Source organism: Paramylibacter kogurei (genome assembly GCF_002742285.1).
GTDB lineage: Bacteria > Pseudomonadota > Alphaproteobacteria > Rhodobacterales > Rhodobacteraceae > Amylibacter > Amylibacter kogurei.
In genome coordinates this window covers 1-115,343 of the sequence record NZ_MDGM01000013.1, presented here as the reverse complement: position 1 = coordinate 115,343, position 115,343 = coordinate 1, and the positions used below count along the sequence as shown (strand labels likewise).

General features: G+C 49.5%; 112 protein-coding genes and 1 tRNA gene. 47 read left to right on the top strand and 66 right to left on the bottom strand.

Translation table 11 applies throughout. The features are described from left to right. Positions 1-190 precede the first annotated feature (190 nt). On the top strand, positions 191-499 hold the full coding sequence (locus tag BFP76_RS12520) for a hypothetical protein (protein WP_099594284.1): 309 nt from the start codon (positions 191-193) through the stop codon (positions 497-499). On the opposite strand, the gene BFP76_RS12515 is transcribed toward BFP76_RS12520, so the two are convergent. The 3 genes from BFP76_RS12515 to rpmB form a co-directional block, all read right to left on the bottom strand. Next, positions 496-960 (bottom strand): low molecular weight protein-tyrosine-phosphatase, encoded by a 465-nt coding sequence (locus BFP76_RS12515; protein WP_099594283.1) that lies wholly within the window; start codon positions 958-960, stop codon positions 496-498. The genes BFP76_RS12520 and BFP76_RS12515 overlap by 4 nt on opposite strands. 18 nt (positions 961-978) lie before the next feature. Next, complete coding sequence (locus tag BFP76_RS12510) at positions 979-1,437, bottom strand: copper chaperone PCu(A)C (RefSeq protein ID WP_099594282.1); 459 nt, start codon at positions 1,435-1,437, stop codon at positions 979-981. A gap of 118 nt (positions 1,438-1,555) precedes the next feature. After that, a complete protein-coding gene (gene rpmB / locus BFP76_RS12505; protein ID WP_099594281.1) occupies positions 1,556-1,840 on the bottom strand; it encodes a 50S ribosomal protein L28 in 285 nt (94 codons plus the stop codon). A 267-nt stretch (positions 1,841-2,107) separates the two neighbouring features. Here rpmB and hrpB point away from each other — a divergent pair, with 267 nt between their 5' ends. Next, a complete protein-coding gene (hrpB, locus tag BFP76_RS12500) occupies positions 2,108-4,570 on the top strand; it encodes an ATP-dependent helicase HrpB (RefSeq protein ID WP_099594320.1) in 2,463 nt (820 codons plus the stop codon). On the opposite strand, the gene BFP76_RS12495 is transcribed toward hrpB, so the two are convergent. Beyond that, positions 4,567-5,547, bottom strand: coding sequence for a DMT family transporter (locus tag BFP76_RS12495; protein WP_099594280.1), 981 nt, complete (start codon positions 5,545-5,547; stop codon positions 4,567-4,569). The genes hrpB and BFP76_RS12495 overlap by 4 nt on opposite strands. A gap of 161 nt (positions 5,548-5,708) precedes the next feature. Further along, entirely contained in the window at positions 5,709-6,023 is a 315-nt protein-coding gene (locus BFP76_RS12490; RefSeq protein ID WP_099594279.1) for a DUF6280 family protein, read from the bottom strand. A gap of 212 nt (positions 6,024-6,235) precedes the next feature. On the opposite strand from BFP76_RS12490, the gene efp reads away from it, so the two are divergent. After that, positions 6,236-6,799, top strand: coding sequence for an elongation factor P (efp, locus tag BFP76_RS12485; RefSeq protein WP_099594278.1), 564 nt, complete (start codon positions 6,236-6,238; stop codon positions 6,797-6,799). A gap of 129 nt (positions 6,800-6,928) precedes the next feature. Here efp and BFP76_RS12480 read toward each other — a convergent pair whose 3' ends face one another. Both BFP76_RS12480 and metF read right to left on the bottom strand, forming a co-directional pair. Beyond that, entirely contained in the window at positions 6,929-7,408 is a 480-nt protein-coding gene (locus tag BFP76_RS12480; RefSeq protein WP_099594277.1) for a PaaI family thioesterase, read from the bottom strand. 59 nt (positions 7,409-7,467) lie between these two features. Then, positions 7,468-8,349: a methylenetetrahydrofolate reductase [NAD(P)H] gene (gene metF, locus BFP76_RS12475; RefSeq protein ID WP_420818671.1), complete on the bottom strand. Its 882-nt coding sequence runs from the start codon at positions 8,347-8,349 to the stop codon at positions 7,468-7,470. A 104-nt stretch (positions 8,350-8,453) separates the two neighbouring features. On the opposite strand from metF, the gene BFP76_RS12470 reads away from it, so the two are divergent. Then, a complete protein-coding gene (locus BFP76_RS12470; RefSeq protein WP_099594276.1) occupies positions 8,454-9,344 on the top strand; it encodes a LysR family transcriptional regulator in 891 nt (296 codons plus the stop codon). Positions 9,345-9,366: 22 nt separating this feature from the next. Next, on the top strand, positions 9,367-10,116 hold the full coding sequence (locus tag BFP76_RS12465; protein WP_099594275.1) for an NYN domain-containing protein: 750 nt from the start codon (positions 9,367-9,369) through the stop codon (positions 10,114-10,116). On the opposite strand, the gene BFP76_RS12460 is transcribed toward BFP76_RS12465, so the two are convergent. Further along, the gene (locus tag BFP76_RS12460; RefSeq protein ID WP_099594274.1) at positions 10,113-10,649 is read right to left on the bottom strand and encodes a GNAT family N-acetyltransferase; all 537 of its coding nucleotides are present in this window, start codon (positions 10,647-10,649) and stop codon (positions 10,113-10,115) included. The two genes, BFP76_RS12465 and BFP76_RS12460, sit on opposite strands and share 4 nt — an antisense overlap. Before the next feature lie 152 nt (positions 10,650-10,801). Between BFP76_RS12460 and BFP76_RS12455 the strand changes: the two genes are divergently transcribed. Beyond that, a complete protein-coding gene (locus tag BFP76_RS12455) occupies positions 10,802-11,593 on the top strand; it encodes an inositol monophosphatase family protein (protein ID WP_099594318.1) in 792 nt (263 codons plus the stop codon). On the opposite strand, the gene ygfZ is transcribed toward BFP76_RS12455, so the two are convergent. Next, entirely contained in the window at positions 11,594-12,346 is a 753-nt protein-coding gene (gene ygfZ, locus BFP76_RS12450; protein WP_099594273.1) for a CAF17-like 4Fe-4S cluster assembly/insertion protein YgfZ, read from the bottom strand. It abuts the gene before it with no gap. Positions 12,347-12,370: 24 nt separating this feature from the next. Here ygfZ and BFP76_RS12445 point away from each other — a divergent pair, with 24 nt between their 5' ends. Then, a complete protein-coding gene (locus BFP76_RS12445) occupies positions 12,371-13,108 on the top strand; it encodes a TIGR04283 family arsenosugar biosynthesis glycosyltransferase (RefSeq protein WP_338064515.1) in 738 nt (245 codons plus the stop codon). Here the strand turns inward: BFP76_RS12445 and BFP76_RS12440 are convergent. Beyond that, positions 13,086-14,963, bottom strand: a complete 1,878-nt coding sequence (locus BFP76_RS12440) for an ABC transporter ATP-binding protein (RefSeq protein ID WP_099594271.1) — start codon at positions 14,961-14,963, stop codon at positions 13,086-13,088. The genes BFP76_RS12445 and BFP76_RS12440 overlap by 23 nt on opposite strands. A 133-nt stretch (positions 14,964-15,096) precedes the next feature. Between BFP76_RS12440 and BFP76_RS12435 the strand changes: the two genes are divergently transcribed. Then, a complete protein-coding gene (locus tag BFP76_RS12435; protein WP_099594270.1) occupies positions 15,097-16,302 on the top strand; it encodes a pyridoxal-phosphate-dependent aminotransferase family protein in 1,206 nt (401 codons plus the stop codon). On the opposite strand, the gene BFP76_RS12430 is transcribed toward BFP76_RS12435, so the two are convergent. Then, positions 16,299-17,417 (bottom strand): pyridoxal phosphate-dependent aminotransferase, encoded by a 1,119-nt coding sequence (locus BFP76_RS12430; RefSeq protein ID WP_099594269.1) that lies wholly within the window; start codon positions 17,415-17,417, stop codon positions 16,299-16,301. The two genes, BFP76_RS12435 and BFP76_RS12430, sit on opposite strands and share 4 nt — an antisense overlap. 90 nt (positions 17,418-17,507) lie before the next feature. Here BFP76_RS12430 and BFP76_RS12425 point away from each other — a divergent pair, with 90 nt between their 5' ends. Then, entirely contained in the window at positions 17,508-17,690 is a 183-nt protein-coding gene (locus BFP76_RS12425) for a Tat pathway signal protein (RefSeq protein WP_099594268.1), read from the top strand. A gap of 90 nt (positions 17,691-17,780) precedes the next feature. Then, positions 17,781-17,951, top strand: a complete 171-nt coding sequence (locus BFP76_RS14685) for a hypothetical protein (protein ID WP_165775717.1) — start codon at positions 17,781-17,783, stop codon at positions 17,949-17,951. Positions 17,952-18,132: 181 nt separating this feature from the next. Here the strand turns inward: BFP76_RS14685 and BFP76_RS12420 are convergent, their stop codons facing one another. Beyond that, positions 18,133-21,039, bottom strand: a complete 2,907-nt coding sequence (locus tag BFP76_RS12420) for a valine--tRNA ligase (RefSeq protein WP_099594267.1) — start codon at positions 21,037-21,039, stop codon at positions 18,133-18,135. 76 nt (positions 21,040-21,115) lie between these two features. Further along, positions 21,116-21,547: an Lrp/AsnC family transcriptional regulator gene (locus BFP76_RS12415; protein ID WP_099594266.1), complete on the bottom strand. Its 432-nt coding sequence runs from the start codon at positions 21,545-21,547 to the stop codon at positions 21,116-21,118. Between the two features lie 112 nt (positions 21,548-21,659). Here BFP76_RS12415 and BFP76_RS12410 point away from each other — a divergent pair, with 112 nt between their 5' ends. From BFP76_RS12410 to BFP76_RS12390, 5 genes are all read left to right on the top strand, one after another. Further along, positions 21,660-22,784: a type III PLP-dependent enzyme gene (locus BFP76_RS12410; protein WP_099594265.1), complete on the top strand. Its 1,125-nt coding sequence runs from the start codon at positions 21,660-21,662 to the stop codon at positions 22,782-22,784. Further along, complete coding sequence (locus BFP76_RS12405) at positions 22,753-23,853, top strand: DUF2235 domain-containing protein (protein ID WP_099594264.1); 1,101 nt, start codon at positions 22,753-22,755, stop codon at positions 23,851-23,853. The genes BFP76_RS12410 and BFP76_RS12405 overlap by 32 nt, the downstream gene beginning before the upstream one ends. A 79-nt stretch (positions 23,854-23,932) precedes the next feature. Then, entirely contained in the window at positions 23,933-24,589 is a 657-nt protein-coding gene (locus tag BFP76_RS12400) for a protein-L-isoaspartate O-methyltransferase family protein (RefSeq protein ID WP_099594263.1), read from the top strand. A 49-nt stretch (positions 24,590-24,638) separates the two neighbouring features. Next, positions 24,639-26,036 carry a TolC family outer membrane protein gene (locus BFP76_RS12395; RefSeq protein ID WP_165775716.1) on the top strand — a complete coding sequence of 466 codons (1,398 nt, stop codon included), beginning with the start codon at positions 24,639-24,641 and terminating at the stop codon, positions 26,034-26,036. 77 nt (positions 26,037-26,113) lie between these two features. Next, complete coding sequence (locus BFP76_RS12390) at positions 26,114-26,830, top strand: hypothetical protein (RefSeq protein ID WP_099594261.1); 717 nt, start codon at positions 26,114-26,116, stop codon at positions 26,828-26,830. A gap of 13 nt (positions 26,831-26,843) precedes the next feature. On the opposite strand, the gene BFP76_RS12385 is transcribed toward BFP76_RS12390, so the two are convergent. Beyond that, the gene (locus BFP76_RS12385) at positions 26,844-28,292 is read right to left on the bottom strand and encodes a cobyric acid synthase (protein ID WP_099594260.1); all 1,449 of its coding nucleotides are present in this window, start codon (positions 28,290-28,292) and stop codon (positions 26,844-26,846) included. 36 nt (positions 28,293-28,328) lie between these two features. Here BFP76_RS12385 and BFP76_RS12380 point away from each other — a divergent pair, with 36 nt between their 5' ends. Further along, positions 28,329-28,898, top strand: coding sequence for a cobalamin biosynthesis protein CobQ (locus BFP76_RS12380; protein WP_133117435.1), 570 nt, complete (start codon positions 28,329-28,331; stop codon positions 28,896-28,898). Positions 28,899-28,950: 52 nt separating this feature from the next. Next, positions 28,951-29,024 (top strand) — tRNA-Cys (locus BFP76_RS12375). Between the two features lie 77 nt (positions 29,025-29,101). On the opposite strand, the gene mgrA is transcribed toward BFP76_RS12375, so the two are convergent. Both mgrA and cobT read right to left on the bottom strand, forming a co-directional pair. Continuing rightward, positions 29,102-30,184 (bottom strand): L-glyceraldehyde 3-phosphate reductase, encoded by a 1,083-nt coding sequence (mgrA, locus tag BFP76_RS12370; RefSeq protein WP_099594258.1) that lies wholly within the window; start codon positions 30,182-30,184, stop codon positions 29,102-29,104. 4 nt (positions 30,185-30,188) lie between these two features. Beyond that, entirely contained in the window at positions 30,189-31,199 is a 1,011-nt protein-coding gene (gene cobT, locus BFP76_RS12365; protein WP_099594257.1) for a nicotinate-nucleotide--dimethylbenzimidazole phosphoribosyltransferase, read from the bottom strand. Between the two features lie 87 nt (positions 31,200-31,286). On the opposite strand from cobT, the gene cobS reads away from it, so the two are divergent. Beyond that, on the top strand, positions 31,287-32,054 hold the full coding sequence (cobS, locus tag BFP76_RS12360; protein ID WP_133117434.1) for an adenosylcobinamide-GDP ribazoletransferase: 768 nt from the start codon (positions 31,287-31,289) through the stop codon (positions 32,052-32,054). A 48-nt stretch (positions 32,055-32,102) separates the two neighbouring features. On the opposite strand, the gene BFP76_RS12355 is transcribed toward cobS, so the two are convergent. The 5 genes from BFP76_RS12355 to BFP76_RS12335 form a co-directional block, all read right to left on the bottom strand. Continuing rightward, positions 32,103-32,618 (bottom strand): CarD family transcriptional regulator, encoded by a 516-nt coding sequence (locus tag BFP76_RS12355; RefSeq protein WP_099594255.1) that lies wholly within the window; start codon positions 32,616-32,618, stop codon positions 32,103-32,105. A gap of 276 nt (positions 32,619-32,894) precedes the next feature. After that, positions 32,895-33,233 (bottom strand): ferredoxin FdxA, encoded by a 339-nt coding sequence (gene fdxA / locus BFP76_RS12350; protein WP_099594254.1) that lies wholly within the window; start codon positions 33,231-33,233, stop codon positions 32,895-32,897. Positions 33,234-33,283: 50 nt separating this feature from the next. Next, positions 33,284-33,667 carry an RNA-binding S4 domain-containing protein gene (locus tag BFP76_RS12345; protein WP_099594253.1) on the bottom strand — a complete coding sequence of 128 codons (384 nt, stop codon included), beginning with the start codon at positions 33,665-33,667 and terminating at the stop codon, positions 33,284-33,286. Positions 33,668-33,670: 3 nt separating this feature from the next. After that, positions 33,671-36,313 carry a helicase-related protein gene (locus BFP76_RS12340; protein ID WP_099594252.1) on the bottom strand — a complete coding sequence of 881 codons (2,643 nt, stop codon included), beginning with the start codon at positions 36,311-36,313 and terminating at the stop codon, positions 33,671-33,673. A 2-nt stretch (positions 36,314-36,315) separates the two neighbouring features. Beyond that, complete coding sequence (locus BFP76_RS12335; RefSeq protein ID WP_099594251.1) at positions 36,316-36,837, bottom strand: tetratricopeptide repeat protein; 522 nt, start codon at positions 36,835-36,837, stop codon at positions 36,316-36,318. Positions 36,838-36,973: 136 nt separating this feature from the next. Between BFP76_RS12335 and BFP76_RS12330 the strand changes: the two genes are divergently transcribed. Together BFP76_RS12330 and BFP76_RS12325 are read left to right on the top strand one after the other, a co-directional pair. Continuing rightward, the gene (locus tag BFP76_RS12330; protein ID WP_099594250.1) at positions 36,974-37,264 is read left to right on the top strand and encodes an SCP2 sterol-binding domain-containing protein; all 291 of its coding nucleotides are present in this window, start codon (positions 36,974-36,976) and stop codon (positions 37,262-37,264) included. A 5-nt stretch (positions 37,265-37,269) separates the two neighbouring features. Next, positions 37,270-38,193, top strand: coding sequence for an alpha/beta hydrolase (locus BFP76_RS12325; protein WP_099594249.1), 924 nt, complete (start codon positions 37,270-37,272; stop codon positions 38,191-38,193). Here the strand turns inward: BFP76_RS12325 and hisN are convergent. From hisN to BFP76_RS12300, 5 genes are all read right to left on the bottom strand, one after another. Further along, on the bottom strand, positions 38,190-38,990 hold the full coding sequence (gene hisN / locus BFP76_RS12320; protein ID WP_099594317.1) for a histidinol-phosphatase: 801 nt from the start codon (positions 38,988-38,990) through the stop codon (positions 38,190-38,192). The two genes, BFP76_RS12325 and hisN, sit on opposite strands and share 4 nt — an antisense overlap. Positions 38,991-39,075: 85 nt before the next feature. Continuing rightward, on the bottom strand, positions 39,076-39,456 hold the full coding sequence (locus tag BFP76_RS12315; protein WP_099594248.1) for a helix-turn-helix domain-containing protein: 381 nt from the start codon (positions 39,454-39,456) through the stop codon (positions 39,076-39,078). A 285-nt stretch (positions 39,457-39,741) separates the two neighbouring features. Then, positions 39,742-41,562: a translational GTPase TypA gene (gene typA / locus BFP76_RS12310; protein WP_099594247.1), complete on the bottom strand. Its 1,821-nt coding sequence runs from the start codon at positions 41,560-41,562 to the stop codon at positions 39,742-39,744. A gap of 114 nt (positions 41,563-41,676) precedes the next feature. Next, on the bottom strand, positions 41,677-43,038 hold the full coding sequence (locus BFP76_RS12305) for an adenylate/guanylate cyclase domain-containing protein (RefSeq protein WP_099594246.1): 1,362 nt from the start codon (positions 43,036-43,038) through the stop codon (positions 41,677-41,679). A gap of 135 nt (positions 43,039-43,173) precedes the next feature. Beyond that, positions 43,174-44,064, bottom strand: coding sequence for a LysR family transcriptional regulator (locus tag BFP76_RS12300; RefSeq protein ID WP_099594316.1), 891 nt, complete (start codon positions 44,062-44,064; stop codon positions 43,174-43,176). A gap of 123 nt (positions 44,065-44,187) precedes the next feature. Between BFP76_RS12300 and BFP76_RS12295 the strand changes: the two genes are divergently transcribed. The 3 genes from BFP76_RS12295 (at position 44,188) to BFP76_RS12285 (ending at position 45,849) form a co-directional block, all read left to right on the top strand. Further along, the gene (locus tag BFP76_RS12295) at positions 44,188-44,403 is read left to right on the top strand and encodes a DUF1127 domain-containing protein (RefSeq protein ID WP_099594245.1); all 216 of its coding nucleotides are present in this window, start codon (positions 44,188-44,190) and stop codon (positions 44,401-44,403) included. 218 nt (positions 44,404-44,621) lie between these two features. Beyond that, positions 44,622-45,383 (top strand): Bax inhibitor-1/YccA family protein, encoded by a 762-nt coding sequence (locus BFP76_RS12290; protein ID WP_099594244.1) that lies wholly within the window; start codon positions 44,622-44,624, stop codon positions 45,381-45,383. 70 nt (positions 45,384-45,453) lie between these two features. Further along, on the top strand, positions 45,454-45,849 hold the full coding sequence (locus BFP76_RS12285) for an MAPEG family protein (protein ID WP_099594243.1): 396 nt from the start codon (positions 45,454-45,456) through the stop codon (positions 45,847-45,849). A 55-nt stretch (positions 45,850-45,904) separates the two neighbouring features. Here the strand turns inward: BFP76_RS12285 and rpmG are convergent, their stop codons facing one another. Next, positions 45,905-46,072, bottom strand: coding sequence for a 50S ribosomal protein L33 (gene rpmG / locus BFP76_RS12280; protein WP_008034579.1), 168 nt, complete (start codon positions 46,070-46,072; stop codon positions 45,905-45,907). Between the two features lie 169 nt (positions 46,073-46,241). Between rpmG and BFP76_RS12275 the strand changes: the two genes are divergently transcribed. After that, entirely contained in the window at positions 46,242-46,847 is a 606-nt protein-coding gene (locus tag BFP76_RS12275; protein ID WP_240514054.1) for a glutathione S-transferase family protein, read from the top strand. Here BFP76_RS12275 and BFP76_RS12270 read toward each other — a convergent pair whose 3' ends face one another. Continuing rightward, positions 46,848-47,153, bottom strand: coding sequence for an accessory factor UbiK family protein (locus tag BFP76_RS12270; RefSeq protein ID WP_099594242.1), 306 nt, complete (start codon positions 47,151-47,153; stop codon positions 46,848-46,850). A gap of 124 nt (positions 47,154-47,277) precedes the next feature. Here BFP76_RS12270 and lgt point away from each other — a divergent pair, with 124 nt between their 5' ends. The 3 genes from lgt to pgeF are packed head-to-tail and all read left to right on the top strand — an operon-like array spanning position 47,278 to position 50,004. Further along, complete coding sequence (gene lgt, locus BFP76_RS12265; RefSeq protein ID WP_099594241.1) at positions 47,278-48,177, top strand: prolipoprotein diacylglyceryl transferase; 900 nt, start codon at positions 47,278-47,280, stop codon at positions 48,175-48,177. Continuing rightward, positions 48,174-49,238, top strand: a complete 1,065-nt coding sequence (locus tag BFP76_RS12260; protein WP_099594240.1) for a class I SAM-dependent methyltransferase — start codon at positions 48,174-48,176, stop codon at positions 49,236-49,238. Before lgt ends, BFP76_RS12260 begins: the two co-directional genes overlap by 4 nt. Position 49,239: 1 nt before the next feature. Next, the gene (gene pgeF, locus BFP76_RS12255) at positions 49,240-50,004 is read left to right on the top strand and encodes a peptidoglycan editing factor PgeF (RefSeq protein WP_099594239.1); all 765 of its coding nucleotides are present in this window, start codon (positions 49,240-49,242) and stop codon (positions 50,002-50,004) included. Positions 50,005-50,040: 36 nt separating this feature from the next. Here pgeF and BFP76_RS12250 read toward each other — a convergent pair whose 3' ends face one another. Next, positions 50,041-52,908 (bottom strand): LamG-like jellyroll fold domain-containing protein, encoded by a 2,868-nt coding sequence (locus BFP76_RS12250; protein WP_099594238.1) that lies wholly within the window; start codon positions 52,906-52,908, stop codon positions 50,041-50,043. A 343-nt stretch (positions 52,909-53,251) separates the two neighbouring features. On the opposite strand from BFP76_RS12250, the gene BFP76_RS12245 reads away from it, so the two are divergent. The 6 genes from BFP76_RS12245 to phoB all read left to right on the top strand — a co-directional run bounded on the left by BFP76_RS12245 (position 53,252) and on the right by phoB (position 58,891). Next, a complete protein-coding gene (locus tag BFP76_RS12245; protein WP_099594236.1) occupies positions 53,252-54,280 on the top strand; it encodes a PstS family phosphate ABC transporter substrate-binding protein in 1,029 nt (342 codons plus the stop codon). 184 nt (positions 54,281-54,464) lie between these two features. Then, positions 54,465-55,433: a phosphate ABC transporter permease subunit PstC gene (gene pstC / locus BFP76_RS12240; RefSeq protein ID WP_099594234.1), complete on the top strand. Its 969-nt coding sequence runs from the start codon at positions 54,465-54,467 to the stop codon at positions 55,431-55,433. Next, the gene (gene pstA / locus BFP76_RS12235; RefSeq protein WP_099594232.1) at positions 55,426-56,685 is read left to right on the top strand and encodes a phosphate ABC transporter permease PstA; all 1,260 of its coding nucleotides are present in this window, start codon (positions 55,426-55,428) and stop codon (positions 56,683-56,685) included. Before pstC ends, pstA begins: the two co-directional genes overlap by 8 nt. Before the next feature lie 24 nt (positions 56,686-56,709). Beyond that, positions 56,710-57,510: a phosphate ABC transporter ATP-binding protein PstB gene (gene pstB, locus BFP76_RS12230; protein ID WP_205661456.1), complete on the top strand. Its 801-nt coding sequence runs from the start codon at positions 56,710-56,712 to the stop codon at positions 57,508-57,510. An 11-nt stretch (positions 57,511-57,521) separates the two neighbouring features. Beyond that, positions 57,522-58,187, top strand: coding sequence for a phosphate signaling complex protein PhoU (phoU, locus tag BFP76_RS12225; protein WP_099594228.1), 666 nt, complete (start codon positions 57,522-57,524; stop codon positions 58,185-58,187). Between the two features lie 5 nt (positions 58,188-58,192). Continuing rightward, the gene (gene phoB, locus BFP76_RS12220) at positions 58,193-58,891 is read left to right on the top strand and encodes a phosphate regulon transcriptional regulator PhoB (protein WP_099594226.1); all 699 of its coding nucleotides are present in this window, start codon (positions 58,193-58,195) and stop codon (positions 58,889-58,891) included. A gap of 288 nt (positions 58,892-59,179) precedes the next feature. Here the strand turns inward: phoB and BFP76_RS12215 are convergent, their stop codons facing one another. The 21 genes from BFP76_RS12215 to BFP76_RS12115 all read right to left on the bottom strand — a co-directional run bounded on the left by BFP76_RS12215 (position 59,180) and on the right by BFP76_RS12115 (position 79,004). Then, positions 59,180-60,493: a branched-chain amino acid ABC transporter permease gene (locus BFP76_RS12215; RefSeq protein ID WP_099594224.1), complete on the bottom strand. Its 1,314-nt coding sequence runs from the start codon at positions 60,491-60,493 to the stop codon at positions 59,180-59,182. Then, on the bottom strand, positions 60,490-61,500 hold the full coding sequence (locus BFP76_RS12210) for a branched-chain amino acid ABC transporter permease (protein ID WP_099594223.1): 1,011 nt from the start codon (positions 61,498-61,500) through the stop codon (positions 60,490-60,492). Before BFP76_RS12210 ends, BFP76_RS12215 begins: the two co-directional genes overlap by 4 nt. A 4-nt stretch (positions 61,501-61,504) precedes the next feature. Further along, on the bottom strand, positions 61,505-62,209 hold the full coding sequence (locus tag BFP76_RS12205; RefSeq protein ID WP_099594221.1) for an ABC transporter ATP-binding protein: 705 nt from the start codon (positions 62,207-62,209) through the stop codon (positions 61,505-61,507). Beyond that, the gene (locus tag BFP76_RS12200; RefSeq protein ID WP_099594314.1) at positions 62,206-62,985 is read right to left on the bottom strand and encodes an ABC transporter ATP-binding protein; all 780 of its coding nucleotides are present in this window, start codon (positions 62,983-62,985) and stop codon (positions 62,206-62,208) included. The genes BFP76_RS12205 and BFP76_RS12200 overlap by 4 nt, the downstream gene beginning before the upstream one ends. Positions 62,986-63,058: 73 nt before the next feature. Next, the gene (locus BFP76_RS12195) at positions 63,059-64,243 is read right to left on the bottom strand and encodes an ABC transporter substrate-binding protein (protein ID WP_099594219.1); all 1,185 of its coding nucleotides are present in this window, start codon (positions 64,241-64,243) and stop codon (positions 63,059-63,061) included. A 163-nt stretch (positions 64,244-64,406) separates the two neighbouring features. After that, complete coding sequence (gene cdd / locus BFP76_RS12190) at positions 64,407-64,805, bottom strand: cytidine deaminase (protein WP_099594313.1); 399 nt, start codon at positions 64,803-64,805, stop codon at positions 64,407-64,409. A gap of 9 nt (positions 64,806-64,814) precedes the next feature. Further along, positions 64,815-65,783, bottom strand: coding sequence for an ABC transporter permease (locus tag BFP76_RS12185; protein WP_099594218.1), 969 nt, complete (start codon positions 65,781-65,783; stop codon positions 64,815-64,817). Further along, positions 65,776-66,894 (bottom strand): ABC transporter permease, encoded by a 1,119-nt coding sequence (locus tag BFP76_RS12180; RefSeq protein ID WP_099594216.1) that lies wholly within the window; start codon positions 66,892-66,894, stop codon positions 65,776-65,778. The genes BFP76_RS12185 and BFP76_RS12180 overlap by 8 nt, the downstream gene beginning before the upstream one ends. Continuing rightward, positions 66,891-68,447: an ABC transporter ATP-binding protein gene (locus tag BFP76_RS12175; RefSeq protein ID WP_099594312.1), complete on the bottom strand. Its 1,557-nt coding sequence runs from the start codon at positions 68,445-68,447 to the stop codon at positions 66,891-66,893. The genes BFP76_RS12180 and BFP76_RS12175 overlap by 4 nt, the downstream gene beginning before the upstream one ends. A gap of 30 nt (positions 68,448-68,477) precedes the next feature. Further along, on the bottom strand, positions 68,478-69,476 hold the full coding sequence (locus tag BFP76_RS12170; RefSeq protein ID WP_099594214.1) for a BMP family lipoprotein: 999 nt from the start codon (positions 69,474-69,476) through the stop codon (positions 68,478-68,480). Between the two features lie 53 nt (positions 69,477-69,529). Then, the gene (locus BFP76_RS12165) at positions 69,530-70,369 is read right to left on the bottom strand and encodes an isopenicillin N synthase family dioxygenase (protein ID WP_099594212.1); all 840 of its coding nucleotides are present in this window, start codon (positions 70,367-70,369) and stop codon (positions 69,530-69,532) included. Between the two features lie 10 nt (positions 70,370-70,379). Beyond that, positions 70,380-71,306: a nucleoside hydrolase gene (locus BFP76_RS12160; protein WP_099594210.1), complete on the bottom strand. Its 927-nt coding sequence runs from the start codon at positions 71,304-71,306 to the stop codon at positions 70,380-70,382. Then, positions 71,303-72,172 carry a ribokinase gene (locus BFP76_RS12155; protein ID WP_099594208.1) on the bottom strand — a complete coding sequence of 290 codons (870 nt, stop codon included), beginning with the start codon at positions 72,170-72,172 and terminating at the stop codon, positions 71,303-71,305. Before BFP76_RS12155 ends, BFP76_RS12160 begins: the two co-directional genes overlap by 4 nt. A gap of 95 nt (positions 72,173-72,267) precedes the next feature. Beyond that, on the bottom strand, positions 72,268-73,287 hold the full coding sequence (locus tag BFP76_RS12150) for an AbrB family transcriptional regulator (protein WP_099594206.1): 1,020 nt from the start codon (positions 73,285-73,287) through the stop codon (positions 72,268-72,270). Next, positions 73,284-73,931 (bottom strand): GntR family transcriptional regulator, encoded by a 648-nt coding sequence (locus BFP76_RS12145; RefSeq protein ID WP_099594204.1) that lies wholly within the window; start codon positions 73,929-73,931, stop codon positions 73,284-73,286. The genes BFP76_RS12150 and BFP76_RS12145 overlap by 4 nt, the downstream gene beginning before the upstream one ends. Positions 73,932-73,995: 64 nt before the next feature. Next, positions 73,996-74,943 carry a phosphatidate cytidylyltransferase gene (locus BFP76_RS12140; protein WP_099594202.1) on the bottom strand — a complete coding sequence of 316 codons (948 nt, stop codon included), beginning with the start codon at positions 74,941-74,943 and terminating at the stop codon, positions 73,996-73,998. Then, positions 74,940-75,584 (bottom strand): lysophospholipid acyltransferase family protein, encoded by a 645-nt coding sequence (locus BFP76_RS12135; protein WP_099594201.1) that lies wholly within the window; start codon positions 75,582-75,584, stop codon positions 74,940-74,942. Before BFP76_RS12135 ends, BFP76_RS12140 begins: the two co-directional genes overlap by 4 nt. Before the next feature lie 64 nt (positions 75,585-75,648). Beyond that, on the bottom strand, positions 75,649-76,530 hold the full coding sequence (locus tag BFP76_RS12130) for an amidohydrolase family protein (RefSeq protein ID WP_240514052.1): 882 nt from the start codon (positions 76,528-76,530) through the stop codon (positions 75,649-75,651). Next, positions 76,530-77,603, bottom strand: coding sequence for a 4-oxalomesaconate tautomerase (locus BFP76_RS12125; protein ID WP_099594199.1), 1,074 nt, complete (start codon positions 77,601-77,603; stop codon positions 76,530-76,532). The genes BFP76_RS12130 and BFP76_RS12125 overlap by 1 nt, the downstream gene beginning before the upstream one ends. Beyond that, positions 77,596-78,270 carry a 4-carboxy-4-hydroxy-2-oxoadipate aldolase/oxaloacetate decarboxylase gene (locus BFP76_RS12120; RefSeq protein WP_099594197.1) on the bottom strand — a complete coding sequence of 225 codons (675 nt, stop codon included), beginning with the start codon at positions 78,268-78,270 and terminating at the stop codon, positions 77,596-77,598. Before BFP76_RS12120 ends, BFP76_RS12125 begins: the two co-directional genes overlap by 8 nt. After that, positions 78,270-79,004 (bottom strand): PIG-L deacetylase family protein, encoded by a 735-nt coding sequence (locus BFP76_RS12115; RefSeq protein ID WP_099594195.1) that lies wholly within the window; start codon positions 79,002-79,004, stop codon positions 78,270-78,272. Before BFP76_RS12115 ends, BFP76_RS12120 begins: the two co-directional genes overlap by 1 nt. Before the next feature lie 105 nt (positions 79,005-79,109). Here BFP76_RS12115 and BFP76_RS12110 point away from each other — a divergent pair, with 105 nt between their 5' ends. From BFP76_RS12110 to BFP76_RS12090, 5 genes are all read left to right on the top strand, one after another. Continuing rightward, the gene (locus tag BFP76_RS12110) at positions 79,110-80,345 is read left to right on the top strand and encodes a LysR family transcriptional regulator (protein ID WP_099594193.1); all 1,236 of its coding nucleotides are present in this window, start codon (positions 79,110-79,112) and stop codon (positions 80,343-80,345) included. A 75-nt stretch (positions 80,346-80,420) separates the two neighbouring features. Further along, positions 80,421-81,290 carry a DUF1932 domain-containing protein gene (locus tag BFP76_RS12105; RefSeq protein WP_099594191.1) on the top strand — a complete coding sequence of 290 codons (870 nt, stop codon included), beginning with the start codon at positions 80,421-80,423 and terminating at the stop codon, positions 81,288-81,290. A gap of 12 nt (positions 81,291-81,302) precedes the next feature. Further along, the gene (gene ligA / locus BFP76_RS12100) at positions 81,303-81,698 is read left to right on the top strand and encodes a protocatechuate 4,5-dioxygenase subunit alpha (RefSeq protein ID WP_099594189.1); all 396 of its coding nucleotides are present in this window, start codon (positions 81,303-81,305) and stop codon (positions 81,696-81,698) included. Then, positions 81,698-82,552 (top strand): class III extradiol dioxygenase subunit beta, encoded by an 855-nt coding sequence (locus BFP76_RS12095; RefSeq protein ID WP_099594187.1) that lies wholly within the window; start codon positions 81,698-81,700, stop codon positions 82,550-82,552. Before ligA ends, BFP76_RS12095 begins: the two co-directional genes overlap by 1 nt. Position 82,553: 1 nt before the next feature. Further along, positions 82,554-83,501 carry a Gfo/Idh/MocA family oxidoreductase gene (locus BFP76_RS12090; RefSeq protein WP_099594185.1) on the top strand — a complete coding sequence of 316 codons (948 nt, stop codon included), beginning with the start codon at positions 82,554-82,556 and terminating at the stop codon, positions 83,499-83,501. Positions 83,502-83,519: 18 nt separating this feature from the next. Here BFP76_RS12090 and BFP76_RS12085 read toward each other — a convergent pair whose 3' ends face one another. From BFP76_RS12085 to BFP76_RS12035, 11 genes are all read right to left on the bottom strand, one after another. Continuing rightward, positions 83,520-84,248, bottom strand: coding sequence for a TadE/TadG family type IV pilus assembly protein (locus BFP76_RS12085; RefSeq protein ID WP_099594183.1), 729 nt, complete (start codon positions 84,246-84,248; stop codon positions 83,520-83,522). An 11-nt stretch (positions 84,249-84,259) separates the two neighbouring features. Further along, positions 84,260-84,826: a TadE/TadG family type IV pilus assembly protein gene (locus BFP76_RS12080; RefSeq protein WP_114365325.1), complete on the bottom strand. Its 567-nt coding sequence runs from the start codon at positions 84,824-84,826 to the stop codon at positions 84,260-84,262. A 9-nt stretch (positions 84,827-84,835) separates the two neighbouring features. After that, the gene (locus BFP76_RS12075; protein WP_165775715.1) at positions 84,836-86,461 is read right to left on the bottom strand and encodes a TadE/TadG family type IV pilus assembly protein; all 1,626 of its coding nucleotides are present in this window, start codon (positions 86,459-86,461) and stop codon (positions 84,836-84,838) included. A 411-nt stretch (positions 86,462-86,872) separates the two neighbouring features. Next, a complete protein-coding gene (locus BFP76_RS12070; protein WP_099594177.1) occupies positions 86,873-87,457 on the bottom strand; it encodes a DUF3726 domain-containing protein in 585 nt (194 codons plus the stop codon). Next, positions 87,454-89,124, bottom strand: a complete 1,671-nt coding sequence (locus BFP76_RS12065; RefSeq protein WP_099594175.1) for a hypothetical protein — start codon at positions 89,122-89,124, stop codon at positions 87,454-87,456. Before BFP76_RS12065 ends, BFP76_RS12070 begins: the two co-directional genes overlap by 4 nt. After that, complete coding sequence (locus tag BFP76_RS12060) at positions 89,121-90,101, bottom strand: membrane dipeptidase (RefSeq protein ID WP_099594173.1); 981 nt, start codon at positions 90,099-90,101, stop codon at positions 89,121-89,123. Before BFP76_RS12060 ends, BFP76_RS12065 begins: the two co-directional genes overlap by 4 nt. Beyond that, complete coding sequence (locus BFP76_RS12055; protein ID WP_099594171.1) at positions 90,098-91,099, bottom strand: Ldh family oxidoreductase; 1,002 nt, start codon at positions 91,097-91,099, stop codon at positions 90,098-90,100. Before BFP76_RS12055 ends, BFP76_RS12060 begins: the two co-directional genes overlap by 4 nt. Positions 91,100-91,112: 13 nt before the next feature. After that, the gene (locus BFP76_RS12050) at positions 91,113-92,741 is read right to left on the bottom strand and encodes an acyl-CoA synthetase (RefSeq protein ID WP_099594169.1); all 1,629 of its coding nucleotides are present in this window, start codon (positions 92,739-92,741) and stop codon (positions 91,113-91,115) included. An 11-nt stretch (positions 92,742-92,752) separates the two neighbouring features. Then, complete coding sequence (locus BFP76_RS12045) at positions 92,753-95,104, bottom strand: 3-hydroxyacyl-CoA dehydrogenase NAD-binding domain-containing protein (RefSeq protein ID WP_099594167.1); 2,352 nt, start codon at positions 95,102-95,104, stop codon at positions 92,753-92,755. Then, on the bottom strand, positions 95,101-95,895 hold the full coding sequence (locus tag BFP76_RS12040; protein WP_099594165.1) for an alpha/beta fold hydrolase: 795 nt from the start codon (positions 95,893-95,895) through the stop codon (positions 95,101-95,103). Before BFP76_RS12040 ends, BFP76_RS12045 begins: the two co-directional genes overlap by 4 nt. Then, the gene (locus tag BFP76_RS12035) at positions 95,892-97,196 is read right to left on the bottom strand and encodes an O-acetylhomoserine aminocarboxypropyltransferase (RefSeq protein ID WP_099594164.1); all 1,305 of its coding nucleotides are present in this window, start codon (positions 97,194-97,196) and stop codon (positions 95,892-95,894) included. The genes BFP76_RS12040 and BFP76_RS12035 overlap by 4 nt, the downstream gene beginning before the upstream one ends. Before the next feature lie 190 nt (positions 97,197-97,386). On the opposite strand from BFP76_RS12035, the gene BFP76_RS12030 reads away from it, so the two are divergent. Genes BFP76_RS12030 through BFP76_RS12015 form a run of 4 tightly spaced genes read left to right on the top strand, consistent with a single transcriptional unit; the run spans position 97,387 to position 101,941 of the window. Beyond that, positions 97,387-98,502 (top strand): dimethylsulfoniopropionate demethylase, encoded by a 1,116-nt coding sequence (locus BFP76_RS12030; RefSeq protein ID WP_099594162.1) that lies wholly within the window; start codon positions 97,387-97,389, stop codon positions 98,500-98,502. Between the two features lie 60 nt (positions 98,503-98,562). Further along, positions 98,563-99,555: a KpsF/GutQ family sugar-phosphate isomerase gene (locus tag BFP76_RS12025; protein WP_099594160.1), complete on the top strand. Its 993-nt coding sequence runs from the start codon at positions 98,563-98,565 to the stop codon at positions 99,553-99,555. Between the two features lie 58 nt (positions 99,556-99,613). Then, a complete protein-coding gene (locus BFP76_RS12020) occupies positions 99,614-100,531 on the top strand; it encodes a c-type cytochrome (protein ID WP_099594159.1) in 918 nt (305 codons plus the stop codon). Between the two features lie 9 nt (positions 100,532-100,540). Beyond that, positions 100,541-101,941 (top strand): pyridoxal phosphate-dependent decarboxylase family protein, encoded by a 1,401-nt coding sequence (locus tag BFP76_RS12015; RefSeq protein ID WP_099594157.1) that lies wholly within the window; start codon positions 100,541-100,543, stop codon positions 101,939-101,941. Positions 101,942-101,950: 9 nt separating this feature from the next. Here the strand turns inward: BFP76_RS12015 and BFP76_RS12010 are convergent, their stop codons facing one another. The 5 genes from BFP76_RS12010 to BFP76_RS11990 form a co-directional block, all read right to left on the bottom strand. Beyond that, the gene (locus BFP76_RS12010) at positions 101,951-102,898 is read right to left on the bottom strand and encodes a hypothetical protein (RefSeq protein WP_133117433.1); all 948 of its coding nucleotides are present in this window, start codon (positions 102,896-102,898) and stop codon (positions 101,951-101,953) included. Positions 102,899-103,112: 214 nt separating this feature from the next. Next, complete coding sequence (locus BFP76_RS12005) at positions 103,113-104,213, bottom strand: hypothetical protein (RefSeq protein ID WP_099594153.1); 1,101 nt, start codon at positions 104,211-104,213, stop codon at positions 103,113-103,115. Between the two features lie 67 nt (positions 104,214-104,280). Further along, positions 104,281-105,384: a hypothetical protein gene (locus BFP76_RS12000; protein WP_099594151.1), complete on the bottom strand. Its 1,104-nt coding sequence runs from the start codon at positions 105,382-105,384 to the stop codon at positions 104,281-104,283. An 81-nt stretch (positions 105,385-105,465) separates the two neighbouring features. Continuing rightward, positions 105,466-105,960 (bottom strand): Lrp/AsnC family transcriptional regulator, encoded by a 495-nt coding sequence (locus tag BFP76_RS11995; protein ID WP_099594310.1) that lies wholly within the window; start codon positions 105,958-105,960, stop codon positions 105,466-105,468. Positions 105,961-106,160: 200 nt separating this feature from the next. Next, positions 106,161-107,102 carry an alpha/beta hydrolase family protein gene (locus BFP76_RS11990; protein ID WP_240514051.1) on the bottom strand — a complete coding sequence of 314 codons (942 nt, stop codon included), beginning with the start codon at positions 107,100-107,102 and terminating at the stop codon, positions 106,161-106,163. A gap of 115 nt (positions 107,103-107,217) precedes the next feature. Between BFP76_RS11990 and BFP76_RS11985 the strand changes: the two genes are divergently transcribed. From BFP76_RS11985 to BFP76_RS14790, 5 genes are all read left to right on the top strand, one after another. After that, entirely contained in the window at positions 107,218-107,637 is a 420-nt protein-coding gene (locus tag BFP76_RS11985; protein ID WP_099594149.1) for a DUF7282 domain-containing protein, read from the top strand. A gap of 194 nt (positions 107,638-107,831) precedes the next feature. Continuing rightward, complete coding sequence (gene trxB, locus BFP76_RS11980) at positions 107,832-108,773, top strand: thioredoxin-disulfide reductase (protein ID WP_099594147.1); 942 nt, start codon at positions 107,832-107,834, stop codon at positions 108,771-108,773. A 120-nt stretch (positions 108,774-108,893) separates the two neighbouring features. Continuing rightward, entirely contained in the window at positions 108,894-110,606 is a 1,713-nt protein-coding gene (locus BFP76_RS11975; RefSeq protein ID WP_099594145.1) for a bifunctional sulfate adenylyltransferase/adenylylsulfate kinase, read from the top strand. Positions 110,607-110,707: 101 nt separating this feature from the next. Beyond that, positions 110,708-111,442, top strand: a complete 735-nt coding sequence (locus tag BFP76_RS11970; RefSeq protein ID WP_099594143.1) for a helix-turn-helix domain-containing protein — start codon at positions 110,708-110,710, stop codon at positions 111,440-111,442. A gap of 399 nt (positions 111,443-111,841) precedes the next feature. Next, on the top strand, positions 111,842-115,343 hold a 3,502-nt coding region (locus BFP76_RS14790), incomplete at its 3' end, for a beta strand repeat-containing protein (RefSeq protein ID WP_099594139.1).

Below are 115,343 nucleotides of genomic sequence, written 5' to 3'. Positions count from 1 at the left end.
GGAGTGGGTTGATTTGCGCTAAATCTAGCGGGGCGTTGGTGGTTGGCCTACGAAATATCGTGACATGAGTCCGAAACACATCAGAAAAATGATTTAATTATAAGGGCTTGCGCGAAGAATCCGAGATATGCCATAATCATCGGATAAACGCGCCGACAAAGAGCGCATGGCAGGCAAGGGGATATTCCCAATGAAAACACCAATGAAACCCGTCGCGGCAATCATTGCATTGATGGTATGCACCAATCCAATCAATGCGGGCGTGATTGAACGCGCATGTAACAAAATGGATCGCAAAGCGGCAACGCGCAGCACTTGTAGCTGTGTGCAACAAGTGGCGAACCAAAAGTTATCTTATTCAGATCAACGCAAAGCAGCGAAATTTTTCAAAGATCCGCATCTGGCACAGGTAACGCGCCAGTCGGACAATTCAGCGACTGAAAAATTCTGGCTACGTTACAAGGCGTTTGGCACAACGGCTGGGCAGGTTTGCTCTTAACTCGTTGAATTTGATGATTTAATTTCGATGATCAGGCCAGCACTGGCCTGTTCAATCATGTCCAACACCACATCAAAACCATCGTTATAATACGGATCGGGTACCTCGCGGTGCGGGTTGTTTGGCGCGTAATCCATGAAAAGTTTCAGTTTTGCGCCGGCACCGGTTGGTGCCATTTGGCGCAGGTCTTGTAGATTGTTGTTATCCATCGCCAAGATCAGATCAAAATCTGTGAAATCACGCGCCGACACTTGGCGTGCGCGCAGATCAGACAAATCGTATCCACGCGTTGCCGCCATCAAAGTTGCACGCCGATCAGGTGGGTTGCCGATATGCCATGCCCCCGTCCCAGCGCCATCAACCACAACATCCAATCCCGCATCCGCCGCCATTTGGCGAAAAACACCATGGGCCGTGGGGGATCGGCAGATATTGCCAAGACAGACGAACAGAATACGCATGGCGCGATGGTTGCGCGATTAACGATTTAAATCAACAGGTACGGTCAATTTCACATCGCCTGCGTGTTCAAAAGTCAGGGTAAAATCAACCATGTCGCCCTGAACCAACCCGCGTTGCAGCCCCATCAACATCAGATGATCCCCACCGCGTTTCAGCTCAATTGTTTCACCTGCGGCAATGGCGATGCCCTCTTCCAATTTGACCATACGCATCACACCATCCGCTTCGTGGATATGGGTGTGAATTTCAGCCATGGCAATGGGAGATTTCACCGCGATCAAACGGTCATCCTGGCCGGTGTTATTGCGGATTTGCATGAATGCGCCGCCTGCCTTGGCGCTGGCACCATTGGCGCGGGCGTAGGCATCATTGATTAACATTTCTTTGGGGGCGTTGCCTGTAAAAACAAAAACGATCGCGGCGCATAAAATTGCGGATGCGATGACGACGCCAAATGTATTTTTAAAACTGCTCATCTAAAATTCTCCTTTTGCGCCATTGCTAATTGGGCTGCGCGAAAAGCAAAACAAGACAAAATGAAGCGGCCCCACAGTTTCCTGTGAGGCCGCCCAAATTCATCATTGAAAAGCGTGCTTATGCAGTAGCCGCTTTTGCGATGTCTTTTTTCACTTTCAACGCTTTTGCTGACAATTCAGCATCCTTGGCTTTGGCCAAGTAAGCGTCCAAACCACCACGGTGATCAACAGAACGCAAAGCAGATGCAGATACGCGGAATTTGAATGAACGACCCAGCGTATCGCTGATCAGTGTCACATCATTCAGGTTCGGCAAAAAGCGACGCTTTGTTTTATTGTTCGCATGGCTGACGTTATTGCCAGTTTGCGGTGATTTTCCAGACAGTTCACATACGCGAGACATTGGACATTCCTTTGCTTTAACCTTGCGGTGCGCGCTACCAGACCCCTGCCCGACTGCGCCTAAAATTCGAAGCCTTCCTTTAGGCCGCTTCGCAACACCCGTCAAGGGCTGTGCGATAACAACCTGCGGGTTTTGTGAAAAACCTAGCAGATTCTAAGAGAATCCGCCCACAGGTTGCGATGAAATTCAGAGAAATCATGAATTTGGCAGAGAATCAATCGCATTGGGCTTTCGTCGTGAATGTGTTTCGCATATCTGTTGGGAACGATGAATTTACCAATTGAAACTGTTCTACCCGCATTGATTGACGCGGTGAAATCGCACAATCGCGCGGTGCTGCAAGCCCCGCCCGGGGCAGGTAAAACCACGCGGGTTCCGTTGGCTTTGCTGGATGCCAAATTGTTTGACGGCAAGATCATCATGTTGGAACCACGCCGATTGGCAGCACGTGCCGCCGCCGAACGATTGGCAGAACAATTGGGTGAAACCGCGGGGCAAACCGTGGGTTATGCCATGCGGGGTGAGCGCAAAATTGGCAAACAAACCCGTATCGAGGTGGTGACAGAGGGTGTGTTAACCCGCATGATCCAGAACGATCCTGAATTGGCGGGCATTTCATGTATCATCTTTGATGAATTTCACGAGCGCAGCTTGCAGGCCGATCTTGGCTTGGCACTTTGTTTGGAAATTCGCGCAGCATTGCGCGATGATTTATGCATCATCGCCATGTCCGCCACATTGGATGCAGGCCCCGTTGCGACATTGATGGACAATGCCCCGATGATCACATCAGAGGGGCGCGCATACCCCGTAGAACAGCGTTTTTTGGATAAACCATGGTCACGCCCCAATCAGCGCGGGCCGCGATTTGAACAGGCGATGGCGGATTTAATTATCAAGGCTGCGAATGATACCGATGGTTCGATCCTTGCGTTTTTACCCGGTGAAGGTGAAATCAGACGGGTGCAGGCCTTGGTTGAACCCGCATTGAAATCCATGCTTGATACCCGCCCATTGTTTGGTGCTATGCCATTTGCCGAACAACGCCGCGCCATTGCACCCAGCAAACGGCGTAAATTGGTGCTTGCCACCAGCATCGCGGAAACATCGCTGACGATTGAAGATATCCGCGTGGTGGTGGATGGTGGGCGTGCACGCCGCGCCGCATTTGATGCTGGATCTGGCATGTCGCGTCTGATCACCGAACGCGTGACCAAGGCCGAGGCCACCCAGCGCCAAGGCCGCGCAGGGCGCGTAAGTGAAGGTGTTTGTTACAAGCTTTGGACCCGTGGCGAAGATGGCGGGTTACAGCCATTTCCCTTGCCTGAAATTTTATCCTCCGATCTGTCGGCACTGGTGTTGGAATTGGCGGCGTGGGGCACGGTTGATCCAACAGATTTACCGTTTTTAACCCAACCGCGTGATACCGATTTTGCCAATGCCCAAGCGTTGTTGCGCCAAATCGGAGCACTTGATGCGCAAAATCGCATCACGGAACAGGGGCGCGAAATTGCCGCCATGCCAACGCACCCGCGCCTTGCACGGATGTTATTAAACGCTGGCAAAGGGGCGGAAATGATCGCAGCATTGTTGGAATCGCGCGATGTATTAATGACAGGCGCACCCAGCGATTTTGCACTGCGGGTTGAGGCATTTCAAAACCCACGCGCATTTGAACAAAACCGCCCCTATCGGATCAATCGCGGTGCATTGGAACGTGCGCGGATCGATGCCAAGCGATTGCGTGCAAAGGGTTCACGAGATTTAAGCACCCCACAAATGGCGGCACTGGCATATCCTGATCGCATTGGATTGCACCGTGCTGGCGATGCGCCACGGTTTTTGTTATCAGGTGGCAGTGGCGCATTTGTGAATGACGACGACCCGATGGGTGCCGAGCGTTTAATCGTCGCCAGTGATCTGGACGGCAAACAAAAAGAAGCCCGCCTGCGCATGGGCATCGCGATAAGTGAGAGCGAATTGCGCGATATCTTTGGCGATGATTTTGAAACGCGTAATATTTGCGAATGGTCAAAGCGGGATCGACGTGTTTTGGCGAAAACCCAAACCTGTTTTGGTGCCTTGGTTTTGAATGAGCAAAACTGGCGCGATTGTCCCGATGATGCGATTGCATCCGCGCTGTTGGATGGTATCCGCGATTTGGGGTTACAGGTGTTGCCATGGGATCAATCTGCGCGGTTCATACAGGCGCGCGTTGAATGGTTGCGTGCACGTGGCAGCGATTTGCCAGATTGTTCGGATGATGCATTACTTGGCGATATGGAAAACTGGTTGCTGCCCCATATGTATGGGGTGAAATCCATTGATGGGTTAAAATCGCTGGTGATGACAACGATCATCAAGGCGCGCTTGGATTATAACCAACAACAATTGCTCGAAACGCTCGCGCCCGCCGCAATCAAGGCGCCAACAGGCACGCGCTTGCCTGTGGATTACAGCGCGGATCAGCCCCGCATCGCTGTGCGATTACAGGAATTATTTGGCATGACGGTGCATCCCACAGTGGGGCCAGATCGTTTGCCATTGATTATTGATTTATTATCCCCTGCGCGGCGCGTGGTGCAAACCACGGCTGATTTGCCCAATTTTTGGGGCACGTCATATGTGGATGTGCGCAAAGACATGCGCGGGCGTTACCCTCGCCATCCATGGCCCGAAGACCCCACCGTGGCAGAGGCGACAAAACGGGTGAAGCCGCGCGGAACCTAGGGAGCGTTTTTTTCTTCGGTCGCTTTGTTTTTATCGCGGCGCAAAATCTGGCTGACGCGCAGATTGGCACCCATTTCAAAGCGTGAACGTGTGCGCAATACAGGTGTGTTTTTGGAACCCGATCTGGATTCCCGCAACACAATATACAAACCACTGGCAATAATCACCGCCGCACCAATAATGGTGGGCATATCCAGCACCTCGTTAAACAGGACATAACCAAAAATCGTCGCCCAGATGATTTGCGAATATTGCATAGGTGCGACGATCACGGCTTCGCCTGTGCGATAGGCGGCGATCATAAACATCGTGGCAATCGTACCCAGCAAAGCCACCAAAAATTGCAGCCCCAGATGTTCAATCGGCATGGGTTTGTAATAAAATGGCATCAATATCGCCATCAAAACAAAGGTGGCAATCATGGGATAAAGTAACAGGACAACAACACGTTCCTCTTGTCCAATTTTGCGCACGATAATGGATGCGGTTGCACCACCCACGGCCGCAACCAATGCCGCCAAATGCCCAAGTTCAAGCGAAACATCACCAGGGCGCAGGACGATCAAAACACCGCAAAGCCCGACCAACACCGCCATCCAACGACGAATGCCCACAGCCTCGCCCAAGACAGGGATCGACAGCACCGTAATTATCAACGGCATGGAAAACAAAATCGCATAGGCCTGTGCCAACGGCAGCAGCGCAAAGGCGAAAAACGCCCCCACCCCGCCCATCACCGCGGCAATCGTGCGCAGCGCTGTCCACCACGGATGCACGGGCAGCAATGTGCCCGGATTGGCATCGCGCATGAGCATCAAAGTGACCAGCGGAAAGCCAAACAGAACGTTGAAAAACGAAACTTGAAATGGGGCGTAATGGGCGCCAAGCACCTTTACCACCACGTCATGGGTTGCAAAAATTGCAAATGCACAGAGCGCAAGCATCGCCGCTTTGCCGTTGGATTTTTGTTTTGTCATCGGGCAAGGCACCGCTGGAGGAATATTCAAATGCGAACTTGCGCAAAAACATGTTTTTAATCAAGGGCGCAAGCAAACAATTTTTGCGCAAACTCTGTGCAAAAAATACAAAACGCCGCACAATGGCGGCGTTTGTTCAATCCAAAATTTTTGGAGTTGGATTAAGCGGCCTCTTTCGCGGCTGCTTGGCGGTCACTTTCTTCGCGTGACAAGGCAACAGATGTACGAACACCTTTTTCAACAAACTGCATCATACCGTTTACACAGCGTTCAGTTGGTTCAATGCCCGCACACATCAATACTTCGCGTCCGTCACGTGAACGTGCCCAGCGCGCGATTGATTCAACGCCATTTCCATATTTTTTATCATCAGCGATCGCATCATCCAATGCGGCCAAAACAACAGCGGCAAACAGTTTCTGAGAACGTTTACCTTGGTCGTTTGTGTATGCTGTATCATCAACGTAGTCGAACAACTCGAAGTCCTCTTTACATTTATAATTTCGTTAGGTCTGGGCAATATGACGATTTTGTAACGATTCGGTAGCCCAGTTTGATCATGGAAGCTATGTTTATAACGCATAGCTCTTAAAAAGTAACCCTCTTTCGCTGGTGACTTGTCACGACCAAGTCCAAAAGATATAGGAATGCAAAATCATTCTTCAACCCAACAAAGGGCATTATTCGCATGGCAAAGATCAACGGCAATGAAATTCGACCGGGCAATGTTTTGGAACATAACAACGGCCTGTGGGTCGCGGTAAAAGTTGACCATGTGAAACCCGGTAAAGGGGGCGCATTTGCACAAGTTGAAATGAAAAACCTGCGTAATGGTTCAAAATTGAACGAACGTTTCCGTTCCGCAGACAAAGTTGAAAAAGTACGTCTTGATCAAAAAGATCAGCAATTTTTGTACGAAAACGACGGTATGTTGGTATTTATGGACACTGAAACATACGAACAAATTGAGTTGCCCGCTGATATTTTGGGTGAACGTCGTCCGTTTTTACAAGATGGCATGACCATTCAAATCGAATATCATGAAAGCGAAGCATTGAACGCAAGCTTGCCAGCCAAGGTGACATGTGTGGTCGAAGAAACCGAACCCGCAGTCAAAGGGCAAACCGCCGCCAATAGCTTTAAACCTGCGATTTTGGACAATGGTATGCGTATCATGATCCCACCGTTTATTGACGTAGGCCAAGCGGTGGTCGTGCACACCGAAACAATGGAATATTCCGAACGCGCGTAACGCAAAATTAACTTTGATATGCAAAGTTACGTTACGACCCTAGGAAAAATTCCCTCGTAAAAGTGACGAATGATGTTTTAAGGCCCCGCAAATTTTGCGGGGTCTTTTAATTTTGGCAAGTTGATTCTGTTATTTGGGGCGCATGATCACACAGGTGGTGGAACCTGTGGCATACAGCTTGCCATCATCGCGCCCGAAGATTTGTGCCGTGGCAACACCGGTTGTGCGGCCACAATGATCGACGACACCTTTGATCAAGACCTCTTGATCGAGCGTAATACCGCGAATGATATTCACCTTGAATTCGGCGGTTGTGTAAATTGACCCTTGGGGCAGCATGGTCATCACAGAACAGGCCATCGCACTATCAAGCACAGTGCCATACCAACCACCATGAACAGTGCCCATTGGATTGCTGGCGTTAAATTTGGGTGCACCTGCAAATGTCACGCTTCCCTTTTCCACAGCATGAAGGCGAAAATTTAACAGATCCGCAATGGGTGGCCCCGATATTACCCCATTCAACATATCGGTCATAAATTCCAGACCAGAACGTGCAAGCATTTCATCAAAGCTTGGCAATTCATCGGGGGAAGTCGCAAAAAACATTAACGTGGCTCCTTTTAATGGAACCACGTTAAGCGGGGGAGTTTTATTTGACCAGTGGTTTAGGCAACTTTTGCAGCGACTGGCGGTGTGACGCTGCGCCCAAGTGCGCGGCACACATCGCTGGTTAAACGCGCATCGTTCAATGTGTAAAAATGCAAATCTTCAACACCTTCGTTGATCAGATCATCGCATAATTCGGTACACACCGCGGTTGATAACAGATCATGTTCGGCCTTTGATTTGGTATTGGAGAATGCTTTGTCCAACCAATCAGGCGTTTGCGCACCGCAACGTTGTGAAAACACTTTGGTCTTGGCCCAGTTTTCCACGGGCAAAATACCAGGCACGATTTTGTTTTTGATCCCTGCTTTTTCTGCACGATCACGAAAGCGTAGGAAATCTTCGGCCTCAAAGAAAAACTGTGTGATGGCGCTGTCGGCCCCCGCTTTGAACTTGGAATGCAGCATCACGATGTCATGATCGGCATTCGCGCTATCGGGATGCACATGCGGGTATGCCGCCACGCGAATGTTGAATTGGTTTTGCGCGGCCAAGGCTTCGATCAATTCGATGCTGCCGCTAAACCCATCTGGATGCGCTTCGAAATTGGTCGCACCATTTGGTGCATCCCCGCGAAGAGCAACAATTTGTTTGGCCCCTGCGGCAGCGTAATCTTGTGCCACTTGCAGTGTTTCGGTGCGTGTTGCCCCAACACACGTTAAATGCCCAGCGACATTCAAACCATAATGATCGGCAATCACACCCACAGCGGATTTTGACAAATCACGCGTTGTGCCACCCGCACCATAAGTAACGGAAACGAAACTTGGGTCCAAGCCGACCAAACCTTCGAGCGTTGACCACATTTTGAAACTTGCTTCCAGCGAACGCGGTGGGAACAGCTCAAATGAAAGGCCAAATTTTGGGTCAGAGATATGCATTGGATTCGTCCAGTTTTGTTTCGTTGCCCTGTTGTCGTCAAAAAACGATATTGAATCAAATTCATATTTCTAATATTTAATATGAAAAAATTGGGAATTAATAAATGTATATCGAATTTCGCCACTTACGCACGATCAAGGCCATTCACGAACAAGGCGGGTTGGCACGCGCCGCTGATGTTTTAAACATCACCCAATCCGCATTGTCCCACCAAGTGAAAGGATTGGAAGAACAAGTTGGCATGGAATTATTTTTACGCCGATCCAAGCCATTAAAGCTTTCAAAGGCGGGACATAAATTATTGGTTCTAGCCGATCAAATATTGCCAAAAATCACAGAACTGGAAAAGGATTTTGCTGGGCTTCATGATGGGACCAATGGGCGGATGCATATCGCCATTGAATGCCATGCCTGTTTTGAATGGCTGTTTCCCGTGCTGGAAGATTTTCGCAAAAATTGGGGGCAGATCGATGTCGATATTCGCCCGGGGCTCAGTTTCGATGCCCTACCCGCATTACAACGCGAAGAGGTGGATGTGGTGATTTCATCCGATCCCGAAAATCTGGATGGTGTGGAATTTATCCATCTGTTTGATTACGAACCAACGTTTGTCTGTGCATCCAACCATCCATTGGCTGACAAAGAATTCATCACAGCAGAGGATTTTCGCGATCAAACCTTGATTACCTATCCCGTTGATAAAACCCGACTGGACGTGTTTTCGCAATTGTTGATGCCCGCACGTATCGAACCCGCCGCCGTGCGACAAGCGGAATTAACCGCCGTGATTGTGTTGCTAGTGGCATCGGGGCGCGGTGTTTCTGTTTTACCCGACTGGGTGGTGGCCGATCAAAAATACGGCCATGATTTTGTGACCAAACCAATAACTGAAACGGGTCTGACACGTGGCCTATATGCCGCGGTGCGCACATCCGAGGTTGACGCGGCCTTTATGAAAGATTTTGTTGGCTTTACAAAGGCGCGAACAACCTAATCGCATTTGAGTGAATTTCAATATGATTAAATCTTTCTTTGGTACCATTTTTCGCTGGTTAGGATTTGCGTTTTGCGCAGGCGTTTCATTCGGTGCACTCGTTTTTGCGATCAACAAGCTTTATTCCGCGATACAAGCCGACATCGATGTTTCACTGATGATCGAGGCTGGTCTTGGACTTGGCATTGCTGGGTTTATGGGGTGGAATGCAATGCAGCTTTTCACCAGTCGCTTTTTTCATAAAACGGTTGAAAAGGTATCAAAACCATCAACGAACACATCCCGTCCAAAACCAGATCGTCACAAATCCACGCCAAAAACCACCACTAATTCTAAGTTCAAATCCATCGCAATTGACGGCAGCAACGTATTCTTGCGCCGCGATCCCAATTTGCTGGTGTTACATATGATGGTCGTGTCCCTGCTGGAAATGGGGCACGAAGTACACGTCTTTTTTGACGCCAATATTTATTATGTGATGCAAGACTCTGGTATCGTGTTTTCTGGCAACGGGAACCATCACAACCAAATCGCAGAAGCATTTGGTATTCCCGCGACCGACATCACCATCGTGCCGGGTGGAAGTCAGGCCGATCACTTTATCCTGCCATTTGCGGATAAACCCAATGGTGTAGTGGTCACGAATGATCGTTTTTCAGAATTTAGCGATGAATTTCCGTGGGTTACACATAAGAAACGCTTGGCAAAATTTGATGTGGTGCAAAATCATTTGCTGATCCCGCGTTTCAACATGAAGGTGGAATTGGTTTAACCAAACCGCGGGCGCGACAGGATCACCGTTTCTTGGCCATCGTAATCTCCGATGCAATCTTGGACATAGCCAAGCTTTTGCGCCAATCGGAGTGAACCTGTGTTGTCGGGATCAATGATACAGACCGTACTTGGGTCTGTTTTCATTTGATCAAGCCAACCCAGCGCAGCAACCATTGCTTCGCTGGCGTAACCTTGGCCATGTGCGGATGGTGATAGAACCCAGCCTGCCTCTGGTCGGTTGCCAAGTGGTGGGGTGATATCGCGTTTATAATCCGCAAACCCCACCTCGCCGATGAATTCGCCCCCATGGGTTTCAACCAACCAATAGCCATAGCCCATCAATGCCCAATGCCCTGTAAAGCGTAACAATCGTTGCCATGCCGTACCTGGTGTTGCGGGTTGTCCTGAAATATGGCGATAAACCCGTTCATCACGCCACATCGCAAAACTATTTTCAAAATCATTTGCCCGATGTGCACGCATGACCAACCGTTCGGTCAAAAGACGTGGTGCGGATTGATAAACGGGCATTTATATCCTTTCGATTGGGGACAAGTTGACAAATGGATGTAAAAACCTGCCCTGATCGCGCGTATTTGCCAACAGATTGCACATCAATCCCTTTACATCAACAACCCAACCGCCCTATAGAGCGCGGAACCCGAACATCTACAGGTATTCCAATGGCACAATGGTCTGCAAATATTAACGTAATGATCAAGGCTGCGCGTCGCGCGGGGCGTATGTTGATGCGCGATTTTGGCGAAGTCGACAAATTGCAAGTTTCCACCAAGGGAACAGGCGAATTTGTGAACCGTGCCGATATCCGCGCCGAAGAATTTTTACGTGAAGATTTGGAAGAAGCACGTGCCAATTATGGTTGGACATCGGAACGCGCAGGCGAAGTTGCTGGATCAGACCCAACGCGGCGTTGGATTGTTGCCCCACTTGAAGGCGCCGAAAATTTTGTACACGGCTTGCCGCATTGGGCGTTGTCCATCGCATTGGAATACAAAGGCGAAATCGTTGCCGCATTGGTTTTCAACCCGATTGACGAAGAATTATTCGTGGCCGAAAAAGGCAACGGTTCATGGTTAAATGACCAACGTATCCGCGTTTCAGGACGCCGTGATATGGATCGTTTGATTGTGGGAACCACATTGCCACCAAAGGGCAAATCTGGCCTGCCAGCCGTGTTAAAAGACATTGCACATATCGCCCCTGCCGTCACTGGTATACGCAACTGGGGCTGTTCATCATTGAACCTCGCTTATGTTGCGGCAGGTCGATATGATGCCTGTTGGGATCGCAAGTTGGATATCTGGAACATCGCCGCAGGTGCATTGATCGTAAAAGAGGCTGGTGGTCTTTCGCAAGGAATGAAAGATGGTTCCGACCCGCTGGAAACAGGTAGCATTATCGCCGCAAACAACGAAGTTTTCGATCGCTTCGCGAAAACGCTTCGCAACGCTTAATCATAAAAGACGTATCGCAACACCTTGTGATTCCATCCCGTCCCCTGCGCGATCAAAGCGCAGATATGCAATCGCTTGGCCGTTTGATTGGCTAAACACTTGCCCAATGGATTTCCCATCCCGTGTGATCGCACTGCCAATCGGCACGGTGCCATCAATGGCAACGGTCTTGAACCCTTTGCGTAGCTCGGTTTTGTGTTTCATCCGCGCCGTAACCTCTTGGCCGACATAACAACCTTTGCGAAAATCAACACCGTGGAGCCGTTCAAATCCGGCCTCTAGGATATATGTTTCATCCGCGATCAGCTCGATATTTGTTTCGGGGATACAGTGTTTCACGCGAATGGCTGTCCAATCAATTGTTGGTTCCCCCCCCTTGGTCGCACTGTATTGGCGCCAACCCAGATCAGCGTGGCGCGGATCGGCATGTGCGCCCGATGGCACATCACCCAGCCCGCGATTAACGCATAAATCGGTGGCCTCGATCTGCACATCCGCGCGTAATTTATACATGGTTAAGCGTTTGGCCAATGCGGGCGCGCGATCAACTGCAATATCAATTAAATAATCATCACCGTTGGCTGCGACAAAGAAATCAAACAGGTATTTCCCCTGTGGCGTCAAAATCGAAGCATAGACCAAACCCTTTTTGGTTCCACCCATGTCGTTGCTGATCGTGTCTTGCAAAAATTTATATGCATCACTGCCGCTGATGCGCAAAATTCCTCGATCAATCGCCAATTCGCCTGTCATATTGTAGCAATCCTTCGATTAGGGATGAATTTTTTGTTCATATCCGATATGGAACCTAAGAACAGAAAAAATCTATGGCCCATGCCCGCACCAGTGTCCATCATTATTCCCACTTTGAACAGCGCCAAAACGCTGGGTCCAATGATGGCTGGATTATTTGAAGGGATGAGCACGGGATTGGTTTGCGAAGTGATATTTGCCGATGGCGGGTCAACTGATGACACCATAAAAATCGGTGACGAACTGGGCGTGAAAATCATTTCATGCACCAAGGGGCGCGGCACACAAATGGCCAACGGTGCCAATGCTGCACGTGGTGATTGGTTGTTCTTCGTACATTCCGACACACAATTATCAAAAGGTTGGGCGGATATTGTTTTGGACCATATTCAATCCAACCGCAAAGCCGGTTTTGGTAAATTGAAATTCGACGCAAACGGGTTTGGCGCGTGGTTTGTCGCGGGTTGGGCAAATATCCGATCACGCTTGTTTGGGTTGCCCTATGGTGATCAAACATTGTTGATTTCCAAACAAATGTATCGTTCCACTGGTGGTTATCGTGATATTCCATTGATGGAAGATGTCGCCATTTCCAATAAAATCGGCCGACAGAAAACCGCGTTGAACTTTACTGCAACCACAGGTGCGGATCGCTTTGTGAATGATGGGTGGTTTCGGCGTGGAACGAAAAACCTTGGCACGTTGGCGCTATACTATCTGGGACGTGACCCCAATCAGCTTAGCCATCGGTATCACCGCTAATCCCCATAAAACGAACCAATCGACCCAACGGCGATTTCATCAGCTTTTGCGCACCACGACCAGCGAATGATCGCGTGTTACGTTCTGTTCCCTGAATGGGTGTTGTATCAAATTGCAGGTTGAACAGGTCGGCGTAAATGCCGCCGCGTTCCAACAATTCATCATGGCTTCCTTGATCCACAATCCGCCCTTGGTCCATGACAACGATTTGATCTGCATCCAATATGGTGGATAATCGATGCGCAATCACCAATGTTGTGCGCCCTTTGGACAGATCATCCAATGCTTGGCGAATAGAGGCTTCGGATTCTGCGTCCAATGCCGATGTGGGTTCATCCAACAACAAAATCGGTGCATCACGTAAAATCGCACGTGCAATCGAAAGCCGTTGTTTTTCACCCCCTGAAAACGCCGCCTTGGATGGGTCAATCATCGTTTGATAACCATCGGGCAATTTATTGATAAAACTATGCGCTGCGGCGGCTTTGGCGGCTTTGATGCAATCGACTTCGCTGGCATCTTTGCGCCCAAAAGAAATGTTATCCAGAATGGATGCTGACAACAAAACACTGTCTTGGCTAACCACAGAAATCTGATCGCGCAGGGCCGATAATTTGAATTCATTGATCGGGCGGCCATCAATTTTGATCACCCCGCCAGTGGCATCAAACAAGCGTGGCAATAAATTGAAAACCGTGGATTTGCCCGCACCAGATCGCCCAACAAATGCATAAGTTTTACCCGCACCAATTTCCAAATTCATATCATGCAATGCGTGATACCCATCGGGATATGTGAAATTGACATTTTCAAATGAAATACCGCCATGCGCACCACTGCCATCGGCATATTCAAACGTTCCATCCGCGATGATCTGTGGCGTATCATAAAGCGCAAAAACGCGATCCAATGCACCCATGCCCTGCAATCCCATTGCATAGGCTTTGCCAAGCTTTCGCGCAGGGTTGGTTGCCACACCAAGGGCGGTTAACAACCCAATAAATCCGGCCAAATCAATCGCACCCGATCGCATACGAAGCGCAACCAAAAACAACAAAACCGCAATCGCCAAACCACCCAGAATTTCCATCAGTGGTGAAACACTTGCCTGCCATTTCATCAAATCAACGCGAAGCTTATACAGGCGTTCAAACACTTCATCCGCACCTTGTTTCAAACGCTCTTCCAGGCGATAGGTGCGCACCATACGAATACCTGAAAGGCCTTCGTTTACCGCCCCTGTCATGGTGGCAATTTCTTCTTGTGTTTCAGAGGAAATTTTACGCACGCGTGACCCCGCAATACCAACTGGACCAAAAGCAAATGCAAATATCAAAATCAACCCCAGCGTCATCGCCCAATCGATGGATAACATCACCGCGAATGTGGCAATTACCGTAAAAATGGCGGTGATGGATCCGAACACCTCTTTCGTGGCGGTGCGTACCAATTCGATATCTGCAGAAAAGCGCGAGGCCAACGCCGCTGGCGATTCCGCCAACAGGTTGGATAAATCCATATAAACCAAACTGTCGAACATCTTGGCCTGCATATCGGCCTGAACACGGGTTAAAACATTATTCTGAATGATCTGGTAATAATATTGGCATAACCCTTTGGACACCGTCAAAACAATGATCCCAATTGGCCCCCAATAAATCACATTTTGGGCACCGTTTTCAAATGCCGACATGACCAGTTGCATAAATTTGGCGTAACCAGCCGCCGCAACAGCAACCACAATCATCAAAATTACGGTTCCCGCCAGAACCCATGCATGAGGCTTGAGCCAATCATGCCACATCCGCCCATATGCCGCGCGAACACTGATTTGATCCGTCGTTTTTGTGGACATACAGCCTATTTCCCCAGTCAATTCGTTTTGTCATATCACGCCAAATCACACTGTCCAACAGTCCATTTTCAACAAGTGTTTGACGCAAGCACAAACGCGGCCTAACAAAAGAAAAAAACATCAGGTTGATTTCATGTCGCTTCATCACGGTCGCACCATCCTTGCCATTCCCGGCCCATCTGTCATGCCCGAACGCGTAATCCGCGCCATGCATCGTGCCTCGCCCAATATTTATGAGGGTGAAATGATTGATATGACGGCAACAATTCTGCCCGATTTGAAAAAAGTGGCGCGAACATCCGGCAATGTTGCGATTTACATTGGCAATGGTCATTCAGCCTGGGAAGCATCAATAAACAATACGCTCAATAAGGGTGACAAAGTATTGGTTTTGGGCACGGGGCGTTTTGGCCCTGGCTGGGGTGACATGGGCAAAAGCCTAGGGATTGATGTGGAATTAATGGATTTTGGGATGCATTCCGATGCCGATCCTGCACGCATTTATGAACGCTTACGCGCGGATAAATCAAACGAAATTCGCGCCGTTTTAACCGTCCAAACAGATACCGCCAGTTCTGTTCAGAACGATATCCCCGCAATTCGCAAGGCCATCAATGATGCCAACCACCCTGCCCTGTTCATGGTCGATTGCATCGCCAGTTTGGGATGTGAACCCCATGAAATGGATCAATGGGGCGTCGATGTGATGGTATCCGCCTGTCAAAAAGGATTGATGACACCGGCAGGATTGGCCTTTGTCTTTTTCAATGAAAAGGCCCAAAAAGCACGCAAATTGGTTCACCCAAGCCTTTATTGGGATTGGACGACACGCGCGAACCCCGATGTTTATTATCAACATTTTGGCGGCACTGCGCCCACGCATCATCTCTATGCATTGCGCGAAGCGCTGGATATGATCGTTCACGAAGAAGGCATCGAAAATGTTTGGGCACGCCACGAAACATTTGCAAATGCGATCTGGGCCGCAATTGATGCATGGGGTGATACCGGAACGATGTGGCACAATATAAAATCCCATTCGAAACGATCACGCGGCGTATCATCGGTTCAAACCACACCAGATGTTGGTGGAATTTTACGCCATGATTGCGAATTTCTGGCGGGTGTAACGCTTGGAATTGGCCTTGGCATGGCGCAACCCAACACGCCCGAATATGCACAGTATTTTCGCATTGGTCACATGGGGCATTTAAACGTTCACATGGTGATGGGAACGCTTGGTGCGATTGATTTCTCGCTCAAGCGCAACAATATCCCGCATGGTGACGGCGCCTTGGCCGCAGCGGCCAAAGTTATGGCAGATCACAATTTCAACTAGCCCTGCGCGTTTGCCAATGCTGTTGGCAATACCTCGGCCAATAAGGCGAGGTCTTGTGGTGTTCCCGCAGATATCCGAATGCAGCGATCTTGTGGGGGCACAAATGGCATGCGTACAAAAACGCCTAACGCACCAAGTTCCGCCACCACACGGCGTGCGTAATCCCCATCACCACCACAATCCAATGTGACGAAATTGGTTGCAGACGCGAGCGGAACCAACCCATTTTCCGTAGCAATTTTTGCTATTTCGTCCTTTGCGTCGTTGATTTGACGAACGACTTGCGACAAATATTCCTGATCCTGTAACGCCGCCAATGCCGCCATTTGAGATATTTTTGGAATTCCAAAATGATTGCGGACTTTATCAAATGCACGAATAAGTTCTACTTGGCCGATGGCATAGCCAACACGTGCGCCCGCCATGCCATACGCCTTTGAAAACGTGCGCATGCGGATCACATTTGGATTATTGGTGTCAAATGCAGGCGCTGCGCCATCTGGTGCACATTCAATATATGCTTCGTCCAAAATCAACAAACATTCGTCGGGGACGCTATCAATCAGGGCTTGGACCACGTCGGCAGAATGAACCGTTCCCATAGGATTGTCAGGATTTACAAAATATATCAACTTTGGCTTTTCTTTTTGCGCCATTGCGATCAAAGCTTCTGGGTCTTCAAAATCACCGCGATATGGAACCGTAATCAATTCCCCGCCATATCCCGCCACATGATAATTGAATGTTGGATATGCCCCCAGCGACGTTACAACGCGATCCCCAGGCGACACCATTAGGCGTACCAAATACCCAAGCAACCCATCGATACCTTCACCAATCACAATATTTTGCGCTGAAATCTGGTGATGCTCTGCCAGCGCTTGACGCAGCTCCACACTTTCTGGATCAGAATATTTCCAAGTATCCATTGCTGCATCAGCAATCACTTTGATCACCTTTGGTGATGAACCAAACACATTTTCATTCGCCCCTAAACGCGCGGAAAACATACGCCCTTGGGCGCGTTCTTGCGTTTCAGGCCCCACAAAAGGCACGCTCGCAGGCAATGAATTTACGAGTTCCGTGAACCGCGGGCTTTGCGATTTTTCAGTCATATTTCTCAATCCACAAATTGGTGTGAAAACTTGTAACAGCGTTTTCACACCATATGTATATGGTACGCAATTGCTAATTGGGGGAATTAAATGTCAAATTCAAAGCCTAGCTTAAAAATGACTCGCCGCAGTGTATTGGCCACGGGTGGCGCCGCCGTTGGCGCACGGTTTTTACCCAAAATTGCCACCAGCACAGGTGGGCGTCGTATCCTCACTGTTTATTTTGATAAAACCATCGGCGCCATGCGCGCGATTGAACGTCTCGTGCCATAGTTACAAAGGTTTCACATTTCATTGCTAAATATAGCGGTACAACCAGATCGATTCGCACAATCTGGTATCTGCTGCCAAAGGAGCAATGACATGAAACCGATCAAACCTGCTGAATTCGCTCAAAACACTGCACCGCTATCAAATCCGAACAGAATAAATCTGGCCGAAATTGGGATGCTACATGCAGCACCAATTGAAAACGGACAGCGCATATTGACTTTTAAGTTTGATTTTAAAACAGGCCAGTTGTTTCCGAATTGAAAAACGGCCCTGAGCAATCGCCCAGAGCCGTCTCCAAATGTACGGCCATCGGCGTCCCCGCCTGTTCCGTAGATAAATATTGAAACAAATTTATTTCCAAATGTTTAATATATCCTCGCCGAAGGCATTTAGACATTTCTGCCGTTGCCTTCGGCAAGGATATTTAGAACATTTGGAGCGCTTAGCTAAGCGACGCCACCCGCGCGAATGCCTCTTTTAGGGTTGCGAGCTCTTCACCACCAGTTTCAACACGGGCACGGTTTTCCGCGACAACGGATTCTGGTGCATTTGCGGTGAATTTTTCATTCGCCAATTTGCCCTTGATCCCGTTAAGTTCTTTTTCCAGCTTTTCAATGGATTTTGACAAACGCGCCTTTTCCGCAGCGATATCGATGATATCAGCAAGGGGCAGGCAAAACGAACCACCATCAACAGGTAATGTAATTGCACCTTTGGGTGCCGCGGTTGCGGTATTCACATCTTCGATCCGCGCCAATCGTTTGATCATTGCCAAATTTGTATCAAGTGCTTTTTGCGCATTTGCATCAAGCCCAAGATTGATCATTTCAATTTTCGCACCTGCATTCACACGCATTTCCGCACGGACAGAGCGCACCTGTTCGATCAGATTAATCACCCAAGACAGTTCTTTTTCCGCCGCAGTATCGACAAGCTCTTGGCCATAGGTTGGCCATGCGCGATGCGCCAATAATGTTTCATCGCCGAATTCTTCCCAGAGTTTTTCGGTAATGAATGGCATGATTGGATGCATCAAGGTCAAAGCCTCTTGCAGCACCCAAACCAATGTGGCCTTGGTTTCGGCAATCACAGCCTGATCATCACCTTGCAGCAACGGTTTTGAAAGCTCGACATACCAATCGCAAATTTTATTCCACACAAACACATACAACGCATTCGCCGCATCGTTAAAACGATAGGCATCAAGTGCCGCATCAATTTCGATCCGCGCCTTTGCGGTTTCACCAACGATCCATTTGTTCAACGTCTGTGTGACCTTTGTTGGGTCAAAGTCCGGATCAGGGCGTGCCTCGTTAAACTCAGCAAATCGCGCGGCGTTCCAAAGCTTGGTGCCAAAATTGCGATAGCCCTCAATTCGTTTCATATCGAGCTTTAACACACCGCCAAGTGCGGCCATTGCAGCGCTTGAAAACCGCAACGCATCCGCGCCGTATTCGTCGATGATATCAAGCGGGTCCATAACGTTGCCCGTTGATTTGGACATTTTCTTGCCCTTGGCATCACGCACAAGTCCGTGCAGATACACGGTGTCGAATGGCACCTGATCCACGACGGCAAGTTGCATCATCATCATACGAGCAACCCAGAAAAATAAGATATCTTGCCCTGTGACCAGCGTGCTGGTTGGGAAGTATTTCTGCATCTCTGAGGTGTCTTCGGGCCAGCCAAGTGTGCCGATTGGCCAGAGGCCAGAGGAGAACCATGTGTCAAGCACGTCTGGGTCACGGGTTAATTCAACACCGTCACCTGCTTGTGCTTGCGCTTCTGCCTCGGTCGCGGCGCAAAACTGATTTCCCTCACTATCAAACCAAACCGGAATTTGATGCCCCCACCAGAGCTGGCGCGAGATACACCATGGTTCGATATTTTCGAGCCAGTGATAGTAAACTTTTTCACCACTTTCGGGCAGGATTTTAACTGTGCCATCACGCACTGCATCAAGTGCGGGACCAACGATTTTATCTGTTTCAACAAACCATTGATCGGTCAGCATCGGTTCGATCACAACCTTTGATCGATCGCCGAACGGCTGCATGATTGGCTTGTTTTCAACCATCGGAACGGTTTGCGTGATTTCGGACTCAACGCCGTCGTCGTCTTTAACCTTGCGCACAACATCGTGCATCACGGCGAGCCCCTCACCCGTGATCTGTTCTACAACCTTTGCCCGTGCTTCAAACCGATTAAGGCCGCGCAGATCATCAGGGATCAGGTTGATCGCATCAACTTCGTTTTCGGTAAATTCCGCGCCCTTTGCGTGTGCTTGCGCCTTGGCGGCCTCTTCGGCATATGGTGCGCCATCGGCACGCATCGCGCCTTTGGTATCCATCAGGCGATACATCGGAATGCCGCCGCGTTTGGCGACTTGGTAGTCATTGAAATCATGCGCACCGGTGATTTTCACGGCACCTGATCCGAAATTCATATCGGGATATTCATCGGTGATGATCGGGATCAGACGGCGGTGTTCCTTGGGCCCCACAGGAATTTCGCACAGTTTGCCCACGATGGGCGCATAGCGTTCATCATCAGGGTGCACCGCAACCGCGCCATCACCCAGCATGGTTTCGGGGCGTGTGGTGGCGATAGAAATGTAATCGCGCTCTTCCTCCAAGGTGACGTTGCCGTCCTCGTCCTTTTCGCGATAGGTATATGTCACGCCATCAGCGAGCGGATATTTGAAATGCCACATATGGCCGTCGACCTCGATATTTTCGACCTCTAGGTCGGAAATCGCGGTTTCGAAATGCGGGTCCCAGTTAACGAGACGCTTGCCGCGGTAAATCAAGCCTTTGTTATACATTTCAACAAAAACCTTGATCACAGCATCATGGAAATTCGGGGAATTTTCATGACCAGTACGCGTGTCGCCATGCGCCCCCGCCATGGTAAATGCCGTGCGTGAAAAATCGCATGATGCACCAAGGCGTTTCAATTGATTGATAATTGTCCCGCCTGATTGTTCTTTCCATTCCCAAATTTTGGCAAGGAAATCTTCGCGGCTCATGTCTGTGCGTTTGATACCCTGTTCACCCAATTGGCGTTCTACAACCATTTGGGTGGCGATCCCCGCGTGATCGGTGCCGGGTTGCCAAAGCGTGTCATATCCTTGCATCCGTTTCCAGCGGATCAGGATATCCTGCAATGTGTTGTTAAACGCATGGCCCATGTGCAGAACACCCGTCACATTGGGCGGTGGGATCATAACACTGTAGCTGGCATCTTTGGTGCGCGGTCCCGCCCCAGCCTTAAAAGCCCCGGCATCTTCCCATTTTTTATAAATCGCGGCTTCAGCAGAAGCTGCATCAAAATTCTTTTCCATCGCCATTTTCACGTGCCTTATGCGTCATATTTCAAGGCGCTTTTACACGTGCAAATCGCGAAGGGAAAGCCCCGTCACCCGATCAAGCGCTTCGTTTAATTTTTGTGCGAAGCTGGATCAAGCTTTCGGATGATAAGACACCCGTCATTTCACCAATATGATCCAACACCGCATCCAATTCCGCGGTGGTTTGCGCAACCACCTGCAAGATCACATCAAACCGCCCCGATGCGGTATGGGCCTCTTGCACCGCAGAAATTGATTTTAACCGCGAAAACAGATTTGCGCCCGCTTTGGGATCAACCTGTAACAACACGGTTGCACGAATTTGACCCGCTGCGAATGCATCACCCAATCGCAAACTATACCCCGCGATGGTACCATTTTGTTCCAACCGTTGGATGCGCGCCTGAATTGTTGTGCGCGCCACACCCAAAGTCGCCGCAAGGCTTGAAATCGGAATGCGTGCATTTGTGCGCAATTCAGACAGCAGCCGTTTATCAAGATTATCCATCACATATCGCCTTTGTTTTCGTCAGATTGCCCAAAATAATACGCTAATTCAACAATAAACCTTGTCTAACTGACGTTTGATCGCTGCATAATGAAGAAAAACAGGCAGGCCCATGACATTTCAACGTACCAATTGGCAACACCCGCTGGATTATCTGGAACAACGACAGCCAGATCGCCCCGTGATTTTTTTCCATGCTGATACGCTGGCGCAAACGGCGAAACAGTTTTTGAATGGTTTTGATGGCTTGGTGACATATGCGGTCAAGGCAAACCCTGATCAAATGGTGTTAAGCCATTTGGTAAATGCAGGTGTCACCAGTTTTGATGTTGCATCCCCATCAGAAATGAAAATGGTGCGTAGCCACGGTGCAGACCTGACAATGCATTACAACAACCCTGTGCGATCTGTTGCAGAAATTCAAATCGCATTGAACCACGGCATTCGGTCATTTTCCGTTGATCGTTACGGTGAATTGGCCAAGCTGATAAAGCTTGCGCCAAAGGGATGTGAAATATCAGTGCGATTAAAGCTACCCACCAAAGGGGCCGCATATGATTTTGGTGATAAATTTGGCGCAACACCGGATGAATGTAAATCCTTGTTACAACAGGCGCGTGATGCAGGTTTTCAAACCTCGATGACGTTTCACCCTGGAACACAGTGTGAAGATGCGCAAACTTGGGTGAAATACATATCCACATGCGCAAATATTGCGCGTTCAGCAGATGTGAAATTACAACGGCTGAATGTTGGTGGTGGTTTCCCATCGTTTCGCGGCGCAATCAAACCAGAATTAAACCCGATTTTTGAATGCATCGCGCAATCGTGCAAAGACAGCTTTGGTGATGAAAGTCCAAAATTGGTTTGCGAACCGGGCCGCGCGATGGTGGCAGAGGCATTTACATTGGTCACGCGCGTCAAAGCACGTGATCGCGATGTACTGTTTTTAAACGATGGTGTTTATGGCGGGCTGACCGAATTTCGCGATATTGGCAATTGCGAGCGGTATTCTCTTTTCACCTCCAAAGGCAGCGTTCGCGATGGCACCTATCGCGATTTCACCATATTCGGACCAACATGTGATTCCATTGATCGTTTGCCGGAATGCCTATCGTTGCCAGAAACCGTATCGGAAGGTGATTATATTTTATTCAAGGGCATGGGCGCATACGTGCAATCAATCGCGACACAATTTAACGGATATGGCGCGATGGAATCTGTGGTATTGGCATAAATCACAAACTGTTTTGCACAGTTTTCTTGCGTTTTTGGTGAAACCGATCATCATCCCAACCATGAACAAAAGACGCCCCCGAAATCACATCATCATTATCGATGGCACACAAAGCAAGCTTGACAAAGGGCATGAAACAAACGCTGGGATTTTGTTTCGTTTGCTCGAAGAAACGCCAAATGCGCGTGACGAAACATTGTGGTATCATCCCGGTGTGCAAGGGCATGGTTTGTGGAATTGGATTACCATCGCTTCAGGCTTGGGGATCAATGCAACGATACGTCAGGCCTATGCACGATTGTCATCGCAATATCGTTCGGGCGACAAGATTTATTTATTTGGATTTAGTCGGGGCGCATATGCCGTGCGATCATTGGCGGGAATGATAGCACAGCTTGGGTTACTGCGGCGCAAACACGCAATTGAGCGGCGCGTGACACAAGCGTTTCGGCTCTACGAATGCAAATCCAGCGGTGTCACGCTGCGCCATTTTGTCAACGCATATACCAACCGCGATATCCCAATTGAAATGATCGGCGTCTGGGACACGGTCAAGGCGCTTGGCCTATCCTATCCGTTACTTTCGCGATTGGCACCGATGGCGACTGAATTTCACAATGACAAAATCGGGGGTGGCGTGAAAAACGGATTTCACGCGCTGGCACTTGATGAAACACGCAATGCCTATGCCCCTGTGTTGTGGGATGTTGAATTTGGTTGGAATGGCCATTTAGAACAAGTCTGGTTTCGCGGTGCACATTCGGATATTGGCGGACATGTTTGGAAATTTCCAGATGCGCGACCATTATCCAACATTCCATTGGTATGGATGTTAGAAAAAGCAGAAGAATGCGGTCTGCTCCTGCCCACCGATTGGCGCGATCGGTTTGTTTTGGATCCGACCGCACCTGCCAAAGGTGACAAGCGCGGTATTGCCAAATTTTTCTTACTGCGTTCCAAACGCATCGTTGGCGCGTTTCCCTGTGAAAAATTGCATCCATCGGTGGGCGATCAGGCGATTATTGAACCCTATCACGCGACATCACCAAAACTTGTTACAAAAATCTGATCAAGCACGAGTTGCCCAGCCTTGCGAACTATGGCAAAAGCAATCAAAGATTCATGCAAAACATTCAAAAGGCTGATAAATGACCGATTTTGCAAAAGCCCGCACAGCAATGGTGGATTGCCAAGTACGCCCATCAGACGTGACTAAATTTCCAATTATTGATGCATTGCTGAAAACAGAACGCGAAAATTTTGTCCCTAGCACGAAAAAGGCCGTCGCCTATGCTGGTGAACATATTGCGCTGTCTGATACGCGCGCATTGTTGGATGCACGCACATTTGCAAAGATGTTGGATGCCGCAAATATTCAACCCAATGAAATGGTTTTGGATATCGGATGTGGCATGGGATATTCCACCGCGGTTCTGGCGCATTTGTCAGAGGCGGTTGTCGGCATTGATAATGATCAGGATTTGGTAAATGCTGCATCTGAAAACTTGACCCAATCATCGGTCGATAACGCGATCACATTGCTTGGCAATTTGACCGCTGGTGCGCAAAAACACGGGCCATATGATGTAATCATCCTCCAAGGAGCCGTTGCAACAATCCCCGACAGCCTTGTTGATCAATTGAACGACACTGGACGCATTGTTGCAATTTTTTCCGACGGAAAGTCTGGCGTTTGTCGTATTGGATATAAATCACATGGAAAAATCGACTGGCGCGACGCATTTGATGCCACCGCGCCCATGCTCGAAGGTTTTCAAAAAGAAAAGACATTCACATTTGCGTAATGAAAATACGCGCAAATTGTCCACAGGAGACAAAACAGTGAAAACATCCATGAAAGCCATTTTATTGGCGACAGGATTAACTCTTGCATCACCGATCTTGGCACTTGCCGATGGCGTTTCATTGCAAAGCATTCTGGCACAAGCCTATAACAATAGCGATCAGCTCAGCCTGACCCGATCACAACTTCGCCAAGCGGACGAAGGTGTCGCACAAGCGCGATCATTGTGGAAACCCACCGTCGAAGGCAGCGCCAGCGTTGGCGCATCGCGCAGATGGAGCCACACGAATTCGCCACTTGATGGCAGCAGAGTCACCAACAAGGGCACTACCAATAGCAAGAATGTCGGCGTCACAGCATCACAAATGCTCTATGATGGCGGGCGAGCAAATGCAGGTATTGAATCCGCACGAATGCAAGTTTTGGCACAACGTCAAAACCTGATCGATGTTGAACAAACCGTTTTGTTGGGTGCAGTTGTCGCATTTTTCGATGTGCAACGCGATCAACGTGCCGTTGGATTGGCGCAAAATAACGTACGCGTTTTGAATGAACAGGTGCGCGCCGCACAAGACCGTTTCGATGTAGGCGAAGTGACCCGCACAGACGTTAGCCAAACACAAGCACGCCTTGCATCTGCTGTCAGCAATCTTGAACTTGCCAAGGGTAACTTGCGCAATTCACAGCAAAGCTTTCGTTCTGCGGTTGGGGTATCACCGACATCGCTGCACACACCAAGTGCCACGCCAAAATTGCCAGGTTCTGCGCGGGCTGCAGAGCAAATCGCAACAAACGGACATCCGCGAATTTTGGCAGCACAATTTGCGGTAAAGGCTGCGCAATACGATTTGGAACAGGTGAAATTGAACCGTCACCCAACCGTAAGCGCATCCATCAGCGCCGATGTGGATCGTTCAAATTCATCAACTGGCGATAGTGAATCGCTCACCGCATCCATCGGTGCAACTGTACCCATTTATCAAGGCGGTCGTTTGGACAGCGACCGGCGCATATCGCTTGCAGCATTACAAAATGCAGAGGCAAATGTTCAACTTGCCAGCCTTACAACGCGTCAAAACGTCAATAGCGCCTATGTGAATTGGCAAACATCAATTGCGGCCAAAAAGGCCGTGCAATCCCAAATTCGTTCGGCACGCATCGCTTTCGAAGGTGTCCGCGAAGAGGCGAAATTGGGTGCTCGCACCACGCTGGATGTATTGGATGCTGAACAAGAATTGTTAACCGCACAATCAAATTTGATCGCGGCAAATCGCAATGAATTTGTGGCCGCCTATCAAGTTTTGTCTGAAATGGGTTTGCTCACCGCTGAAAATCTTAAGCTAGCGGTTGAACAATATAATCCAGACGTCAATTACACACGCGTGAATGGCAAAAGCAAACTTGGCCAGAAACGATTGAAACTTCTGGACAAGCTTCAAAATCGTTAAAAACCTAGCCAAACTTGATCCAAGTTGATTTCCCCACTTAAAAACAGTATTTTTATGGTTCCTGTGGGGGAATCATTATGTCTAGTAATAATTTAAAAAATTCTGCGAATACGCGTGCCAAATTAATTCAACTGATTGCACGACAACAAAAATCGAACGACAACTCTCTGTTCAATGTGTCAGCACATGAACACGAAGCAGAAGAATTGCGCGTTGGTTTGACGGGTACTGATAACGCAAAATCATCCAGCAACCGACAAAATATCGGGACACTCGCGCTTGGAACCGATGCGCTTGTGCCAAGTGAAAATGCCCGAACATTGCAAAATGCTTTTCACAGCATGCGTGGCTCTGACCCACGGCAAAAACCATTAAAACTCGGCAAATCAGAGGTCGATGAACTCGCCGCCGATGCGGTGAAACGTGTTATTCAAAACGTAACCGAAGACAAAATCAGCGATTACATCGACACATTATTGCGTGCACGTGTTGGCTTGGTTTTTGATGAAATCAGCGAACAGAAAATCCAAAATGCGATTGCGCAAAACGCACCTGCTCAAATTTTGGAAATGATCAAAAAAGTAGCGCCAAAAATGATCGAAGGCGCGGTTAAGGCCACCACCGAAGATGTTCTGAACGCAGAGATGGACAATTTGACCATCGCAATTGAACAATCGGTAAAACAGCTTGTCCGCCAAGAATTGCATGGCTCTTTTGGATCAAAGGTAACGGAAAACATCAAGTCGTTGATCCATATCGAGGTTGCAAAACTTCGATCACATCACGAAATTTAGTCCGACGGTCTGGCTATTCGGCAATCGCCGCTATCGCATCAAGGTCCAAATGATGTTCGACATGTGCGGCTAGACGATCCAGTGTTGCATCAACATCCGCGCCATAGTTCAACCCAGATTGCGCCACGCCCAAACGGGATAAATACGCTGCGCGAAACGCATCACTGTTAAATAACCCGTGAATGTAACAGCCTTGCACGCGCCCATTGGCATTGCTTGCTCCCACACGATTTCCGTCAACTTGCAACCACGCATTTTTGCAATCACTGCCGTCGGTATCACCGATATGAATTTCATACCCATCAAACGAAGCACCCGTTTGCAAATCCGCCCCGATCACACGTGAAAGCTTTTTCTCTGGTTTCATATGTGTTGTGATATCCAAATGCCCCAGACCGGCATAGCGCCCTGCGTTACCCTCGATCCCCAAATCGTCGATAATTTCACGCCCCAACATTTGATAACCGCCACAAATGCCTAATACGCGCCCACCACAGCGAATATGTGCAGACAGATCAATATCCCAACCTTGATCGCGGAAAAATTGCAAATCACCAATCGTTGATTTGCTTCCAGGGATCAAAATAAGATCCGCATCATTTGGAAGCGGACGACCCGCAGGGATAATTTCAACAACGACATCGGGCTCAGCGGACAACGGATCCAAATCATCAAAATTTGCAATCCGAGAAAGCTGTGGCACAGCGATTTTAAACGCACCCTGCCCAGTGGTGTTGGAAATATCGCTCGCATCTTCTGCTGGTAATTTATGCGCCTCGCCAAACCACGGTAAAACACCCAGCGATTGCCAGCCTGTGCGGGCAACGATCTCGTTCAGCCCTGCGTCAAACAATGAAGTATCACCACGAAATTTGTTGATTGCGAAACCTTTAATCAAGGCTAAGTCATCCTTGGGCAAAATTGCATGTGTGCCCACCATTTGCGCGATCACACCACCACGATCAATATCGCCGAGCAAAACAACCGGCACATGCGCCGCGCTGGCAAAACCCATATTTGCAATGTCACCCGCACGCAAATTGATTTCTGCAGGGCTTCCTGCACCCTCAACAATCACAATATCGGTTTTCGCTTTTAAACGTTCAAAGCTTTCTAAAACACGCGGCATCAATGTTTGTTTCAACGCACCGTATTCACGCGCCTTTGCCGTTGTAAGACGCTGACCCTGTACGATCACTTGCGCACCGATGTCGGTTTCAGGCTTTAACAAAACAGGATTCATATCCGTATGGGCGTCAAGGCCACAAGCCATCGCCTGTAATGCCTGTGCCCGCCCGATTTCGCCACCATCACTGGTTACGGCCGCATTATTTGACATATTTTGGGGTTTAAACGGCGCAACGTTTAATCCACGCTTGGAATACGCACGACACAAGCCAGCAACCACCATTGATTTTCCAACGTTTGAACCAGCGCCCTGGATCATAATGGACTTTGCCATTTCGCGCCCCTAAAAAGCATACAAAGGATGCAAAACATGAATACGCCCGCACATTTAATTCTGGCCGCCGCCGTGTTTGCTCGGCCAGATAAACCGAAAGTTACCTTGGGGGCAATCGCAGGTGGCTTTTTACCTGATTTTTCTCTCTATGCTTTGGTTGCATGGAGCAGATTTATAGACCAAAATTCGTTCAGTCACATATTTCGCGAACAATATTTTTCCCAACAATGGCAATCCATTTTTGCCGTGGATAATTCTTTTTTTGTCTGGGCACTTATCATCGCAATCGGCATCTATTTAAAAAAACACTGGCTTTGGGCATTGGGTGGCGGTGGTTTTTTACATCTGTGTTTTGATTTTCCACTTCATCATGATGATGCACGCCAACATTTTTGGCCACTCACCGATTGGGTTTTTCACAGCCCGTTTAGTTATTGGGACAAAGATCACTTTGGCGGAACAATCGAAATGTTAGAATATGGATTATGCGTCGTTCTACTTGTCATTCTTTGGCGTCGTTTTAAATCAATATTTTCTCGTTCTGTGATCGCAATTGTGGCCACAATTCAAATTTTACCCACGATATTGTTTTCTTGGATACTTTAACATCTTGCACGCCCTGTCTGGCATTGCTATAGCCACGAAACACCATTACGGCGGCGAGTTGGCGGAGTGGTGACGCAGCGGATTGCAAATCCGTGTACACCGGTTCGATTCCGGTACTCGCCTCCAATGAAAACACTTAAAATTTGTTTTTAGACGCTCACAAGGTTTTTGATTAGATTTGGTCTCTTACCATTCTTTGAACGCTACCCTTGCGAAGATTGTGCCCAAAGATTGATATCTTGATCCGTTGCAATTTCATCAATTTGTGCAAGCTCATCAGCACTGAATTCCAAATTATCAATCGCACCGACACAATCGATAACTTGTGATGGTTTTGAAGCACCGATCAATGCAGAGGTAATCTTACCTTCGCGCAGCACCCAAGCGATTGCCATTTGGGCCAATGTTTGGCCACGATTTTCGGCAATTTCATTCAACTGGCGAATTTTTGCGATTGCTTTGTCAGACAAGAAACCATCAAGCAACGATTTGCCCTGAACTGCGCGGCCTTCGGTGATTTTCCCACCCAAATATTTGTTGGTTAACATCCCCTGTGCCAGCGGGGTAAAGGCGATTGAACCAATGCCAAGCTCACCCAATGTATCCTTTAACCCATCGGTTTCGACCCAGCGGTTCAACATATTGTACGATGGCTGATGAATAACGCATGGCGTTCCCAGATCCTTCAGGATTGCGGCCGCTTCGCGTGTACGTTGCGAATTATAAGAGGAAATCCCAGCGTATAGCGCACGCCCTGAACGCACGATATGATCCAGCGCCCCCATGGTTTCTTCTAGCGGAGTATTGGGATCAAATCGGTGGGAATAGAAAATATCAACGTAATCAAGCCCCATACGTTTCAACGATTGATCACAAGATGCGATCAGATATTTTCGGCTCCCCCATTCGCCATATGGCCCTGGCCACATGTCATATCCCGCCTTTGATGAAATCAGTAATTCATCGCGATACCCGTCAAAATCGGTTTTCAGAATTTCACCAAAGGCTTCTTCGGCGCTGCCTGCAGGTGGGCCATAGTTATTGGCCAAATCGAAATGCGTAATGCCCAGATCAAACGCCGTGGTGCAAATATCACGCTTGTTTTGATGCGGAAAATCATGGCCAAAGTTATGCCAAAGCCCAAGCGATATCGCAGGCAGCTTTAGCCCCGATTTGCCACAGTGGCGATATGGCATGTTATCGTAACGATTTGGGCTTGGTTGATATTTACCCGCCGCAAGGTTTTTTACAGGGCGTTTGGGTTTGTTTTCTGCATCTTTGGTCATTTTGCTATCCTTCTGAAACGCCTGCTTGTGCAAATGTTGCCATGCCCGAATGACAGGCAACCGCTGCTTTTACGATACCAATTGCAAGCGCTGCGCCCGATCCTTCGCCAAGGCGCATATCCAACGCCAATAAGGGCTTTTTGTTCAAAGCGGTCAACAGTTTTATATGCGCCTGTTCATCGGATTGATGCCCCGCCACACAATGATCCAACGCCCCTGCAACCGCACGTTCCAAACATGCAGCCGCCGCCGTGCAAATAAAACCATCCAGTATCACAGGGATCGACAATACACGTGCATGGGCAATCGCACCCGCCATCGCCACCAATTCGCGCCCACCCAACGCACCAAGAACCGTCAGTGGATCGCGATCAGGGTTTACCAACAATGCTTCGCCTACGACTTGTGATTTCAATGCAAGACCTGCTTCATCAACACCTGTTCCCTTGCCCACCCACGTTTCAGGCGCACCGCCAAACAATGCACATGCAATTGCGGCTGCGGATGTAGTGTTCCCAATGCCCATTTCACCCGTGACCAACAAATCAGTTTCAGGATCAACCGCATCCCATCCGGTTTGCAACGCTGCCAAACATTCATCCGTGCTCATCGCGGGGCCTTTGGTGAAATCTTGCGTTGGGTTATCAAGATCAAGCGCATGCACATCCAACTTTGCCCCAAATGTATTGGCCAGTTGATTGATCGCGGCACCACCATGTTGAAAATTCATAACCATTTGCGCAGTCACATCCGCAGGAAACGCGGACACGCCACGTGCGGTTACACCATGATTGCCAGCAAAAATAATCACCTGTGGATGTTCAATTTTTGGGGTCGCATCACCACGCCAAGACGCATACCAAATTGCGATATCTTCTAATCGCCCCAACGCAGCTGGTGGTTTTGTTAATTGACCGTTTCGTTGTGTTGCATCATTGAATGCCTGTTCGTTAAAGCTTGGCGCATTTGCCAATACGGATTTGAATTCTGAAATCGACGAAAAGGCAGCAGTCATATTTTTACCCTGTTTGCGTGTTGAATTTACACCTCAATAACGGGTATCAGCCAACGATGTAATCCCAATTGCGAAAAGGTGGATGCGATGAACGACCATCACGGCGAGTTTCACATTGAAACCCACGATATATGGGCGGCGGCAAGCTTGCTGACACGCCTGCCCGTTCCTGTAAATCATGAACGCGCGGGGCAACGGGGGGCGGATGCTGCGTGGGCGTTTCCATTGGTTGGTACACTGTTGGGATTGGTGGCAGGATTGGTCGCGTTTTGCCTTGGCGCAATCGGATTACCATCTGGCATGCCAGAGCTTTTCGCATTGGCGGCCTTGGCCATGATGACCGGTGGGTTGCATGAAGACGGGCTTGCCGATTGTGCCGATGGTTTTTGGGGGGCGATGGATGCTAAAAAGCGCCTTGAAATCATGAAAGACAGCCGCATCGGCGCCTATGGCACTTTGGCCTTGGTCTTTGCTGTCATGCTGACATGGCTTGGGCTTTTGGAAATTGGAAGCGAGCGCTTTATTTTAATCATGATCGGCATTTGTGCTATTTCGCGCCTGCCGATGGTTTTGGCAATGTATAGCTTGCCCAATGCGCGCACATCGGGGATGGCGGCGCGTGCAGGTGTGCCATCACGATTGAGCGTTGCAATCGCAACAACGCTTTGTGTAGCACTCGCTATCGCAATATTTGGATGGCTTGGTCTGCCGATACTGGTGTTCGTAATTCTTGCAACCCTGCCATTGTTCATCATGGCATTGCGCAAATTGGGTGGACAAACGGGTGATGTTTTAGGAGCTAGCCAACAGATTGGCATGATTGCCGCAATCGTTGCGATTATATTGCTCACATAAAAGCCGCACCCGATGGGCACGGCTTTCAATCAAATTTTCACAATGTGATTAGGCGGCAACGGCACGTGATGCCAAAACACCCAACACTTTTTCTGTGGCCATTGCTTCGTCTGTACCATCCACAGCCGCAACTTCACGGATAAGCCGCTCTAACGCTGCTTCGTACAACTGACGCTCGGAATAGGATTGTTCGCGCTGTTCGTCATTGCGGTGCAAATCACGCACAACTTCGGCAATCGCAATCAAATCACCCGAATTGATTTTTTGTTCGTATTCTTGTGCACGGCGCGACCACATCGCGCGTTTGACACGTGCGCGGCCCTTGAGCGTGGTCATTGCTTTGGTAATTTCATCCGCGCTGGCAAGGTTACGCATGCCAACAGAATCGGCCTTGGCCGTGGGAACGCGTAATGTCATTTTGTCTTTTTCAAATGAAATTACGAATAATTCCATAATGATCCCAGCGACTTCTTGTTCTTCGATCAACACGATTTTGCCCACACCATGTGCAGGATAAACCACGTAATCGTTCATACGAAAATTACCGACTTTTTTCTTGGCCATAGATGACTGTTCCTTCTCTCTTGCCCGCGCCCAAACCAAAACTTCTTGGTGGTAAGAATTACCATTACAACAGTTCAAATTTGGGGTTAAATTGCCTGCGCAACTGCGCAATAACGATGCGAGCACTCCTTATTCATCCCGCACAGTATACCACAAAAAAGCAGCACCTTCCAGCGCTGCTCATTCAACATTAAACGATCCCGTTTTCCCAATGAAATATGGGATTTTGGTAAAATTCGCCGCGATCAATTTCGCAAATGCGCGGATTTTTGCGAATCAGCCGCCTTCGCCTGGGTTTTCGGAAAAATACTTTTCCAATTTGCCCTCTTCGCCGTCGCGTTCTTCGGCCTCTGGCAGTTGATCTTTCTTGGTGATGATCACAGGCCAGATTTCGGAATACTTGCGGTTAAACTCGACCCATTTTTCGGTGTCAGGCTCGGTATCAGGGCGAATAGCATCCGCTGGGCATTCGGGTTCGCACACACCACAGTCGATACATTCATCTGGATGAATCACCAGCATATTTTCACCCTCATAGAAACAATCTACGGGGCAAACCTCGACACAGTCGGTGTATTTACAAGCGATGCACGCATCATTGACGATATATGTCATTGAATCTTATTCCTGAACTAACCACGGGTCTAATATGGGTATGATGGCAATCAATCAAGGCTCTTTGGTGAAAAAGAGGACAAGGCGCGACGTTGTTTCCCAGTTGGGCGCCCTTTTCCTTCAAATTTCGGGTTTTGTGGATTATTTTCCCGCTTGGGTTTTGGCGGGGATAAATCTTCGTATAATTCCTGCGCTTCGGATGCAGGGCCACGACGTGTTCCGATCCCCACAATCGTAACGATCCGCTGCCATTCACCTTGGCGAAACATAATGCGATCACCGATATTAACGGTGGTCGCAGGCTTTTTGATTTTCTGATCGTTTAAGGTGATACGCCCATCCGAAATCAATTTGGCACACATGGAACGCGTTTTGAAAAACCGTGCATACCATAACCATTTATCAATGCGAACTGTGTCGGGCGTATCTGCCAAATGCTATTTACCTTTAAGCGCCATCAGGGCCGCAAACGGATTATCCGGATCAACGGGTTTATCCTTGCGCGGTGGTTTTGCGCTGTGCTTTTTCGGGCCTGTTGATTTCGCGTTGCCTTTTGGCTTGCGTGGTTTTTGCGATTGCTGATTGTCAGGGCGTGCTGCACGCTGTTTTGGAACCCATTTAAAGGTATAGAAAACTTCTGTGGTTTCTTCCTCGGCCTCTGCACCCTCTTTTGCGGGTTTTTCTTCGCCAGCCTCTGGTTTCACCTTTTCGCGCTCGCCTTTTTCCGCGGCAAAGCCAAGACCTTGCATCAAATCGGCGAATTGCTCCAAGGTCATGCCAGTGATGGATAACATATCACCATTTGCCTCGAACCCAGATTTCACATCTTGGGCGCGGGTCAAATCGGCAAGGCGTTCCAACATATCAATGCGGATCGCACGTGTGCCCGCCAAACGATAACCTGCACGTGGGTAATAACCCTTTGGTGCGCCTTTGACCTCTGGGATTGTGACCAAACCAGCGGGCGGTGCCTCTGGGAATTCATCCAAACCTTCTTGCAAAGACCACAAAACCAAACGCAAACGTGTTGGCGCGGGTTTCAACATCAACTGTTGGAAAATCGTGTATTGGCCAAAACGCACACCGTGTTTGCGCAACAAACCACGTCCGTCTTGATCCAGCTCTTTCACCTCTTTGGCAACCACCGAACGTGGGATCACGCCCAGACTTTCGACAAGGCGAAACGCCAAACCACGTGCAAGACCAACAACCGCCTCATCATCGCGCAGTGCGATCAATGATTCAAATGCAGCGGCGATTTTGCGTTCAATGAAATGTGCCAGACGGCGTTCAACCTTTTTGGCAACATCAACGCCGGCCTCTTCGTCAACGAAAACCTCGACCATGGGGGACAAGGCATCCGCGCCTGCCACCAATTTGCCAACCGCATGTTCGCCCCACATCAATCCACCCTGTTCGGTGAAATCAAATTCGGTGTCGGGTGCATTATACATACGATCCGAGCGCAGATTGAATTCAGGCTGAAGTGCCGCAACAGATGCCGCACGCAATGTTTTCGCCTCTTCTGGCGATGCGCTTTTGTCCAATTGGAATCTGAATCCATTCAGATGGCCAATAAATTCACCTTCGACGGTTACGCCACCATTGTTGTCTACTTCGGCCACAAGGCTCTCCTTCTGTTTCAAGCGGCGCATCAAAACCGATGTGCGCCGATCGACAAATCGTTGTGTTAATGCACTATGGAGCGCATCTGATAGGCGGTCTTCTACTGCACGTGTTTCCTCGCGCCAATAGTTTTCATTGGCAACCCAGCCCTTTCTTTGGGCAACATAGGTCCATGTGCGGATAAATGCCAATCGCTTGGATAAACTATCAATGCCACCGCCGATTTTGTCGATATGGGCGATTTGATTGGCAAACCAGTCTTCTGATACCTGCCCAAATTCGTGCAAGAAATTGAAAATACGTTCGACGATATTGGTATGATCGGTAAATGAAATACCGCGAAAATCGGGGATGCGACAGGTATCCCATAACAATTGCACCGATGCAGGATCGCTTGCGCGCGCCATGACCTCAGCATCATTATAAACCGCTTGTAATGTGCGCTGATCCTCGGCTGGGCGTGCCTTGATCAACACGTTATCGCTTGATGATTGTTCCAATGATTTGATCAAGGCATCCACTGTCCCAAAGGACAGTTTTGAATTGCGCCATTGCAATTTTTTCAACGGGGTAAAGCGATGGTTTTCGATGGCTTCCACCACCTCTGGTTCCAATGGGGATGCTTCGCCCGTCACGCCAAACGTGCCAGATGTGCGATACCGCCCTGCTCGCCCGGCGATTTGAGATAGCTCATTTGGCATCAATCGGCGCATTTTTCGCCCGTCAAATTTCGACAATCCCGAAAATGCCACATGGGTGATATCCAGATTTAACCCCATGCCAATGGCATCTGTGGCAACCAGATAATCCACATCACCGTTTTGATACATTTCAACCTGTGCGTTGCGCGTGCGCGGCGACAACGCCCCCATCACCACTGCGGCACCACCCTTTTGGCGGCGCAACAATTCGGCGATGGCGTAAACATTATCAACGGAAAATCCCACGATCGCGCTTCTTGCGGGCATACGGCTTATTTTTTTAGAACCTGCGTAATTCAGTTCGGAAAAACGATCACGCTGCATAAATTCCACACCGCGTACCAATTGTGAAATCGGGCCGCGCATGGTGGATGCGCCCATGAACAACGTTTCATGATGCCCGCGCATATTTAACAAACGATCGGTAAACACATGCCCACGTTCAGGATCGGCGCACAATTGAATTTCATCAATGGCAACAAAATCCGCCCCCATGCCTTGGGGCATGGCCTCTACCGTACACACCCAGAATTGGGCGCGTGGTGGCACGATGCGTTCTTCGCCTGTAACCAGCGCCACAACCGATGGGCCGCGTAGCGCAACAATGCGATCATACACTTCGCGTGCCAGTAATCGTAATGGTAGGCCGATGATTCCTGTGCGATGTGCCAACATACGTTCGATGGCATAATGCGTTTTGCCGGTGTTGGTTGGCCCCAACACGGCACAGATACGAGATGGATTAAGCGACATTCTTAAAGGGCGGTGCCTTCTAATTCTTGGGTCAAACGTGCCACGGCCTGTTTCACGGGTTCATGGTGTGGGTTTAATTCCAACACCTGTTCATATGCGGCCAATGCTTCGGCCTTGCGATTCAAACCTTCGTATATTGAACCAAGCCCTGCCAATGCACCGAAATGTCGCGGGTTTAATATCAAAACCTGTCGCACATCCGACAAAGAAAGCCCATATTCATCAATCAAGAAAAACACCGTGGCGCGCGCGTTCCAGCCTTCGGCAAAATCTGGGGCGTGATCAATCAGCGCCGACAGATGTTCAATCGCGGCATCATAATCGCCTGCCTCCATGGCCTTTTGTCCACGTTCCAACAGATAATCCATCGCATCCGAACCCGATTTCGACCATTCGCGCCAAATCTTTTTTTCAACACCTTCGGGATTGGTTTGATTTGGGTCTTTCAATTGTGCAAACAGATCATCCAGCACGCTATTTTCGGCCAACTCTTGTGCAAATACCGCATTTTTAAGCGAAATCATTCCCAGCGCGACAATAAACACTAGAAATAACGCAACGACGTGCTTTGATATATGGGTATAAATCTGCATGGTGCGCGTAGCGTAGCATGCGACACGCAATCAGGAAAAGAACCTTGTCGGTTCAGAGGAGACAAAAATGAGTGATGTAATCAATACAGCCGTAACGGCGATCAACGAAAAACTGGGCGGAGAAGGTTTTGACGGTTCAATCAAAATCGTTGTCGATGGCGAAGGTTCACTGATTATCAACGAAAGCGGCGCGGTTGCCCGCGATGATGATGCAGAATGCACAATGACAGCAGACGCCGAAACACTTGCTGGCATTATGACTGGCGAAGTGAACGCAACATCTGCGTTTATGTCAGGCAAATTGGCGGTTGATGGCGACATGTCACAAGCGATGAAACTGGGTACAATTCTGGGTTAATCGTTATGAACGCGCCATTTCATAAATCAGTGGCGCGTGCGCCAAAGGGTACCATTTGTAAATGGATGGTTTGCTCTGATGGAAAACGAATCCGTGTCGCCGGCTGGAAGGGCGGCGACAAGGGTACGGTGTTATTGTTCCAAGGACGCACCGAATATATTGAAAAATACGGCGCGGTTGCCACCCGTTTTGTTGAAATGGGTTACAGCGTGGTTGCCGTTGATTGGCGCGGCCAAGGATTATCCGATCACTTTGGCGCATCGCGCACCATCGGCCATGTGGATGATTTTGCCGATTTCCAATTGGATATTGCCGCGGTCAATGAATTCATCACCGAACAAGGTTTCCCCGCACCAGAAGCGGCACTGTGCCATTCCATGGGTGGGGCAATCGGGCTTCGAGCGTTGCACAACGGTCTGCCTGTGAAAAAGGTTATTTTTTCCGCACCCATGTGGGGCATTTATCTGTCCCCGATGATGAAACCCGTTGCCAGCGCGGTGTCCTCTCTGTCCGCGGCATTGGGAACGACAGAAAAGCTTGCCCCGACGACCACATTGCAGAATTACGCAATGGTTCAGGAATTTAAGGGTAACACCCTGACAAATAATGCCGATGAATACGCAATGATCCGCAAACAAATTTCCAGCTTTCCCGATTTGGAACTGGGCGGCCCGTCTGTGCATTGGATGCGCGCCGCAATGGAAGAAACCGCAACTTTGTGCGATATGCCCGCGCCCAAAACCGATTGTTTGTGTTTCTTGGGATCAAACGAGCAAATCGTAAGCAAAGACGCCATTCGAACCGTGATGAACAAATGGCCAAACGGTGAATTGGTGATTTTGGACAATGCCCAACACGAAGTGATGTTAGAAGAAGATCACATCACCGCAGATGTCTGGAAACGGATTGAATCATTTTTGGCGGATTAATACCGCGCTAAAATCTCTAACGCTTGGGCGTGTATGGTTGCGTTTGCCGCTGCAATCACACGCCCGCCATGTTGCGCATCTCCACCTTGCCAATCCGTAACAATGCCACCTGCGGCCGCGATCACGGCCAAGGGACCTTGGATATCATAGGCGTTTAACCCCGCCTCGATCACCAAATCCACCTGCCCCGCCGCTAACAAAGCATAGGCATAACAGTCCATACCATAGCGGGTTAATTTACATTGCTCGGCAACGGCGTGGAATGCATCGCCTTCTTGTGTGCTGCCCACCTCTGGAAAGGTGGTGAAAATGACTGATTCCGACAATGTTGTGGTTTGACGGGTTTCCAGTGGCATTTCACGACCCGCATGGCGCAACAACGCCGTGCCAAACCCACCACAATATCGCTCGCCCGTAAACGGTTGATCAACGATCCCAAACACGGGCGCATCACCATCATTGATTGCAATCAAAACGCCCCAGGTTGGCGTACCGCTGATAAATCCGCGCGTGCCATCAATCGGGTCCAACACCCACGTCAGCCCGGATTTGCTGGGAATGTCGGGGAATTCCTCGCCCAAAATACCATCATCGGGGCGCTGCACTGTCAAAATATCGCGCATCGCTTGTTCAATTTCGCGATCCGCCAATGTCACGGGATCAAACCCATCCGACAGTTTATTTTCCAACCCCTGTGCGGATTTGCGAAAATAGCGAAGCGCGATGGGGCGCGCTGCATCCGCCAATTCATGTGCAACCGTCATCAGTTCAATTTGAAGTTGTGAGGGCTCTTGCATAAAAAATTCCCGCTGTGGTTCACACAACGGGAATTTCATAATCATTGGCAACGGTCAAGCCGCCGATACTGGTTAATCCAAAAACTTAGGCGGCTTCGCTCAAAACACGCGCAAGATCAAACAGCTTGCGACGTTGGTTTTCAGGGATTGCATAATATGAACGCACCAATGCCAAGGCTTCTTTGTCTGCTAACAGATCTGTATCGCTTTCGGCGGGTTGGGCTGTGATTTCTGTTTCGATTTCACCGTCTTGAACGCCGTCAAAGAAGAAATGCACAGGCACTTCTAAGGTTTCGGCGATATCCCACAAACGGGATGCGCTAACACGATTCATGCCCGTTTCGTATTTCTGAATTTGTTGAAATTTAATCCCCACAGATTCAGCCAATTGTTGCTGTGTCATTCCGACCATCCAACGACGATACCGAATTTTTTTACCTACATGCACATCTACTGGATGTTTCATACTATTTACCCTTACTTCACCCTAAGGCGATCATTAATTGTTTCACTCCCTTAGAATATACAGCAAAAACCGCCCCAACGCATCGCACAGGGGTTTGACCTCACGTAACAAAATTTTTCACCTAACAAGTTGAAAATTAACAATATTTTTATGAAATTAACTTATCCAACTGTCGCATTTTTTGCAAAAATTACGACTTATGGTTAACAAAAAAAGGAAATCTTTGCATTTTGCAAAGATTTCCTTTTGTAAGGGATTCGCGATAAATGAATCAAAAATGCAAGATTAACTTGCGACTTTGCTCATACGTTTACGCTCATTAGGATCAAGGTAACGTTTACGCAAACGAATGTGGTTTGGTGTTACCTCTACCAATTCATCATTATCGATATAGGCGATCGCTTCTTCCAATGACAATGTCACAGGTGTGGTCAAACGAACCGCTTCGTCCGTACCAGATGCACGCACGTTGGTAAGTTTTTTACCCTTAAGCGGGTTCACTTCCAAATCGTTTTCGCGGTTATGTTCACCAATGATCATGCCTTGGTACACGTCTTCTTGTGCGCCGATAAAGAATTTACCACGATCTTCGAGGTTGAAAATCGCGTATGAAACGGACTGACCATTTTCCATCGAAATCAAGACACCTGCGCGACGACCAGGAATTGGGCCTTTGAACGGTGCCCAATCATGGAACACACGGTTGATAACACCCGTACCGCGTGTATCTGTCAAAAATTCACCGTGATACCCGATCAAACCACGTGCAGGCACATGGGCGATAATGCGGGTTTTGCCACCGCCAGCGGATTTCATTTCCGTCAATTCGCCACGACGTACACCGGTCAGCTTTTCAATCACCGCACCAGAATATTCGTCATCCACGTCAATGGTCACCTCTTCGATGGGTTCCATTTTCTGACCGTCTTCTTCACGCAACAAAACTTGTGGGCGGGAAATTGACAATTCAAACCCTTCGCGGCGCATGTTTTCAATCAACACGCCCATTTGCAATTCGCCACGGCCCGCAACTTCGAATGCTTCGCCACCGGGAGTGTCGGACACTTTGATCGCAACGTTTGATTCCGCTTCTTTCATCAAACGCTCACGGATCACGCGTGATTGCACCTTTTTGCCGTCACGACCTGCCAATGGGCTATCGTTAATGCCAAAGGTTACGGTGATAGTGGGCGGATCAATCGGCTGTGCGGGGATCGCTTCGTTCACGGATGTGTCGGCCAATGTATCGGCAACGGTTGCCTTGGCCATCCCTGCGATGGACACGATATCGCCGGCCTCTGCCGTTTCAATTGCGGTTTGTTCCAAACCACGGAATGCCAAAATTTTGGTGACGCGGAAATTTTCGATCAATGTGCCATCGCGTGACATTGCTTTGATCTGCTGTCCTGCCTTCATTGTGCCCGTTTCAACGCGCCCTGTCAGCAAACGACCCAAAAACGGATCGCCGCCCAATGTTGTTGCCAACATGGTGAATGGCTTGTCTTGATCAGAAATTTGTTTCGGGGCTGGAACATGTTCCAAAATCAGATCGAACAACGCGGATAAATCTTTGCGTGGGCCATCCAGTTCCATATCGGCCCAGCCGCTCCGGCCAGAGGCATACATAGATGGGAAATCAAGCTGTTCATCGGTTGCATCAAGGCTTGCGAACAAATCGAAACATTCATCCAATGCGCGATCAGGTTCACCATCTGGTTTATCAACCTTGTTCACCACAACAATCGGGCGCAGGCCCAGCGCCAAGGCTTTGGATGTTACGAATTTGGTTTGTGGCATCGGGCCTTCTGCCGCATCCACCAACAAGACCACCCCGTCAACCATGGACAGAATACGTTCAACCTCGCCGCCAAAATCGGCGTGGCCTGGTGTGTCGACGATATTAATACGTGTGTTGTTCCACACCACAGATGTCGGCTTGGCGAAAATCGTGATTCCGCGTTCGCGTTCCAGATCGTTACTGTCCATCGCGCGTTCTTGCGTGGCTTCGTTTTCGCGGTAAATACCAGACTGTTTTAACAGTTCGTCAACCAATGTGGTTTTACCGTGGTCAACGTGGGCGATAATCGCAATATTTCTCAGGTCCATAACAAGGCGCCTTTATTGGAGGAAAGAGTTCCACGCGCCATTAGACCAGAAATGAATGATTGGCTAGTGTTAATCGTTGATAACCCTGCGCGTAACACGGGTATCGCGCAATTATCACCCCGCTTTGCGCCCAATAAGCGCGGAAACCTGTTGATCACCCAACCCTTTTAACCGTTTGGTCTTTGCAGGTGAAAATTCGTAAACATTTTCCAAACGTGCGCGCGTTTCCTTTGATGTTTGAATTTCGCCAATCTCTGCGCTGGTTTGCAAACGCGCCGCCAGATTTACCGTATCCCCCCACATATCATAATAAAACTTTAGCCGCCCCACCACGCCTGCGGTGACGGGACCCACGTGGATACCAATGCGCAAATTCATCGCGCCCTGCCCGTTATAGGATAATTCTTGTGTGATGCGGCGCATATCCAGTGCCAGTTCGGCAATTTTTGCGAGGTTTTCATCACCGCCATTGTTCAATCCCCCCGCAACCATATATGCATCGCCCGATGTTTTAATCTTTTCCAGCCCTGCGGCATCAACCAGATCATCGAATTTGGAAAAAACCTGATTTAACAAGGCAACCAGCTTTGCCGCTGGCATGCGCGATGCATTGGGCGTGAAATCCACCAGATCGGCAAATAAAACCACCACATCGGGCAAATCATCCGCGATCAATTGTTCTGGGTTTTCCTTTAACCGTTCCACCACGGATCGGGGCAAGATATTTTGCAACAACCGATCAGATTGGCTATAGGCCACGGCCAGTTGTTCGGCCTGTTCCTTGGCGATAACCTGTGCCTTTAGCGCCTCGACATAGGCATAGTGCACCAGAAAATAAATGAACACCGTCAAAACAATCGCAACGCTTATCGCGCCTTGCGTAATCGGGAGCTTTTGTGGCGAATGAAACAATGATCCCGTGGGGTTGAGCGCGGTGACCATCCACGGGTGGTTAAATTCTGGTAAATACGGTGCGATCCCATAAACCAATGCCTCCACCCCAACGATCACAACAAGCCATATCCACGATTTATGCGGCCCCCTGACCGTAATCGCGAGCAGTGGGAAAAACACCGGGACCAATAAATCGGCACCTCTGTTCCCCACGACAGAAAAACTAAATACCATGACCAGGGCCACCGCCGTTCCCAAAACATCAAATGCCAACCATGCCTTTTGGGTGAAATGCAAAACGGCCAGCGTGACGACGCTAATGCCGATTATGAACAAATCCACCGCATGAACATAAGGTGTCCGATTTGGATCAAAGTAAAAAATCGTTGCGGGAATGCAAAATGCGATCAACACAAATGCAAACAATGACTTAATGCGTTTACTGAATGGAGTGTCGGTTTCGCTGTGACCAATGGGTAAACATTTAGCAAGCCCAACCGTTGGTGCAATCGAATCCATTTCACTGGCACGCATCGGGCGTTCCGTAAAATAATCTTGATAGCTTTGTTTACGCTTTGACATAACACCCAATCGCTAATCACAGATGATACCAGCAGCATCTGCACAAATACACGTTAAATAAAAGGCGAAACGCTTTTCACCCCAGAATTGATGTTCCAAAAACCAACGCCACAACAACCATTGGTCGTGCGCAAATTACACCGCAACCAATGCGGGTGATTTTTTGCGCGGGTATAAACCATTTTTATATTCCGCAATGATCAATTCACCAAGACGATCCAGCAAAACATCCTGTGGGTTTGCTTTTTGCATCGTGATCAAAAATTCGGGCAAGGCGGGCAATCCTGCATCGGCGGGCACTTCGCACCAATCGGGTTGCTGTGTGCTTTTCAAACAGGCATGCAATGCCAATCCTGCGCTGACGCTGACCTCTACCGTACGGGCATGTTTGGTTTCAACGACCACCTCCCACGGGATGCCGGCTTGGTCCAGCGCTTCGATCACATAGGATCGGAATAAACAGTGATCTTCATAGGCTAACGGCAATGGGCGTTGATTCCAGATGCGGCTTTCTTTGTCGGCAAACCATGTCAAACCAGATGCCGCGATCACGCTGGCACCATCGGGACAGCGTGCTTCTGTTCCCAAAATCAAATCAACCTCGCCGCGTTCCAACTTGCGTTTCAATTCCACGGTAAAGGATGACAACAGGTTCACCTTAACCCGTGGAAATTCCTGTTTAAAGCGGCGCAAAACCTGTGGGATATGGGGGTAAACAATATCGTGGGGTACACCCAATGTGACCTCGCCTTCGAAATCATCGGCGGTCAGACGATTCCAAGCCTCGTCATTCAACGCCAATAATTTGCGCCCATAGCTCAGCAATAATTCCCCCTGCGCGGTTAACGCAACGCTTCGCGCGGAACGATCCAATAATTGCAATCCCATGGATTCTTCTAATCGCTTTAACTGCATCGACACTGCCGATTGGGTTAAATGCAATTGCGCGGCGGCTTTGGTTACGCCACCCACATCAGCAACAGTTACAAACGAGCGCAGCGCGGTCATATCCAGATTTCGTATCACATCACAATCCTTGATGGGTTTGGTCACAATCATTCGTTTTTCAAATACATCACACTCTGCCATAACAATCAAGAAAATTGATCAAAACCACAGATTACATAACAAAACGGAAAGGGTAATCAGATGTCATACGCTCCAACCAAATCCTTTGCTGGTGCACCACGCCACCAAAAATCCTTTTTGCAAAAAATCGTTGCGATGAATGCGTTGCACCGTCAACGCAAACAACTGGCAAACCTGCCATTGAGCGCATTGAATGACATTGGCCTGACCAAACAGGATATCGCACAGGAACAACGCAAATCATTGTGGGATGCACCCGTTTATTTTCGCAAATAAGCGCGGCAAATACCCACACAAAAGTTAATGCTTTCACTCCCCCAAGCATGCACCCCTGCAATTCTTTTGCAGGGGTTTTTTGTTTCTTGTGCTAAAAACCCGAAATTCGGAACATTTTGGTAAACATTCCCGTGATTTACCTTGAAGTTTAGCGCCATTTCACCAATATTTGTTTCAAGAGCGCATTTTGCGCCAAGCCAACCTTTGAGGAGAGTATAATGGCCGATTTTGAAACAATCCGCCGCGCCGGCGCGGGAACGATGTCTGACATCGACGAAGGTCTGCGCAGCCACATGAACCGTGTTTACGGTATCATGTCTTTGGGTATGCTGGTCACAGCAGTGATTGCCTATGTCGTGGGTATGGATTTTGCCGCTGCACGCGCAGGGCAGGAAACGTCATTCCTATCGCCTGAACTATTACAAACAATGTTCACAAGCCCTGTGCGCTATATCATCATGTTCGCCCCGCTTGCCATCGTATTTGGTTTTGGCGCTGGGATTAACCGCATGTCTGAAAACACAGCACGCGGTGTGTTCATCCTATTTTCTGCGGTGATGGGCCTGTCCATATCTTGGATCTTCGCCATCTATACTGGCACATCCATTGCAACAACATTCTTGGCCACTGCAATCGCTTTTGCCAGCTTGTCTTTGTACGGCTACACAACCAAGCGTGATATCTCTGCATGGGGTTCATTCTTGATCATGGGTGTGATTGGCCTGATCGTTGCATCATTGCTAAACATCTGGATCGGTTCCGCTGGTCTGTCATTCGCGATTTCATTGATTGGTATTTTGGTATTTGCAGGCCTAACAGCCTATGACACGCAAAACATCAAAAACACATATATCGCCATGGCATCTGCTGGCCAAACCGAATGGTTGGGCAAAGCGGCAATCATGGGCGCGTTGAACTTGTACTTGGATTTCTTGAACATGTTCATGTTCTTGCTGAACTTCATGGGCAGCAGCGAATAATCATCGCCATCATAAACACCAAAGGCCGGACAAACGTTCCGGCCTTTTTTATATCTTACAGGGGAAAAACATGACCACATTAATCGTCACAAGCGCCACCGCCGTTATCATGGCCATATGGATGTTGGCACAAACCATCAGCGTGATCAAAATGCGCAGATCCGAACGGATCGTGCATGGTGATGCCAACAACAAAACCGTGATGAAACGCATTCGCGGGCATGCCAACAACGTGGAACAAGCACCGCTATTTTTGATCCTGCTGGGATTGGTGGAATATCAACAAATGGCGTCATGCACCGTTCTTGCGATTATCGCAGCACTATTTGTTATTGGGCGTTTGGCGCATGGGTATTATTTCTTGGACATCGGCGCAAAACACACATTTCGCCAATACGGAATGCTGGCAACAATGATCGCACAGATCGCAATTATCCTGTGCCTGATTATCGGATTGTTATTCTAAAAACGAAAAAGCCGCGCTCAAAGGCGCGGCTTAAATTCAATTAAAGCGGTTAAGATTATTTAATCTTACCTTCTTTGTATTCCACGTGCTTGCGCACAACTGGGTCATATTTTTTCACAACCATTTTTTCAGTCATGGTGCGGGCATTTTTCTTGGTCACGTAAAAGTGGCCAGTATCCGCTGTGGAATTCAGGCGGATTTTAATTGTGGTTGGCTTCGCCATAATATTTCTCCGTACAGCGGGGCAATCCCGCGAAATCTTGAAATGGCCTTTTAACCGCTGGGTAACACGAGTCAAGCGCCAAAGCCCAAGATTCATTCAAAACACCGCGCAATATTTGGTTTCATAGTAATCACACCTGCGCTAGCCTGTGCCAAACGGGGATCATCTGATGAAATTATACCACAATCCGCAAACCATCGCATTGGCCAGCCTGATTGCATTGCATGAAACGGGTGCGAAATGCGAAACCATTCTGGTTGATATTGGGGCCGCCGCGCAACAATCCCCTGAATACCTTGGTATCAATCCCAAGGGGCGCGTGCCTGCGTTGGTCACGGATAATGGGGTTATCACCGAAACCATCGCGATTTTGGGATATCTGGCCACGATGTTTCCCGCCGCCAAACTCGCACCAACGGACCCTTATCAATTTGCCAAGATGCAGGAATTTAACAGCTATCTTGCTAGCACCGTTCATGTGAACCATGCCCATAAACTGCGCGGGGGGCGCTGGGCGACACAAGAATCATCATTCAATGATATGCGCACCAAGGTTGCCCAAAACATGTTGGAATGTTTTCAATTGATCGAACGTGAATATCTGCGCGGGCCGTGGGTGATGGGCGATCATTATACAATCGCCGATCCCTATCTGTTTGCAATCAGCCGTTGGTTAACGGGGGATGGCGTGGATATGAACGCCCTGCCCGCCATCACAAAACATAGTGCAGCCATGAATGAACGCGCGGCCGTGAAACGCGCGCTTGCCGTGTGATTATTTTTTCGCCGCTGGTTTCTTGGCCGCTGGCTTTTTCGCCGCTGCTTTGCGCGGTGTCGGCTTTGCCGCTGCTTCCAGCGCATCAATCCGCGCCATCAGCGCATCGTTTTCAACGCGTGCCTTTTGCGCCATTGCCTTGACCGCATCAAATTCTTCGCGTGTGACAAAATCACGATCCGCCAGCCAACGATCGATCCAGCTTTTCATGGCGGTTTCCGCTTCGTCCTTGGCACCTTGGGCAACACCCATGGCATTGGTCATGATTGCGGACATATCATCGAAAAATTTATTTGGTGTCGACATTGGGTATTCTCCATTTCGCGGTTCCCTGTTCACTATATGGGGATAATTGCGCCAATTGCCAAGCGAATGCTTGACAACAAAGCGTCGCAGGCCAAAAACCCCCTAAAACAAGTCGGAGCATTTCATGATCGCCCTTTTACCATTTCCAGATATTGATCCCGTGCTGGTGTCATTCGAAATCCTTGGGCGTGAATTTGAGATCCATTGGTATGCGATTGCCTATATCGTTGGCTTTCTGTTGGCATGGCGTTGGATCATCGCGCTGGTTGCACGCCCCCATTTGTGGCGGGATGATACCGCGCCGATGCAAAAACAACACGTAGAGGATTTGTTAACCTGGATGGTAATCGGCACGATCCTTGGCGGGCGCGTTGGTTATATCCTGTTTTACAATTTTGGCGAATTTATCGCCGAACCCGCACGGATTTTGCGCATATGGGAGGGCGGCATGTCTTTTCATGGCGGATTTATCGGCGTGGTTTTGGCCGGATTGTTGTTTTGCTGGAAAAACAAGCTTCCCGCTTGGTCAGTTGGCGATGCGATTGCCAGTGGTGCGCCCTTTGGCTTGTTCCTTGGGCGGATTGCCAACTTCATCAATGCCGAACTTTGGGGACGCCCCACAGATGCGCCATGGGGCGTCATTTTCCCAACAGAGGCGGCGCAATCCTGTGGCCAAGCCTTGGGCGAGCTTTGCGCACGCCATCCAAGCCAGCTTTATGAAGCGATGCTCGAAGGTTTGATATTATTCGCCGCCATTGCCTATCTGATTTTGCGCCGCAATGCGTTGAAAACACCGGGTATTATCATCGGGGTGTTTTTCCTTGGCTACGGGCTAGCCCGCACATTTGTCGAAGGTTTCCGCCAAGCAGACGCACAATTCATCACACCCGATAATCCGTTTGGCCGTGTGATCCGTTTGGGCACAGATGTGGATAGTTTCGGTCTGTCCATGGGGCAGCTATTGTCGCTGCCCATGGTATTCATCGGCATCGCCATCATCATTTATGCAAAGCGACGCGCATGACCCCGCTGCATGAAATATTGCTGCGCCAAATCGCGCGTGTTGGCCCGATCAGTGTCGCGGATTTTATGACACAGGCCTTGTTGCATCCCGATCATGGCTATTACACCACCACCACCCCGATTGGGCGCGGCGGTGATTTTGTCACCGCCCCTGAAATCAGCCAGATGTTTGGTGAATTGATCGGGTTGTCATTGGCGCAAGCATGGCTTGACCAAGGATCACCCGCCCCGTTTCATCTGTGTGAAATTGGACCCGGCAAGGGGACATTGATGGGTGATATTTTGCGTGCGACCAAATCCGTTCCAAATTTTCACGCAGCGATGAATGTGATCCTGATCGAGGCCAGCCCAACATTGCAAGCTGTGCAAAAACAAACATTGTCAGGGTTTGATGTCACATGGCTTGATTCCGTGGCCGCCCTGCCCGATGGGCCGCTGTTTATGGTGGCAAATGAATTTTTCGACTGTTTGCCAATCCGTCAATATCGCCGCAACGATACAGGCTGGCAGGAACAGATGATCGGCGCTGAAAATGATGCGTTTCATTTCGTGCTTGGCACGCAAAGCCCTGCAGATTTATTTCGCACGCGCGCCGATTTACCAACAGGGGCGATCATTGAAACATCAACCGCCGGCAATGCGATTATGGACACAATATCGCGCCATATCGCGAATTTTGGTGGTGCGTTCATTGCGTTGGATTACGGTGACTGGGGCACACATGGCGATACGTTCCAAGCAATCAAAAACCATGAAAAATCCGATCCGTTATTGGATGTTGGATGCGCTGATTTAACCGCGCATGTGGATTTTCACGCGCTTGGTGAAACCGCCAAAACGCATGCCAAAATTTCACAACTGACCCCCCAAGGTGTGTTGCTGGAACGTCTTGGCATCACCGCACGTGCGCAACAACTGGCGGCAAAGCTGTCTGGCGATGCGCTGGAAAATCATATCGCTGCGCACAAACGCTTGACCCATCCATCAGAAATGGGGACACTTTTCAAAGCGCTGGCGGTTGTACCACACAACGCGCCCCTGCCCGCTGGATTCGAGGGTTAGCATGACATTGGAAATCATCACATCCGATAATTTATCGGGATTTCAACACGGATTTTTCACCCGTCGCGGCGGTGCTTCTGCGGGTGTTTTCAAGGGGTTGAACTGTGGCCAAGGGTCCAGTGATCAATGTGATGTGGTGTCAATCAACCGTGGCATGGTGGCCGATGCGTTGGGCGTGAAACATGATCATCTGTGTTCCGTCTATCAGGTGCATTCCCCCGATGTGATCCATGTTGAAGCGCCAATTGTGGGTGAAAAACCCAAGGCCGATGCGATGGTGACAAAAACACGCGGTATCGCGCTGGGTGTATTATCCGCCGATTGTGCGCCGATCCTGTTTGCCGATGTAAATGCAGGTGTGATTGGCGCAGCACATTCAGGGTGGAAAGGTGCCAAACGCGGCGTTGCACGCGCCACTGTGGAGGCAATGGAAATGTTGGGGGCAGATCGCGCCAATATCCACGCATCCGTTGGCCCCTGTATCAGCCAACGCAATTACGAAGTCAGCATCGAATTTTTCGAAGACTTCATTGCCGATGACATGGAAAATAGCCGCTATTTCGCACAAAGCCATGTTGCAGATAAATACCAGTTCGATTTGCCAAGTTTCGTGTTGAACGGCTTGCGAAACGCAGGCGTTGCATCCGCCAATTGGACGGGGCATTGCACATATGCAGAACCTGATCGGTTCTATTCATATCGGCGCATGACACATCTGAAAGAACCCGATTACGGGCGGCTTATTTCCGCGATTTCAATAACTTAAACTGGCGCTGTGATATTTCAACAGCGCCAAAGTTTGTTATAAAATATCTGCAACAGCAACGGTTTGGTCTTCAAATACCAAATAGTCGATATCCATCAACACATCGCGCCCTTCATAATATCCATCCGCACCACCAGATGCGTGATCGGTGATGATCAAACGATCCACATCTTCGCCGCGACCAGAATGATAGAATGTTTCAACCGTAATTGTGTAATCGGCAAAGTTACCGTCATACACCGCGCGATCACTTGATGCGTTGCCTTCTGATCCCCAGCTTTGGCCATAGATGTAATCATCGCCAAGACCGCCATACATCAAATCATTGCCGTCTTCGCCTTTCAATTCATCATTGCCATCACCGCCATAGATGAAATCGGTCATGTCGCCGCCAACCAGATAATCGGCGCCATTGGCACCGATCATGTAATCTTCGCCGTCACCGCCAAACATGTCGTCATCGCCCGCACCGCCAAAAATGAAATCGTCATTTGCGCCGCCAAACAGACTGTCTGCTCCGCCAAGCCCCATCAGAACATCCGATGTCGCACCACCATCAAGGCGATGTTCACGATCATTGTCGATCAACACATCCGCCACCGCGATCCCTGCATTTTCAAATTGCAGATAATCGGTGCTGTTGCGAATAACGGTTTCGTCGCCACGGAATGAAACGACAAGGCGTCCATTGTCATCAACATCGAATTTGTAACGGTTGATCGGACGATCAAAGTAGATCGTGTCGTCACGGGTTTCACCGTTATTCAAATCTTCTGCGTCCAACGCGCTGTCAAACACGGCAAAGTCGCTGATCGTGCCATCAAAATGTGTGTTGATATTGTTCATGTCACGTGAATCAGATGACCAACCCGTTGCACCCACGACCAAGGCTTCGTGGTTTTGCGCCCAAGTTTCACGGATTCCGCGATCATAGGCCATGCGCACACCGTCAATATAAACGGCGGCACCGCTGCGCCCGATATTCAGCGCAAAGTCATAATCTTGGCCAGCTTCGATTACACCATCAACCCGCAAATAATAGGATTCTGTGCGCGATTGAATGCGGATAATCAAATCACCATCATCTTCCAACCAGACGGTTGTGTGGGCTGCGCCATATCCATCGGCATCACGTGAAAACAGCGCTTGGTTTTCGTCCAAAGTATTTGCATTAAACGTAAATGTAACGGTTGTGTCGCGATTGCGAAATTCATCGCGGGATTCAAATGCCAATGCGCCGCCGCGTGCGTCTTGGTATTCATGTGAACCTGCAATTGCGAAAACGGCTTCGTGTCCGCCACGCGAAATATTCCCTGCCGTGACCAGCGTTTCGGGCGCTTGGATTGCGCCAGTGTTGTCATCAATGCGTGTGGGTTCGATCGCTTCTTCAAGCTCGTCAATTGTTGTGACGATCCCATATGCAGGTGCAGATGTATGTTCGATATCGGTTTCGCGAACAATGTCGCCATAAACCGTGATCGTGCCAAGTTGATCCATATGGTGCGCGCCACCATTACCTTGGTCGGAATAGATTGAAATGATCGAATGGTCGATCACACCGTCGCCATTTGCGTCACCATATTCAATGGTGCCGATTTCTGTGGTGTGGCCTTCGATCACGATACGATCGCCTTCGGATCGGTCGTAATCCATCACCACATCATTGCCCAACGTATCCACCCAGTGATCGTGCAAGGCGTCGTTTTCGCCCGCCACACCATGCCAGTTGATTGTGCCATCTGCGCGTGTGTGTTCTTCGATGAAACGTTCTTGGGCGTTGATCAATGTACGGAAATAAAAGATGTCGCCGCCACTTCCACCGATAAGGATGTCATCACCCGGAATTGGTTGATTTTCATAATAGTGACCGTTGTTGATCACATTGCGCGGATCACCTTCGTCGCGCCCAGGGACATTGGCGATACGTGGTTCACGCGCATCAGCGGTGGAAATCAACAAATCCCCACCCGCGCCGCCATTCAAGGTATCTTCGCCGTGGCCGCCATCCAGAATATCGCGCCCTGATCCACCATCCAGATTATCATTGCCATAGTTGCCTTGCAAAACATCGTGCCCTTGCCCGCCAAACAATGCATCGTTGCCATATCCGCCATTCAGGCCATCCGCATCTGCACCACCGTCCAGCGTGTTATCGCGCCCGTTGCCCGTTTGCATAACCAGATCGCGTTCATAGCCATCATGCATGGAAAATCCAAACCGGCCTGCAATGTCTTGGAAATTTTCGGATGCATGGTGAATTTGATCAAATGCGCGCATCAATTCGGACATGGCCAAATCATCAAGTGCTGCTTCGCCAAGATCGGCATCTGATATTGCGGCAAGACCTGCGATGTCTTGGGTTGAAAGCTGGCTGTCAAACACCGCGACGTCGCTAATGGTGCCGTAAAAGATGCTATGCGCATCATCGGTTTGTTCATCGCGCCATGCCCGCGTTGCACCCACCACAAATCCGTTACGATTGGATTCCAAACCTTGTGCAAATTCTGGTTCAGCGGCGACCAATTCACCATCCAGATAAATCATGATCCCGTCATCACCAAAGGACACAGCCAAATGGTGATCGTCATTTCGGCCCAGTTCCAAATCCGGCACACGAATCCAAGCGGTGGAATCGCGGCTGTCTTGGGTAACAATCAATTCGCCATCTTCGTTCACCCAAACGGTAAACCCTCCGCCCGTATCGCGCCCATCGCTGTCACGTGAAACCAATGCCATTGTTCCGTTGAATTGTGACACTGAAAACGTCAGCGCAATCGTGGTATTGGCCGTTTCCATCGACCTGTCGCGGCCAACATCCATATATCCGCCCGATGCACCTGTATAAGTGCGCGGTGATTCTGCTGTGAAAACTGGATCAAGATCAGATATTGACGTAATTGGCATCGCGTAATTCCTATTATCATTGGCATGAACATCAAATTACCCGCAAAACATGCGTTTTTGATGGCAAAAGTTATTTTGGTTTAAAATCGGGTAACTCGGTACAAATGCGCGTGTAACAACCCCTTGCGCTGCTTGCGTGCAACTTTGGGTTTACATCACAGTTTTGTCATCGCCAAAGATTTTTGTGAACAGATGGAAATCTCGCTGAAATATGCCGATTTGTTCACAACTTGCAATTTTACAAACTTGTTACAAAACCTAAACCCAACTGTCACACAGCCCGCTTAGATCATCGGCATCCGTGAAAGAATCGGGTCGTTTAACAAAACTTGGGGTCGAACATATGTTCACTAAAACACTTTCTATTTCTGCTGTCGCGCTGGCAACTGCTGTTGCTGCACCAGCATTCGCAGATCGCGATCAAATCAAAATCGTTGGTTCATCAACTGTATTCCCGTTCTCAACAACAGTTGCAGAGCGTTTTGGCAAAAACACAGAATTCAAAACACCTGTTGTTGAATCAACTGGTTCTGGTGGTGGTTTGAAATTGTTCTGTGCTGGTGTTGGTGAAGAACACCCAGACATCACAAACGCATCGCGCCGCATCAAAGCATCCGAAGTTGAGCTTTGTGCATCAAACGGCATCACCGACATCGTAGAAGCACAAATCGGTTATGACGGCATCGTATTTGCAAACTCTAAAGAATCTGATCAATTCGAAGTATCTTTGAAAGATATCTTCTTGGCATTGGCCAAAGACGTTCCAACAGCGGACGGTGGCACAGAGCCAAACCCATACACAACATGGAACCAAATCAACGCACAATTGCCAGCGGTGAAAATCGAAGTTTTGGGCCCACCCCCAACATCTGGTACACGTGATGCGTTCTTGGAACTGGCCATGGAAGGCGGTTGTGATCAGTTTGAATCAATCAAAGCCATGTCAAAAGACGACCACAAAGCAATCTGTCACACAATCCGTGAAGATGGCGCATTTGTTGAAGCTGGCGAAAACGACAACTTGATCGTTCAAAAATTGCAAGCAAACCCAGCCGCATTCGGTATCTTTGGTTTCAGCTTCCTTGAGCAAAACTCTGACAGCGTTCAAGGTTCAAAAATCGACGGTGTTGCACCAACATTCGAAGCCATCGCAACAGGTGACTATCCAGTGTCACGTTCATTGTTCTTCTACGTGAAAAAAGCACATGTTGGCACCGTTCCTGGCATCAGCGAATTCTTGGCTGAATTCACATCAGAAGATGCATGGGGCGAAGACGGTTATCTTGCAGACAAAGGTTTGATCCCAATGCAAGACGAAGAGCGCAAAGAGTGGAAAGCATCCATCACCGGCTTGAACAACCTGTCTATGTAATCACATCGACATCGTGAATTTGAAAGGGGGCTTTGGCCCCCTTTTTTGTAACAAAAATCCTGTGCCTCACGGCGTCATTTTACAAAACTGTTACATTGATTCTACATAATTGTTACACGATTTCCGTAAGTGTTAACGCGTCCGAGAGAATCGGATTTATCTAAAATAATTCTGGGATAAACCTATGTCGCCCAAAAACGCTGCAACAGCTGCCAAGCTGAATATCACGGCGGGAAATAGATCCAAGACGGTTGAAATGTTGGTCACTGGCGTGCTGATTGCATGTTCGCTTGTGGCCATTCTTGTCACTGTTGGGATTGTCTTTTCCTTGCTGTTTGAATCCATCCGATTTTTTGAACGCGTGCCAATGTCCGAATTCCTGTTCGGCACGAAATGGAGCCCCCAAACAGCCCTGCGCGCAGACCAAGTCGCCGCAGAGGGCAGTTTTGGTGCCGTGCCTTTGATCACAGGGACATTGTTGATTTCATTTATTGCCATGTGTGTGGCCACACCGCTGGGATTGTTTTCCGCGATTTACCTGTCGGAATATGCCAGCAAACGCACCCGCAACTGGGTGAAACCTTTGTTGGAAATTTTGGCTGGCATCCCAACCGTTGTTTACGGTTTCTTTGCCGCACTTGTGGTGGCACCGATGCTGCGTTCCACAGGTGAAAGCGTTGGGCTAAACGTTTCATCCGAAAGCGCATTGGCCGCAGGTTTAATCATGGGGGTTATGATTATCCCGCTGATTTCATCCCTGTCTGATGATGTGATTAACGCCGTGCCCCAATCATTGCGCGATGCATCCCTTGGGCTTGGTTCCACCGACAGCGAAACAATTCGCAAGGTGATATTGCCCGCTGCGATCCCTGGTATCGCGGGTAGTTTGCTTTTGGCGGCATCTCGCGCCATTGGTGAAACGATGATTGTTGTGATGGCCGCTGGTCTGGCCGCCAATCTGACAGCGAACCCGCTAGAGGCGGTCACAACCATCACCGCGCAAATCGTTGCATTGCTCACCGGCGACCAAGAATTTGACAGCGCCAAGACCCTATCCGCATTTGCGTTGGGTCTGTTGTTGTTCATCGTCACCCTTATTTTGAACGTGATCTCTTTGAAGATCGTCAACAAATATCGAGAACAATATGACTAGTATGCTGACAACCCCTACCCGTCTGCGTAAATCGCGCGAAGCATCTGAAACACGCTTCAAATGGTTTGGTCGTGGCGCAATCGCAATCTCGCTCGCATTTCTTGTGTTCATGGTTGGATCGATCATCCTCCAAGGCAAAGGTGCGCTGACAACTTCGGAAATCGCCGTCACGGTTGATCTGAGCGCGGAAAATATTGATCCAAACGATATCGAGGCGACCAGCTTTGACAGTTTGATGAAAAAATCACTGCGCGAAACATTCCCAGAGGTGACAAGCCGTGGCGATAAACGCAAACTATATGGCCTGCTCAGCGTTGATTTGGGTTTTGAGCTGCGCGATCACATTCTGGCCGATCCTTCCATTCTGGGTGGCCCGCAAAAATTGTGGTTCACCGCATCCGATGATGCCGATCTGGTAATCAGCGGTTCGGTTGATCGTGACCTGCCCGAAGACGAGCGCCGCATGTCCGATTTGGAAATTAGCTGGCTTGAAACCTTGGAAAATAACGATAGCGTTAATCGCCATTTCAATTCCAAGTTTTTCACCAACGGCGATTCACGTGAACCCGAATTGGCAGGGATTTTAAGCGCCCTGATGGGATCGTTGCTGACACTTTCTGTGTGTTTCTTTGTATCCTTTCCAATTGCGATTTTGGCGGCGATTTATCTGGAAGAATTCGCACCGAAAAACCGATTGTCGCAATTCATCGAGGTAAACATTAACAATCTGGCCGCGGTGCCATCCATTGTGTTCGGTTTGCTTGGTTTGGCGATGTTGCTCAATACATTTGGGTTGCCACGTTCCACACCATTGGTGGGTGGTTTGGTGTTGTCATTGATGACATTGCCTACGATCATCATCGCCGCGCGCGCATCATTACGTGCGGTTCCCCCATCCATCCGCGAAGCGGCCTTGGGCATGGGCGCAAGCCCCGTTCAGGCCACGTTCCATCATGTGGCACCATTGGCCTTGCCCGGTATCCTGACAGGAACAATCGTTGGCATGGCACAGGCATTGGGTGAAACTGCACCATTGTTGATGATTGGTATGGTGGCGTTCATCGCCGATGTTCCGACATCCATTGTTGAACCCGCTGCTGCACTTCCTGTGCAAATTTTCCTTTGGGCTGATGCATCTGAACGTGCATTCGTCGAAAAAACATCCGCTGCAATTATTGTCTTGCTGGTTTTCTTGGTTCTGATGAATCTGTTGGCCATTTTCCTGCGCAAGAAATTCGAGAAAAGGTTCTAGATCATGAATAACGTTGTAACAGAAATGCCAGAGGCCACATCCGTGCAAAACACACCAGCCGCAAACAAAACCCCGATTTTCACCGCGAAAAACGTTGATGTTTATTACGGTGCGAAACAGGCGTTGGATAAAATCAACCTTGATATTCCACGTAACAAGGTAACATCCCTGATCGGGCCATCGGGTTGTGGTAAATCAACATTCTTGCGTTGTTTGAACCGCATGAATGATCTGGTGGATATTTGTCGTGTTGAAGGTGATATTCAACTGGAAGGCCAAGATATTTACGCACCAGAGGTGGATGTTGTGGCCCTGCGCCAACATGTGGGCATGGTGTTTCAAAAACCAAACCCATTCCCCAAATCCATCTATGACAATATCGCCTATGGCCCACGTATTCACGGGTTGACCAGTTCAAAATCCGAATTGGATGATATCGTTGAATGGTCATTGCAACGCGCAGGTCTTTGGAAAGAGGTTTCCGATCGTTTGCAAGAACCAGGCACAGGTTTATCTGGTGGTCAGCAACAGCGTTTGTGCATTGCACGTGCGATTGCCGTGCGCCCAGAGGTGATCTTGATGGATGAACCTTGTTCCGCACTGGACCCAATCGCCACGGCAACAATCGAGGAATTGATTGATGAATTGCGCGAAAAATTCACCATCGTCATTGTGACCCACTCCATGCAACAGGCCGCGCGTGTGTCGCAACGCACTGCATTTTTCCATCTGGGGAACTTGGTGGAAACAGGCCCTACCAAAACATTGTTCACATCACCAGAAGATGAACGTACTCAAAACTACATCACCGGTCGTATCGGCTAAGGAACAGGCAAATGGATCATACACATATCGTAACACGGTTTGACAAAGACCTGAATGAAATCGAAACCTTGTTGGTGCAAATGGCCGACGAAGTTTCTTCGCAAATGAAACAGGCCGCCAAGGCATTGAAAACGGGCGATGATAAGCTCGCGAAAAAGGTGATCAAAGGCGACAGCGTCATTAACAAGCTCGAAGAAAAAATCGACGACAAGGCGATCCGTCTGATCGCATTGCGCCAACCCATGGCCGAAGATTTGCGCAGCGCCATCACCACGTTGAAAATTTCAACTGCTCTGGAACGCATGGGCGACTATGCAAAAACCATGTCATATCGTGTGCGCGCGGTTGAGGATTATTCAGCAATGAAACCCGTCTTGCGCCGCATTTCGGATATGTCCACGCGCATTATCGGCACGCTGGAATTGGTGATGGACGCATACGTCAATCATGATATCGTAAAGGCCAAACAAGCCCATGATGCCGATCAGGATATCAACGATCGCACAGATGCATTGTTTCGCGAGCTGTTGACCTATATGATGGAAAACCCACGCAATATCGAAGCCTGCACACATCTTCAGTTCATTTCAAAAAACATGGAACGTGCGGGTGATCAGGTGAAAAACATCGCCGATCAAGTACATTACTTGGTCACAGGCGAGTTGGTAGAAGAGTAAAAAACATGTCGATTGATGGCCCCAAAGTATTGATTGTAGAGGACGAACCCTCACAGCTGGAATTGCTGAGCTATAACCTTGATGTAGAGGGTTATAACGTGTTCAAGGCAGAAACCGGTGAACAGGGTTTGCTCATTCTTGAGGAAACGGAAATCGACATCATTTTGCTGGATTGGATGCTGCCACAGGCATCTGGGTTGGAAGTGTGTCGTCAAATCAAACGCAACAAGGCCACCAAATCCATCCCTGTTATCATGTTAACCGCGCGCGGCGAAGAAGAGGACAAAGTGCGCGGTTTGGATACGGGTGCGGATGACTACATCGTCAAACCCTATTCCATCAAAGAACTGTTGGCCCGTGTTCGCGCAGGGTTGCGCAGCCGTGATGGTGGCAAGGGTGTTGATGTGTTGTCTTATGAAAACCTGTCGATGGATCTGACCCGTCATGGTGTTACGGTCGAAGATCACAACGTGCATCTTGGCCCGCTGGAATTTAAATTGCTGCGCGTATTGCTCGAGGCTCCCGGCCGCGTCTTTTCACGCGATCAATTATTGGAACGTGTTTGGGCCAATAGTCTGGAGGTCGAAACCCGCACGGTTGATGTGCATATCGGGCGTTTGCGCAAACAACTGAATGCTGCGTGCAATGATGATTACATCCGCACGGTGCGCGGGTTTGGTTATTCATTGGATAAATTTGCCTAACGCGCAAAAATGGCACGAAAATCGCCCCGCAGATCATGTGATCTGCGGGGTTTTTTATGTGTTGGACACATATGATATTAATGGGCGGGCCCGCCTGCGCGGCTCATAGAACGGGTTTTAACCGTATCCATCGGGGATTTGATATATCCCCGTTTCCACCGGTGATTTCGGATGTTTCAAACTTGCTGCGGTTGCCAGACCGCGTTTGAAACCATGAACCACAAAAAATGACGTCTGGGATGTTTTACCCCAGACGTCTTTCGTTTTTGCAAATGATGCGTGCGCTGATTAATGATGCCCTGTTTTTTCAGGCAGCAATCCACGCGGGCTAAACCGTAAGACCAGCAACAGGATCACACCCATGGTCATCAAACGCATATGCGCGGCTGAATCCAACAGATGTGCACGCAGGCCGCTATCCTCGGCCATGCCAGAGGTCAGCGTATCCATCAGCCAGATACCAATCGGTTCTGCCTCGACCCAGAAAAACCAGACGACAAAACCGCCCAACACCGCGCCCATATTATTGCCAGACCCGCCAACAATCACCATCACCCAGATCAGGAATGTAAACCGCAGCGGTTGATATGACGCGGGCGTCAACTGACCATCAAGCGTGGTCAGCATTGCACCCGCAATCCCAACCACCATCGAGCCCAAAACAAACACCTGTAAATGGCGCCATGTCACGTCTTTGCCCATAGCATTTGCCGATACTTCGTTATCGCGAATGGCGCGCATCATACGCCCCCACGGCGATTTCAACGCTCGTTCTGATAACCAGAAAATCGCAAGCAACACAGCCAAGAACAAACCGGCATAGCAAAGTTTGACAAAAATGCTGGAAAAGATCACGACATCTTGGCCCAAACTTGCCGATAGGTTTTGAAACCATTCGGCCTGTTGTAGGTCAATTTCAAAAGGCACAGGGCGGGGCAAACCGTTTACGTTTTTCACACCGCGCGTCATCCAATCTTCGTTTTTCATAATCGCAACGATGATTTCTGAAATCCCCAATGTTGCAATCGCCAGATAATCAGATCGCAATCCAAGTGTGATTTTACCAATTACCCATGCAACACCACCCGCCAGCAGCCCCCCAATTGGCCAAGCCAAAATCACGGGCAATCCCAGCCCGCCGAGGTATCCTGTTTTTGCGGCATCAACGCTTTCGATTGCATCGGTTGCGGGTACAAAAATGCCGCGCATGATGAAAAACCCGATCACACCGATTGCAACGATAATCGCGCTGCGCGCGCGTCCTTTGGGCAATTTCGCATATGCAACGATACAGCCAATAATCGTGGCCGCCCCTGCAAGAGCAGAAAGCAAAACACCACCACCCCCCGCAGCCCAAGCAGCAGGAACAGGTGGCATGGATATCAACACCGCGGCCAAACCGCCAAGCGCGGCAAAGCCCATGATGCCCACGTTAAACAATCCCGCATAGCCCCATTGGATATTTACACCCAGCGCCATAATCGCAGAAATCAAACACAGGTTTAAAATCGACAGGGACAAGTTCCAACTTTGGAATTGCCCAACGATCACCAACAGCACCGCCATGATGGCGAAATACAAAAAATTCCGATTCATGGTCATACCGATTTCCCCTTAAACAGACCTGTTGGTCGTAACAGCAACACCAACAATAGGATCACAAAGCTGACCGAAAATTTGTAATTCGTGCCCAGCAATTGCAATAAACTATCGGGCGACCAATCGCCTGGCGCCATATATCCGATGAATTTTTTATAGGCATATGTGACCATGATTTCAGAAAACGCAATCACATAGCCCCCCGCAATCGCACCCAGCGGATTGCCAAGCCCACCAACAATCGCCGCCGCAAAAATTGGCAGCAAGAGTTGGAAATATGTGAATGGTTTAAAGCTTTTGTCCAAACCATAAAGTGTGCCCGCAATGGTCGCGAGTGCTGCTGCGATAATCCATGTGACCATCACCACCTTGTCTGGATTGATCCCTGACAACAGCGCCAAATCTTCGTTATCGGAAAATGCACGCATGGATTTACCCGTGCGCGTGCGGTTCAAAAACCAGAACAATGCCGCCACAACCAACACGGCGGTGATGACGGTGATGCCTTGGCTGACCTTGATGGTTAAACCCTCTTCCAGACCCGTCCATTCTTTGAATGATCGCGCACGAACGATGAAACGTTCGCCATCTGCGAATGCCTGATCATCGGGGCCGATGATAAAACGCACGATACCGTTAAGCACAAACATAACCCCCACCGATGCGATCACGTAAATCACAGGTGCGGCGCGTTGTTGGCGATAGAATTTATAGACCAATTTGTCCGTGGCCAAAACGAACCCTGCGCAAATTGCGATGCCAAATGGCAAGGCCAGCAATGCCGTGGGCAACGGCCCCAAATTGATGCCCATGGATTGGAACCACCACGTGAATAAAATCACCGCCATGGTACCAAAGGCCATCGTGTCGCCATGGGCGAAATTTGAAAAGCGTAAGATGCCATAAATCAAGGTCACGCCAAGCGCGCCCAAGGCCAATTGGCTCCCATAGGCGAGTGCTGGAACCAGCACAAAATTCGCCATCAAGATTAATGCGTTGAGTAATTCCATGCGATTAACCCCCCAAGAAGCTTTTGCGCACATCAGGGTTGTTCATCAACGCCTGACCTGTGTCTGTGTAACGATTGCGCCCCTGAACCAGAACGTAACCTTTGTCGGCAATGTCCAAGGCTTGGCGTGCGTTTTGTTCGACCATCAAAATGGAAATGCCTGTGCGGGCAACCTCGATAATACGATCGAATAATTCATCCATCACGATGGGTGAAACACCAGCTGTGGGTTCATCAAGCATCAAAACCTTTGGCTGGGTCATCAATGCACGCCCAACGGCCACCTGTTGGCGTTGCCCACCCGATAATTCACCCGCATTTTGGCGACGTTTATCGCCCAAAATCGGGAATAGCTCGTAAACCTGATCAATGGTTTCTTGGATATTGTCGCGTCGCAAAAATGCGCCCATTTCAAGGTTTTCTTCCACGCTCATGGTGGGGAAAACATTGCTGGTTTGGGGCACAAATGCCATGCCTTTGGCCACACGCGCTTGTGGGGTGAGCGCGGTAATATCCTCGCCATCCAACATCACGCGGCCCGAATGGATGTTTAACATCCCAAACACGGCCTTCATGGCGGTGGATTTACCCGCGCCGTTGGGGCCAACGATCACGGCAATTTCGCCCTGATCCGCCGCAATGGTACAATCATGCAGAATATCTGCACCACCATATCCACCCGTCATTTTTTCACCGATAAGAAAGCTCATGCTTTGGCCTCCTTATTTTTCAAACCTGTGCCCAAATAGGCCTCGATCACATGTTCATTTGCTTTGATTTCATCAATCGTACCTTCGGCTAGAACGGCGCCTTCGGCCATACAGATCACTGGGTCGCACAAACGCCCGATGAAATTCATATCATGTTCAATCATGCAAAACGTGTAACCGCGTTCTTGGTTCAGACGTAAAATCGCATCGCCAATGGTATTGAGCAATGTGCGGTTCACGCCCGCGCCGACCTCGTCCAAAAACACGATCTTGGCGTCCACCATCATGGTGCGCCCCAGTTCCAACAATTTTTTCTGACCACCAGACAGATTGCCGGCCAATTCATCGGCGACATGGCTGATTTCCAGAAATTCGATGACTTCGTCTGCCTTTTTGCGCAATTCCAATTCTTCGGCGCGCACAAGGTTTGGTTTAAACCATGCATCCCACAGACGCTCCCCTGCTTGATCGCCAGGCACCATCATCAGGTTTTCGCGCACGGTCATGGTGGAAAATTCATGGGCAATTTGGAATGTGCGCAACAATCCCTTGTGAAACAAGGTGTGCGGCGGCAATCCGGTGATATCCTCGCCATCAAGCATAACGGTGCCACCCGTGGGGGCGTGCACGCCTGCGATGACGTTAAAAAGTGTGGTTTTGCCTGCGCCATTGGGGCCGATCAGCCCTGTAATGGAACCCGTGGCAATATTTAGCGTCGCGCCATTTACGGCATAAAATCCGCCAAAGCGTTTGCTAAGGTTGTCAACTTTGATCATGTAAAAGCGATCTTTCAATAACGTAAAGGCGGCCAATCGTGAGAAAGGCCGCCTTGAATTGATTTAAAAACGATTAGCGGTAGCCAACAGTGGACAATGCTGCGTCTTTGATTTCGATTTCGCGATAGTTACCAGCGCTTTCGCCAGCACCGATCAATTCAACGTTGGATGCACCAACGTAATCAATCTCGCCGCCTGCGGCCAGAATATCCAAGGCTTTGCCCAATTCACCTGGCAGGATTTTTTCACCCGGTGCGTTGGCCACATCCATGACCTTTTCTTTGTAGGCTGCTGGATCTGTTGAATTTGCGGCTTGCATCGCCAACATGATCAAGGCCGCCGCGTCATAGCTTTCTGCGGAAAACGGTGATGTCGCGTTATAGGCATCGCCCGCCAATTCAACCAGTTTACCAGCGCCTTCGCTGTCGGAACCTGGTGCTTGGCCGAATGAACCGTTCAAATCATCGCCAATTGCTTCTGGCAATGCGTCACCAACCATGCCGTCTGGCAATACGAATGTGTCAAACGCATCTGTGTCCAATGATGCTTGGATGATGCCCTTACCACCTTGGTCAAGATAACCCGCAACAACCAAGATTTCGCCACCCGCAGATTGCAATGCACCCACTTCGGCAGAATAGTCCGCTTTGCCATCTTCGTGTGGGGTTGAAATGGTCACTTTACCACCAGCCGCTTCGAATGCTGCTTGGAATGCATCGGCCAAACCTTTGCCGTAGTCATTGTTGGTATATGTCAGCGCGACCTCTTTGAAACCACGATCCATGATGATGTCAGACATTACAACGCCTTGACGTGCATCGGATGGTGCTGTGCGAAAGAACAGACCGTTATCTTCAACTGTTGAAAGTGCTGGTGATGTTGCAGATGGTGAAATCATCACCATGCCGTTTGGCAATGCCACGTTTGTCAGCGCCGCGGTTGTTACACCAGAACAGTCACCGCCAACGATGCCTGATACTTTGTCAGATGTGATCAAACGTTCCGCCGCAGCAGTTGCCGCCGCTGAATCGATACATGTTGTATCGGCACGCACCGCAGTTACGGTTGAACCACCCATGAATTTACCTGATTCAGATACCTCTGTAATCGCGGTTTCCGCACCGGGTGCCATGTTCGCAACCAGCGATTCCAATGGACCCGTAAAGCCCAAGAATACGCCCAATTTCACATCTTCTGCAGATGCCACACCAGCCGTCAGCGCCAATGCCGCCGCGGTTGTTTTCAAAATATGTTTCATGTTTTTCTCCCAGTTATGATTGGGGTATATCCATATACCCCAAGCCGTTTTTCCAGATTCATTCTGGTTTCTGATCACAGACCTTACAGGGATTCGTATGTAGCAAAAGAACCTTTTCAGATTCCGTTGCGAAAAAAGTCAAAAAGCCTGTTAAAACCCGTCCTTACAGGACAAATGCATTGGGCAATAATGCATCAATGGTGAAAATGTCGTAATCACCTTGATTGTTTGTACAAATCACGGGAATCTCTTGGCCAAATTCATAGATCACTTGGCGGCAAATTCCACAGGGTGTGATTCTGGTATCTGTGGTGTTTGTTACGCATATCGCGCGGATATCGCGCCGCCCCGATGATACCGCCGCCGCAATCGCCGAACGCTCGGCACAGATCGTGCCACCAAAGGATGCGTTTTCGATATTGCACCCTGTGATAACGTCGCCATTGTCCATCAACATCGCAGCACCTACGCGAAAATTGGAATAGGGAACATGGGCGTTTTTCATCACATCCGTCGCCGCCGCGATCAATGTTTGAATGGTGTCATCATCCAGTTTTTGCATCATGAAATCCTATTTTTCATATGGCACACCGATGGCGGCGGGGGGTGTTGGGCGGCCAATGAAACCTGCCAGCAACAGCACGGTCACGATATATGGAATGGCCAGCATCAACTGAATCGGGATTTCCCCGATCAGCGGAATATCAACCCCTTGCAATCGCGATGTTGCGGCATCCAAAAAGCCAAATAACAGACAGGCATAAAATGCCTTGATCGGGCGCCAGTTGCCAAAAATCACCGCGGCCAAGGCGATGTAGCCTTTGCCCGCAGACATTTCACGCACAAAATTCGCACCATGTGAAATTGACAGATATGCACCCGCGATGCCGCAAAATATCCCGCCGATGATCAAGGCGCGATAACGCAGCCATGCAACGGAAACACCCGCGCTATCCACGGATTCTGGTTTTTCACCGACTGCGCGCAGGCGCAAACCATAACGTGTTCGATACAGGATAAATGCACAAAGTGGCACCGCCAACAGCGCCATATAAACCAGCAAGCTATGCCCGCTGATCAATTGGCGATAGATCGTGCCGATGATCGGGATATTATCCATCAGATTCACGCCAAACCATTCGATGCCACGAAAGCGTTCATCGCTGGATAGGGCTGGTGTTTGCCCGCCCTTTTTAAACAGTGCAATGCCGATGATAATGGTTAACCCAGATGCAAGAATATTGATCGCAAGGCCAGATACCACCTGATCGCCGCGATGGGTGATACAGGCAAACCCGTGTATCAAAGACATGAAAACCGACGCACAAATCGCCGCCATCAATCCGATCCAAGGCGAACCGGTCAGTGCTGTTACGGCGGCGGCCACAAAGGCACCTGATAATAATTTCCCTTCTAGCGAAATATCAACAATGCCAGAGCGTTCGGAAAAAATCCCCGCCATCGCACACAGGATCAGCGGTGTCGCCAAACGCAAGGTCGCATCAAAGGTCAGCAAAAGCTGTAACATGAAATCAGCCATCAGTTGCCTCCTTTGGTGCAGAAATCCGCGCGATTAACCGCGCCAAACTTGGGTTAAACATATAGGCCAGCGCGCCTGAAAACAGGATGATCATCCCTTGGATCAGCACCACCATTTCGCGTGTGATGGAGGTGAATTCAAAATCAAGCTCTGCGCCCCCTTGGTATAATGCACCAAACAGAAGGCTTGCCAAAAATATCCCGATGGGATGATTGCGCCCCATCAGCGCCACAGCAATCCCCGTGAAACCATAGCCAGCGGTGAAATTCAGGATCACGCGATTATGCACGCCCAAAACCTCGTTCGTGGCCATCAGACCAGCAAATGCGCCTGAAATCGCCATGGCAATGATGATGATCTTGGCCACATTGATGCCCGCATAACGCGCCGCTTCTTGGTTTTTACCAACTGCGCGAATTTCATAACCCAAGCGGGTTTTCCAGATCAAAATGTAAAACACCACCAGCGCAATCAGTGCGATAAAAAATGACAGGTTCCACGGCGAATTAGCCAATTCAAAACCGAAATAACCTAACACCTCGCGCATTTGGGGCAATTGCGCGGCGTCTGCAAATAATACGGTTTGGGGCGATTGTTGCCCCTGTTGCATCAAAGGCCCCGCCAATAACCACACCATCAAAGATGACGCCAAAAAGTTGAACATAATCGTGGTAATCACGATATGGCTGCCGCGTTTTGCTTGCAGATAACCCGGGATCAATGCCCACAGTGCGCCAAACGCGGCGGACGATAGGATACACAACGGCAACACGATCAGCATCGGTAAATTTGGCCCAAACAACAGTGCCACAACAGCGGCACCAAGTCCGCCAATATACGCCTGCCCTTCGCCACCGATGTTAAACATCAAAGCGTGAAACGCAGTGGCCACGGCCAACCCCGTAAAGATAAAATTGGTGGTGTAATAAAGCGTATATCCAAGGCTTTCAGGATAGAAAAACGCGCCCTTGATCATCACGTTTAATGCCGTAAACGGGTTTTCCCCGATGGCCAAAACGATCAACCCGCACACGAAAAACGCGGCGAACAGGTTGATCAGCGGCAGCAATATCAAATCTGCCCATTTGGGTAATGGCGGGGTTACGTTCATGCCACGGCCTCTTGTTCGATACCCGCCATCATCAGGCCGAGCATGTTGGTGTCTGTTTTATCCGCATCTACAATGCCTATATTTTTGCCATCGTTCATTACCATGATCCGATCCGACAGGCCCATGACCTCGTCCAGTTCAACGGAAACCACAACGATGGCACAGCCCGCATCGCGCAATGCGATCAGTTGTTTATGAATGAATTCAATCGCACCCACATCCACGCCGCGCGTGGGTTGACCAACGATCAACACTTTGGGGTTGGAATACATTTCACGCGCAATCACGATTTTCTGTTGATTACCGCCCGAAAAATTCGCCGCTGGCAACATCGGGTCGCGTGGGCGCACATCGTATTTTTCCATCTGCGTTTCACAATGCGCGCGTATCCCTGCGCGATCCATCAACCGCCCATCACCCGATAACGCCCCATCGTGATAGCCAAGGATCATGTTTTCCTGTGCTTCGAAATCAAGCACCAAGCCATGCACATGGCGATCTTCGGGGATATGACCGACACCAATTTCACGCAATTGTTTTGGTGTTTTGGGCGCATCATGGGAAATGGTTTCGCCCAAAATTTCAACATGCCCACGATCAGGAATGCGCATCCCCGTCAGAATTTCCATCAACGGTGTTTGCCCATTGCCCGATACACCCGCAATGCCAAGAATTTCGCCGCCTTTTACCTGAAACGACACATCATCCAAAATGCGATGCCCGCGTGATGACATGGCGCCAAGCCCTTGCACATCAAGCAAAACGTTATTTGTTTGTGGCGCGTCTTTGTCGACATTCAACAACACTTTGCGCCCCACCATCAATTCGGCCAGTTCTTGGGGGGATGTTTCGGCGGTGGCGCGATGCCCCACCATTTTACCCGCGCGCATGATCGACACATTGTCGGTGATTTCCATAATCTCGGCCAATTTATGTGTGATCAGCAACACTGTCACACCATCGGCCCGCAACACCCGCAAAATTTCAAACAATTGTTCGGTTTCTTGGGGGGTTAAAACGCCAGTTGGTTCATCAAGGATCAATATCCGTGCACCACCCTTGAGCGCTTTTAAAATTTCAACACGTTGGCGCATGCCAACATTCAGATCGCTGATCAATGCATGGGGATCAACCACCATGCCATATGTATCGCCCAGCTCTTTGAGCCGCGCAATTGTGGCCTGTTTGCCCTGTTTGAGCAGGCTGCCGCCTTCGCTTCCGAGCATGACGTTTTCCAAAACGCTAAACCGGTTCACCAACATGAAATGCTGGTGCACCATGCCAATGCCATGTGCGATTGCATCTGCGCTGTTGCGAACATTCACCTGTTCGCCATTAGCGAACATCTTGCCTGAATCCGCGCGATGCATCCCAAAGAGGATATTCATCAATGTCGATTTCCCCGCACCATTTTCACCAATGATACCGTGGATCGTGCCAGATTCAATTTTAAGATCAATATTGCGGTTCGCACGCACAAGCCCAAAGGATTTTGAAACCCCTTGCAATTCCAGCGCGTAACGAGCGGCATTTGCGCCGCTCGTTTTATTCATTGTTTCAGACATGCGTCGATAAAACCCAAATTACATTGGGCATGTGTTGTCGGCGCGATAGTCATGCACCACAACATCACCAGAAACGATTTTCGCGGTTGCGTCTTCGATTGCTGCTTTGATTTCTGGTGTGATCAATTCCGCATTGTTTTCATCCAATGCCCAGCCAACGCCACCTTCGGCAAGGCCTAGGTTTTGAACGCCTGCTGTGAAATTACCATCCATTGCGTCTTTGAATGTGGAATATGCCGCAACATCAACGCGTTTCAACATGGATGTCAAAACGGAACCTGGTGCCATGTGGTTTTGGTTTGAATCAACACCGATGGACAGTTTACCAGCATCTTTGGCCGCTTGAATAACGCCAACACCTGTACCACCAGCAGCCTGATAAATCACGTCTGCACCGCGGTCGATTTGGCCTTGGGTCAATTCAGCACCTTTGGCGGGGTCGTTCCATGCGGTTGGGGTTGTGCCTGTCATGTTTTCAAACACTTCGGCGTCGGCTTTGGTTGCTTTTACACCTTGGACATAGCCACAGCCAAACGCGCGGATCAACGGGATGTCCATCCCGCCAACAAAGCCAACCTTGCCAGTTTCTGATGCCATTGCTGCGGCCACACCAACGATATACGAACCCTCTTGTTCTTTGAACGCATATTGACGCAGATTTGGTTTATCCAACCAGCTTACGTCAATGATGGAAAATTGCACATCTGGGTTTTCGCCTGCGATTTTATCAATTGCGTCTGCTTGAGCAAAACCCACGCCCAACACAACAGTCGCGCCGCGTTGTACCATACGTGTCATCGCTTGTTCACGTTGAGCTTCGTTGGTGACTTCGAATTCCATCACTTCAACACCGGTTTCGTCGGTGAATTTTTTCACACCAGCCCAAACACCTTCGTTGAATGATTTGTCGAATTTACCACCCATATCGTAAATCACAGCAGGTTTGAAATCCGCGCCCATCGCGATGGTCGCAGCCATCGAAAATGCAGCCGTCATAAGTGTTGTTTTCAGTTTCATTGTCTTCTCCTTGTGGACGCGCGAACAGAAAGCGCAGTTTGTTTTGAATCGGATTATTTAAGACCGATTTCTTTGAGCCGTTGATCCAGAAATTCACCCGCTGTTTGGTGATCCAACACCACATCGGGGCGTGGATGCATAAACAAAGGCATCGAATAACGAGAACGGTTTTCTTGTTTTGGCGGGTTAATAACGCGGTGCGGTGTCGAAGGATAGTAGCCTTTGGACGCCTGCGATAACATATCGCCAGAATTGATCGTGATATAGCCCGCTTGGCACGGCACATCATGCCACGTACCGTTCACATCTTGGGCTTGCAAGCCCGGTTCTGACCCAGTGACCAGCAATGTAATCAGATTGATATCCTCATGTGCGGCAGCGCGGGTTTCACCCGGTTCCACATCATCGGGCAATGGCGGGTAATGGAGGATACGCAACAGATTGCTGTCCGACCCTTTGACCATATTCACCATTGGTTCAGACATGATGTCCTTAACATCCTGTGGTGTTTCCTGATCCAGCCATTCCAACAACATATGACCGATTTTAATCAGTTTTTCGTTGAAATCACGTGTCACAGGTTCCACCGATTTTGGAACCTCTTTGTTTTGATAGACGTGAAAGAATTCTTTCAAATCTTTATGTGCTGAACCTTTGGCATTTTCAGATTTCATTCCAAAATAACCATCAGATGTGCCCGGCTTCACCGCAAAATCAAACCGTTCATCCGTGGCAAACCATCCCGCCCATGCATCGTACATTTTGTCGATTTCGGCGGGGGTCATATCGTGGTCTTTTAAAATCGCAAAACCCGTTTCACGCAAAGATTTTGCAAATTTTGCGGGGGCGTCGGCGTCTTTTGGGCTGATTGCCAATACATCAAATTCGCTCATGTTATCTCTCCTAAAATCCGGACTTTATTGTGTCCATGAACAAGTCTTTCACCACTTCGGCCTGAATGCCTGTGCAAATTTGCATCGCACGACGGTCAGGATTCGTTGAAATGGCGGTTTGGCCGATCTCTTCTCCATCGACCTTAACTTCTATCGGGTGGTTTTCAATAGTAAACAGTTCTGGACGCAGCGTTGCAATCACCGCGGCGGGATCATGCAGGTAACACCCTGTTATACCCACAACCTCCTCGTAGAACCGAATATAAAAATGCGAAGCGTCTTGCAAAAACCCACCCAGTTTTGGCGCGGCCTTTGCCAATTCGCTGAAATCTTCGGGTGTGCAAACAACGCGGTGCGTCACATCAAGCCCAACCATAACAACGGGCCAGTCAGCGGCAAATACGGCATCCGCCGCATGGGGATCGTTCCATATATTTGCCTCTGCATGGGGGGTGACATTGCCACCCTCACGCAGGCTTCCGCCCATGATCACAACGTTTTTCACCTTTTGTGCAATGCTTGGATCATGTTCCAGCGCCAATGCGATATTGGTCAGCGGCCCAATTGGGCAGAGCGATATTTCGCCAGGGTTTTCATTAATCATGCGGCAAATAAATTCCGCTGCTGATTCATCCAAAATTTCTGCACGCGTTGGTTGCGCGGGGATATCACCAAAGCCCTGTTCGCCATGCACATAGTCGGACACGGGGTTTGGCGTTTGTTTCAATGGCACATCCGCACCGCGCGCCACGGGGATATCTTGGCCCGCGCGTTCGGCCAATACGATGGCATTACGCGCAGCAATATCCACGGTCACATTGCCAAAAACACCTGTCATTCCCACCAGATCAAGATCGGGATGTAAACAGGCGAAAAAAATCGCCATGGCGTCATCAACGCCGGGGTCTGTATCAATCAGAATTTTTTGTTTTGTCATTTTTTCTGAGCCTCTAAAAATTTTATAACTTCTTTTTTGTTTGGGATCGCATTGGCCGCTCCTTGGCGGGTGACCTGAATTGCGCTTGCGGCGGTGGCATATTGCAACGCGCCTGCGGGATCGTTTGTTTCGTCATATTGTGCAAGGAAAGAACCCAAAAACGTATCCCCTGCCCCTGTGGTGTCCACCGCATCAACCTTGAAGGCGGATTGGTGAAAATATTCGCCATCGACCCAAAGGTCTGCACCCGCACTTCCCTTGGTAACCAATAAGATTGGCACGCCAAGATCTTCGACCTTGCGCCCAGTGGCATCGGCCAGATCATTTGCCTCTGTTTCATTCACGGCCAACAGATCGACTTTATCAAGCAGCGGTAATGCATGTTCCTTGGAAAACGGTGCGGCGGCATAGGCCAGTTTGCACCCTGCATCTGTACCTTTGGACGCGATCACATCAATCATATTGGTTTCATTTTGAAACAGTACCCAACCCGTGGCGCCCATTAGTGCATCATCAATAATCTGTTCCGTTAACGCGGTATTCGCACCACCCAAAATCACAATCTGATTTTCGGCACTGTCATCGACATAGATAATAGCATGCCCTGTGGCGATATCCAAACGTGTAACATGTTCATCGCCCACGCCATTGTCCGCCATCTGTTCCAGCGCCCAATTCCCATCGGCACCAACCGCACCCACATGGCGCAATGTGCCACCTGCCTTTGCAATCGCCACCGATTGGTTCACACCCTTGCCACCCAGATACCGCGCATAAGATTTTGCCGACAAAGTCTCCCCTGCCTTGGGCAAATTTGTGACCTGATAAACGTGATCTATGTTTATGGAACCGAAGTTTGTTATCAAAGTGTTACACCCCAAGAATCGAAAGATTCAACGAGCCTAGCACAAAACCCAATAACCGCAATCCAGTTTTTTCGACCATTTGGTCAAAATTTTGATTAACGAATGAGCCGTCCGAAAATTGGTGCACAAATGATCACCACAACGATACGCACAACATGATGCGCCACAACAAATGCAATATCCGCCCCTGCCACAATGGCCAACACCGCCATTTCCGCCTGACCACCGGGTGAAAAGGCCAAAACGGTTTCAAGAGGTGGTGCAAGGTTGAGCGCAATGATGATTTCAACAAATCCTGCGCTGAGCATCAACAGGATCAAACAAAACCCGATACCGGCCAATAAATCATGGCGCAATTCTTTGGGGGTAATGCCTGCGTATTTCACACCGACGCTGATGCCAATGAAAAATTGTGAAGCCCATATCGCCTCGGCGGGGGGGCGCATGTGCAAGACACCTGTCAGCGACAAAACCGCCGCCACGATCAATGGGCCCAAGATGGATGCCCCAAACAATTTGATTTTTAACGCACCCCACCATCCCGCAATCGCGGCGAAAAACATCAAGGCGATTTGATCAAGCGGCATTGATTTTGCAGGCGCACCCGGTGGCATGGATAAATCCAGTTCCCACCAGCCCTGTAAAATGAATGGCAAGGCGCTAACGATAATCAAAACCCGTGTGGCATGCACCAATGACAAAGCGCGCACATCTGCACCCGCCTCTTCGCCAAATACCAACATGTCTTGTAATCCACCGGGCATGGATGCGTAATAGCTGGTCGGGGTATCAAACCCGCAGATGCGTTTGAAATATGGAACGCCGATCAGACCGATGATCAACACAAACACGGGCACCATCGCAACGGTCGTGGCCATGGAACCGATTTTGCCAAACAGTTCAGGCGTGATGGATGCACCCACCGCCACACCCAAAATCGTGCGCATCCCATCGGACAGCGGTTTTATCCCCGCCATCGGAACCTTGGCGATGGCGGCAATTAAACAGGCGAACATCGGGCCAAGCAGAAAGGGCAATGGAACATGGGTTGCCCAACACACCACCGCCCCAATGATCGAAATAATGATTGCAGCGATTTTTGGTGAAAGTTTCATATCCGCAAACTTTTCAATCGATAGCTTAGCGATGTTTCAATGTGATTGCCCGCCGCCGTTGCAGCGCCTTTTCCATCGCCTGCCTCTAATGCAGTGATAATATCATCATGTTGTTTGCAAACCAGTTTCACCCGATCCGTATTTTCCAACGTGGTTGGGCCAAGAACCAACACCGCATTTGCCAAGGCTTGGAATGATGCCAACAAATAGCGATTGCGGGCAGCATTAAAAATGCAGCGGTGAAATTGTTCGTTTAACCGTGACACCGTCGCCGCGTCTTTGGCGGCGGATAGCATCGCATTGTTCAAATCCTTCAACTCGCCGATTTCTGCGCTGCTTGCATGTTTTGCCGCCATACGCGCCGCTGTTTTTTCCAACACGATACGCATTTCATACAGCTCAACAATTTCTTGGTGCGAGAGCGATTTCACCACCGCACCAATGCGGGGTTGATGTTCAACGATGCCTTCGGACTCTAGCCTGCGAATGGCCTCTCTTACGGGTGTGCGGCTTAACCCGACCAGATCGGCTGCTTCGGTTTCGCGAATGCGCGAACCGGGGGCAAGCGTGCCGCTAACAATTGCTTCGCGCAATTTGTCATAGGCCAGTTTCCCGTTTGATACTTTGTCAGATGAATCAGCCATCGCGCCCTCGCTTTGCTTGTTGGGACGCTAACCTTGTATACAATTGGATGCAATATGTAATTGATCAATAATTGGCGAAAAAATACCGTACCAGATGATAAAAAATCGGGGCGGCAAACACCACAGAGCCGAAGCGATCAATAAATCCGCCATGCCCTGGGATCAGATCGCCCCAATCCTTGACCCCGCGATCAATCTTGATTGTTGCCATCACCATGCCACCACAAAACCCGATCAGCGAAATTACCATGGCCAACAAGGTCGCCTGCCAGATTTCAAAGGGGGTCAGCCACCATAAAAATGCGCCGACAAGTGTTGCGCTGGCAATGCCGCCCACGAACCCTTCCCATGTTTTGGATTTCTCCAATTTGGGTGCCATTTTCGTGCGTCCATAGATTTTCGCCCAGAGAAAATGACACAGATCGCCCGCCTGAACCACCACCATCAAAAATGCAATCAACAACACATTGCGCCCCGAAAACCCAGTGATTTCCAGATCTAACAACGCGGGGATATGGGATGCACAGTACACTGTGATCATCATCGCCCATTGCGTTTCCGATACCCGCACCAGAAAATTTTCGGCGTTTCCTTTGATCGCGGCCAATATGGGCAGGAACAGGAATGCATAAACGGGAATAAAAATTGCGAACATACCATGCTGTGCATATCCAAGCAGGATATATTGAATGGGTAATATCGCAAAAAACCCCGCCGCCAGAACCCAATGGTCATCGCGGTTTTTCGTGGTCAGCGTCATAAATTCACGCATGGCGGCAAAGGAGCAAAATGCAAAAAGCACGATCAAGCCAACCCGCCCACCAAGGCTTGCAAATGCGATCATGCCCGTAACACCCCACCAAGACAGGATATAAGCATTGAACGTATCCACGATTGGGCTGTGATCGTCTTCGGGTTGGCGCGACATTAAATAATGCGCAATCAGGGTCGCAACGATTAATGCTGCCCCTGCCATCAACAACAGATAAATCAGATCGGGTTGTTCGGTCATGCTGTGCCCTCCTGTGTTTTGGGGGCCAATGCGACCAGCGCGGATTCAGCGCGCGACAGAAAGCTTTCTTTGGTTTCGCCCTCTTTCACATGTATGGGTGCGCCAAATGTCACCGTACAGATCAATGGTAATGGCACGACCTCGCCTTTGGGCAGGATGCTGTTGAGGTTTTCAATCCACACCGGCACCATATCAATTTTGGGTCGCGCAGCCCCCATATGAAACAGCCCCGTTTTAAATGGTAAAATCGGATCGGGCCCCATGTTGCGCCCGCCTTCGGGAAAAATGATCAATGACGATCCTTCATCCAATGCGGCGATCATCTTTTCCACCGGGTTATCTGTGCGTTTGTCAGCGCGGCGATCAATCAAAACCGCCTTGAACACATCGCGCCCGACAAATGCGCGAAGTTTGCTTTTCAACCAGTAATCCGAAGCCGCGACAGGGCGCGTATGGGCGCGAATTTGCGCGGGCAGCGCAGTCCAAACCATGACAAAATCGCCGTTGCTGGTGTGATTGGCGAAATAAATCCGCTGTCTGTCAATCGGTTCAACCCCGCGCCACACACCGCGCAATGCGGTGACAAACCGCGCAAATAACGCAATGGCAGCGCCAACAATACTGGCGAAAATCTTTAACAAAGGCGTCTTCCTCTTACTTTTTGTAAAAGGCTAGCCAGAATCGCAAAAAAGGGAAAGCGTGAATTCAATCTTCCCAGTAAAGACGCATCGGATTTTCCACCAACAGCTTTTTCTGCAACTGCGGTGTTGTGGCGATCATCGGGATGACATCAACCAATGCGCCATCATCTGGCATATGCGACTTCATATTTGGATGCGGCCAATCCGTGCCCCACAAAACGCGGTCGGGATATTTTTCAACCAACAGTTTCATAAACGGCACCACATCCGAATAATCTTGATCAGGACCAATCAATGACAGGCGTTCTGGGCATGTCACCTTGCACCAAAATTTTTCATTTTCCATCAAGGTGACAAAGCGTTGAAAATCTGGGTGATCAACGCCCTTTGACACATCGGGGCGTGCCATGTGATCGAAAACCACCGTTGTTGGCAGGCTTTCCAAAAACGGGATCAAATCAGGCAAATCGGGGGATTCCAGATACACAATGATGTGCCAGCCCAGTTTGGCAATACGATCAGCGATGCTAACAAATACCTCTCTTGGGGTGTTATCGACCAAACGTTTGACGAAATTAAACCGCACACCGCGTACGCCCGCAGCATGCATACGGCGCAGTTCAGCATCGCTAATGTCAGGCGATACAACTGCAACCCCACGCGCCAGATCGTTCGATGCCTGCAACGCATCCACCAGCGCATCGTTATTTTGCCCATGGCACGATGCTTGCACAATCACATTGCGCGAAAACCCCAGATGATGGCGCAGCGCGAAAAGCTGTTCTTTGGATGCATCGCATGGCGTGTATTTTCGTGTCGGCGCAAAGGGAAATTTATCGGCGGGTCCAAACACATGACAATGGGCATCCACCGCACCGACAGGGGGAATGAAATCTGGTTTTTTCGGGTCGGGATGCCATGCCATCCAATCAATATCCATCGCCATTATATTTCCTCCTCTGTCAGATCGTGAAACACACGTCCATCAAATAATTTTCGCGCAGTGCGCAGGATTGCGGCGGACGTGATCGTGTCACCATCCATCCTTGCCACAATCGCAGTCGCACCAATCGGGTGTTCAATTTGCATGGTTTTGCTGTCCCCATCGGGGATCGCCGCCAATTCATGCGCCGGGGATTTTTTCATCAAACATGCGGTTGCCACCGTCACGGCGGCCAGCACACCAATGCTTGCATGACATCGATGCGGGATAAAGCTTCGCGTCATGATCGCACCGCCATTTTGGGGGGCTGATACCAGCGTCATTTTTGGCACGGTTTTATCCCGCACATCACCCAAATTCATCAACGGCCCACAGGCCAAGCGAATGGTTTCAAGACGTGCACGCAACGCATCATTACCATCCAATTCTTCGCGCGTTTCCGTGCCCGTAATGCCAAAATCAGAAGCCCGCATAATCACGCAAGGCATGCCGTTATCGATCATGGTCAATTCAATACCATCGATCACGTCAACTTCGTTCCCTGTGGGCAGCAATGCGCCACACATCGAACCCGCGGTATCTTGAAATTCCAGCGGGATTGGCGCGGATGGGCGCGGTACGCCATCAATCATCGCATCACCCTGATACGTCACAACACCATTTGGTGTTTGCACCACAGCCACCGCAATTTGATCGGTATTTTCCATGTAAATACGCACGCGCGTTTCATCGCCCATTGGTTCAACAAGCCCGCGTTCAATGGCAAACGGGCCAATGCCCGCAAGGATATTGCCACAGTTTTGCGCATCAGACACCAATGCCTGATCGACATAAACCTGTAAAAACAGGTAATCGACATCCACGCCTGCGCGTGCAGATTTACGCACAATCCCAACCTTGGACGCCAACGGATCCGCCCCACCAATGCCATTTATCTGGCGCGGGTCTGGTGATCCCATGATGGAAAGTAAAAACGCATCACGCGCAGCAATATCATCGGGCAAATCATCGCCAAGGAAATACACCCCCTTGGACGTGCCACCACGCATCCACATTGCGCGCGTTCCATCAGACATATTTCAAACCATATTCGGCCAAGCGCCCGCGCATGTCATACATATCCAACCCTAACACGCCACTGGCGAGTTTTTGGCGCTTTTCTTCTTCGTTGGCCAAACGGGCTTCTGCTTTTTTCAAAACATCCGCGGCCTCTTCGCGGCGCACGACACAGACGCCATCATCATCGGCAACGATCACATCGCCTGCATTGATATGGGCACCTGCACAGACGATCGGGACATTGACGGAACCGATCACCTCTTTCACCGTGCCTTGGGCATGTACGGCCTTGGACCAGACGGGAAATTTCATTTCTGTCAGGTCTTTGACATCGCGCACACCTGCATCGATGATCAAACCAACACCGCCGCGTGCCTGCATGGATGTGGCGAGCAGATCGCCAAAATATCCTGCATCGGATGGTGATGTGGTTGCCAGAACCAACACATCACCCTCTTGCACCTGTTCAATTGCGACATGCACCATCCAATTGTCACAAGCTGGCGCAAGGATCGTGACCGCAGATGCCCCGATTTGTGCACCCGGATAAATGGGGTTCATATATGACGCGAGCAATCCCTTGCGCCCCTGAGCTTCGTGTACCGTAGCCACGCCAATTTCGCCCAAGGCCTTGATCACACCCGCATCGGCACGTTCAATATTTTGCACAACAACGCCGCCCATTATAATTCATCCACACATGTTGGATAAACCGATTCAAAACCTTCGGCATATTGCGCAGGGCGCCCACCCGCCATGCCACCTGAATTTCGGCGGAAATGGTTGCCACGGTTTTCGGCGACATTGGTATAATATTTCCACAGGTGTTCTTGGCCTTGCATGCATTCAATCGCCGCACGTTTTTTATCCCAAACATCAGTGATGTCCAAAAACACATTTGGCTTCCAACCCATCTGTTCGGTTTGGTGGGGTTCAAACAGGTATAGTTGCGGCGCACCCAAAACCTTTTCGCCTGGGTTATGGCCCCATGCCTGTGCGATCATGCGCGTTTCCATTGCGATTTGGGTCATATGCATGTGATCGGTGTTGTATTGATCGAAACGCGAATGGCTCATCATGAAATTTGGCTGCACTTTGCGGATCAAATCGACGACCTTGTATTTGTCATCGCGATCAAATTCCAACGGGTAATCGCCCAGATCGAAAAATTCGATATTGGTAATACCCAATGCGGATGCGGCGGCTTCGGCCTCTTTGCGCCGCGCGGTTTTTACTTTGTCCAGCGTCATGCCCTCTTGTTTCCACAACTTGGCACTTTCGCCGCGCTCACCAAACGACATACAGGCAACGGTGACGTCATACCCCATTTCTTCGTGTTTCGCGATGGCACCACCACAGCGCCAGACGAAATCGGCGGCATGTGCAGATAATATTAATGCAGTTTTTTTATCGGACATATATGTTCCTCCAACTCAATCAGTTGAAAACAATATCGCGTTATCGCGTTCAAAAGCCAATTTCAAACCTTCCCCAAGGTGATAAGTTTTTGCTATAACCACCCCATGACAATGTATGATTTGAACCTGCGCCATTTGCGCGCATTTTGTGATGTGGCCGAACATGGCAACATCACCCAAGCATCCGCACGTGTGCACATGTCCCAACCCGCAATCACCCAAGCGATTGCAAAATTAGAGGACAAATTGGAACATCGCCTGTTTGATCGGCGCAATGCGGGGCTATTTTTAACCCATGCGGGGGAATTGCTGCAAAACCGTGCGCTGCGTGCCACCGCGCATTTAATGGCAGGGGTTGATGCCGCATTATCGCGTGAACGACGTGCAAAATCACAATCATTCGCCCATTCGATTACCGCCACACAATTGCGCGCATTGCTCGCCGTGGAACAGGCAGGGAATTATTCATTGGCGGCGCGCAATATCGGGTTAACCCAACCCAGCCTGTATCGATCTGCGCGTGATTTGGAACGTGTATCGGGCATTCAGTTTTTCCAAAAAACACCACAAGGCATCGAACTTACCCCCGCTGCCAAAGAAATGGCGGATCATACCCATTTGATGTTTTACGAATTGAACCAAGCGGGCGAAGATTTGCGCAACTTTGCAGGCTATGATGGTGGGCAAGTATCGATTGGCACCATGCCCTTGGCACGTAGTTACATGTTGCCAAATGCGATCAACACATTGTTGGATGAACGCCCAAACAGCGATCTACGTGTGGTTGATGGGCCTTATATGGATTTGCTGCGTGGGTTGCGGCTGGGTAAATTGGATATGTTGATCGGGGCGCTGCGCGATGATTTACCGGTGGATGATGTCGAACAACATTTGTTGTTTAATGATCCGTTGGCAATTGTTGCACGTGCGGGGCATCCGTTGTGTGATTTGGATACGGTCACGCCTGCGGATTTGGCAAAATTTCCGTGGGTTGTGCCGCGCAATGGCACACCAACGCGCCGTTATTTCAATGAAATGATGGCGGGTGTGATTGATCTGAATGATCTGCATGTGATCGAAACATCATCGCTGGTTCTTATTCGCGGACTGTTAACAGGCAGTGATCGGTTGACCATTAGCTCCGCACATCAAATCGCACGCGAAGAAAAACAAGGGCTGTTATCGCGATTGAATTTTGATTTACGCGGGATCAAACGCCAAATCGGATTAACCACCCGTGTGGATTGGCAACCCACAAAAACCCAAAAACGGATGTGGGATTTATTACAGGCCGAGGGAGCAAAATCTGCATCCCAAACATATACGCTATTGCAAAAATGAATAGGTTTGAATGACATCGAATTTCAGGTTTGCACCATGCCTTGTTAGGACAGATCACCAAAGAGGACATCAAACATGAATATCGCATTTATCGGATTCGGAGAGGCAGCATGTGCATTTGCATCCACATGGGCGACCGATTGCGTAAAATCGGCGGTTGGGTTTGATGTAAAAAACAACGATCCCGCACAAAGCGCGATGATGCAAACGCGATTTGCCGATCACGGAGTCGGGTTTTCCGATACACTGGAAATGGCGCTTGCGAATGCCGATGTGGTGTTTTCGCTGGTCACGGCGGATTGCGCACATACGGCGGCAAGCGATGCGGCCAAACATATCAAACCTGATGCGCTGTTTTTTGATTGCAATTCATGTGCGCCACAAACCAAACAGCGATCATGTGATGTGATCAATGCGGCGGGTGGGCGTTATGTGGATGTGGCCGTTATGGCCCCTGTGCACCCTGCCCGCAATAAAACCCCGCTATTGATATCGGGTCCAGATGCGGATGACGCCGTTGATGTATTACAAAAGCTGAACCTGAACCCAAGCAAGCTTGATGGTGCTGTTGGGCGGGCATCATCGGTGAAAATGATGCGATCCGTGGTGATCAAAGGATTAGAGGCGATTTTAACAGAATGTAATTTGGCGGCGAAAACGCTGGGCGTCGAGGATTTGGTTTGGGACAGTTTGGAAAAATCCAACCCCGAATTCCAATGGGCGGCCAAGGCCGATTACATGGCAGAGCGCATGGCAAAACACGGGGTTCGCCGCGCCGCCGAAATGGCAGAAGTTGCAAAAACAATCGCCGAACTTGGCCTGCCCAATGATATGGCGACCGCCACCACAACCGCACAGGCACGCATTGGCGCATTGGCAATCGATTGCGATGACATCGACGCACCAGCGTTGCGCGAAACCCTTATCAATCATCTGAAAAATTAAGCGGAGGAGCATATGACAAAATCAGAGGAATATGACGACATCCCAGGCACAATCGTTTTTGACGCCGATCGTTCCCGCCAAGGATATCATTTAAACATGTTTTGTATCTCGCTGCGCGAACAAAAAAACCGCGATGCGTTCAAGGCGGATGCAGATGCCTATTTGGATAAATTTCCAATGACGGCAGAACAACGCCAAGCCGTTCTGGATCAGGAATGGAATCTGATGTTGGAACTGGGTGGGAATATTTATTACACCTCAAAACTTGCCGCATTCCACGGCATTAATTTTCAAGAACTCGCAGGCATCATGACTGGCATGGGATCAACCGATTACCGCGCGATGATGTTGGCCGGTGGGCGCTCTATTGAGGGCAACCGCAACAAAAAAGAATGGGAGGATAAATAATGGCGTGGATCAGTTCAGGCGTTGGTTGTTCGCATGTGCCCGCATTGGGCGTCGCTGTGGATCAGAAAATCACTAATGATGATTATTACGGCCCGATTTTCAAAGGGTTTGAATATTCCAAAAAATGGATGGAACAGGAAAAACCAGACGTTGTTTTTTTGGTTTATAACGATCATTGCACCGCGTTTGATGCATCTTGCATCCCAACATTCGCGCTGGGGTGTGCTGCGGAATACCAGCCCGCGGACGAAGGCTGGGGCCCACGCCCTGTGCCCGTGGTCAAGGGTAATCAGCGATTGTCGAGCCATATCGCGCAATCCTTGATCTTGGATGAATTTGATATGACCATCATGAATGAAATGGAGGTCGATCACGGCCTGACCGTGCCATTATCCATGATGTATGGTACGCCTGATGAATGGCCATGTCAGGTGATCCCATTGGCGGTAAATGTAGTGCAATATCCCGCACCTACGGGCAATCGTTGTTACAATCTGGGCAAGGCCATTCGCCGCGCGATTGATAGTTATGACGAAGATCTCAAGGTTTGTATTTTTGGCACCGGTGGCATGAGCCATCAATTGCAACATGAACGTGCAGGGTTAATTAACCCCGATTTCGACACGAAATTTCTAAATTACATCGCCAATGATCCTGTGACCGGATCACAGATGAAACATGTGGAATACCTGCGCGAAGCAGGATCAGAGGGCATTGAATTGGTCATGTGGTATGTGATGCGCGGCGCCTTGAATGACGAGGTGACGGAAAAACATCGTTTTTATCACGTGCCTGCATCCAACACCGCCGTTGGCCATATCATTTTGGAAAATCACGCAGAAGGAAAAGCATAAGATGCGAATTTGTGTAGCAGGCGCCGCGGGTGCCTTTGGTATGAAACATCTGGACGCATTGTCCAAGATTGAAGGTGTGGAAGTTACATCCGTGGTTGGGCGCACCGAGGATAGCATTGCAAAATTTGCCGCCGAACGCGGCATTGGTCATGCGACAACCGACCTGAACGAAAGCCTTGCGCGTGATGATGTGGACGCGGTGATCCTGTCCACGCCCACACAAATGCACGCCGAACAATCATTGGCCTGTATGCGTGCGGGTAAACATGTGATGTGCGAAATTCCGATGTCTGACAACATCGAAGATGCACGCGCATTGGTTGCCGCACAAAAGGATTCAGGCGTTGTTGGTATGGTGGGGCATGTGCGCCGCTTTAACCCCAGCCATCAATATGTGCATAACAAAATCAAGGCGGGTGAATTCAACATTCAACAAATGGATGTGCAAACCTATTTTTTCCGCCGCACCAATACCAATGCGATGGGTAATCCGCGCAGTTGGACAGACCATTTGTTATGGCATCATGCGTGCCACACGGTTGATTTGTTCATCTATCAAACTGGTGAAGCCCCAAGCGAAGTATTCGGTATCCAAGGGCCAAAACACCCTGATCTGGGCATTGCAATGGATATGACAATCGGAATGAAATCACCCAAAGGTGCGATTTGCACATTGTCATTGTCGTTCAATAACAATGGCCCGCTGGGCACATTTTTCCGCTATATCGGGGATACCAACACCTATATCGCGCGTTACGATGATTTGGTGGACGGGTATGAAAAACCGATTGATCTGTCTGATGTTGCCATATCCAACAATGGGATTGAATTGATAGATCGCGAATTTATTGATGCCATTCGCGAAGGACGCGAACCCAACAGTTCATTCGCACAAGGTTTGCCCGCGATGGAAGTATTGCACAAAATCGAAGAAATGATGACCGTTTAGGCGATCAATGGGTGGGGGTTACTGACCCCCGCCCGAATTTTCACCACCCGTTCCAGTGGAACCACCCGAACCATCATTTGCATTTGTGGCAACTTCATCCGCCAGCCATTCGGCCTCGGATTCTTGTTCGTCCATATCATCGCGATCATGTGGATTTCCAGGTTCAGTGGAACCGTCGTAATTTTCATCAAAATCGGTCAATGTGGCATGGGTCAACTGCCCTGTGAAACGCGGAATAAACACGGTGTGATTATGAAAATCCGTTTCTGCGATGCCAAAATTGCCCAATAGCGGTTCAAAATGGCGCGACGTTTCCAACAACACCCATTCGTCGCCATCCACGACCTCTGGGATATAAGCCGCCAAAAGTGGGCTATCGTTTTTCAACACACCCCATGCGGTTTCTGTATCCGCACCTAAACCACGAGCCTCGCTCCAGCGGACGCGAAATGAATTGTTTTGGTTGCGAACCACAGACAAGCGCATCCATGCATTCGCATCATTGCCATAGCCGACATTTTTATACACCTGAAACAAATTGTCAGTGAACGCAGTATTTACTGTGCCAACACGCGACACCAAATTCGCCACAGTGGCGTTGGCCTTGGATGCTTTGTTATACATCAACAGAGCGTCGAAACACACAAAGCTGCCCATCAACATGGCAACCCATAGCGGCAACAAGAATACAAATTCCGTTGAAACAGCACCTTTGCGGTCTTTGAAAAAGCGATTGAACAATTTCATTTTCATAACTCCTAACAAGGTTCGTTCACAAATGCCGAAGAAGACAGCAATCGAATTCCACCTGAATCATCTTTGGTCCACGGCATCGCAACACCAACGGGCAGGATCGGATCAACAACCAAACATGCGCGCATAAACATGATTTCTGGCGTTGCATTGGGATCACCGGAATCGCATTGACCAGGATCGATTTTATAGACAGGTGTAATATCATCTGACGTGCGATCCACACAATCAATACCGCCATCCAAACTCGCACTTGCCACGGTGGAAATGCCAACCTCCAGTTTGATGTCTTCGATACAATCTGAAAGCAAAGCTTGGCTACAAATGCGCTGTTTCAAAAAATCATGTGCATCTTCGTCTTGGCGACCATCCAAAATATCGTCCAGCATCAATTCGCGCACGACAATATCCACGCCTCTGTCCAATTGAATTGCATGAAAGGTGATGAAGCCAGTTTCAATAATCCAGAAAAACAACATGAAAAACAGCGGAGCAACGATGACAAATTCCACCGTTGCTGCGCCCTCTTCATCTTTGCGCAATTTCTTGAATATATGTCCCAAAATATTCACATCACACCCTTAGTTTGTCAGCTGCAGCTTCTTAATTCCGATGCTGATATTGTTGAAAATTGAATCGATATCACTTGATGTCGCGGTATAGGCGTAAGTGGGTCCAGATGAACAATTCGCCATGACTTTTGCGCTATCGACTGTGGCTTCATAGGTGATTGTGTAAATTGTAATCCCTGCGCTTTTGGCCGCTGTACAGATGTTGTTCAAACGGGTGTCTTTTTGTGAACCTGTTTTGAACGCTTCCATAAAGCCCCAAGTGCTACCGCCGAAATTACGATCACGCACGTGATTGTAAATTGTGCGGATGCCAAACAATTCGCGCCATGACAGTTCTTCATAGCCCCAGCGATTACTGTTGCGGAAATAATGATAACCGTCAGACTTTTTCCAATACACATTGGCGTCGCTGCCGTTAGTTTCATATTGGTCTTTCAAACGGCGTTGTTCTGTGTTGATACCATCGGTCATCACCACCAAAATTTTGTTACTACGCGTACCATTGGCCAATGGGCGATCTTCGAATGCTGGATCAACGTATTGAGAATCCCATGAATTCAATTGCGTCAGTTTTTTGATCGTTGGCTGCATGGAACGATCCAACAACGCAGCCCCCCATTTTACACCATCATCAATTGATGTATTTGTCGTTGCTTCGAATTTTGCCAATTGCGCCTTGAGCGCGGCTTCGTTTTTCGACACTGGTGTGATTTGCGCCCAATCGAACGCCGGGCAGTATGGTGTTCGTACCGCCTTGTCGGTTTCGCCATATCCTTGGTTGGTGTAATCGTAATAACCAAATGTAATATGCTTTTCATATTCTGTTTGGAAATGCGTATTTTGCGGGATACCCACGGAATTAAAGGTGGAATCTCTGAGCTCTAAACAAGTGTTAGGATTTGCATCGAGCATATTGTTCGCAACACTTGGCAAGATCGTGTCATCCATCGCATTCAACAGGTTTTCACCAACATTTACATAGGCCGAATAAGGTACCAAGCTCATGGAAACCATATTGGGATATTGGGATGAATTCGCGGCCAGAATATTGCCCACGAATGTCTGTGCCGCCGAAACAAGATTGCCCAGTTTTTGCGTCCCACGCATGGAACCCGAAATATCCAAAACAAGTGATACTTCAGATAATGGATTGCCTTCCAGCGCAGATGTATATGCGCCGATGTTCATATCCTTTTGTCCCATCATATGCAGGAATACGGTATCCATACCCTGTTTGGTGGTGACATCCACCTCGCGTGCATTTGAAACATTAATCGGTGTGTTCACCTCGTATTGGAAATTATGGGGCAAATCCGCCTTTGCCATATAGAAATCAACAATTTGTTCGGGCGTATATGTGGTGCCTTTGAATGTCACATTCCCATCGGCGTCACGTTCCACCGTGTCAGGGTCTGTCGCCTGAAACAACGATGCGGCGGCCAATGCGGCGTTATCAATCGTAATTTGTGTTTTTGTGCGCGCAGCTTCGAACCGCGCAACATCCACGGCGATCCCCGCCAATGCAACCATCACAACGAATGTAATAATGGCGAACAAGGTCAACGTGCCCTCTTCGTCCGCTGCGAATTTATTTTTACGGTTAATTACTGACTGATACAAATATGACAACATCATAACCCACCCCATTTTTTTCATGCACGTCACAAACATTGCTGTGCATCATTTAAACCTTTTCTGGGAACAAATGCATGCTCGTGCGTGTCCCAACAGCAAGCACTATCCCCCAAGACATAGGCATTTTTTTGGTGGAATTAGGCCAGAATGTGGCACATAGATTTTTGACGGTAATAATCGGTCAGATAAAACCGAGTGTTCGACGTTCAACCCCTGCAAAATAAGAAAAATTAACCATTTATTAACCATCTTCGCGCGGCACGGATTCAATCAATACGCGTGTATAATTTTAATAAAATTGGGAAAATATTTCCGATTTGCTTGGTATTTGGCGAATATCAAAGAAAATTTCCAACGATTTCAGCCAGAACAAGAATCACCGGCAAAAGCAATCATTCAACCTTTGGCAGATTATGCCCCTGCACCCTTGGCACGCGATTCATCCGACTCTGGCACCATGGTTTTCTGCCCCAACCGATCCATCACCTCGCAATATTGAACAGGGTAACTTGGTGATGCGCAAAGAGGTTCAAATTCGCGTTTGCGTGTAGAGATCACCACGGTACCATGGGCATCTAAAATGATATCACCCGCGATGTAATCCGCCCCAACATCAACCGTCATATCCCCCACCCGCAGATGTAAATTGCGCCCCTTTATTGCCGCCAAACGTTGCACATATGGCAATAAAAACACCGCCGATTGTACGCCGTTAAATGTTAACACATCGCCATCTTGTGCACTTTCGGCGATAAAACATCCCAGATGAAACGGGCAAACGTGATCTTGGGTTAAGGGCCATGATTGTATCGCCAACCTGTGTGACTGGCCATCAATGACGCTTAAATATTGCGACAAAGCTGGCTGAGCATTGATCCCATTTGCACATAGCGTTGCACAAGCAGCGGCGATTTCTTCGGCCATGCCCCAACTATAACCAGCACCGCGTGCACCGCGTTTCACCATTGCAACGGTTTCTGATCGCGATAACGTCATGGTGCCCCCTTTGGTTCGGGATAAACCCAATTTCCAGGTTTGTGGATATCTTCAGGGAACGGTGCGTTTTGAAACATACAAATGCGCAGCCAACGATCCGAACGTGGATCAAAATGGGTAGCGCCAAAAAACGATAACTTGCAGCGCAGCATATCAATCGGCAACATATCAGCGTGAAGCAAATTATCGCGAATTTCCGCATAGGGAAATTTTTCTACCATCTGCACACGGCGCAAAATATGACGGTGTTCGGGATGTTTTCGCAAAAAATGCGCGACCGTTTCATCCTGATTTATGGCGCGGTATAACGCCGCCACATCGCGCCCAATCGCAAGGGGTTGTTCCAATTCATGCCCCTGTTCGGTTGCACGTTCCCCCAATCGCGGTTCCAGCTTGGCCGCGGACACATACCAAAATCGCGCCTGATCTTGGGCATTGCTAAAATCAGTTTTCAGCGCCCATTCAAAATGCGCGACGATCAATGATTTGATACGCCTCATATCCTGCGTGCCATCGATGTAAAAATGCGCAGATTCATCAATGCTCATGACATCAGCCAGATCATCAACAATGTCGCCATAAGGTTCCATCAGGATCGACACCAACTGTTCCAATCCTTCGCTGGTTAAATCCCGCTCACCCCATTGATATAACCGATCCCAAGGATACGGTGCATCGCCAATGCGTTCGATTGCTTTGCACAACATCACCATATCACTTTGCAATTCGGTGACTTTGGCAATTTGAATGGGATGTTGCGAATGCCAGTTCATCGCATTGATATGCGCCGATTGCGCATGGTTCAGCATCACCCCCCGTATGGCTGCGCTGGCGGATTTAATCTGCCGCACCCGCGCCAATGCGGTTTCACGCGCGGCGATCCATTGATGCAACAACGTGGGGTGGTTCACCAAAAACGGTGCCATGCCCAACCCCGTCGAATTGCCAATGCCCATCGCGCGGCGCAGCTTGGGCGATAATGCAACAGCACGTGCACCGCCTGCGCATTTTGCGCTGTGATCCAGCAAATCCATCACGAAGCAGCGGATCAAATACACCGTTAACATTTCGGCCTGAAATGGGGCGGCAAATTCGGGTCGGTCTTGAATTGTATCATGATCCGCTGCGCCAAATTTGCCCGATCCGTAAACGGCAGTAGTGCGCATCACGTAACCGACAGTTTTCAGACTTTCTGGGTCGGGCTGACGCCCGGCCGCCAAATTCGCCACCACAAAATCCCAGAGCCGTGCAGAACGGTTCGCGCGTGACAAGGTCAATTCACGCGATGATATGCGCCCAGCTTCTTGCAGCGGTACATTTTGCGCCAATCGCGCAATATCATCATCCGTCGGAATACCATCGAACAACGTGAATGTTGTATCCCATGCGGTTGCAATCACCCGATCGGATCGCATCTCATCTGGTAAATCATGCGCAAATGCCACCAGCGAATAGGCGCGGTTTGGCCCATGCACCGTGTAAACCGCATGCCCCACGCCATCCGCACCAACATGCCAATCGGGCGCATCAAAGCGCCAATTTTCATTGCGCATACGGCGCAACAATATCCGCATAAAGCTAAGCCTTGATTGATGAAAACTGCCCATTCGCGACAGGCGCATCACCTGATCCGCATCGCGCAATGGGATTTCATCGCGCGATTTCATGCGCCACCAAAACTATCGGTATAAAATCGATACCAGTTATCGCCCATCACCTTGTCGATATCACCCTGCGTCATGCCAAGATTGCGTAATCCATCGGCGATATTGCCAAAATCGCGATTATCATTGTACCAGTCGGGCATGGGCGGGAAACCTGCATTGCTGGCTGATCCTTCTCCATAATCAATGCCCTTGGTCCAGCGCCCAACGCGCATCCATTCAACCACGCTATAGGGTTGGTCTTGGCATAAATCCGTGCCGATCCCGATATGATCAATCCCCATCAGATCGGCAGTGTCGATAATCATCTGGCAAAAACTATCAAGCGTGCAATCCGATCCACCCGCCAAATGGTGTGGATAAATCGAAAAGCCAAGCATCCCACCGCTGTCCCCCAATGCACGCAACACCGTATCGGATTTATTGCGCAACGCGGCATGCCAGCGGTGTGGATTGGCGTGTGTAATCGCAATCGGACGCGTGGAATGTTCAATCGCCTCTAACGTGGAACGCTCACCAGAATGGCTCATATCCACAACGATACCAACGCGGTTCATTTCCGTGACCACCTCGCGCCCCATGCGCGTCAGGCCTGTATCATCATCCTCGTAACAGCCCGTCGCCAACAGCGATTGGTTGTTATATGTCAGCTGCATAAACCGCACACCCAATTGATGCCAGACCTGCACCAGCCCAATATCATCCTCGATCGGGCTTGGGTTTTGAAACCCGAAAAAAATCGCGGTGCGATTGGTGTCCCGTGCCAGTTGCACATCATCGGCGTGAAACCCTTGGAAAATCAAATCAGGGAATTGTTCGAAATATCGGTTCCAGCGTTCTACCTGTAACACCGTTTCGCGAAATGTTTCGTGATAGGCGATGGTGACATGCACCGCATCCAACCCGCCCGCGCGCATTTGGCGAAAAATCTTTTCCGACCAATTGGCATATTGCAGATTATCAATGCGAAACCCGCTCATGCATCTGGCCCCGCCGATAATTCCAACACGCGATTCCAAACATTTGTTTCCACATGTACCGTTGCTGGCATCACAAAATCGCTGCCCGGTAATCGCGCACCCTCTTGGGCTGCGACTGCATCAACAATGCGTGCAATCCGCGCCCAAAATGCATCGCCTGAAAATACCGTTGGATCCAGCAACAGATAAAACTGTCCCAAATCATGCGGCGCGCCCTCTGGTAGTTTAAGCCCCGCCACATCCAGTGAATTCACCGATCCCGTCATCGCGGCGGCCAGAACCTCTGCCATCAGGCCAAAGCCCCAACCCTTGTAACCCCCCGATGAAACCAACGACCCCTTTAACGCTTCGCTCGGATCGGTGGTGGGTTTGCCCGCACTATCCACGGCCCAGCCCAATGGGATGCTTTCGCCTGCGGCCTTGGCCATGGTGATTTTCCCCAAGGCAATCGCGGATGTGCTTTGATCAAATTGGAATGTCACGCCGCCGTCTTGTGCAGGGATCGCCATGGCAATCGGGTTCGTGCCCAACACCGCCGCATTACCATTTGGCGGTGAAACCACAGCGGATGCGTTGGTAAACCCAATCCCAATCAGCCCCGCATTTGCGATCTGTTCGGTGAAATATCCCAAGGATGTGCAGGTATGCGCATGTGCAATGGCGAATGAACAGGTTCCCATTTCGCGTGCGGTTGCAATTGCACGATCAAACCCACGCGAAAATGCGGCCTGTGCAAACCCAAATTTGGCATCCACCATCACGCTTGCGGGTTTGGGCGTTGAAACTACCGGTTCGGCCGCGCCATTCACACGCCCCGTCACCAATTGTTGACAGTAACTTTCCAAATAATACAGCCCACATATCAAATTGCCCTTGCCCTCGGCCACGCGCACGGCCTTTGCCACCGCATCGGCCACCCAATCCGCCGCACCATGTGCACGCAATGCCTTGGCGGTTGTGGTTTCGATTTCATCCAGTGACAGTTCAATTTTGGACAAGGTTTTCTCCGATTTATTCTGGGATCATTTTTCGCAATTCGTATTTTTGTATCTTACCTGTCGCGGTTTTTGGCAATGTGCAGAACACGACATGTTTGGGGCGTTTATACCCCGCCAGATGTTCACGACAAAACGCGATGATTTCATCAGCGGTGGCACTTGCCCCGTCTTTCAACTCAATAAACGCACAGGGGACTTCGCCCCATTTATCATCGGGCTTGGCAACCACTGCGGCCAAACTAACGGCTGGATGGCGATGCAATGCACCCTCAACCTCGACCGATGAAATGTTTTCGCCACCTGAAATAATGATATCTTTCAGGCGATCTTTGATCTGGGCATATCCGCGATCATGCATCACTGCCAGATCACCGGTGCGAAACCAACCATCTGCGAACGCTTCGCGTGTGGCATCGGGGTTTTTCAAATACCCCTTCATCACCGTATTCCCGCGTAATATAAGCTCGCCCATATGTTCGCCATCGGGCGCATTATCAATATCACCATCTGACACAATGCGCTGGCCTTCCATCATCACCATTGCCGCCCCTTGGCGCGATTTGATTTCGGCCTTTTGATCGAACGCCAAATCATCCCAATTGTCGTTCCAATTGCACATCACCGTATGGCCATAGGTTTCGGTCAGGCCATAAACATGGCTGACGTTGAAACCCAATTCTTCGATCCCTTGCAAAACGGCGGCGGGTGGCGGGGCGCCTGCGGTCATCACCTCTACTGTGTGGGGTAATTCGCGACGTTCTTCATCCGTTGCATTCAAAATCATGCTCAACACAATCGGCGCGCCACCAAAATAACGCACGTCATGATCTGCGAGCGCATCGTAAATCACCTTTGCCGAAACGACCCGTGTGCACACGATTGTCCCCGCCAGTGCCGCCATCGTCCACCCATGCCCCCAGCCATTGCAATGAAACAGCGGCACAACGTAAACGTATTTTGGATTTTGCGGCAGCGACCAATCCGAAATCGTACCCATCGACATCAAATATGAACCACGGTGATGATACACCACACCCTTGGGCCGGCCAGATGTGCCAGATGTGTAATTCAGCGCAATCGCATCCCATTCATCATCGGGCAGCGACCATTCAAATGCGGGATCACCGCTGGCGATGAATGTTTCATAATCGGTGGAACCAACACGGCGTGGTGTATCGCTATTTTGCAAATCGAGAATATCGATCACCAAAATATCGTCACGCCCGATCAATTCCAATGCACGCGCCGCATCGGGGGATAGTTCGGCGTCAATGATCAAAACGCGCGCTTCGCCGTGGTTCAGGATATAGGCAATCGTATCTGCATCAAGGCGCGTGTTGATCGTGTTCAACACCGCCCCTGCCATCGGCACACCCCATAACGCTTCGACCATTTCAGGGGTGTTGGCGGCAACAATCGCAACCGTATCGTTTTTACCAATTCCACGCTGGGTCAGCGCCGATGCCATTTGACGACAGCGGCGATATGTATCCGCCCATGTATATTCGCGATCACCATAAATGATTGATTTGCGATCCCCATGCATCAGCGCGGCACGAGGCAAAAATGACAGCGGCGACAAAGGCACATAATTCGCAGGTGTTTTTTCAAACACATCGAATTTATCGGCGGTATAATCCATGCCCGTCCTCCCTAGTTGCGCACCACTGCGCCATCGTCCAACATTGATGTGATCCGCGCAAGGGTTTCTGGTGTTTTGGCCAATGTGATGAATGCCGCACGTTCACGATCATACATATCCTGTTCGCTGGCGTTGAGCGGTTCATCACCGTCAACATTCACCACGATTGTCGCAACCGTCATGGCCACGGTTTTATCATGGGGGAAAAACCATCCCTTTTTGATACCATCATCCATGAAATCCGACATTTTTTGTAAAATCGCCCGCCCCGGCAATTGGAATTCTGGTGGGGTTGGTGGTGTGTAACCATCGGCCATGTTTTGCAATTCATCCATGGCGCGTGCCACCAGTTTATCGCGGTTCATCACCGCATTATCGCGAGTGGGTAGGAAATATTGGTAACGGGCGGATGTTTCGGGGCTACTGCCCGTTTGGCTGTAACCGACTTGCATCCATGTTTCCCACGCGGCGCGTTCCCAATCACCCGTGGCCTGATACCAACGCCACATCGTGTCTTTCACACCGCCACCCGATGGGATCACGCCCACCGATGCCTCGACCAGCCCCAGCACACTATTGGAATGGGCGACCAATTTATCGCAATGCGCCAAAACCTCGTACCCGCCACCAAGGCCAAGACCTGATGGTGCGCCAATCACCGGTACGGGTGCGTATTTCAACGCTTTCACCGCCTGTTGGAAATCGTTCAAAAATGCATCAATACCATCCCAATCGGCGGCCTCGATCAATGTACGGAAATGGTTCAAATCAACGCCTGCGGAAAAATGTTGGGCATCGTTATGCACCAAAATACCCGCACCGTGGTTTTTCGCAGCCGCCGCCACGATTTCCATTGATGCACCCGTTAATGCATTGGCCTTGGAATGAAATTCAACCAAGCGCAAATCACCGTCCAGCTTAAACAGACTGGCCGATGCATTGCTGGCAATCGGTTCCATGGTTTGGCGCATCATTGAAAAACGGATGGTGCCATCTGGCAATGAAATCGGCGCATAGGCATGATCGGTTAGCGTTTTGAAAACCCGCACGTTTAATGTGCCATTCTCTGCGTGATAAAACGGGCCGAACTGTTGGGATGCGATGATCGTTGCGGGAATGTCCAATCCCGCCTCTGTCGCCAATTGTGCAACCATATCCGCGCCCAGCGCATCAATCATTTCAAACGGCCCACGGATCCAGTTGAAACCTAGCTTCATCGCATCATCAATGTCTTGCGGGCTGTGCGTCACCGTTGGGATCAAATCGGCGGCGTAACACAACACGCGTGCCAGAAATGAGTGGCAAAATTTGGTTTGCAGTGTTTCGTCAGGATTGCTGTCATCCAACAAATTATGCAGCGTTTCACGCCCCGCCAGCATATCATCGGCGGCGCGGATTGCCTTGGTCGGCAATTCATCAATGCGGGGGCGCAATTCGCCCGTTGCGATATCCATCGCCTGATTGCTATCAGCGCGATAAAACCCGCCGGCACCCTTGTTCCCCGTGAACCCGTTTGCAATCATGTCTTTGATGGTTGCGTGCATTGGGTTTTGTGGCCAGCCAACCGCATGTGCCACATCATCGGCGGGCAAGATCGCACCGAGCGTATCCACCACATCGGCCATCAAATCGACACCGATCATATCATAGAGGCCGAAAACACCCGTTTTCGGAATCCCCATCGGGCGCCCCATCAACGCATCGGCATGTTCAATCGGCAAACCCAATTTCGCCGCCTCGTCCATGCCGACCTGTAATGCAAACACGCCCACACGATTGCCAAGGAAACCGGGGGTGTCGTTACAGGGCACAACGCCCTTGCCCAAAACCTCGTCGTTATAGCGCGACAGGCGGTCCATCACATCGGGTGCGGTATCCGCACCGCGCACCAATTCCAACAGGCGCATATAACGCACAGGATTGAAATAATGGGTGATGGCGAAACGTTTGCGAAAATTCACATCCATATCTTCGACCAGCAAGGATATTGGAATGGTGGACGTGTTGGATGTGACCACACATGTATCGCTGATCACATCGTTCATGCGTTGATAAAGCGCCTTTTTCAACGGCAGGCGTTCAACAATCGCCTCGACAATCCAATCACATTCGGACAGGCGGTTAAAATCATCTTCGATATTGCCAATTTCAATCAGATCAGCGCGTGATTTATCCATCAATGCGGGGGGATCAGATTTTAACAACCGCTTGATGGCGTCGTTCCCCGCGCCATTGCGATCATCATCGCGGGGCAAATCCAGCAACAAGACCTTTTGCCCAGCATTGGCGATTTGCGCGGCGATGCCGCTGCCCATTGTGCCCGCACCAATCACGGCGATACGGTTGAAATCCAGTTGTGTCATGTGTTTAAAAATTCCCGCAATGCTTTGTTTACTTCGAACGGTTTTTCACCCGTTAACATATGCCCTGCATCGGGCAGCTCGATCAATTTTGCACCCTTGATCGCCGCGTGCATTTTGCGCCCCGCTTTGATCGGTGTCATCTTATCCTTACCCGCAAGGATACATAACGTCGGGCAGCCAATGCTTGCCGCGGCAGCCGCGCCATCGTGATAGGCCGCACAGGCCGACAGATCGGCAAATAATGCCCCCGCCACATTGCCGCGCATCACGGCAGAGCCGTAAATCATATGGCTTTGCCCGGGCATGGTGTGATCATGCATATGCCCATCGGGGCCATGCCCCCAATCCATCATCGCACCAATGGCGGCGTCTTGGTTGTTTTTGGCCATATCCAGCAATGCATCATTCACAGGGATCGCCAAACCCGATGCCATCAGCACCAATTTATCAACCCGCGCCGAATGACGCCGTGCCAATTCCATCGCGACAAGCGACCCTTGGGAATGGCCAATCACCGTGGCGGTTTTTACGCCAGCGGCATCCAGCACGGATGCATACCAATCGGCCATATCGGTGATGCTGGTCAAGGGTGCACCATCCGAATGCCCATGTGCGGGCATATCTGGCGTTAAAACATTCCAGCCCCGATTGGCCAAAAACCGCCCTTGCAAAACATAGGTCAGATGCGATTGACCAGAACCGTGGATAAACAACAGCACGTTTTCATCGGGGTTAAATTCCTGCCCCCCAGTGGAGACAAAAACATCATGATCATTGATTTTCAAATTCATGCTGCACCCCCTGCAACCTTGCCCGCAACACGCAATGCATTTTTGAAATCATCGATGATGTCATCGATGTCCTCTAACCCGACAGAAATGCGGATCATGTCTTCGCTAAGGCCTGCGTTTTTCATCGCCTCTGGTGTCAGATGCGAATGGGTTGTGGAACCGGGGTGAATGACCAGAGTTTTGGCATCCCCCACGTTTGCCAGATGCGATGCAAGCTCAACTGATTCAATGAACGCACGCCCTGCTTCGCGCCCACCTTTGATGCCACAGGCGATGATGGAACCAGCACCCTTGGGCATCAAACGCATGGCCACATCATGATCGGGATGATCGGGCAGATTTGGGTGTTTCACCCATGCCACCTGATCGTGGGATTGCAAAAATTCCAACATTTTGGCGGTGTTATTCATATGGCGTTCCATACGCATGCCAAGGGTTTCAATCCCTTGCAGCAAATGAAACGCGTTTGTTGGCGACAGACATGGGCCAACGTTATACATGCCCTCTGATCGCACCCTCATGCTAAACGCGGCGGGGCCGAATTCTTCCCACAGATTTACACCTTTGAATGCGTAATGTGCGGTTGTGAGCGTTGGGAAACGATCATTTTGACCCCAATCAAAATTACCGCCATCAATGATTGCACCGCCCAGCGCAATGCCATGCCCGCCCATCCATTTGGTCAGGGAATGAATAACAATATTTGCACCCTGATCAATGGGTTTTAATAACCACGGTGTGTTGAATGTGGCATCAACCACCAAGGGCACGCCTGCATCATTTGCAATCTTGGCCACGGCGGGCACGTCCATGACATCCATGCCCGGATTGCCAATCACCTCGCCAAAGACCATTTTGGTGTTTGGCTTGATCGCCGCCCCAATCGCAGCGGGATCATTGGGGGCGACAAATGTGGTTTCAATCCCATAACGCGACAGCGTGTGTTCAAACAGATTGATATTCGCACCATACATTTGGGATGATGAAACAATATGATCGCCAGCAGAGCACAATGCCAACACGGTCAAAAACAGCGCCGACATCCCCGACGCCACCGCCACCGCCGCAACACCGTTATCAAGCGCGGCAAGGCGTTGTTCCAACACCGCAACCGTTGGGTTGGTCAGGCGAGAATAGATATGGCCGCCGACCTCTAGGTTAAACAATGCGGATGCATGTTCGGTATCTTGGAACACATATGACGTTGTTTGGTGAATTGGCACAGCGCGTGAACCGTGGCGTGCGTCTGGGCTTTGGCCTGCGTGCAGGCTTAGCGTGTCAAATTTATATTTGCCGCTCATGAAATATCCTCCCGTTGCGATGTGAACCGCTTAATCGCGCGCATCCTGTTTTTTTCGCAAAGAAGTGTCAATCGGGGAATACCATTTCGGATTGCCAAAAAGATGATTTTAGAATTCAAAATAAGCAAATTTTAATTGCGGTGGGAAATTTTCACCGCTACGCATTTTGCAACTATCGGAGGGGATGATTATGACAGGTGCACCGATTTTTCCAACACGCCGCCTGCGCACGACACCATTCATGGATCGTGTGGTGGAAAACGGCGTTTCGGCCTTTACCATTTACAACCACATGTTTTTGCCTGTGGTTTATAATTCGCTGGAAGAGGACGCCGCGCATCTGAAACAATATGCCCAGATTTGGGATGTATCCGCCGAACGACAGGTGCAATTACACGGACCGGATGCACGCAAATTGGCGGTGATGATGTCAGCGCGCGATTTGACCAATGCACAACCGGGACGGTGTTATTACGCGCCCATCACCAACAAAGACGGTAAATTTATCAACGATCCAGTTGCATTGTGCTTGGCCAATGATTTGTTTTGGTTTTCCGTCGCTGACAGTGATTTGATCCATTGGGCCGCGGGTTTGGCAACTGGATTGGGGCTGGATGTGCAGGTGAGCGAGCCCGATGTTTCCCCGCTTGCGATCCAAGGGCCGATGGCAGAGGATTTAATGGCCGATGTGTTTGGTGAATCCATCCGCGATATTAAATTTTTCCGCTTTGCCCAATATGAATTTATGGGGCGCAAATTAAACATCGCGCGATCTGGTTGGTCTAAACAGGGTGGATTTGAAATTTATCTGGATGATTTTTCATTGGGCAATGATCTGTGGGATGCGATCTGGGCCAAGGGTGCGCCCTATAATTTGCGTGCAGGTTGCCCCAATTTAATCGAACGGGTCGAGGGCGGGTTGTTAAGCCTTGGTACCGATATGACATCGGATGATACCCCGCTCAACGCAGGTTTGGAAAAATTCATTTCGCTTGATAGCGGACATGATTTTATCGGCAAAGATGCGTTATTGGCGCAACGCGACGCAGGGGGCTATGCCCGCCTGAAAGGTTTGAAAATCAGTGGCGATGCCGCCCAACCCGTGTCAAACCCCGTGGATTGTTTCATTAATGGGGAAAAGGTTGGATTTATCACCACCGCGGTTTATTCCCCTGATTTCAAATGCAATCTGGCCTTTGCCATGTTGGATGTGGCGGCACAGGAAAACGGCACCACGGTTTTGGTGACATTGGATAATGTTCAGCGCGAAGCGGTTGTTTGTGACATTCCGTTTTTGCGCGAATAATTTGCAATTATTATATGCAATCATTAGGCGTATTGGCGTAACCAATTAAAGATTGCCCCCATGTCCGATACAATCAATCACATTCGCAACGCCATCACCAATAACATCAGCGGATTGGAACAATTTCAATCCGCGCTGGATGATACCACTCTTGCGAAATCCATCGCAGCCTCGCTTGATCTGATTTACAACATGAAGGGGCGATTGATCGTGGCCGGCATGGGCAAAAGCGGGCAAATCGCGCGTAAGTTGGCATCGACATTTGCATCCACAGGAACGCCTTCCTATTTTGTCCACCCCGCAGAGGCAAGCCATGGCGATCTGGGCATGATCCACGGTGATGACGTTTTGCTGTTGCTGTCTTGGTCGGGTGAAACACAAGAGCTATCGGACATTTTGGAATATTCCAAACGCTATTATGTGCCGATGATTGCGCTCACAGCCTCAAAAAATTCAACACTTGCTGATAAATCCGATATTGCGATTGTGCTGCCCAAAGTAACTGAATCTTGTCCGCACAACTTGGCGCCCACCACATCGGCCTTGGTACAATTGGCCGTGGGTGATGCGATGGCGGTGACATTGCTACGAATGAAGGGGTTTTCCACCGCTGCATTTCGCGAATTTCATCCAGGGGGCAAACTTGGCGCGGTGCTCACCCCTGTGGGTGAAATCATGCATACCCGTGATACGCTTCCCTTATGTGATCAATCCGCCCCCATCATTGATGTGCTGGGCAAAAGCAGTGAAAAATCATTTGGGGTTGTTGGGCTAACTGATGATGCTGGTGCGCTGGTTGGGATCATCACCGATGGCGATATTCGCCGCTATATCACCACCAAATCCGAAGGTTCGATGAAACAGGCGATGTGGGAAACGCAAGCGCATGAAATCATGACACGCGGGTCAATCTGTTTCACGTCCGATCAACTGTCCGCACATGCATTATACGTGTTGCAAGAAAACAAAATTTCCACGGCATTTGTATTGGATGGGGGCAAACCCGTTGGTTTGATCACCATGCTGCAATTGTTATCTGCGGGCGTGGCCTAGCGCGGGTTTCACGATCCTCACACTTGATCGGTATTGAAATACGCGCCATACAAAGATCATGAAAAAACTTTTCCGCATCCTGTTTGGCTTGGCTTTGATTGGTGCAATCACGGCTTGGTTCCTGTCGGCTCCGCAATATGTTGATACGGCGGATTTTGAAAACCTGTCGGGCGATGTGGCACGCGGTGAAATGGTTTTTGCCGCAGGTGGTTGCAATTCATGCCATGCAGCCCCTGATGCCAAGGGCGATGATAAAAACATCCTGTCAGGTGGCCAACATTTTGCATCCGATTTTGGCACGTTCATTGCGCCCAACATTTCACCTGATCCAAACGCGGGCATTGGAGATTGGGAACTGATTGATCTGGCAAATGCGATGCAACGTGGTGTGTCGCCAGATGGCAAACATTATTATCCCGCGTTTCCATTTACATCCTATGTGCGCATGGAACCCCAAGACATTGCCGATCTTTACGAATTTTTGAAAACCCTGCCCGTATCCGCCACGCCAAGTGCCGCGCATGATGTTGGGTTTCCATTCAACATTCGCCGCGGACTGGGATTGTGGAAATTCTTGTTTTTCAAATCAGATGCCGTCATGGAACCTAGCGACAATGCAGAAATCGCACGAGGCCAATATTTGGTCGAGGGTGCGGGACATTGCGCCGAATGCCACACGCCGCGCAACTTGATTGGCGGGTTACAGTTATCCAAATGGCTGTCGGGTGCACCAAACCCAGATGGCCCAGGGTTCATCCCCAATATTACCCAGCATGATGATGCGCTTGGCACATGGTCAGCAGGCGAAATCGCCGAATATCTTGCCACAGGTTTCACACCCGAATTTGATGTGGTTGGCGGATCAATGGGATCTGTTGTTGAAAATATGGCGAAACTGCCCGATACGGATCGCGCAGCGATTGCGGCGTATCTGAAATCGATGCCAGCACTCGAACGCAGCCAACCGCGCCAATAAGGATCATTCATGAAATATTCGGATTACGGCAAATGGACCGCGCGGGCGACGGCGTGGATTGAACGCTATTTTTCCACCCTGCCCGATCAACCCGTGCGCGCCCAAACCAGCGTTGGTGATATCGCCGCACGCTTGCCCCAATCGCCCCCTGATGCACCAGCTGATATGGATGTGATCATGGCGGATTTTGAACGGATTGTTCCCGATGGTTTAACCCATTGGCAGCACCCGCGATTTTTTGCGTATTTCCCCGCCAATGCTGCCCCCGCATCAATGATCGCTGAACAGCTCACCAATGCGATCGCGGCACAATGCATGTTATGGCAAACATCCCCCGCCGCGACCGAAGTAGAAACCGTTATGGTCGACTGGATGCGCCAAGCGCTTGGCTTGCGGGATGGATTTGTGGGCGTGATCCAAGACAGCGCATCATCCGCAACCCTGTCCGCCGTATTAACCATGCGCGAACGCGCACTCGATTTTCAGGGCAACACAACGGGGTTATCAAACACGCCCCGCTTGCGGATTTATACATCCGAACAGGTGCACACATCCGTGGACAAGGCCGCATGGGTTGCGGGCATCGGTCAGGATAATCTGGTGCGTATCCCAACAGATGAAAACCACGCCATGCGCGCCGATGCATTGCAGGATGCAATTGATGCGGATCGCGCGGCGGGTTACACCCCCGCAGGATTAATCATGTGCACGGGGGGCACATCCATTGGTGCCTGTGATCACCTGCCCCCGCTGATCAAAATCGCCAAGGCCGAAGGGTTATACACCCATCTGGATGCTGCATGGGCGGGATCGGCCATGATTTGTCCCGAGCTTCGCCATATCTGGGCGGGTGTCGATGATTGCGACAGCATCGTTTTCAATCCGCATAAATGGCTGGGTGCGCAATTTGATTGTTCGATTCAGTTTCTGTCCGACCCAGCGCCACAGCTTAAAACCATGGGCATTCGCCCCAGTTTTCTAGAAACCCAAGGCGCGGATGAGGTGACGAATTACAACGAATGGACGGTGCCGTTGGGACGGCGTTTTCGTGCATTGAAAATCTGGTTCCTGATCCGCGCATATGGGCTGGACGGGTTGCGTACACGTATTCGCAACCATATCAAATGGGCGGAAATGTTGGCGGATAAATTGCGCAATGAGCCAGACTTTACCATCACAACCGATTGTCGGTTTTCCCTGTTCACATTCCAATATACGCCCACAGGTGGCGATGCAGATACCGCCACGGCGGCATTGCTGGAACGCATCAATGATGACGGGCGGATATATCTGACCCAAACCAAACATGACGGCAAATTTTGCATCCGTTTCCAAGCGGGGCAATTCGATTGCACGCGCGACGATGTGATGCTTGCGTATGATGTGATCGTGGAACTGGCGCGGGGTTAATCCCAAGATTTAACCGTCAACACCTCTGGGGATAAAGGTATCACAAAAATTATCGACGCTCAGATCATCAAGCGATGTGTCATGCAAAATGATGCGGTTGCCATCAATTGTTGTGACGACATTTGCGCCACGCTCAAACGCGTTTTCCATAAATAAATCAAACGCCTGTTGGGCTGTAATTGTTTCATAGCTGATATCATAATCAAAGGCGACGCAGTCCTCATCGACGTTGAAATCCTTTATCCGGACATCGTAATCGCCAGCATCACGTGTAAACAAAAACCTGTCAGCATCTGCACCACCAAAGATATTACAGGTGCCTTCGTCGATCAAAAAATCATCGCTCCCCTCGCCGCCAAGTATGCGAACGTCTTCGCCATTTTCAAGATATATGGTATCATCGGCACCGCCACCATAGACAACGCCATTGCTGCTGGTTGTTATTCCGACAAGCTCACCATCGATGTATTCAGCATAAGAATTGATATAGATGAAATCCGCTACGTCGCCACCAGCAATGCGAAAATCATCACAACCAGCTACGCCTGTTTCATTGTGAGGGGTGAATGGCTCTGGCAAGGCTCCGCCGCCTGTGGAGATGTAAACATCCGAAGATAAGCTCACACCGATCGAATCTCGACCATCACCACCAAGAATGCGGATACTCTCAGAATCAATGACGGAAAGGAAAGAAGAATTCTCGCCAATTTTTATGCGTGTTTCTGCCACATCTTCTATCCGAACATGTAAAGGCGTGTTCATGAAAATATTGCTGTTCACGCCGCCAATAAGACCAAAATTAATTATCCCGTCTGCACCTGCATCCATTCTTAATTGAACGCCATTTGCATCGCCTAAATCAAACGGCGCAGCTGCACTAAAATCACCGTAAACCGAAAGCGATGCATTTTCGTTTTGCGCGAGCCACAGATAGGGATAATTTTCCAATTCATCCAAATGATCGCCGATTTCGACACTTAGATTTGTTGCACGCCACGCAGGCGCAGTGATACCGTCGATTTCAGAATATCCAATCACCCGTGTGATCATTCCCGATATCGGCATGCCAAATTCATCATAGGTAAAATCGCCAAAATATCGATAAAGGCCATCTGGGGTTTCGTAATATGTAATCAACAGTTTATCCTTTTGAATTTATGAATGCTTTGCCTTAACCAATCGGCCCTGAATCGTAGAAATTATCAACGCTCAGATCATCAAGCGATGTGTCGTGCAGCACGATTTGATTACCATTAAAGGTGGTAATAACATTGGCGCCGCGTTCAAATGCATTTTCCATGAACAGATCATATGCGGCCTGTGCGCTGATGGCGGGGCCATCGGATTCATAAAATACAACGACGTCTTCGGTTTCATCGAAATCTTTGATGTGTACGGAATAATTGCTGTCATTCATGTTGAACTGAAAATAATCTGCATCTGCGCCACCAAATATATTTGCACTGCCCTCAGCGATGACAAATTGGTCGCGACCATCACCGCCAAAAATACGAATGTCATCGCCATCAATCAAGCTGACCATGTCGTCGCCATCACCACCGAAAACAACCCCGTTGGTGCTTGCGTTTGTCGGGATTTCCTCGTCGTCCACGTATTCGTAATCGGCATCTATATAGATGAAATCAATTTCATCTCCGCCAACAATGCGAAAATCATCACAACCAAACACGCCTGTTTGGTTTAACGGAGTTGAGCCACCATCTGTGGTGGCCGACCCTGTCGAAATGTAAACATCAGAGGAGGACGCCACCCGAATTTGGTCTTGGCCATCACTACCCAATATGCGGATACCCTGACCATCACTTGCCTGAACGTATGAATCACCGTCGCCAAGTTTAATGCGTGTATCATTAAATTCCCGAACAAAAATACTGTCAGTACCGTTTGCAATAATGTTGGTTCCAACGCCGCCATCAATCAAAAACTCACCCGTTCCATCCAATTTGAAACGCACATCACTTGTTTCACCAAGGTCAAAGCCAAACAGCGAAACACTAAAGTCAATAACCGAAAGCGATGCCCCATCGTTTTGTGCGAGCCAGAACTGAGGATCGTTTTCCAATTCATCTAAATGATCACCGATTTCGACACTTAGATTTGTCGCACGCCACACAGGCGAAGTGATACCGTCGATTTCAGAATATCCAATCACACGAGTGATCATTCCCGACACTGGTACGCCAAATTCATCATAAACAAATTCACCATAATATCGGTGCAGACCATCTGGGGTTTCGTAAAAATCTGGCATATTCTATTTCCTAATTGACTTTGAGAGGATTGAAATTAAATGAAAATCGCAGGATGTATTCGTTGATTTATCCTGCTTCTATCGGCGCTCCAAAAATAAAATTATCGACATCAATATCATTCATTGAAGTATCATGCAGAACGATACGATTATCCTCAATGCGCACGATCACATCGCCGCCACGTTGCACCGCATTTTCCAAGAACAGATCATAGGCTTCCTGTGCATTATAAAACCCACCGCCAGGTGAATAGAACGAAAGATAATCAGCGTTTGCGTCAAAATCTCTGATGCGTGTTGAAAAATCTTGGGCGCCTAAAATGAATTGAAAATGATCGTCGCCTGATCCGCCGAAAAGTTTGTCTGTTCCCCCGCTGATGGCAAAATCGTCATTGCCATCACCGCCATAGATACGGTTGCCTTCGCCCTCGGTCCAAATATTGTCGTCACCGTCGCGTGTAAAGACAACTCCGTTTTCGGTTGCCCGCGTTACAGGATCGCCATTTGCGTCCGTATCTTCATAATCTACCAAATATACATTTTCGGTATCACCGCTACCGTTCACGCGAAAATCATCTACGCCGCGCAGGCTCACAACGGCAAAGTTGGATGATCCTTCGCCCTGTGCGCCCAAGCCCGTGGATACATAGACATCGGTGCTGTCATAGACCAAAACATATTCACGCATATCCCCGCCATGTATCCGCACATTGTCGGATTCTTGTACAGAAACCAGATCAACACCGTTTTGGATCCGTACCAAACTGTCCTGAAGTTTGTTGCCGGTAAAACTTTCTATATTTTCCAATGTCACCACGCTGTCCATCGCGCGATTAATGATTGCACGATCGACGGTATCAAAACTTGTATCAACGCCAATCGTATATGCGTGATCCAAGTATATTGTTTCATCTGCATTGTTAAAAAATGACAGTGAAGCGTCTTGTGTGCGCGATAAATAAAAATACGGTACGTTTTGGGTAATTCCCGGCGTATCCGCAATATCAAAGGAGATATCGGTAATGCGTGAAACCGATTGTCGATTTCCACCATCGACAGAATATCCAATGACCCGTGTCAAAATTCCTGACACTGGCAAGCCGTCATCGTCATAGACAAAATCACCATAAAAGCGAAAACTACCATCGGGGGTGTCGTAAAATGCGGCCATGATTTAATACTCTCTTTTACTATGTTATGTTGCGTTATCCTATTGTCATTATTGTATTTTTTAGAAACTACGTTTGGGCGATTACCCCTCGGGGAGTTCTTTCACATATTCAAACGGAACCCCTGGTGTATCCTTTGCCACGCGAATGACAAGCGAGGTTTTCACCGATGCCACATTGGGTGCGGCCGTCAATTCTGCGGTCAAGAATGTTTGGAATGTGGACAGGTCGGGTGCCACGCATTTGAGGATAAAATCAATCTCGCCATTGAGCATATGACATTCGCGCACCAAGGGCCAAGATTGACATTTTTCCACGAATAGCGCGAGGTCGGGTTCGGCCTGTGAATTCAACCCCACCATTGCAAAAACTTGCACGTCAAATCCCAGTGATTTTGCGTCAACAAAGGCGTGGTAATTTTTGATAAAACCAGCCTCTTCCAAGGCACGAACACGGCGCAAACAGGGTGGCGCGGAAATGCCGATACGGCTGGCCAATTCCACGTTGGTCATACGCCCATCGGCCTGAAGCTCTGCCATTATTTTGCGATCAATATTGTCTAAACGATGCCCAGTCATCTGTGCCCCCATGTTTTGGAAACCATAACCCAATCCACCCGCTCAGCGCAAGAATATTTCACATTTGGGTAATGATCTAAGCCAACAGCCCTGTGGGACAACCGTCGGACATATGGCGGACATGCGGGAGACAGGTGGCGGACACCTTTTGCATGATACGATTTGCAAATGTCGTGATTATTGAACGGTCAGCGCGGATATTATTCCACAAACCAATCCCAACATTCATCCCAAATTTTTTCGCGCCCTTTGCGAAATGCGCCGTCATGGCCGATGTGGGATTGATCGTAATCTGACGGGGAACGGCGCAGAATTTTGTGTGGTGCGTTTGAATAACAGGCAAGGATCGCGGCGGATGATTTTTCTGTGGCGACGGGATCATCGGAAAATACCCATGTTTGCATCGGGGCTGTGACATCCGCGTAATGCTGTGGGTTCATCAATGAATTATATTCGCTGGAAAAATAAGCTTTGCGATGGCTCCAACGGCGCCATGTTTTGAATAGTTTGGGTGGGAGCGCCCCACCACGCCAACCCAATATGGGTTTTACATAGCCGTAAATCGCAAGCGAAATTGTACCAATCCCCCACCAGAAATACATTTCGGTCATACGATAGGATTTGTGGTGATGTCCAAAATATCCAGTGCCAACCGATACAAACGCATGGCGTTTGATCGCCCCGTGATTGGGCATAAGCCCGATGAAATGGCCGCCCACACTATGGGCCAGATGCATAATAGGCAAATCGGGTGCCTGATCCGCCAAACAATCAAGTGCGGCGGGTTGATCAAAACGCCCCCAGTCGGGGTAATCAATGGATGAATTCGCAAGATCATCAGGGGCAGAACCACCAATGCCGCGATAATCATAGGTCAGCACAACCGCGCCCTTGCCCGCCAAATGACGTGCGGCATTGCGATAAAACTGTTGTGGAAATCCTGTGCCCGCCGACAGAAGAATGGCAATCGTTGGATTTTCGCCGCGATAAATTGTGCCTGCAAGTGACACACCATCGCTTGTTTGAATCTTGCGTTCTTGTGTTTCAACGTTTTGCATGACCAACCCATCGTTTGATAGCGATGATGCGATTAAATGATGCTCTGGTTCAAAATGCACCCATAACGTTGGGTTAAACGCCATTTGAAATAAATTTCAGTTTTTTTCAAAAATTTTGAAACTTTTCCCGCCCGACCCCCGTGGATGCAATACAGCCCGCAAAAATGACGGGCCTTGGGATTAGGAAAGGAATTGAATTATGACACAATTTAAATCAATGACATTGGGCATGATCGCTGCGACCGCAATCGGGACAACTGCATTTGCAGGTCATCACATGATGGGCGTCAAAGGCGTTGACCAAGATGTATCGGGTGGCACGGTTGTTGCCGATGAAATCATGGCAGAAGCCAACGGCTGGTTGGTGGTTCACCGCACCGATGCGGAAATGAAACCTGGCCCCGTGATCGGCTATGCCCCGCTTGGCAAAGGTAAAAACACCGATGTGAAAGCAATTTTGCAAGAGCCAGTGAAATCCGGCGAAATGATGATGTTGATGTTGCACGGTGAAGAAGGCGGCATGAAAACAGGCATCTTTGAATATACATTGGGCGCCAAAGAAGACGGCCCAATCAAGGTTGACGGCAAATTGGTAATGAGTGTTGTGACTGCCAAGTAAATTTATCTGTACCCCCTATAGATAAACACGTCAGGAACTGGGCTGCTTCCCCCAAAGCAGCCCAGTTTTTCGTTGTAAACAGCCCCACACCGCCATGTGATCATACGATTTTGCATAACGGGTATTCGTACCTTTCCCTTACGGTTTGGCGTGGCTATATATTCCCAAACGATTTACGTAAGGGATTCCGAATTATGGCTGATACACGTCACACCAAACTACTTATCATTGGATCAGGCCCTGCGGGTTATACCGCTGGCGTTTATGGCAGCCGTGCCATGTTGAAACCCATTTTGGTACAAGGCATCGAACCTGGTGGTCAGCTAACCACCACAACCGAGGTTGAAAACTGGCCCGGTGACACAGAGGTCCAAGGCCCCGATTTGATGATCCGCATGGAAGCCCATGCCAAGGCAATGGGAACAGAAATTATCGGCGATATTATCAATGATCTGGATCTGTCCAAACGCCCCTTTACCGCCAAAGGCGATAGCGGCACGACATATACCGCCGATGCGGTGATCTTGGCCACAGGTGCGCGGGCAAAATGGCTTGGCCTTGAAACCGAAGAAAAATTCAAAGGTTTTGGCGTGTCTGCCTGTGCGACATGTGATGGTTTTTTCTATCGCGATCAGGAAATTGTGGTTATCGGTGGCGGCAATACCGCCGTGGAAGAAGCATTATTCCTGACCAATTTTGCATCCAAGGTCACATTGGTACATCGCCGAGATGAATTGCGCGCGGAAAAAATTCTGATTGATCGCTTGGAAAAGAACCCCAAGATCGAACCATTGTGGTTTCATGAATTGGTCGAAGTGACCGGCACAGATATGCCATTGGGCGTAGAAGGCATCAAAGTGAAACACACCAAAACGGGTGAAATCACCGAAATTCCTTGTAAGGGTGTGTTTGTGGCCATCGGTCATGCGCCGGCCAATGAATTGGTCAAGGACACGCTTGAAACCCATATGGGTGGCTATGTTGTAACCAAACCTGACAGCACCGAAACCAGCATCCCTGGTGTGTTTGCCGCAGGTGATTTGACCGATCACAAATACCGCCAAGCGGTGACCTCTGCGGGTATGGGTTGTATGGCCGCACTGGAAGCCGAGCGTTTCTTGGCTGGTGAAGAATAATTTCCAACACTGTGGCGTGAAGGCGCAACTTTGTTCTCAAATGCATGTGATAACTTGTAATTTGCAGAACAAACTGTATGTCAGGCCACAGATTTCAACTCTTTATTGTAGAGACACAAAATGACCGCTGAAAACCTGTTGCCAGTACCCGAACTTTACGCACCGTTCGACCAAGCCGATGCATTAAAATTGGAGGCGAGTGATCTTGTATCTTGGGATTTGACACCGCGCCAGATTTGCGACCTTGAATTATTAATGAATGGCGGTTTTTACCCGTTGCAAGGTTTCTTGGGCCAAGATGATTACAACGGTGTTGTTGACAACATGCGTCTGGCCGACGGCACATTGTGGCCAATGCCAATCACATTGGATGTGAAACAGGAATTTGCCGATGCGTTGAAAAAGGGGCAAAAAATTGCTCTGCGCGACCAAGAAGGCGTGATTTTGGCGACATTGGATGTATCTGACATCTATGCCCCAGACAAAGCCAAAGAAGCGGAAAAAGTTTTTGGTGCAGATGACATCGCACATCCGGCGGTAAATTATCTGCATAACACCGCGGGTGAGGTTTATCTGGGTGGTAAAATCACCGGCATTCAGCCAGCAGTACATTATGATTTCCGCGCGCGTCGCGATAGCCCGAATGAATTGCGCGCCTATTTTCGCAAAATGGGTTGGCGCCGTGTGGTTGCATTTCAAACCCGCAACCCATTGCACCGCGCACACCAAGAATTGACATTCCGCGCCGCAAAAGAAGCCCAAGCAAACCTGTTGATCCACCCTGTTGTTGGCCTGACCAAACCAGGTGACATTGATCATTTCACCCGCGTGCGCTGTTACGAGGCGGTTTTGGATCAATATCCATCATCCACCACATCCATGTCATTGTTGAACCTTGCCATGCGTATGGCCGGCCCTCGCGAGGCGGTTTGGCACGGTTTGATCCGTAAAAACCACGGCTGTACACATTTCATCGTTGGCCGCGATCATGCAGGCCCAGGAAAAAACAGCCAAGGCGAAGATTTTTATGGTCCCTATGATGCACAGGATCTGTTCCGTGAACATCAAGAGGAAATGGGCATCGAAATGGTTGATTTCAAACATATGGTGTATGTGCAGGAACGCGCACAATACGAACCAAATGATGAAATCGAAGATCGTGACAACGTGACCATCCTGAATATTTCAGGCACAGAATTGCGCCGCCGTTTGAACGAAGGTTTGGAAATCCCTGAATGGTTCTCTTTCCCAACGGTTGTTGAAGAATTGCGCAAATCGCGCCCTGCACGTGCAAACCAAGGGTTTACCGTGTTCTTCACTGGTTTCTCTGGTTCTGGCAAATCCACCATTGCGAATGCGTTGATGGTGAAATTGATGGAAATGGGCGGTCGCCCTGTGACATTGCTGGATGGTGATTTGGTGCGTAAAAACCTGTCGTCCGAACTTGGGTTTAGCAAAGAGCACCGCGATTTGAACATTCGTCGTATTGGCTATGTTGCATCTGAAATCACCAAAAACGGTGGCATCGCAATCTGTGCACCGATCGCGCCATATGCAACCACGCGCCGCGCAGTGCGTGAAGACGTAGAGGCACATGGTGCATTTATCGAAGTCCACGTTGCAACATCCATCGAGGAATGCGAACGCCGCGATCGCAAGGGCCTGTATAAACTGGCACGCGAGGGCAAGATCAAAGAATTCACAGGTATTTCAGACCCTTACGATGTGCCTGAAAATCCAGAGCTTTCTGTGGAAACGGAAAATGTTGATGTGGATAACTGTGCCCATCAGGTGATTTTGAAACTGGAAAGCATGGGATTGATCAAAGGATAAATTGGTCAACATCCGCTGAATTTAAGCCATCCCACAAATTGGGATGGCTTTTCTTTTGTTGCGACATATACTGTGGCGGTAACACGGAATAAATTTGCCCAATGCCAACAAAAACCCGCACAACCGAACGCATCCTAGATGTTTTTGAGGCCGTGATGTTATCAGGCCCGATATCCTTGAACGAGCTGAGCGCGAACACGGGCATTCCGCGCAGTTCGGCCCATCGCGCGGCCCAAGTATTGGAACGCAAAGGCTGGATCAGGCCCCGCTTGTTTGATCATGCATATCAAGTTACATCATTGTTCTCACGTGAATTTATTGCAGTTGAATCAGCGCATCGTATTGTTGAACGCGTTGGCCCATCCATAAAATCCTTTGTCAGCGAATATGACCTAGATGCCGAAATTGGTATTTTCAGCGAGATCGGGATTTTCGATACGTTGGATAAAACCGAACGCTCTTACGATTTGGACACGCATCAGTCATTGGTTATGTCACCACTGGCGTTAATGGCACAGCTTATCTTGCCACCAGAATTATTAGTGCGGCATTTGGATGCCTATCTTCAACGGGCAAATACGGGTGAGCGCAACGAAATTACCACCGGTCAACATCGTCTGACATTGACTGAATTACGCAAACAAGGACCAATGGCAATTTCGCCCTATTTCGCGTTTCCGTTCAATGATCGCGACAAACATTATGGCGCAATTGTTTTTAAACAAAAGCCATCCGTAAAACCCCAAGATCACATTTTATCGCGCATTGCACCAAAGTTTGGCGCGACTTTGGATCACCTAGGGTTAACAACCTATCCTTTTGGACTAGATCGTTAACTCATTTTTAACCAATTTATGCATTTTTCACATTTTTTTGGGAAAAAGTTTAGACGTTGCGATGCCAAACATGGCAACAACATGCCCAAACCGTGATATTTTAAAATAAACGTTTAAAAACAATATGATGGAATTTTTTTTATTGTCACAATTGAACACAACTCTTGAAAATTTTTTTGAATAACAATCCAAAAACCAGCAAACTTTCGCCATCGCTATCGTATTGGTTGCAGAAAACCGCGTATCAAAACCCAAGCAATACCAAGTTTGTCCCGATTAATGGGATGATTGGGTTGCACGTGTGTTTTTGAACCCTTATTTCACCTGCAAGGCGGCGAAACCGAGGGGCTTTCGGATTCTGTACGCGTTTAAGAATGTTTTTAGGTGGAGAGTAATTAAATGGCTGACGGTACAGTAACAGGCACATCCGGTAACGATACAATAACAACCGGCTCAGGTTTTTCAGATTTTAACGGCGATTCAATTGACAGCCTTGATAACAATCAGGGTCAAACGGCGCTGCAACGTATTTCTTGGGATAACCAAGGCAACGATGAACAAGATTTCACAACGCTAACCGCCACAACAGGTACGACACAAGTCACCGTTACCGTTACACCTGGCGCAAACTTCAGCGAAGCCTCCATCGAAAACGGTGATCAGCTTTATAATTATAACGGTGCTGATGATAACTCTTCGATCCACCTACAAGGTGGTGGCGGTTTTGGCTCCGATACTGCAACGCTGACCTTCGATTTTTCCACCACCGATGCAGCGAGCACCACAGGCGAAGTCAACAACGTTGTTTTCGGCTTGTTCGACATGGATTCATTCGCAAATCAGTTTACGGATGAAGTAGAAATCCACGCCTATGACGCCGATGGAAACGAAGTACCGATCGTTTTCACAGGCGGTACACTCGTCGATCCAAATACAGTTTCAGGATCTGGTACCGATGCGCAAGGAACAGAAGCATCCGATTTCGAAGCCTTCGTCATGGTGGAAATCGCAGGACCCGTTGCGCAAATCGTTCTAGATTACCGTAACTCCGACCCATTGTTTGGCAACGCTGCCATTCGTGTTGGTGATCTGGAATTCAACGCGGTCACTCCAGGTGACAACCAGGATGACGTGCGCGCAGGCGACGGTGATGACACGGTTGATACAGGTCTGGATGACGACACCGCATATGGTGAAGCAGGCGATGATACATTGTCTGGTGGTGCGGGTAATGACACGCTTTATGGTGGCGCCGATAACGATACATTGCTAACGGATTCTGGCAATGACACACTTGATGGTGGCCAAGGCGACGATACATTTGTTGTGGCTGATGGCTTTGGCACAGACACAATCGTTGGTGGTGAAGACGCTGGCGACACTGATACAGATGTGTTGGACCTGTCTGGTCTGAGCAACGGTGCAGACGTTACATATACAGGTAACGAAGCCGGCACAGTTTCCAACAATGGCGATACGGCGACATTCTCCGAAATCGAAGAAATTATCCTGACAGATCAAGATGATACACTTGACGGTTCTGCCAGCACCGACGGTATTTCCGTTGTGGGTGGCGAAGGTAACGATCAAATTACAACGGGTTCTGGAAACGATGTGATCGACACCAGCAACCAAAACGACCCAGATTACGATGGTATCGACGATGCAACAGACGATCTGGACACCGTTTTTGCAGGCGCTGGCGACGACAGCATCTTTACCGGTGATGATGCGGATAGCATTGATGGCGGTGCAGGCAATGACACGATTGATGGTGGCATCGATGATGACACGATCAGCGGTGGCGCGGGCAACGACAGCATCATTGGTGGCGACGGCAATGATGAAATCGACGGTGGTTTGGGCGACGATACAATCGATGCAGGCGATAGCCTGAACCCAGCGACCGATGATGTTGATGCGGACCCATCTGATGATCTGGACACTGTCTTTGGCGGTGACGGCAATGACACAATCACAACAGGTGACGACGCTGACACGGTTTATGGCGGCGACGGCAATGATGTGATCGATGCGGGCATTGATGACGACAGCGTTGAAGGCGGCGCAGGTGATGACAGCATCATCGGTGGCCACGGCAATGACGTGATCGATGGCGGTCTGGGCGATGACACAATCGACGCAGGCGATAGCTTGAACCCAGCAACCGACGATGTTGATGCGGACCCATCTGATGATCTGGACACCGTTATTGGTGGTGCCGGTAACGACACAATCACAACCGGTGATGACGCCGATAGCATTGATGGTGGCACAGGCAACGATGTGATCGATGCAGGTATTGACGATGATATCGTGAATGCAGGCGACGGTGATGACAGCGTGATCGGTGGCCATGGTAATGATCTGATCGACGGTGGTGCTGGCAACGATACAATCGATGCAGGCGATAGTTTGAACCCAGCAACCGATGATGTTGATGCGGACCCATCCGATGATCTGGACACTGTCTTTGGTGGCACAGGTGATGATAGCATCGCAACCGGTGATGACGCCGATACAATTGATGGCGGCACAGGTAATGACACCATTGATGGTGGCATTGATGACGATAGCATCGCTGGTGGCGACGGTGACGACAATATCATCGGCGGCCATGGTAATGACCTGATCGAAGGTGGCGCTGGTGATGACATCATCAATTCCACAGGACCAGAGGCATCCAACCTACCCGACGCAACCGATCCAAATCCAAACGATGATCTGGACACAGTATTTGGCGGCGACGGCAACGATGTGATCTTTACCGGCGATGATGCAGATAGCATCGATGGCGGTGCAGGCTCTGACACAATCGACGGTGGCATCGACAATGATACCATCGACGGTGGTGCCGGCAACGACAGCCTGATCGGTGGCGCTGGCGAAGACACAATCGACGGTGGCGATGGTTCCGATACAATCGATGGCGGCGAAGGTGCTGACGTTCTGTTCGGCGGTGGCAATGACGATGATATCGTTGTTGGCGCGGGCGACACGGCCTTTGGTGGCGACGGCGATGATGTGTTCATTTTGGACACAAGCGATGCGGTTGATGGATCAACATTCGATATCTTCGGTGGCGAAGGTGACGAAGGTGGGGTTGATCCAACCAATGGTGGTGACGGCGATACGCTTGATCTGTCCAGCTTTGGTGTAACCTCTGCTGATGTTGTCTTGTCAAATGACGATGACGCCAATGGCGGCTTCTCTGGTGTGGCAACGATCACTGATCCGGGCACTGGTGATGTTTACACTGTGAACTTTGACGCGATTGAAAACCTGATCCTGGCCCCCGATGGCACGGTACAGGGTACATCTGGCGATGATGTGATCGACAACACTTATGTTGATCCATTTGACGGCGAGCAAATCGACAATAACGATGGCACAGGCCCAACTGGCGACGAAGACATCGTCAATGCGGGTGACGGCGACGATAGCGTGCTGGCTGGCGATGAAAACGACACCATCTATGGTGGTGACGGGAATGATACGCTGGACGGTGGCGCGGGTAACGACGTGATCGATTCAACAGATGGCTCTGGCCCTGGTGTTCCTGATGGCACACCTGGTGAGGATCCAAATGATGATCTGGACACTGTAACCGGTGGTCTGGGCGATGACAGCATCTTTACTGGTGATGACGCCGATAGCATTGATGGTGGTGCTGGCAATGACACGATTGATGGTGGCATCGATGATGACACGATCAGCGGTGGTGCTGGCAATGACAGCATCATTGGTGGCGACGGCAATGATGAAATCGACGGTGGTTTGGGCGACGATACAATCGACGCAGGCGATAGCTTGAACCCAGCAACCGATGATGTTGATGCGGACCCATCTGATGATCTGGACACTGTCTTTGGCGGTGACGGCAATGACACAATCACAACAG

Coding starts and splice junctions, on each gene's coding strand:
- BFP76_RS12520 (WP_099594284.1), top strand. CDS start 191: ATGAAAACACCAATGAAACCCGTCGCGGCAATCATTGCATTGATGGTA.
- BFP76_RS12515 (WP_099594283.1), bottom strand. CDS start 960: ATGCGTATTCTGTTCGTCTGTCTTGGCAATATCTGCCGATCCCCCACG.
- BFP76_RS12510 (WP_099594282.1), bottom strand. CDS start 1,437: ATGAGCAGTTTTAAAAATACATTTGGCGTCGTCATCGCATCCGCAATT.
- rpmB (WP_099594281.1), bottom strand. CDS start 1,840: ATGTCTCGCGTATGTGAACTGTCTGGAAAATCACCGCAAACTGGCAAT.
- hrpB (WP_099594320.1), top strand. CDS start 2,108: ATGAATTTACCAATTGAAACTGTTCTACCCGCATTGATTGACGCGGTG.
- BFP76_RS12495 (WP_099594280.1), bottom strand. CDS start 5,547: ATGACAAAACAAAAATCCAACGGCAAAGCGGCGATGCTTGCGCTCTGT.
- efp (WP_099594278.1), top strand. CDS start 6,236: ATGGCAAAGATCAACGGCAATGAAATTCGACCGGGCAATGTTTTGGAA.
- BFP76_RS12480 (WP_099594277.1), bottom strand. CDS start 7,408: ATGTTTTTTGCGACTTCCCCCGATGAATTGCCAAGCTTTGATGAAATG.
- metF (WP_420818671.1), bottom strand. CDS start 8,349: ATGCATATCTCTGACCCAAAATTTGGCCTTTCATTTGAGCTGTTCCCA.
- BFP76_RS12470 (WP_099594276.1), top strand. CDS start 8,454: ATGTATATCGAATTTCGCCACTTACGCACGATCAAGGCCATTCACGAA.
- BFP76_RS12465 (WP_099594275.1), top strand. CDS start 9,367: ATGATTAAATCTTTCTTTGGTACCATTTTTCGCTGGTTAGGATTTGCG.
- BFP76_RS12460 (WP_099594274.1), bottom strand. CDS start 10,649: ATGCCCGTTTATCAATCCGCACCACGTCTTTTGACCGAACGGTTGGTC.
- BFP76_RS12455 (WP_099594318.1), top strand. CDS start 10,802: ATGGCACAATGGTCTGCAAATATTAACGTAATGATCAAGGCTGCGCGT.
- ygfZ (WP_099594273.1), bottom strand. CDS start 12,346: ATGACAGGCGAATTGGCGATTGATCGAGGAATTTTGCGCATCAGCGGC.
- BFP76_RS12445 (WP_338064515.1), top strand. CDS start 12,371: ATGAATTTTTTGTTCATATCCGATATGGAACCTAAGAACAGAAAAAAT.
- BFP76_RS12440 (WP_099594271.1), bottom strand. CDS start 14,963: ATGTCCACAAAAACGACGGATCAAATCAGTGTTCGCGCGGCATATGGG.
- BFP76_RS12435 (WP_099594270.1), top strand. CDS start 15,097: ATGTCGCTTCATCACGGTCGCACCATCCTTGCCATTCCCGGCCCATCT.
- BFP76_RS12430 (WP_099594269.1), bottom strand. CDS start 17,417: ATGACTGAAAAATCGCAAAGCCCGCGGTTCACGGAACTCGTAAATTCA.
- BFP76_RS12425 (WP_099594268.1), top strand. CDS start 17,508: ATGTCAAATTCAAAGCCTAGCTTAAAAATGACTCGCCGCAGTGTATTG.
- BFP76_RS14685 (WP_165775717.1), top strand. CDS start 17,781: ATGAAACCGATCAAACCTGCTGAATTCGCTCAAAACACTGCACCGCTA.
- BFP76_RS12420 (WP_099594267.1), bottom strand. CDS start 21,039: ATGGCGATGGAAAAGAATTTTGATGCAGCTTCTGCTGAAGCCGCGATT.
- BFP76_RS12415 (WP_099594266.1), bottom strand. CDS start 21,547: ATGGATAATCTTGATAAACGGCTGCTGTCTGAATTGCGCACAAATGCA.
- BFP76_RS12410 (WP_099594265.1), top strand. CDS start 21,660: ATGACATTTCAACGTACCAATTGGCAACACCCGCTGGATTATCTGGAA.
- BFP76_RS12405 (WP_099594264.1), top strand. CDS start 22,753: ATGGCGCGATGGAATCTGTGGTATTGGCATAAATCACAAACTGTTTTG.
- BFP76_RS12400 (WP_099594263.1), top strand. CDS start 23,933: ATGACCGATTTTGCAAAAGCCCGCACAGCAATGGTGGATTGCCAAGTA.
- BFP76_RS12395 (WP_165775716.1), top strand. CDS start 24,639: ATGAAAGCCATTTTATTGGCGACAGGATTAACTCTTGCATCACCGATC.
- BFP76_RS12390 (WP_099594261.1), top strand. CDS start 26,114: ATGTCTAGTAATAATTTAAAAAATTCTGCGAATACGCGTGCCAAATTA.
- BFP76_RS12385 (WP_099594260.1), bottom strand. CDS start 28,292: ATGGCAAAGTCCATTATGATCCAGGGCGCTGGTTCAAACGTTGGAAAA.
- BFP76_RS12380 (WP_133117435.1), top strand. CDS start 28,329: ATGAATACGCCCGCACATTTAATTCTGGCCGCCGCCGTGTTTGCTCGG.
- mgrA (WP_099594258.1), bottom strand. CDS start 30,184: ATGACCAAAGATGCAGAAAACAAACCCAAACGCCCTGTAAAAAACCTT.
- cobT (WP_099594257.1), bottom strand. CDS start 31,199: ATGACTGCTGCCTTTTCGTCGATTTCAGAATTCAAATCCGTATTGGCA.
- cobS (WP_133117434.1), top strand. CDS start 31,287: ATGAACGACCATCACGGCGAGTTTCACATTGAAACCCACGATATATGG.
- BFP76_RS12355 (WP_099594255.1), bottom strand. CDS start 32,618: ATGGCCAAGAAAAAAGTCGGTAATTTTCGTATGAACGATTACGTGGTT.
- fdxA (WP_099594254.1), bottom strand. CDS start 33,233: ATGACATATATCGTCAATGATGCGTGCATCGCTTGTAAATACACCGAC.
- BFP76_RS12340 (WP_099594252.1), bottom strand. CDS start 36,313: ATGTCGCTTAATCCATCTCGTATCTGTGCCGTGTTGGGGCCAACCAAC.
- BFP76_RS12335 (WP_099594251.1), bottom strand. CDS start 36,837: ATGATTTCGCTTAAAAATGCGGTATTTGCACAAGAGTTGGCCGAAAAT.
- BFP76_RS12330 (WP_099594250.1), top strand. CDS start 36,974: ATGAGTGATGTAATCAATACAGCCGTAACGGCGATCAACGAAAAACTG.
- BFP76_RS12325 (WP_099594249.1), top strand. CDS start 37,270: ATGAACGCGCCATTTCATAAATCAGTGGCGCGTGCGCCAAAGGGTACC.
- hisN (WP_099594317.1), bottom strand. CDS start 38,990: ATGCAAGAGCCCTCACAACTTCAAATTGAACTGATGACGGTTGCACAT.
- BFP76_RS12315 (WP_099594248.1), bottom strand. CDS start 39,456: ATGAAACATCCAGTAGATGTGCATGTAGGTAAAAAAATTCGGTATCGT.
- typA (WP_099594247.1), bottom strand. CDS start 41,562: ATGGACCTGAGAAATATTGCGATTATCGCCCACGTTGACCACGGTAAA.
- BFP76_RS12305 (WP_099594246.1), bottom strand. CDS start 43,038: ATGTCAAAGCGTAAACAAAGCTATCAAGATTATTTTACGGAACGCCCG.
- BFP76_RS12295 (WP_099594245.1), top strand. CDS start 44,188: ATGTCATACGCTCCAACCAAATCCTTTGCTGGTGCACCACGCCACCAA.
- BFP76_RS12290 (WP_099594244.1), top strand. CDS start 44,622: ATGGCCGATTTTGAAACAATCCGCCGCGCCGGCGCGGGAACGATGTCT.
- BFP76_RS12285 (WP_099594243.1), top strand. CDS start 45,454: ATGACCACATTAATCGTCACAAGCGCCACCGCCGTTATCATGGCCATA.
- rpmG (WP_008034579.1), bottom strand. CDS start 46,072: ATGGCGAAGCCAACCACAATTAAAATCCGCCTGAATTCCACAGCGGAT.
- BFP76_RS12275 (WP_240514054.1), top strand. CDS start 46,242: ATGAAATTATACCACAATCCGCAAACCATCGCATTGGCCAGCCTGATT.
- BFP76_RS12270 (WP_099594242.1), bottom strand. CDS start 47,153: ATGTCGACACCAAATAAATTTTTCGATGATATGTCCGCAATCATGACC.
- lgt (WP_099594241.1), top strand. CDS start 47,278: ATGATCGCCCTTTTACCATTTCCAGATATTGATCCCGTGCTGGTGTCA.
- BFP76_RS12260 (WP_099594240.1), top strand. CDS start 48,174: ATGACCCCGCTGCATGAAATATTGCTGCGCCAAATCGCGCGTGTTGGC.
- pgeF (WP_099594239.1), top strand. CDS start 49,240: ATGACATTGGAAATCATCACATCCGATAATTTATCGGGATTTCAACAC.
- BFP76_RS12250 (WP_099594238.1), bottom strand. CDS start 52,908: ATGCCAATTACGTCAATATCTGATCTTGATCCAGTTTTCACAGCAGAA.
- BFP76_RS12245 (WP_099594236.1), top strand. CDS start 53,252: ATGTTCACTAAAACACTTTCTATTTCTGCTGTCGCGCTGGCAACTGCT.
- pstC (WP_099594234.1), top strand. CDS start 54,465: ATGTCGCCCAAAAACGCTGCAACAGCTGCCAAGCTGAATATCACGGCG.
- pstA (WP_099594232.1), top strand. CDS start 55,426: ATGACTAGTATGCTGACAACCCCTACCCGTCTGCGTAAATCGCGCGAA.
- pstB (WP_205661456.1), top strand. CDS start 56,710: ATGCCAGAGGCCACATCCGTGCAAAACACACCAGCCGCAAACAAAACC.
- phoU (WP_099594228.1), top strand. CDS start 57,522: ATGGATCATACACATATCGTAACACGGTTTGACAAAGACCTGAATGAA.
- phoB (WP_099594226.1), top strand. CDS start 58,193: ATGTCGATTGATGGCCCCAAAGTATTGATTGTAGAGGACGAACCCTCA.
- BFP76_RS12215 (WP_099594224.1), bottom strand. CDS start 60,493: ATGACCATGAATCGGAATTTTTTGTATTTCGCCATCATGGCGGTGCTG.
- BFP76_RS12210 (WP_099594223.1), bottom strand. CDS start 61,500: ATGGAATTACTCAACGCATTAATCTTGATGGCGAATTTTGTGCTGGTT.
- BFP76_RS12205 (WP_099594221.1), bottom strand. CDS start 62,209: ATGAGCTTTCTTATCGGTGAAAAAATGACGGGTGGATATGGTGGTGCA.
- BFP76_RS12200 (WP_099594314.1), bottom strand. CDS start 62,985: ATGATCAAAGTTGACAACCTTAGCAAACGCTTTGGCGGATTTTATGCC.
- BFP76_RS12195 (WP_099594219.1), bottom strand. CDS start 64,243: ATGAAACATATTTTGAAAACAACCGCGGCGGCATTGGCGCTGACGGCT.
- cdd (WP_099594313.1), bottom strand. CDS start 64,805: ATGCAAAAACTGGATGATGACACCATTCAAACATTGATCGCGGCGGCG.
- BFP76_RS12185 (WP_099594218.1), bottom strand. CDS start 65,783: ATGGCTGATTTCATGTTACAGCTTTTGCTGACCTTTGATGCGACCTTG.
- BFP76_RS12180 (WP_099594216.1), bottom strand. CDS start 66,894: ATGAACGTAACCCCGCCATTACCCAAATGGGCAGATTTGATATTGCTG.
- BFP76_RS12175 (WP_099594312.1), bottom strand. CDS start 68,447: ATGAATAAAACGAGCGGCGCAAATGCCGCTCGTTACGCGCTGGAATTG.
- BFP76_RS12170 (WP_099594214.1), bottom strand. CDS start 69,476: ATGAAACTGAAAACAACACTTATGACGGCTGCATTTTCGATGGCTGCG.
- BFP76_RS12165 (WP_099594212.1), bottom strand. CDS start 70,369: ATGAGCGAATTTGATGTATTGGCAATCAGCCCAAAAGACGCCGACGCC.
- BFP76_RS12160 (WP_099594210.1), bottom strand. CDS start 71,306: ATGACAAAACAAAAAATTCTGATTGATACAGACCCCGGCGTTGATGAC.
- BFP76_RS12150 (WP_099594206.1), bottom strand. CDS start 73,287: ATGAAACTTTCACCAAAAATCGCTGCAATCATTATTTCGATCATTGGG.
- BFP76_RS12145 (WP_099594204.1), bottom strand. CDS start 73,931: ATGGCTGATTCATCTGACAAAGTATCAAACGGGAAACTGGCCTATGAC.
- BFP76_RS12140 (WP_099594202.1), bottom strand. CDS start 74,943: ATGACCGAACAACCCGATCTGATTTATCTGTTGTTGATGGCAGGGGCA.
- BFP76_RS12130 (WP_240514052.1), bottom strand. CDS start 76,530: ATGGCGATGGATATTGATTGGATGGCATGGCATCCCGACCCGAAAAAA.
- BFP76_RS12125 (WP_099594199.1), bottom strand. CDS start 77,603: ATGTCTGATGGAACGCGCGCAATGTGGATGCGTGGTGGCACGTCCAAG.
- BFP76_RS12120 (WP_099594197.1), bottom strand. CDS start 78,270: ATGGGCGGCGTTGTTGTGCAAAATATTGAACGTGCCGATGCGGGTGTG.
- BFP76_RS12115 (WP_099594195.1), bottom strand. CDS start 79,004: ATGTCCGATAAAAAAACTGCATTAATATTATCTGCACATGCCGCCGAT.
- BFP76_RS12110 (WP_099594193.1), top strand. CDS start 79,110: ATGACAATGTATGATTTGAACCTGCGCCATTTGCGCGCATTTTGTGAT.
- BFP76_RS12105 (WP_099594191.1), top strand. CDS start 80,421: ATGAATATCGCATTTATCGGATTCGGAGAGGCAGCATGTGCATTTGCA.
- ligA (WP_099594189.1), top strand. CDS start 81,303: ATGACAAAATCAGAGGAATATGACGACATCCCAGGCACAATCGTTTTT.
- BFP76_RS12095 (WP_099594187.1), top strand. CDS start 81,698: ATGGCGTGGATCAGTTCAGGCGTTGGTTGTTCGCATGTGCCCGCATTG.
- BFP76_RS12090 (WP_099594185.1), top strand. CDS start 82,554: ATGCGAATTTGTGTAGCAGGCGCCGCGGGTGCCTTTGGTATGAAACAT.
- BFP76_RS12085 (WP_099594183.1), bottom strand. CDS start 84,248: ATGAAATTGTTCAATCGCTTTTTCAAAGACCGCAAAGGTGCTGTTTCA.
- BFP76_RS12075 (WP_165775715.1), bottom strand. CDS start 86,461: ATGATGTTGTCATATTTGTATCAGTCAGTAATTAACCGTAAAAATAAA.
- BFP76_RS12070 (WP_099594177.1), bottom strand. CDS start 87,457: ATGACGTTATCGCGATCAGAAACCGTTGCAATGGTGAAACGCGGTGCA.
- BFP76_RS12065 (WP_099594175.1), bottom strand. CDS start 89,124: ATGAAATCGCGCGATGAAATCCCATTGCGCGATGCGGATCAGGTGATG.
- BFP76_RS12060 (WP_099594173.1), bottom strand. CDS start 90,101: ATGAGCGGGTTTCGCATTGATAATCTGCAATATGCCAATTGGTCGGAA.
- BFP76_RS12050 (WP_099594169.1), bottom strand. CDS start 92,741: ATGGATTATACCGCCGATAAATTCGATGTGTTTGAAAAAACACCTGCG.
- BFP76_RS12045 (WP_099594167.1), bottom strand. CDS start 95,104: ATGACACAACTGGATTTCAACCGTATCGCCGTGATTGGTGCGGGCACA.
- BFP76_RS12040 (WP_099594165.1), bottom strand. CDS start 95,895: ATGAATTTGAAAATCAATGATCATGATGTTTTTGTCTCCACTGGGGGG.
- BFP76_RS12035 (WP_099594164.1), bottom strand. CDS start 97,196: ATGAGCGGCAAATATAAATTTGACACGCTAAGCCTGCACGCAGGCCAA.
- BFP76_RS12030 (WP_099594162.1), top strand. CDS start 97,387: ATGACAGGTGCACCGATTTTTCCAACACGCCGCCTGCGCACGACACCA.
- BFP76_RS12025 (WP_099594160.1), top strand. CDS start 98,563: ATGTCCGATACAATCAATCACATTCGCAACGCCATCACCAATAACATC.
- BFP76_RS12020 (WP_099594159.1), top strand. CDS start 99,614: ATGAAAAAACTTTTCCGCATCCTGTTTGGCTTGGCTTTGATTGGTGCA.
- BFP76_RS12015 (WP_099594157.1), top strand. CDS start 100,541: ATGAAATATTCGGATTACGGCAAATGGACCGCGCGGGCGACGGCGTGG.
- BFP76_RS12005 (WP_099594153.1), bottom strand. CDS start 104,213: ATGCCAGATTTTTACGAAACCCCAGATGGTCTGCACCGATATTATGGT.
- BFP76_RS12000 (WP_099594151.1), bottom strand. CDS start 105,384: ATGGCCGCATTTTACGACACCCCCGATGGTAGTTTTCGCTTTTATGGT.
- BFP76_RS11995 (WP_099594310.1), bottom strand. CDS start 105,960: ATGACTGGGCATCGTTTAGACAATATTGATCGCAAAATAATGGCAGAG.
- BFP76_RS11990 (WP_240514051.1), bottom strand. CDS start 107,102: ATGGCGTTTAACCCAACGTTATGGGTGCATTTTGAACCAGAGCATCAT.
- BFP76_RS11985 (WP_099594149.1), top strand. CDS start 107,218: ATGACACAATTTAAATCAATGACATTGGGCATGATCGCTGCGACCGCA.
- trxB (WP_099594147.1), top strand. CDS start 107,832: ATGGCTGATACACGTCACACCAAACTACTTATCATTGGATCAGGCCCT.
- BFP76_RS11975 (WP_099594145.1), top strand. CDS start 108,894: ATGACCGCTGAAAACCTGTTGCCAGTACCCGAACTTTACGCACCGTTC.
- BFP76_RS11970 (WP_099594143.1), top strand. CDS start 110,708: ATGCCAACAAAAACCCGCACAACCGAACGCATCCTAGATGTTTTTGAG.